This window comes from Ruegeria sp. BHSC029 (genome assembly GCF_059613085.1).
The window spans coordinates 113119-226288 of record NZ_JBXWRU010000004.1 but is presented as its reverse complement, the minus strand read 5'-3'; the positions used below and the strand labels follow the sequence as shown (position 1 = coordinate 226288).

General features: G+C 62.3%; 111 protein-coding genes, 2 tRNA genes and 2 riboswitches (2 of these 115 running past the window's edge). Of the genes, 51 read left to right on the top strand and 62 right to left on the bottom strand.

Annotated elements, in window-relative coordinates:
* A protein-coding gene (mtaB, locus tag AC2FML_RS11170; RefSeq protein ID WP_170443970.1) for a tRNA (N(6)-L-threonylcarbamoyladenosine(37)-C(2))-methylthiotransferase MtaB crosses the window boundary here: on the top strand, positions 1-742 show its 3' portion. 515 nt of this gene lie to the left of the window's left edge; 742 of the gene's 1257 nt are visible here — the last part of the coding sequence; the start codon falls outside the window, past its left edge; the stop codon is at positions 740-742.
* A gap of 6 nt (positions 743-748) precedes the next feature.
* On the opposite strand, the gene AC2FML_RS11165 is transcribed toward mtaB, so the two are convergent.
* The 6 genes from AC2FML_RS11165 to petA form a co-directional block, all read right to left on the bottom strand.
* Positions 749-1270, bottom strand: coding sequence for a helix-turn-helix transcriptional regulator (locus AC2FML_RS11165; protein ID WP_496783156.1), 522 nt, complete (start codon positions 1268-1270; stop codon positions 749-751).
* On the bottom strand, positions 1267-1842 hold the full coding sequence (locus AC2FML_RS11160; RefSeq protein ID WP_496783154.1) for a cytochrome b/b6 domain-containing protein: 576 nt from the start codon (positions 1840-1842) through the stop codon (positions 1267-1269). The genes AC2FML_RS11165 and AC2FML_RS11160 overlap by 4 nt, the downstream gene beginning before the upstream one ends.
* Positions 1843-1848: 6 nt before the next feature.
* Positions 1849-2100, bottom strand: a complete 252-nt coding sequence (locus tag AC2FML_RS11155; protein WP_170361314.1) for a PepSY domain-containing protein — start codon at positions 2098-2100, stop codon at positions 1849-1851.
* A 208-nt stretch (positions 2101-2308) separates the two neighbouring features.
* Entirely contained in the window at positions 2309-3094 is a 786-nt protein-coding gene (locus AC2FML_RS11150) for a cytochrome c1 (protein WP_170373199.1), read from the bottom strand.
* A gap of 18 nt (positions 3095-3112) precedes the next feature.
* Positions 3113-4444, bottom strand: coding sequence for a cytochrome b (gene petB / locus AC2FML_RS11145; protein ID WP_093964026.1), 1332 nt, complete (start codon positions 4442-4444; stop codon positions 3113-3115).
* Positions 4445-4456: 12 nt separating this feature from the next.
* Positions 4457-5017, bottom strand: a complete 561-nt coding sequence (petA, locus tag AC2FML_RS11140; RefSeq protein ID WP_093964025.1) for a ubiquinol-cytochrome c reductase iron-sulfur subunit — start codon at positions 5015-5017, stop codon at positions 4457-4459.
* 473 nt (positions 5018-5490) lie between these two features.
* Here petA and AC2FML_RS11135 point away from each other — a divergent pair, with 473 nt between their 5' ends.
* Positions 5491-5934, top strand: coding sequence for a c-type cytochrome (locus tag AC2FML_RS11135; RefSeq protein ID WP_480633782.1), 444 nt, complete (start codon positions 5491-5493; stop codon positions 5932-5934).
* A gap of 17 nt (positions 5935-5951) precedes the next feature.
* On the opposite strand, the gene AC2FML_RS11130 is transcribed toward AC2FML_RS11135, so the two are convergent.
* Positions 5952-6566: an FMN-binding negative transcriptional regulator gene (locus AC2FML_RS11130; protein ID WP_170391320.1), complete on the bottom strand. Its 615-nt coding sequence runs from the start codon at positions 6564-6566 to the stop codon at positions 5952-5954.
* 54 nt (positions 6567-6620) lie between these two features.
* A riboswitch (FMN riboswitch) is annotated at positions 6621-6775 on the top strand.
* Positions 6776-6892: 117 nt separating this feature from the next.
* Between AC2FML_RS11130 and AC2FML_RS11125 the strand changes: the two genes are divergently transcribed.
* From AC2FML_RS11125 to cobO, 5 genes are all read left to right on the top strand, one after another.
* The gene (locus tag AC2FML_RS11125; RefSeq protein ID WP_170457124.1) at positions 6893-7333 is read left to right on the top strand and encodes a 6,7-dimethyl-8-ribityllumazine synthase; all 441 of its coding nucleotides are present in this window, start codon (positions 6893-6895) and stop codon (positions 7331-7333) included.
* A 94-nt stretch (positions 7334-7427) separates the two neighbouring features.
* Positions 7428-8528 carry a chorismate synthase gene (gene aroC, locus AC2FML_RS11120; RefSeq protein ID WP_496783151.1) on the top strand — a complete coding sequence of 367 codons (1101 nt, stop codon included), beginning with the start codon at positions 7428-7430 and terminating at the stop codon, positions 8526-8528.
* A complete protein-coding gene (locus AC2FML_RS11115) occupies positions 8512-9186 on the top strand; it encodes an HD domain-containing protein (RefSeq protein WP_170373195.1) in 675 nt (224 codons plus the stop codon). Before aroC ends, AC2FML_RS11115 begins: the two co-directional genes overlap by 17 nt.
* A gap of 32 nt (positions 9187-9218) precedes the next feature.
* Positions 9219-10154, top strand: a complete 936-nt coding sequence (locus AC2FML_RS11110; protein WP_496783148.1) for a DMT family transporter — start codon at positions 9219-9221, stop codon at positions 10152-10154.
* A gap of 56 nt (positions 10155-10210) precedes the next feature.
* Positions 10211-10810, top strand: a complete 600-nt coding sequence (gene cobO / locus AC2FML_RS11105; protein ID WP_170342842.1) for a cob(I)yrinic acid a,c-diamide adenosyltransferase — start codon at positions 10211-10213, stop codon at positions 10808-10810.
* A gap of 4 nt (positions 10811-10814) precedes the next feature.
* On the opposite strand, the gene AC2FML_RS11100 is transcribed toward cobO, so the two are convergent.
* The 4 genes from AC2FML_RS11100 to AC2FML_RS11085 all read right to left on the bottom strand — a co-directional run bounded on the left by AC2FML_RS11100 (position 10815) and on the right by AC2FML_RS11085 (position 13608).
* Positions 10815-11021 (bottom strand): hypothetical protein, encoded by a 207-nt coding sequence (locus tag AC2FML_RS11100; protein WP_093964018.1) that lies wholly within the window; start codon positions 11019-11021, stop codon positions 10815-10817.
* A gap of 186 nt (positions 11022-11207) precedes the next feature.
* Positions 11208-11573 (bottom strand): hypothetical protein, encoded by a 366-nt coding sequence (locus AC2FML_RS11095; protein ID WP_170342836.1) that lies wholly within the window; start codon positions 11571-11573, stop codon positions 11208-11210.
* Positions 11574-11682: 109 nt separating this feature from the next.
* On the bottom strand, positions 11683-12633 hold the full coding sequence (locus tag AC2FML_RS11090) for an AraC family transcriptional regulator (RefSeq protein WP_170364029.1): 951 nt from the start codon (positions 12631-12633) through the stop codon (positions 11683-11685).
* A 108-nt stretch (positions 12634-12741) separates the two neighbouring features.
* Positions 12742-13608: a branched-chain amino acid aminotransferase gene (locus AC2FML_RS11085; RefSeq protein ID WP_093964015.1), complete on the bottom strand. Its 867-nt coding sequence runs from the start codon at positions 13606-13608 to the stop codon at positions 12742-12744.
* A 158-nt stretch (positions 13609-13766) separates the two neighbouring features.
* Here AC2FML_RS11085 and AC2FML_RS11080 point away from each other — a divergent pair, with 158 nt between their 5' ends.
* The 8 genes from AC2FML_RS11080 (at position 13767) to AC2FML_RS11045 (ending at position 20976) form a co-directional block, all read left to right on the top strand.
* Complete coding sequence (locus tag AC2FML_RS11080; RefSeq protein WP_149774163.1) at positions 13767-14279, top strand: MarR family winged helix-turn-helix transcriptional regulator; 513 nt, start codon at positions 13767-13769, stop codon at positions 14277-14279.
* On the top strand, positions 14276-14977 hold the full coding sequence (locus AC2FML_RS11075) for a response regulator (protein WP_093964013.1): 702 nt from the start codon (positions 14276-14278) through the stop codon (positions 14975-14977). The genes AC2FML_RS11080 and AC2FML_RS11075 overlap by 4 nt, the downstream gene beginning before the upstream one ends.
* 71 nt (positions 14978-15048) lie before the next feature.
* Positions 15049-15975 carry a histone deacetylase family protein gene (locus tag AC2FML_RS11070; RefSeq protein WP_496783145.1) on the top strand — a complete coding sequence of 309 codons (927 nt, stop codon included), beginning with the start codon at positions 15049-15051 and terminating at the stop codon, positions 15973-15975.
* Entirely contained in the window at positions 15972-16214 is a 243-nt protein-coding gene (locus tag AC2FML_RS11065) for an exodeoxyribonuclease VII small subunit (protein ID WP_005979588.1), read from the top strand. The genes AC2FML_RS11070 and AC2FML_RS11065 overlap by 4 nt, the downstream gene beginning before the upstream one ends.
* Positions 16214-17080, top strand: coding sequence for a polyprenyl synthetase family protein (locus AC2FML_RS11060; protein WP_496783143.1), 867 nt, complete (start codon positions 16214-16216; stop codon positions 17078-17080). The genes AC2FML_RS11065 and AC2FML_RS11060 overlap by 1 nt, the downstream gene beginning before the upstream one ends.
* Before the next feature lie 15 nt (positions 17081-17095).
* Entirely contained in the window at positions 17096-19024 is a 1929-nt protein-coding gene (gene dxs, locus AC2FML_RS11055; protein WP_496783141.1) for a 1-deoxy-D-xylulose-5-phosphate synthase, read from the top strand.
* A 196-nt stretch (positions 19025-19220) separates the two neighbouring features.
* A tRNA-Thr gene (locus AC2FML_RS11050) sits at positions 19221-19296 on the top strand.
* A 135-nt stretch (positions 19297-19431) separates the two neighbouring features.
* Positions 19432-20976 (top strand): cryptochrome/photolyase family protein, encoded by a 1545-nt coding sequence (locus AC2FML_RS11045; protein ID WP_496783139.1) that lies wholly within the window; start codon positions 19432-19434, stop codon positions 20974-20976.
* On the opposite strand, the gene AC2FML_RS11040 is transcribed toward AC2FML_RS11045, so the two are convergent.
* Together AC2FML_RS11040 and AC2FML_RS11035 are read right to left on the bottom strand one after the other, a co-directional pair.
* Positions 20973-21125: a DUF2256 domain-containing protein gene (locus AC2FML_RS11040; protein ID WP_217353607.1), complete on the bottom strand. Its 153-nt coding sequence runs from the start codon at positions 21123-21125 to the stop codon at positions 20973-20975. The genes AC2FML_RS11045 and AC2FML_RS11040 overlap by 4 nt on opposite strands.
* Before the next feature lie 6 nt (positions 21126-21131).
* A complete protein-coding gene (locus tag AC2FML_RS11035; RefSeq protein ID WP_496783138.1) occupies positions 21132-22643 on the bottom strand; it encodes an FAD-binding domain-containing protein in 1512 nt (503 codons plus the stop codon).
* Between the two features lie 289 nt (positions 22644-22932).
* Between AC2FML_RS11035 and AC2FML_RS11030 the strand changes: the two genes are divergently transcribed.
* The 6 genes from AC2FML_RS11030 (at position 22933) to urtE (ending at position 29524) form a co-directional block, all read left to right on the top strand.
* On the top strand, positions 22933-23241 hold the full coding sequence (locus tag AC2FML_RS11030) for a hypothetical protein (protein ID WP_496783137.1): 309 nt from the start codon (positions 22933-22935) through the stop codon (positions 23239-23241).
* A gap of 287 nt (positions 23242-23528) precedes the next feature.
* The gene (gene urtA, locus AC2FML_RS11025; RefSeq protein WP_170340831.1) at positions 23529-24803 is read left to right on the top strand and encodes an urea ABC transporter substrate-binding protein; all 1275 of its coding nucleotides are present in this window, start codon (positions 23529-23531) and stop codon (positions 24801-24803) included.
* A 67-nt stretch (positions 24804-24870) separates the two neighbouring features.
* The gene (gene urtB, locus AC2FML_RS11020) at positions 24871-26826 is read left to right on the top strand and encodes an urea ABC transporter permease subunit UrtB (RefSeq protein ID WP_170596708.1); all 1956 of its coding nucleotides are present in this window, start codon (positions 24871-24873) and stop codon (positions 26824-26826) included.
* A 10-nt stretch (positions 26827-26836) separates the two neighbouring features.
* Complete coding sequence (gene urtC, locus AC2FML_RS11015) at positions 26837-28090, top strand: urea ABC transporter permease subunit UrtC (RefSeq protein WP_437342876.1); 1254 nt, start codon at positions 26837-26839, stop codon at positions 28088-28090.
* Complete coding sequence (gene urtD / locus AC2FML_RS11010; RefSeq protein WP_496783135.1) at positions 28087-28827, top strand: urea ABC transporter ATP-binding protein UrtD; 741 nt, start codon at positions 28087-28089, stop codon at positions 28825-28827. The genes urtC and urtD overlap by 4 nt, the downstream gene beginning before the upstream one ends.
* On the top strand, positions 28817-29524 hold the full coding sequence (urtE, locus tag AC2FML_RS11005; protein ID WP_170340825.1) for an urea ABC transporter ATP-binding subunit UrtE: 708 nt from the start codon (positions 28817-28819) through the stop codon (positions 29522-29524). The genes urtD and urtE overlap by 11 nt, the downstream gene beginning before the upstream one ends.
* Positions 29525-29526: 2 nt before the next feature.
* Here the strand turns inward: urtE and AC2FML_RS11000 are convergent, their stop codons facing one another.
* Entirely contained in the window at positions 29527-30372 is an 846-nt protein-coding gene (locus tag AC2FML_RS11000; protein ID WP_496783133.1) for a LysR family transcriptional regulator, read from the bottom strand.
* 86 nt (positions 30373-30458) lie between these two features.
* On the opposite strand from AC2FML_RS11000, the gene AC2FML_RS10995 reads away from it, so the two are divergent.
* The 3 genes from AC2FML_RS10995 to AC2FML_RS10985 all read left to right on the top strand — a co-directional run bounded on the left by AC2FML_RS10995 (position 30459) and on the right by AC2FML_RS10985 (position 32769).
* The gene (locus tag AC2FML_RS10995; RefSeq protein WP_170391330.1) at positions 30459-30926 is read left to right on the top strand and encodes a c-type cytochrome; all 468 of its coding nucleotides are present in this window, start codon (positions 30459-30461) and stop codon (positions 30924-30926) included.
* A gap of 13 nt (positions 30927-30939) precedes the next feature.
* Positions 30940-31839: a c-type cytochrome gene (locus tag AC2FML_RS10990; protein WP_496783132.1), complete on the top strand. Its 900-nt coding sequence runs from the start codon at positions 30940-30942 to the stop codon at positions 31837-31839.
* Between the two features lie 201 nt (positions 31840-32040).
* Positions 32041-32769 (top strand): hypothetical protein, encoded by a 729-nt coding sequence (locus AC2FML_RS10985; protein WP_174820348.1) that lies wholly within the window; start codon positions 32041-32043, stop codon positions 32767-32769.
* Positions 32770-32830: 61 nt separating this feature from the next.
* Here the strand turns inward: AC2FML_RS10985 and AC2FML_RS10980 are convergent, their stop codons facing one another.
* Positions 32831-33487 carry a response regulator gene (locus AC2FML_RS10980; protein WP_093963999.1) on the bottom strand — a complete coding sequence of 219 codons (657 nt, stop codon included), beginning with the start codon at positions 33485-33487 and terminating at the stop codon, positions 32831-32833.
* The gene (locus tag AC2FML_RS10975) at positions 33484-34809 is read right to left on the bottom strand and encodes a sensor histidine kinase (RefSeq protein ID WP_496783131.1); all 1326 of its coding nucleotides are present in this window, start codon (positions 34807-34809) and stop codon (positions 33484-33486) included. Before AC2FML_RS10975 ends, AC2FML_RS10980 begins: the two co-directional genes overlap by 4 nt.
* A 317-nt stretch (positions 34810-35126) precedes the next feature.
* Here AC2FML_RS10975 and AC2FML_RS10970 point away from each other — a divergent pair, with 317 nt between their 5' ends.
* Together AC2FML_RS10970 and AC2FML_RS10965 are read left to right on the top strand one after the other, a co-directional pair.
* A complete protein-coding gene (locus AC2FML_RS10970) occupies positions 35127-36416 on the top strand; it encodes a M16 family metallopeptidase (RefSeq protein WP_496783130.1) in 1290 nt (429 codons plus the stop codon).
* A gap of 1 nt (position 36417) precedes the next feature.
* Positions 36418-37803, top strand: a complete 1386-nt coding sequence (locus AC2FML_RS10965; RefSeq protein ID WP_496783128.1) for a peptidase M16 family protein — start codon at positions 36418-36420, stop codon at positions 37801-37803.
* A 586-nt stretch (positions 37804-38389) separates the two neighbouring features.
* Here AC2FML_RS10965 and AC2FML_RS10960 read toward each other — a convergent pair.
* A tRNA-Arg gene (locus tag AC2FML_RS10960) sits at positions 38390-38466 on the bottom strand.
* 114 nt (positions 38467-38580) lie between these two features.
* On the opposite strand from AC2FML_RS10960, the gene AC2FML_RS10955 reads away from it, so the two are divergent.
* Together AC2FML_RS10955 and AC2FML_RS10950 are read left to right on the top strand one after the other, a co-directional pair.
* Positions 38581-39606 carry a LacI family DNA-binding transcriptional regulator gene (locus AC2FML_RS10955; RefSeq protein ID WP_315901680.1) on the top strand — a complete coding sequence of 342 codons (1026 nt, stop codon included), beginning with the start codon at positions 38581-38583 and terminating at the stop codon, positions 39604-39606.
* Positions 39581-40825 (top strand): winged helix-turn-helix domain-containing protein, encoded by a 1245-nt coding sequence (locus AC2FML_RS10950; RefSeq protein ID WP_480633807.1) that lies wholly within the window; start codon positions 39581-39583, stop codon positions 40823-40825. Before AC2FML_RS10955 ends, AC2FML_RS10950 begins: the two co-directional genes overlap by 26 nt.
* A 25-nt stretch (positions 40826-40850) precedes the next feature.
* On the opposite strand, the gene AC2FML_RS10945 is transcribed toward AC2FML_RS10950, so the two are convergent.
* The gene (locus tag AC2FML_RS10945; protein WP_496783126.1) at positions 40851-41549 is read right to left on the bottom strand and encodes a fumarylacetoacetate hydrolase family protein; all 699 of its coding nucleotides are present in this window, start codon (positions 41547-41549) and stop codon (positions 40851-40853) included.
* A 776-nt stretch (positions 41550-42325) separates the two neighbouring features.
* Here AC2FML_RS10945 and AC2FML_RS10940 point away from each other — a divergent pair.
* Complete coding sequence (locus AC2FML_RS10940) at positions 42326-43759, top strand: pyridoxal phosphate-dependent decarboxylase family protein (protein ID WP_496783124.1); 1434 nt, start codon at positions 42326-42328, stop codon at positions 43757-43759.
* Positions 43759-44526 carry an HpcH/HpaI aldolase family protein gene (locus tag AC2FML_RS10935; RefSeq protein WP_496783122.1) on the top strand — a complete coding sequence of 256 codons (768 nt, stop codon included), beginning with the start codon at positions 43759-43761 and terminating at the stop codon, positions 44524-44526. Before AC2FML_RS10940 ends, AC2FML_RS10935 begins: the two co-directional genes overlap by 1 nt.
* A 7-nt stretch (positions 44527-44533) precedes the next feature.
* Here AC2FML_RS10935 and AC2FML_RS10930 read toward each other — a convergent pair whose 3' ends face one another.
* Positions 44534-45676 carry a DUF3095 domain-containing protein gene (locus AC2FML_RS10930; RefSeq protein ID WP_496783120.1) on the bottom strand — a complete coding sequence of 381 codons (1143 nt, stop codon included), beginning with the start codon at positions 45674-45676 and terminating at the stop codon, positions 44534-44536.
* Between the two features lie 136 nt (positions 45677-45812).
* Between AC2FML_RS10930 and AC2FML_RS10925 the strand changes: the two genes are divergently transcribed.
* From AC2FML_RS10925 to AC2FML_RS10915, 3 genes are all read left to right on the top strand, one after another.
* A complete protein-coding gene (locus AC2FML_RS10925) occupies positions 45813-46985 on the top strand; it encodes an MFS transporter (RefSeq protein WP_170365966.1) in 1173 nt (390 codons plus the stop codon).
* A 20-nt stretch (positions 46986-47005) separates the two neighbouring features.
* Positions 47006-48037, top strand: coding sequence for a glycosyltransferase family 4 protein (locus tag AC2FML_RS10920; RefSeq protein ID WP_496783119.1), 1032 nt, complete (start codon positions 47006-47008; stop codon positions 48035-48037).
* Between the two features lie 103 nt (positions 48038-48140).
* Positions 48141-49163: an aspartate-semialdehyde dehydrogenase gene (locus tag AC2FML_RS10915; protein ID WP_170340798.1), complete on the top strand. Its 1023-nt coding sequence runs from the start codon at positions 48141-48143 to the stop codon at positions 49161-49163.
* Between the two features lie 145 nt (positions 49164-49308).
* Here the strand turns inward: AC2FML_RS10915 and AC2FML_RS10910 are convergent, their stop codons facing one another.
* On the bottom strand, positions 49309-49665 hold the full coding sequence (locus AC2FML_RS10910; protein ID WP_260063785.1) for a hypothetical protein: 357 nt from the start codon (positions 49663-49665) through the stop codon (positions 49309-49311).
* Here AC2FML_RS10910 and AC2FML_RS10905 point away from each other — a divergent pair.
* Positions 49649-50071, top strand: coding sequence for a hypothetical protein (locus tag AC2FML_RS10905; RefSeq protein ID WP_170340791.1), 423 nt, complete (start codon positions 49649-49651; stop codon positions 50069-50071). The two genes, AC2FML_RS10910 and AC2FML_RS10905, sit on opposite strands and share 17 nt — an antisense overlap.
* A gap of 52 nt (positions 50072-50123) precedes the next feature.
* On the opposite strand, the gene AC2FML_RS10900 is transcribed toward AC2FML_RS10905, so the two are convergent.
* The 5 genes from AC2FML_RS10900 to AC2FML_RS10880 form a co-directional block, all read right to left on the bottom strand.
* The gene (locus AC2FML_RS10900) at positions 50124-52043 is read right to left on the bottom strand and encodes a DUF3604 domain-containing protein (RefSeq protein ID WP_496783116.1); all 1920 of its coding nucleotides are present in this window, start codon (positions 52041-52043) and stop codon (positions 50124-50126) included.
* 162 nt (positions 52044-52205) lie between these two features.
* On the bottom strand, positions 52206-54251 hold the full coding sequence (locus AC2FML_RS10895; RefSeq protein WP_496783115.1) for an acyltransferase family protein: 2046 nt from the start codon (positions 54249-54251) through the stop codon (positions 52206-52208).
* A gap of 198 nt (positions 54252-54449) precedes the next feature.
* On the bottom strand, positions 54450-54761 hold the full coding sequence (locus tag AC2FML_RS10890) for a P-II family nitrogen regulator (RefSeq protein WP_496783114.1): 312 nt from the start codon (positions 54759-54761) through the stop codon (positions 54450-54452).
* A gap of 4 nt (positions 54762-54765) precedes the next feature.
* Positions 54766-55743, bottom strand: a complete 978-nt coding sequence (locus AC2FML_RS10885) for a sodium-dependent bicarbonate transport family permease (RefSeq protein ID WP_170340783.1) — start codon at positions 55741-55743, stop codon at positions 54766-54768.
* A 61-nt stretch (positions 55744-55804) separates the two neighbouring features.
* Entirely contained in the window at positions 55805-56455 is a 651-nt protein-coding gene (locus AC2FML_RS10880; RefSeq protein ID WP_093963954.1) for a carbonic anhydrase, read from the bottom strand.
* 142 nt (positions 56456-56597) lie between these two features.
* On the opposite strand from AC2FML_RS10880, the gene AC2FML_RS10875 reads away from it, so the two are divergent.
* The 3 genes from AC2FML_RS10875 (at position 56598) to AC2FML_RS10865 (ending at position 59165) form a co-directional block, all read left to right on the top strand.
* Positions 56598-56987 carry a hypothetical protein gene (locus tag AC2FML_RS10875; RefSeq protein WP_496783112.1) on the top strand — a complete coding sequence of 130 codons (390 nt, stop codon included), beginning with the start codon at positions 56598-56600 and terminating at the stop codon, positions 56985-56987.
* A gap of 61 nt (positions 56988-57048) precedes the next feature.
* The gene (locus AC2FML_RS10870) at positions 57049-58431 is read left to right on the top strand and encodes a leucyl aminopeptidase family protein (RefSeq protein ID WP_496783111.1); all 1383 of its coding nucleotides are present in this window, start codon (positions 57049-57051) and stop codon (positions 58429-58431) included.
* Positions 58428-59165, top strand: coding sequence for a C40 family peptidase (locus tag AC2FML_RS10865; RefSeq protein WP_496783109.1), 738 nt, complete (start codon positions 58428-58430; stop codon positions 59163-59165). Before AC2FML_RS10870 ends, AC2FML_RS10865 begins: the two co-directional genes overlap by 4 nt.
* On the opposite strand, the gene AC2FML_RS10860 is transcribed toward AC2FML_RS10865, so the two are convergent.
* The 10 genes from AC2FML_RS10860 to AC2FML_RS10815 form a co-directional block, all read right to left on the bottom strand.
* Entirely contained in the window at positions 59162-59512 is a 351-nt protein-coding gene (locus AC2FML_RS10860; protein WP_170342743.1) for a DUF2794 domain-containing protein, read from the bottom strand. The two genes, AC2FML_RS10865 and AC2FML_RS10860, sit on opposite strands and share 4 nt — an antisense overlap.
* A 74-nt stretch (positions 59513-59586) precedes the next feature.
* Complete coding sequence (locus AC2FML_RS10855; protein WP_496783107.1) at positions 59587-61254, bottom strand: ABC transporter permease; 1668 nt, start codon at positions 61252-61254, stop codon at positions 59587-59589.
* 114 nt (positions 61255-61368) lie between these two features.
* The gene (locus AC2FML_RS10850) at positions 61369-62586 is read right to left on the bottom strand and encodes a phenylacetate--CoA ligase family protein (RefSeq protein ID WP_496783105.1); all 1218 of its coding nucleotides are present in this window, start codon (positions 62584-62586) and stop codon (positions 61369-61371) included.
* Positions 62587-62605: 19 nt separating this feature from the next.
* A complete protein-coding gene (locus tag AC2FML_RS10845; RefSeq protein WP_170342738.1) occupies positions 62606-63439 on the bottom strand; it encodes an ABC transporter ATP-binding protein in 834 nt (277 codons plus the stop codon).
* An 83-nt stretch (positions 63440-63522) separates the two neighbouring features.
* Entirely contained in the window at positions 63523-64806 is a 1284-nt protein-coding gene (locus tag AC2FML_RS10840) for an ABC transporter substrate-binding protein (protein WP_170361184.1), read from the bottom strand.
* A 71-nt stretch (positions 64807-64877) separates the two neighbouring features.
* Entirely contained in the window at positions 64878-65954 is a 1077-nt protein-coding gene (locus AC2FML_RS10835; RefSeq protein WP_005979938.1) for a branched-chain amino acid ABC transporter permease, read from the bottom strand.
* 3 nt (positions 65955-65957) lie between these two features.
* Positions 65958-66215 carry a hypothetical protein gene (locus AC2FML_RS10830; protein WP_170340767.1) on the bottom strand — a complete coding sequence of 86 codons (258 nt, stop codon included), beginning with the start codon at positions 66213-66215 and terminating at the stop codon, positions 65958-65960.
* Positions 66216-66218: 3 nt separating this feature from the next.
* The gene (locus tag AC2FML_RS10825) at positions 66219-67205 is read right to left on the bottom strand and encodes a branched-chain amino acid ABC transporter permease (RefSeq protein WP_170340766.1); all 987 of its coding nucleotides are present in this window, start codon (positions 67203-67205) and stop codon (positions 66219-66221) included.
* Between the two features lie 29 nt (positions 67206-67234).
* Entirely contained in the window at positions 67235-68056 is an 822-nt protein-coding gene (locus tag AC2FML_RS10820; protein ID WP_093963943.1) for an ABC transporter ATP-binding protein, read from the bottom strand.
* 77 nt (positions 68057-68133) lie between these two features.
* On the bottom strand, positions 68134-70077 hold the full coding sequence (locus AC2FML_RS10815; RefSeq protein WP_496783466.1) for an AMP-binding protein: 1944 nt from the start codon (positions 70075-70077) through the stop codon (positions 68134-68136).
* Between the two features lie 499 nt (positions 70078-70576).
* Between AC2FML_RS10815 and AC2FML_RS10810 the strand changes: the two genes are divergently transcribed.
* On the top strand, positions 70577-71920 hold the full coding sequence (locus AC2FML_RS10810; RefSeq protein ID WP_170538226.1) for a metal-dependent hydrolase family protein: 1344 nt from the start codon (positions 70577-70579) through the stop codon (positions 71918-71920).
* A 109-nt stretch (positions 71921-72029) separates the two neighbouring features.
* Here AC2FML_RS10810 and AC2FML_RS10805 read toward each other — a convergent pair whose 3' ends face one another.
* From AC2FML_RS10805 to AC2FML_RS10795, 3 genes are read right to left on the bottom strand one after another with little or no spacing between them, the layout of a single operon-like run.
* Complete coding sequence (locus AC2FML_RS10805) at positions 72030-72428, bottom strand: (deoxy)nucleoside triphosphate pyrophosphohydrolase (protein WP_496783103.1); 399 nt, start codon at positions 72426-72428, stop codon at positions 72030-72032.
* A 55-nt stretch (positions 72429-72483) separates the two neighbouring features.
* Positions 72484-73710: a bifunctional glutamate N-acetyltransferase/amino-acid acetyltransferase ArgJ gene (gene argJ, locus AC2FML_RS10800; RefSeq protein ID WP_496783101.1), complete on the bottom strand. Its 1227-nt coding sequence runs from the start codon at positions 73708-73710 to the stop codon at positions 72484-72486.
* Positions 73711-73716: 6 nt separating this feature from the next.
* Positions 73717-74565 carry a peptidylprolyl isomerase gene (locus tag AC2FML_RS10795; protein ID WP_170600830.1) on the bottom strand — a complete coding sequence of 283 codons (849 nt, stop codon included), beginning with the start codon at positions 74563-74565 and terminating at the stop codon, positions 73717-73719.
* 176 nt (positions 74566-74741) lie between these two features.
* Between AC2FML_RS10795 and secA the strand changes: the two genes are divergently transcribed.
* The 3 genes from secA (at position 74742) to AC2FML_RS10780 (ending at position 80046) form a co-directional block, all read left to right on the top strand.
* Positions 74742-77447, top strand: a complete 2706-nt coding sequence (gene secA / locus AC2FML_RS10790; RefSeq protein WP_496783099.1) for a preprotein translocase subunit SecA — start codon at positions 74742-74744, stop codon at positions 77445-77447.
* Positions 77448-77547: 100 nt separating this feature from the next.
* A complete protein-coding gene (locus tag AC2FML_RS10785; protein ID WP_496783097.1) occupies positions 77548-78465 on the top strand; it encodes a hypothetical protein in 918 nt (305 codons plus the stop codon).
* Between the two features lie 24 nt (positions 78466-78489).
* The gene (locus AC2FML_RS10780; RefSeq protein ID WP_496783095.1) at positions 78490-80046 is read left to right on the top strand and encodes a phosphate ABC transporter substrate-binding/OmpA family protein; all 1557 of its coding nucleotides are present in this window, start codon (positions 78490-78492) and stop codon (positions 80044-80046) included.
* A gap of 3 nt (positions 80047-80049) precedes the next feature.
* Here AC2FML_RS10780 and radC read toward each other — a convergent pair whose 3' ends face one another.
* The 13 genes from radC to dnaK all read right to left on the bottom strand — a co-directional run bounded on the left by radC (position 80050) and on the right by dnaK (position 91605).
* On the bottom strand, positions 80050-80805 hold the full coding sequence (gene radC / locus AC2FML_RS10775; RefSeq protein WP_480719972.1) for a RadC family protein: 756 nt from the start codon (positions 80803-80805) through the stop codon (positions 80050-80052).
* Between the two features lie 36 nt (positions 80806-80841).
* Positions 80842-81576, bottom strand: coding sequence for an ABC transporter permease (locus AC2FML_RS10770; RefSeq protein WP_496783093.1), 735 nt, complete (start codon positions 81574-81576; stop codon positions 80842-80844).
* Complete coding sequence (locus AC2FML_RS10765) at positions 81573-82301, bottom strand: ABC transporter ATP-binding protein (protein WP_480636994.1); 729 nt, start codon at positions 82299-82301, stop codon at positions 81573-81575. Before AC2FML_RS10765 ends, AC2FML_RS10770 begins: the two co-directional genes overlap by 4 nt.
* On the bottom strand, positions 82298-82972 hold the full coding sequence (tenA, locus tag AC2FML_RS10760; RefSeq protein ID WP_496783091.1) for a thiaminase II: 675 nt from the start codon (positions 82970-82972) through the stop codon (positions 82298-82300). The genes AC2FML_RS10765 and tenA overlap by 4 nt, the downstream gene beginning before the upstream one ends.
* Positions 82969-83904 (bottom strand): ABC transporter substrate-binding protein, encoded by a 936-nt coding sequence (locus AC2FML_RS10755; RefSeq protein ID WP_170419787.1) that lies wholly within the window; start codon positions 83902-83904, stop codon positions 82969-82971. The genes tenA and AC2FML_RS10755 overlap by 4 nt, the downstream gene beginning before the upstream one ends.
* A 20-nt stretch (positions 83905-83924) precedes the next feature.
* Positions 83925-84887, bottom strand: coding sequence for a ThiF family adenylyltransferase (locus tag AC2FML_RS10750; RefSeq protein WP_496734470.1), 963 nt, complete (start codon positions 84885-84887; stop codon positions 83925-83927).
* A complete protein-coding gene (locus AC2FML_RS10745) occupies positions 84884-85480 on the bottom strand; it encodes a thiamine phosphate synthase (RefSeq protein ID WP_496783089.1) in 597 nt (198 codons plus the stop codon). The genes AC2FML_RS10750 and AC2FML_RS10745 overlap by 4 nt, the downstream gene beginning before the upstream one ends.
* Positions 85477-86247: a thiazole synthase gene (locus AC2FML_RS10740; protein WP_170457042.1), complete on the bottom strand. Its 771-nt coding sequence runs from the start codon at positions 86245-86247 to the stop codon at positions 85477-85479. Before AC2FML_RS10740 ends, AC2FML_RS10745 begins: the two co-directional genes overlap by 4 nt.
* A gap of 2 nt (positions 86248-86249) precedes the next feature.
* The gene (thiS, locus tag AC2FML_RS10735) at positions 86250-86444 is read right to left on the bottom strand and encodes a sulfur carrier protein ThiS (RefSeq protein WP_170364407.1); all 195 of its coding nucleotides are present in this window, start codon (positions 86442-86444) and stop codon (positions 86250-86252) included.
* The gene (locus AC2FML_RS10730; RefSeq protein ID WP_480697766.1) at positions 86428-87405 is read right to left on the bottom strand and encodes an FAD-dependent oxidoreductase; all 978 of its coding nucleotides are present in this window, start codon (positions 87403-87405) and stop codon (positions 86428-86430) included. The genes thiS and AC2FML_RS10730 overlap by 17 nt, the downstream gene beginning before the upstream one ends.
* On the bottom strand, positions 87402-88205 hold the full coding sequence (gene thiD, locus AC2FML_RS10725; protein WP_496783087.1) for a bifunctional hydroxymethylpyrimidine kinase/phosphomethylpyrimidine kinase: 804 nt from the start codon (positions 88203-88205) through the stop codon (positions 87402-87404). The genes AC2FML_RS10730 and thiD overlap by 4 nt, the downstream gene beginning before the upstream one ends.
* A 46-nt stretch (positions 88206-88251) precedes the next feature.
* Positions 88252-88354, bottom strand: a riboswitch (TPP riboswitch).
* Positions 88355-88480: 126 nt separating this feature from the next.
* Positions 88481-89623 carry a molecular chaperone DnaJ gene (gene dnaJ, locus AC2FML_RS10720; protein ID WP_170361153.1) on the bottom strand — a complete coding sequence of 381 codons (1143 nt, stop codon included), beginning with the start codon at positions 89621-89623 and terminating at the stop codon, positions 88481-88483.
* A 74-nt stretch (positions 89624-89697) separates the two neighbouring features.
* A complete protein-coding gene (dnaK, locus tag AC2FML_RS10715; protein ID WP_170342692.1) occupies positions 89698-91605 on the bottom strand; it encodes a molecular chaperone DnaK in 1908 nt (635 codons plus the stop codon).
* A gap of 213 nt (positions 91606-91818) precedes the next feature.
* Here dnaK and AC2FML_RS10710 point away from each other — a divergent pair, with 213 nt between their 5' ends.
* On the top strand, positions 91819-92421 hold the full coding sequence (locus tag AC2FML_RS10710; protein ID WP_170342689.1) for an alpha-ketoglutarate-dependent dioxygenase AlkB family protein: 603 nt from the start codon (positions 91819-91821) through the stop codon (positions 92419-92421).
* Here the strand turns inward: AC2FML_RS10710 and AC2FML_RS10705 are convergent.
* A complete protein-coding gene (locus AC2FML_RS10705) occupies positions 92418-93239 on the bottom strand; it encodes an ABC transporter permease (RefSeq protein WP_093963926.1) in 822 nt (273 codons plus the stop codon). The genes AC2FML_RS10710 and AC2FML_RS10705 overlap by 4 nt on opposite strands.
* Positions 93240-93361: 122 nt before the next feature.
* On the opposite strand from AC2FML_RS10705, the gene cysQ reads away from it, so the two are divergent.
* The 7 genes from cysQ to AC2FML_RS10670 all read left to right on the top strand — a co-directional run bounded on the left by cysQ (position 93362) and on the right by AC2FML_RS10670 (position 101382).
* Positions 93362-94159: a 3'(2'),5'-bisphosphate nucleotidase CysQ gene (cysQ, locus tag AC2FML_RS10700; protein ID WP_170361150.1), complete on the top strand. Its 798-nt coding sequence runs from the start codon at positions 93362-93364 to the stop codon at positions 94157-94159.
* Positions 94159-94959 (top strand): 3-deoxy-manno-octulosonate cytidylyltransferase family protein, encoded by an 801-nt coding sequence (locus tag AC2FML_RS10695; RefSeq protein WP_170361148.1) that lies wholly within the window; start codon positions 94159-94161, stop codon positions 94957-94959. The genes cysQ and AC2FML_RS10695 overlap by 1 nt, the downstream gene beginning before the upstream one ends.
* A 73-nt stretch (positions 94960-95032) precedes the next feature.
* Positions 95033-96016, top strand: coding sequence for a UDP-glucose 4-epimerase GalE (galE, locus tag AC2FML_RS10690; protein ID WP_496783084.1), 984 nt, complete (start codon positions 95033-95035; stop codon positions 96014-96016).
* A gap of 7 nt (positions 96017-96023) precedes the next feature.
* Positions 96024-97067: a glycosyltransferase family 2 protein gene (locus AC2FML_RS10685; RefSeq protein ID WP_496783464.1), complete on the top strand. Its 1044-nt coding sequence runs from the start codon at positions 96024-96026 to the stop codon at positions 97065-97067.
* Between the two features lie 185 nt (positions 97068-97252).
* A complete protein-coding gene (locus AC2FML_RS10680; RefSeq protein WP_170364394.1) occupies positions 97253-98239 on the top strand; it encodes a glycosyltransferase family 2 protein in 987 nt (328 codons plus the stop codon).
* A complete protein-coding gene (locus AC2FML_RS10675; protein ID WP_496783082.1) occupies positions 98236-99939 on the top strand; it encodes a DUF5927 domain-containing protein in 1704 nt (567 codons plus the stop codon). The genes AC2FML_RS10680 and AC2FML_RS10675 overlap by 4 nt, the downstream gene beginning before the upstream one ends.
* Positions 99940-99945: 6 nt before the next feature.
* Positions 99946-101382 carry a nodulation protein NodH gene (locus AC2FML_RS10670; protein WP_496783080.1) on the top strand — a complete coding sequence of 479 codons (1437 nt, stop codon included), beginning with the start codon at positions 99946-99948 and terminating at the stop codon, positions 101380-101382.
* Here AC2FML_RS10670 and AC2FML_RS10665 read toward each other — a convergent pair.
* The 8 genes from AC2FML_RS10665 to hslO form a co-directional block, all read right to left on the bottom strand.
* Positions 101366-101884: a L,D-transpeptidase family protein gene (locus AC2FML_RS10665; RefSeq protein WP_093963918.1), complete on the bottom strand. Its 519-nt coding sequence runs from the start codon at positions 101882-101884 to the stop codon at positions 101366-101368. The two genes, AC2FML_RS10670 and AC2FML_RS10665, sit on opposite strands and share 17 nt — an antisense overlap.
* A gap of 56 nt (positions 101885-101940) precedes the next feature.
* A complete protein-coding gene (locus AC2FML_RS10660) occupies positions 101941-102726 on the bottom strand; it encodes an ion transporter (protein ID WP_170600803.1) in 786 nt (261 codons plus the stop codon).
* A gap of 20 nt (positions 102727-102746) precedes the next feature.
* The gene (locus tag AC2FML_RS10655) at positions 102747-103976 is read right to left on the bottom strand and encodes a class I SAM-dependent RNA methyltransferase (RefSeq protein ID WP_496783079.1); all 1230 of its coding nucleotides are present in this window, start codon (positions 103974-103976) and stop codon (positions 102747-102749) included.
* A 39-nt stretch (positions 103977-104015) separates the two neighbouring features.
* Positions 104016-105848 carry an ABC transporter ATP-binding protein gene (locus AC2FML_RS10650; protein WP_496783077.1) on the bottom strand — a complete coding sequence of 611 codons (1833 nt, stop codon included), beginning with the start codon at positions 105846-105848 and terminating at the stop codon, positions 104016-104018.
* Positions 105845-107695, bottom strand: coding sequence for an ABC transporter ATP-binding protein (locus AC2FML_RS10645; protein ID WP_496783075.1), 1851 nt, complete (start codon positions 107693-107695; stop codon positions 105845-105847). Before AC2FML_RS10645 ends, AC2FML_RS10650 begins: the two co-directional genes overlap by 4 nt.
* A 191-nt stretch (positions 107696-107886) precedes the next feature.
* Positions 107887-109038, bottom strand: coding sequence for a CCA tRNA nucleotidyltransferase (locus AC2FML_RS10640; protein ID WP_170434078.1), 1152 nt, complete (start codon positions 109036-109038; stop codon positions 107887-107889).
* Positions 109038-109637 (bottom strand): CoA pyrophosphatase, encoded by a 600-nt coding sequence (locus tag AC2FML_RS10635; protein WP_170459490.1) that lies wholly within the window; start codon positions 109635-109637, stop codon positions 109038-109040. The genes AC2FML_RS10640 and AC2FML_RS10635 overlap by 1 nt, the downstream gene beginning before the upstream one ends.
* On the bottom strand, positions 109627-110613 hold the full coding sequence (hslO, locus tag AC2FML_RS10630; RefSeq protein WP_170373157.1) for an Hsp33 family molecular chaperone HslO: 987 nt from the start codon (positions 110611-110613) through the stop codon (positions 109627-109629). Before hslO ends, AC2FML_RS10635 begins: the two co-directional genes overlap by 11 nt.
* A 76-nt stretch (positions 110614-110689) precedes the next feature.
* Here hslO and AC2FML_RS10625 point away from each other — a divergent pair, with 76 nt between their 5' ends.
* On the top strand, positions 110690-111133 hold the full coding sequence (locus AC2FML_RS10625; protein WP_496783073.1) for an NUDIX hydrolase: 444 nt from the start codon (positions 110690-110692) through the stop codon (positions 111131-111133).
* Here the strand turns inward: AC2FML_RS10625 and AC2FML_RS10620 are convergent.
* Positions 111130-112395 carry a PP2C family protein-serine/threonine phosphatase gene (locus tag AC2FML_RS10620; protein ID WP_496783071.1) on the bottom strand — a complete coding sequence of 422 codons (1266 nt, stop codon included), beginning with the start codon at positions 112393-112395 and terminating at the stop codon, positions 111130-111132. The two genes, AC2FML_RS10625 and AC2FML_RS10620, sit on opposite strands and share 4 nt — an antisense overlap.
* Before the next feature lie 157 nt (positions 112396-112552).
* Here AC2FML_RS10620 and AC2FML_RS10615 point away from each other — a divergent pair, with 157 nt between their 5' ends.
* The gene (locus tag AC2FML_RS10615; protein WP_480729028.1) at positions 112553-112879 is read left to right on the top strand and encodes an Hpt domain-containing protein; all 327 of its coding nucleotides are present in this window, start codon (positions 112553-112555) and stop codon (positions 112877-112879) included.
* Between the two features lie 4 nt (positions 112880-112883).
* Here the strand turns inward: AC2FML_RS10615 and ilvA are convergent, their stop codons facing one another.
* A protein-coding gene (ilvA, locus tag AC2FML_RS10610; RefSeq protein WP_170340699.1) for a threonine ammonia-lyase IlvA crosses the window boundary here: on the bottom strand, positions 112884-113170 show its 3' portion. 940 nt of this gene lie beyond the right edge of the window; 287 of the gene's 1227 nt are visible here — the last part of the coding sequence; the start codon falls outside the window, past its right edge — the gene reads right to left on this strand; it ends in the stop codon at positions 112884-112886.

The following is a 113170-nucleotide window of genomic DNA, read 5'->3' as shown; positions in this document are numbered from 1 at the left end:
GGACCAGATCAAGCGGCTGGTGGACCGGGGCTACAACGAGGTCGTGCTGACCGGGGTCGACCTGACCTCATGGGGCGCCGACCTACCCGCAAGCCCCAAGCTGGGCGATCTGGTCATGCGCATCCTGAAACTGGTGCCCGACCTGCCGCGCCTGCGCATCAGCTCGATCGATTCGATCGAGGTGGACGAGAACCTGATGCAGGCCATCGCGACCGAGCCGCGCCTGATGCCGCATCTGCACCTGTCGCTGCAGCATGGTGACGACCTGATCCTGAAACGGATGAAGCGCCGCCACCTGCGCGACGACGCCATACGCTTCACCGAAGAGGCCCGCAGGCTGCGCCCCGAGATCACCTTTGGTGCCGACATCATCGCGGGCTTTCCGACGGAAACCGAGGCCCATTTCGAGAACTCGCTGAAACTGGTCACCGACTGCGACCTGACCTGGCTGCACGTCTTCCCCTATTCCAAGCGCGAAGGCACGCCGGCGGCGCGCATTCCGCAGCAGGTCAACGGCAAGGTGACAAAGCAACGTGCGGCCAGGCTACGTGAGGCGGGTGACGCGCAGGTAGCCAGACACCTGGAAGCCCAGCTGGGCAAGACCCATCACATACTGATGGAAAATCCCCACATGGGCCGGACCGAGCAGTTCACCGAGGTAACATTTGCGAACGCGCAACCCGAAGGGCAGATCGTGACTGCCACCATCACCGGGGTTCGCGATCAGCAGTTGGTGGCCTGACGTCCCTCAGGCCGGACCGTCGCTTGCCAGAAGCTCTTCCATGAAAACGCTGATCAGTTGGGCGCGTCCGTCCACGCCGGCTTTTCCATAGATCGAAGCCGACTGCGCGCGTACGGTACCCACGGCACGGCCTCGGATCCGGGCGATATTCTCATTGTCGACGCCTTTGAGGACCAACAGGCCCACTTCGCGCTCGGCGCTGGTCAGGCCCCAGCGGGTAAAGAAAGTGTCGATCACGGCGCTCATTTCTCCCTGCGCCGCGCGCAGTCCTTGTTTTGCCTGGTCCATTCGCGCCAGCAATCGGCGCAGCTCGAGCATGAAGAACAGGACGCCAAGGCAAAGGACGGTCGCGACCAGGGATTCCAAAACGAGATGTGCTAGGGGCTCGCTGCCATCGAGGTCCAGAATGGCGTCGCCCATGTAGAATGCGGCGCATAGACCCTGAACCACGATCATCGCCGCCATCAGAACGGCCCGGCGTGCATCCGCATCGCCGGACCGCAGGTTTTCGGTGATCCATTTGATCATTTGGTCGACCAGCCATCAGGAATATTCTTGTCTCCTGATACCATGGCTTTGACCACAGCGACACCGGTTCGACGTTGGTCCAAAAGCACGCCAAGCACGTGCAGAAGAACGCTGAGCATCAGCCAGTTGAACGCCAGCTCGTGCGCATCCTCGACCCAACCCACCCCGAAGAAGGCCGCGGTACCCATCATGATGCCTGTGGCGCAGATGACGCCCACCGTCATCCAGATGTTGTAAACCATCAGCGCGCCCAGAGGATTGTGCGACAGGTGAACCGACCGGTCGCCCCGGACGGTGTCACGCACATGTCGGACCGCAGCATTCGGGCTGAACGGAAATGCCGAGAACCTGGCCGGTGCCGGCCCAAGGACGCCCCAGGCCAAGCGCAGCAGAACCAGCCCGAGCACGGCATAACCGACATATTCATGCAGCAGCCCCTCGGGGTCGCTCACAGCGGCGTTGAGCAGAATGCCCAGAACCACCGACCAGTGGATCAGGCGGACCAGCGGGTCCCAGACCCGGATGGTGCGGGCGCCCTCGCGCCCGCTCTCGTACTGGATTGACTCGGACATTGCCGGTCACTTGTCCTCGATATTTTGGATCTTGCCGGACGCGGGGTCCACATAGACCTCGGCCATCTGTCCGTCTTTCACGACATAGGCCTCGATTTCACCGTCCTCCATTTCGATCTTGCGCACGTCATAGCCAAGCTCGGTCAGAGCGGTGCGCACCTCGGTCTCTGTCTTGCCCAGTTCCGTATCCGGCACCAGGTCCAGAGCCAGAACCGGAGTGGCCACAAGCAACGCGGCTGCAAGTATGGGTAGTTTCATGTCGGGTCTCCTCGGTTTCGATCTTGCGTCAGACCGCCTGACGCTGTCGAAAACCTGAGCAGCCGACCCCGCCGGCGCCATGCGCATTCCGCTTAAAAGCTGTGAATAAGCCCGCGCTGATGCCCGGTTCGGCGAACTTCCGACCCCCAAAAAGAAAAAACCCCGCGCCATGCGCGGGGTTGTCTTGCTTTTGCAGGTGACCTTCAGGTCAGACCGACTTTTTGCCTTTGACCGGCGCCCACAGGCGCTTGTTCACCAGGTAGAGAAGCACCGACATGATGGTCAGGAACAGAACCCCGACAAAGCCCGAGGCCTTGCGATCCATCATTTTTGGTTCGGCGGCCCACATCAGGAACGCTGCGACGTCCTGGGACATGGCCTCGACGGTGTTTTCGTGTCCGTCGGCAAACTCGACCTGTTCGTCAGACAACGGCGGGCCCATCGAAATCCAGCCGCCCGGGAAGGCGGTGTTTTCGTACAGGATCGTGCCGGCCTCTTCTTTTTCCTTGCCGGTATAGCCGTCCAGCAGCGAGGCGATGTATTCAGCGCCACCCATGCCTTTGACCAGCTGGTTGATCCCCAGACCGTAGGGGCCGTGGAAGCCTGCACGTGCCTTGGCCATCAGGCTCAGGTCAGGTGCGCCCACGGCATCGTTGGCCGGGAAGTGATCGGTCGGCCTAGCCGGGCGGAAATCGTCCAGCTCGGGATCGAACACCTCGAACGAGCCGGCGGCATAAGCGATGACTTCTTCTTCCGAGTAGCCCAGCGCCGTGAGGTCGCGCAGCGGTACATATTTCAGACCATGGCAGGCCGCGCAAACCTCGGTATAGATCTGCAGGCCGCGCTGAAGCTGGTTCTGATCGTAAGCGCCAAAGGGCCCTTCGAACGAGAAGTCGAAGTCCTCGATATGCTGCTCGCCGCCTCCGGCTGCGGATACCGCAGCAGGAGCAAAGGCGATGGCAAACGCGGCACCGATTGCAAGTTTCTTGAACATGGTTTCCGGTCCCTCTTCTTACTCGGCCGGCGTGGCGTCGGCGTCAGCCTTGCCATAATGCGCGTTGAAGTCTTCTTCGATGGTTTCCGGCTGGGCATCGGGCTTTTCGATGACACCCAAGATCGGCAGGATCACGAAGAAATAGGCGAACCAGTAGGCGGACGCGATCAGCGAGAAAGTCGCATAGGGCTCTTCCGCCGGCATCGCACCCAGCCACATCAGGGCAAAGAAGTCGATGACCAGCAGGTAGAACCACCATTTGAACATCGGGCGGTACTTGCCCGAACGCACGGTCGAAGTGTCCAGCCACGGCGCCAGCGCCATTGCCAGGATTGCACCGAACATCGCCAGAACACCAAAGAACTTGGCGTCGATGATGCCACCGGTAATGAAGCTGGCGAACTGCACGACCCAGACTTCGCTAGTGAAGGCACGCAGGATCGCGTAGAACGGCAGGAAGTACCATTCGGGCACGATGTGCGCGGGCGTGACCAGCGGGTTGGCTTCGATGTAGTTGTCCGGGTGGCCCAAGTAGTTCGGCATGAAGCCGACGATTGCCCAGAACACGACCAGGATGACGGCCAGCGCGAACAGGTCCTTGATCACGAAATAGGGCCAGAATGGCAGCGTGTCTTTCTCGGCCTCGGCTTTCGACGTGCGGCGAACTTCAACACCCGTGGGGTTGTTGTTGCCGGTGGTGTGGAAGGCCCAGATATGCACGATGACCAGCCCTGCGATGATGAAGGGCAGCAGATAGTGCAGCGAGAAGAAGCGGTTCAGCGTCGCGTTGTCGACGGCCGGTCCGCCCAGCAGCCAGGTCTGGATCGCTTCGCCCACGAAGGGGATCGCGCCGAACAGGCCGGTGATCACGGTGGCGCCCCAGAAGGACATCTGACCCCAAGGCAGAACATAACCCATGAAGGCGGTGCCCATCATCATCAGGTAGATCAGCATGCCGATGATCCAGGTCACTTCGCGCGGCGCCTTGTACGAACCGTAGAACAGGCCGCGGAAGATATGGATATAGACCGCCACGAAGAACAGCGACGCGCCGTTCATGTGCAGGTACCGCAGCATGTAGCCGCCGTTTACGTTGCGCATGATGTGCTCGACGCTGGCAAAGGCCAGATCGACATGCGGGGTATAGTGCATCACTAGAACGATGCCGGTGACGATCTGCAACGCCAGGCAGAAGGTCAGGACGATGCCCCAGATCCACATCCAGTTCAGGTTCTTCGGGGTGGGGATCATCAAAGTGTCGTATAGAAGGCCGACGATGGGCAGACGGCTGTTCAGCCACTTCTCGCCGTTGGTCTTCGGTTCATAGTGATCGTGCGGGATACCGGACATGAGCGCGTCTCCTTAACCCAGCTTGATGGTGGTTTCGTCGAGGAACTCGGCGACCGGGATATGCAGGTTTTCCGGAGCGGGACCTTTGCGGATACGGCCCGCCGTATCGTAGTGCGATCCGTGGCACGGGCAGAACCACCCGTGAAAATCACCAGCGCCGTCGCCCAGAGGAACGCAGCCCAGATGGGTGCAGACGCCCATCATCACCAGCCATTCGCCGGCTTCGTCCAGCGTCCGGTTTTCATCGGTCGCGGGCAGGTTCGGCTTGTTTTCGTTCCGGTCGTTCTGATCCGGCAGATCCTCCAGCGGCACTTCGCGGCCCCAGTTGATCTCTTCTTCGGTACGGCGACGAATGAAGACGGGCTTGCCCAGCCACTTGACCGTGATCTGGGTGCCGATCTCGACGCCGCTGACGTCCACGCGGATCGAGGACAGCGCCTGAACGTCTGCCGAGGGGTTCATTTGGTTGACCAGGGGCCACACGGCGGCTCCCGTTGCAACGACACCTGCGCCGCCGGCGGCGTAGTAGAGGAAATCTCTGCGGGTGCCTTCGTGGTCTTCTGCGTGGGACACGAGGTTTTCTCCGATTCCAGCGCCCGGCTACGGGCAAACATGCATCAGCACCGCATCAAAGCGGCGTCTCATCGCGGGTATCTAGCTGGCGGAAATCGGTTCGTCCAGCGGTCATAGGCGCGCACTACGCCGCATCTGGGCATTCATGTCACAATGAAGGGGTCATTTTTCAAGAACTTCCTCGGATGTTGCGAAAATCGCCGTTCGAAGGCGCGAATCACTTCGCAGGTGATTCTCTGACCCTTCGCCACGGCTGTCGCCCCTGGCCCGGCCGAGCACCTGTTCACTCGGGTACCCGGCACGAGGCAAACATGACAGCAACCGGACCGCGCGGATTCGGGCCCAGAGAACTCATGTAAACTTCTATTCTGAAATTATTTTTTCGGTTGCGCTGCGGTGAATTTCCCGGTTGCGACCCCGGGGTTTTTCAAGCAAAGGCGGCGGGCGCGCGACCGACCTGAATGAGGACCCAAATGACTTTGTTAAAAAATTCCATTCTGCTGCTCGCGTTCGCCGCCGCACACCACGCCGCCGCCGAAGGCGACGCCGCGCGCGGCGAGAAACTCTACAACCGCTGCTCGTCCTGTCACGCCATCATCAAGGATGGCGAGGTTCTGATCAAAGGCGGCATCACCGGCCCGAATCTCTATGGTGTGGTCGGCAGGGCCGCCGGAACCGAAAACGACTATCTGAACGGCAGTGAACGGCTGCCCATCGGCATGTTCACCGATGACATGATCCGCGCCGGTGAAAACGGCCTGGTCTGGACGCAGGAAAATATCGCCGCCTACGCCCGCGACCCGATCGGGTTCATTCAGGACTTCCTGAATGACGACACCGCCCGCCCGAACATGAGCGTCAAGCTGAAGACAGGCGCCGAGGATATCGCCGCCTATCTGGCTACGTTCACCGACTGAACCCAACCCGGCGCCAGTCAACTGTCCCGCATCAGGGCGGCCAGTTGACCAAGCTCGGTGCCGATCCCGGACTGCTCGACATTCTCGGCCGCGGCCAGTCGCGCCGCCTCGGGCTTGTTCTGGTTCAGTTTCCAGGTGCCGTCGATCTGGGTGATCTGCATGCGGCAGGGCACGATCATGCGCATCATCCGCTCCAGCGCCGCCGGGTCCATCTTGTCGGCGCGCCAGGGCGGTTTGGGTTGCAGCCGCTGCTCAAAAAAGGCCGATTGCCGATCCAGAAGATCGCGCAGCCGGTCCTGGGGCTGCAATTCCAGCCGGCCTGTCAGGTGGACCGCCACATAGTTCCATGTGGGCACCTGATCCGCGACCCCGTACCAATCGGGCGAGACATAGCCGTCGGGCCCCTGAACCGCGATCCGCGCCTCCTGCGGGTTGGCCAGCGCCCGCACGATCGGGTTCGAACGCACCAGATGCAGTTCGGCCACCGCGCCGTCCTCGGACAGCAGAAAGGGCACATGGCTGATCAATGGCGGGCCGTCGACCGACAGCGCCAGTACGCCGAATCCCCGGCTGCGGGCAAACTCCACATGGCGCGCGCGGTCCTCGGCGCGAAAGGCTGGGTTGGGGTGCATGACCGTCCTCCTGCAGACAGGTCTTGCAGATCGCGCGCACGCTTGGCAAGGTCGCGCCGTTCTCAGGGCGGGGCGGAATTCCCCACCGGCGGTATGCGGGCCCAGACCCGCCAGCCCGCGAGCGGCTCTGTCATTCAACCGACAGAGTGTCAGCAGATCTGGTGAGAGGCCAGAGCCGACGGTTAAAGTCCGGATGAAAGAGAACGAGCAGCGCGCCTCGCCAAGGGCGCGTCTGTCCGTGATCGCCTTGGGTGACGTGTCATGCCGCGCTGGCCGCGAAACCCTTCGCACCCGCCAGCAGGCCACCAAGCTGAAAGGAGATCACGATGACACACACCCGCTATGCTTTCGTCAAAGCCAACTGGCATGCCGATATCGTCGACCGCGCGCTGGACGGTTTTCTGGAGTTGATCCCCGCCGATCAGGTCGATGTGTTCGACGTGCCGGGCGCGTTCGAGATGCCCCTGCTGGCCCGCGACTTGGCCCAAACGGGCCGCTATGCCGCCGTGGCCTGCGCAGCCTTTGTCGTCGATGGCGGCATCTACCGGCACGATTTCGTGGCGCAGGCCGTGGTTGACGGGCTGATGCGCACGGGGCTGGAAACCGGAGTACCGGTCCTGTCGGTGTCGCTGACGCCACACCAGTACCAGGAAACCGACCATCACAACGCCATCTACCGCGCACATTTCGTGGAAAAGGGGCGCGAAGCGGCCCGGGCGGCGCTGAAAATCGTCGAAACCCGCGCCGCACTGACCCGTGCGGCCTAGGCACACCGGGTTGGGGCAGCGATGCCCCAACCGCAAATCCGCTTGAGGCGGCAGGCTCTCGCCGTTAATCACGACCCTCAAAGGAGCACGCCCCATGTCGATGAACAGCTTTGGACACCTTTTCCGCGTCACCACCTGGGGCGAAAGCCACGGCCCCGCGCTGGGCGCCACGGTGGATGGCTGCCCGCCCGGCGTTCCGATCGACGAGGGCATGATCCAGCACTGGCTGGACAAGCGCAAACCGGGGCAGAACAAGTTCACCACCCAGCGGCGCGAGCCCGATAAGGTGAAAATCCTGTCAGGCGTGTTCGAGGGCCAGACAACCGGCACCCCGGTCCAGCTGATGATCGAGAACACCGATCAACGCTCGAAGGACTACGGGGACATCATGGACAAGTTCCGCCCCGGCCATGCCGACATTACCTATTGGCAGAAATACGGCATCCGCGACTATCGCGGCGGCGGGCGCAGCTCGGCCCGGGAAACGGCGGCGCGGGTGGCTGCGGGCGGGCTGGCGCGCGAGGCGATCAAACAGATCGCGCCCAATGTCCAGATCACCGGCTACATGACCCAGATCGGCCCGCACCGGATCGACCGGGCCAACTTTGACTGGGCGCAGATCGAACAGAACCCGTTCTGGACCCCGGATGCACAAGCCGCCGAGGACTGGGCGGCCTATCTGGACGATCTGCGCAAATCCGGCAACTCGGTCGGCGCGGTGGTCGAAGTGGTGGCGCGCGGCGTCCCCGCCGGATTGGGCGCGCCGGTCTATGGCAAGCTCGACACCGATCTGGCCGCGGCGATGATGTCGATCAACGCCGTCAAGGGCGTCGAGATCGGCGAAGGCATGGCCGCCGCCGAACTGACCGGCGAGGCCAATGCCGACGAGATTTTCATGGGTCAGGACGGCCCGCAATACAGCTCGAACCACGCGGGCGGCATTTTGGGTGGCATCTCGACCGGGCAGGACATCGTAGTGCGGTTCGCGGTCAAGCCCACCTCGTCGATCCTGACCACGCGCAAGACCATCACCAAGTCGGGCGAAGAGACCGAGATCATCACCAAGGGCCGCCACGACCCCTGCGTCGGCATCCGCGCCGTGCCGGTGGGCGAGGCGATGATGGCCTGCGTGATCCTGGACCACCTGCTGCTGCATCGGGGCCAGATCGGTGAGAACCGTGGACGGATTGGCTGAGCTGCGCGACCGCCTACGCGCGGTCGTCGCGCAGCGGATGATCACCGACCCGGCCCATGACCTGGCCCATCTGGACCGTGTCTGGGTCAATGCCCGCGCGATCGCCGATGCGCAAACCGACAGGACCGTGCTGCTGGCGGCCTGCTATCTGCACGATCTGGTCAACCTGCCCAAGAACGACCCCGACCGACACCTGGCCTCGCGCCGGTCGGCCGAGGAGTCCGAGCCTGTTCTGCGGGAACTGGGCCTGAGCGATGCCCAGATCGCCGCCACGCGCCACGCGATCGAGGCGCACAGTTTTTCCGCCAACATCCCGCCCGAGACGCCCGAGGCGCGCATCCTGCGCGATGCCGACCGGTTGGATGCGCTGGGCGCCATCGGGATCGCGCGGAATTTCTCGGTGTCCGGCGCTTTGGGGCGGACGCTCTATGATCCGGCCGATCCGTTCGCATCGCACCGGCCGCTGGACGATCTGCACTATTCCATCGACCACTGGAAGGTGAAGCTGCTGGCCCTGCCCGACGACATGCTGACCGAAGCCGGACGGCAGATCGCTCAGCAACGGGTCCGGCGCATGATCCGGTTTCTGACCGAATTTGCCGAAGAGATCGGCAGCCCCCTGCCCGACAGCTGGACACGCCCCAATCCGACCCGTTGATCTTTGCCGCGCAAAGGCGCAGGGTCGCGCCGATGGCCCAATCCCTGACCTCTCATCGCCCCGTGCTGGCCGTGACGCTGAAACTCAGCGCGCTGTTCCTGTTCACGGCGATGTCGGCGCTGGTCAAGGCGCTGTCGGCGGATTTCCCGCCAGGCCAGATGGTGTTTTTCCGTTCGCTTTTCGCGGTGCCGGTGATCGTGGCCTGGCTGATCTCGCGCGGGGAACTGGCGCAGGGCTTTGTCGTCAGGAAACCCATGGGCCATTTCTGGCGCGGGGTGCTGGGCACCACCGCCATGGGCCTGACCTTCACCGGGCTCAGCCTTCTGCCGCTGCCCGAGGTTACGGCGATCGGCTATGCCACTCCGATCTTCACCCTGATCCTGGCGGCGCTGCTGCTGGGCGAGCGCATCCGCCTGATCCGCATCGGCGCAGTGGCGATCGGGCTCTTGGGCGTGCTGATCATGATCTGGCCCCGGCTGGGCTCGGCCGATCTGGGTACCGGCGCCACGATCGGCGCGCTGTGCGTGCTGGGCGCGACCGTGGCCCGTGGCTTCGTGCAGATCCACATCCGGCAACTGGTTCAGGTCGATCACCCCGCCGCGATCGTCTTTTATTTCTCGATGACCGCCACGCTGCTGTCAGCGCTGACCGTGTTCTGGGGCTGGACCATGCCGACCCTGAACCAGCTGCTGATCCTGATTGCGATGGGGCTGATCGGCGGCGTCGCGCAGATTCTGGTGACCTCGTCCTACCGGTTCGGGCAGGCCTCGATGCTGGCGCCCTATGACTATACGTCGATGCTGTTTGCGATCTTCATCGGCTATGTCTGGTTCGACGAACTGCCGACCCTGGCGATCCTGCTGGGGGCGGCACTGGTGATCGCCGGCAATGCGGTGGTGATCTGGCGCGAACACCAGCTGGGTCTGGAACGCGGCAAAGCGCGGTCGCTGACCGATCACAAACCCTGACTTTACCTTTCGCGCCCATCGCCTAGGTTGGCGCGGACAATCAACGAGGTTTTGCCATGAGCGACGCACAGGACCACAAACAGAAGATGCAACAGGTGCAGGCCCAGCACCGCAAGAAAGTGTCCGAGGCCGTGGATCCCGGCCGCGGGCTGGTGCTGATCAACACCGGCAAGGGCAAGGGCAAATCCTCGGCCGCGTTCGGCGTGGTGATTCGCGCATTGGGCTGGGGCCAGAAGGTCGCCGTGGTGCAGTTCATCAAGGGCAAATGGAAGACTGGCGAGCGGCGGTTCTTCGAAGAGCGCGATCTGGTCACCTGGCACACGATGGGCGAAGGCTTCACCTGGGACACCCAGGACCGCGACCGCGACATCACCGCCGCCACCGCCGCCTTCGACAAGGCGCGCGACCTGATGGCCAGCGGCGACTATGACCTTGTGGTGCTGGACGAGATCAACATCGCCCTGCGCTATGAATACCTGTCGGTGGACGCAGTGATCGAGGGGCTGAAGGCCCGCTCGGACCGGACCAGCGTGTTCCTGACCGGGCGCGACGCGCCGCAGGCGCTGCGCGACTATGCCGATCTGGTCACCGAAATGACCGAGGAAAAGCACCCGTTTCAGGCCGGCATCAAGGCCCAGCGCGGCGTCGATTTCTGATCGGTCAACGCGGGACGGCACCACTTGCCGGTGCCGCCGGCGTGCTCTGCGGGACAGTGGCGATCCGGGCGTCCGCAACCCCGGCCGCCCGGTCACAGCGTCCGTCCTGGCATTTGCAGTCCAGGTAGGCCACCAGGTCGCCATCGGCGCAGCACCCGCTGCCAAGGGGCAGGTCTGAACTGGACAGAAGTTCAAGTATCGGGTCGCGCATCGCGTGGCCTTTCCGAAATCGTTTCCGAGACGGTGGCGCGCCCTCGCGGGTGTACGGCTTGGCGTGCAGGCCGTCTCGGAATCAAAGGCTTGATACCGGGGTATCTGGCGTTGGGCTAAAACTGACAATTTCTGTCGGACTTTTCAAGACCAAAATTCGCCCCGGCCAAATGGCCGGAGCAAGGGGTCAGGCGGTGGCTGTCTGGTCGGGCGCGCTGAGCGAGATTACGGCCACCACGGCGGCGCCATTCAGCCAGTAGTAGACCGCATCCAGACCGGTGAAGCCGAACAGGCTGGGCGCGAACAGGAAGGTGAGCCCCACCAGCAGATCGACGGCCAGGTGAAACCTGTAGGGCAGCACGCGCCAGACGCCCAGGTGATGATCCGTCAGCACCGTCAGCATGAAAGCCGCCACGCCGGTGGCCACCGAGAGCCACAGCGCAATCGGGTTCGACGCGCCCAGTCCCAGAAGAAATGGCAACCCCATCAGGGCCAGGGCAACCGGGTAGTCCAGATAGGCATGAATGGTGCGGGTAACGAAACGCAGAGACATGATGTTTCCTTTCCTTGATTGAGGACGGATCAAGGATATGTTCGCCAGCCCGAACGTAGCAGCCCAGATCGTTTGGAATACCTTGCAGATCGTCCGCCAGTTTGCCGGATCAGTGCATCGCCCTGTAGGCGGCTGGAGACAGGCCGATCTGCTTCTTGAACACCCGCGAAAACGCCGCCTCGGAGGCATAGCCGACCTGAGCCGCCGCGTCGGCCACGTTCCAGCGGCTTTCGATCAGTCCGTGGCAGGCGATCTGCATACGCCAGTCGGTCAGGTATTGCATGGGCGTGGCGCCCATCTTCTGGGTGAACAGCTGTGCGAAGGTCGTGCGCGACATGCCGGCTTCACGCGCCAGCGATGCCACGCTCCACTCGCGGGCCGGGTCGCGGTGAAAGGCGCCCAGCGCGCGTGATATACGTGGATCGGCGAAGCCCGACAGGGCCGCATCGGTGGGGCTTTGATGTTCCAGATAGGCGCGGATCGCCTGGGCGAACAGAACCTCAGACAGTTTCAGCGCGATCAGGTCCCCGCCGATCCGGGCACCCGCAACCTCGGATTCGATCATCCGCAGCGTCGCCTCGATCCAGGCCCCGGCGGATTCGCCGTAATTCTCGATCAGGATATAGGGCGGCAGACGGTCGATCAGCATATGCCCTGTGCCGCGCCGCCCGGCCGGACCGGCAAACGAGAAATGCCCGCAGATCAGTTGGGTGTCACGGTCCTGCTCGGCTCCGCCATAGACCAGCACACCGTCACCTTTGTAGCCGGCCCGGTCCAGAACCTGCTCCAGCGGCAGAGCATCCACGGGCCGGACCTCGTTGCACAGCAGCGCATGTGCGGCCCCGTGCGGGATCAGGATCAGATCCCCCTGCCGCAACCGCAGGGTCTCGCCGGTGGTGGACACATGCACCTTCAGCTCTCCGCGCTGGACGAAGTGAAACCGGGCGACGTTTTCGAATGCAGGCACCTGCACGCCGAAGGGCGGCGTGAACGAGGTCCGGAAATACAGGGTGCCCCGCAAAGACAGGCGCGTCAGGATATCGCTGAGCAGGTCCAACATGCGCCAAGGATACGGATTCGCACCCGATCGTCCAGCGCAGCGGACGATCTGCAACAAACCCCGGACGGGCGGCAAGGCCGGTCGGCCACCGCCCGAGCGGATGTCGGATCAGCTGCGAACCAGCTGTTCGTAATCGTTGGCGATCTCACGGGTCAGGTCGCCGACCTCGAAGGTATACTCACCGATCTGGCCCACCGGCGTGACCTCGGCCGCGGTGCCGGTCAGCCAGCACTGTTCGAATTCGGCCATCTCCTCGGGCAGGATGTGGCGTTCGTGTACGGTGATGCCTTTGTCTTTCAGCATCTGGATCACCGTCTGGCGGGTAATCCCGTTCAGGAAGCAGTCGGCCAGCGGTGTATGCACTTCGCCATCCTTGACGAAGAATACGTTGGCACCGGTCGCCTCGGCCACATAGCCGCGGTAATCCATGAACAAGGCATCCGAACAGCCCTTGGCCTCGGCCTTGTGCTTGGAGATGGTGCAGATCATGTACAGCCCCGCCGCCTTGGCATGGACCGGGATGGTTTCCGGGCTGGGCCGCTTCCATTCAGCGATGTCCAGCTTGGCGCCCTGCATCTTGGCGTCGCCGTAATAGGCGCCCCAGGGCCAGACCGCGATGGCCATGCGCACCGGGTTGCGCGCCGAGGCCACGCCCATGTCCTCGCCCGAACCGCGCCAGACCAGCGCGCGCACATATGCGTCCTTGAGGCCGCTTTTCTCGAGCGTTTCGGCCTTGGCCGCCTCGATCTGATCGACCGTGTAGGGCATCGGCATGTCCAGCGCCTCGGCCGACTTGATCAACCGCTCGGAATGTTCGCGGCTTTTGAAAATCTTGCCGTTATAGGCGCGTTCGCCCTCGAAGACCGAGCTGGCATAGTGCATCGCATGGGTCAGGACATGCACCTTGGCGTCGCGCCAGGGCACAAATTCGCCATCCATCCAGATGACACCGTCACGATCGTCATATCCCGCCATCCGAAACCTCCTGACTCGGGCCACATTTCCGATTGTTGCGCTACTTAGGTCCGACCCGGACACAAAATTGCGCAAAAACTGCGATTCGATACCTGTCCGCCCTTGGAATGTCAATAACGCTGACTTAAAGTCGGGGCGTGTAACGAATGAGGCCCGATATGTCCGAGATCCGCCCCGCCCCGGTCTTTGGCGGAGAAAGCCTGTTGTTTCTGACGGATGAACAGCTTCGCCAGGGGATCGAGGCGATGTTCTTCGCCTATCGTGGCTTTACCGCCGACCCCGACCGCATCCTAAGCGAAATGGCCTATGGCCGGGCGCATCACCGGGCGATCCATTTCATCAACCGTGCGCCTGGCACCACGGTGAACAACCTGCTGGCGATTCTGGGGGTGACCAAGCAATCGCTGAACCGGGTGCTGCGCACGCTGATCGACGACGGCCTGGTCGAGAGCCGGGTCGGCACCGTCGACAAGCGCGAACGCCACCTGTACCTGACCGAAAAGGGCAAGGCGCTGGAAGCGCAGCTGTCGGACGCCCAGCGCGCCCGGATGCGTGCGGCCTACAAGGATGCCGGCCCCGAGGCGGTTGCCGGGTTCCGCAAAGTTCTTGAAGCGATGATGGATGCTGATATGCGTCGGGCTTATGTGAAACTGCGGGATTCAACTTCATGAGCGATGTGGACGCCCATCTTCTGATCGTCGATGACGATGAACGCATCCGCGATCTGCTCAAGAAATTCTTGATGCGCAGCGGATTTCTGGTGACGGCGGCGCGTGATGCCGCCCATGCGCGGCGGGTCCTGTCAGGGCTGGATTTCGACCTGATCGTGATGGACGTGATGATGCCGGGCGAGGATGGCGTCAGCCTGACCCGGGCCCTGCGCGAGACGCATGACACGCCGATCCTGCTGCTGACGGCACGCGGCGAGACCGAGCACCGGATCGCCGGGTTGGAAGCCGGGGCCGATGATTACCTGGCCAAGCCGTTCGAGCCCAAGGAACTGCTGCTGCGGATCAACGCGATCCTGCGGCGGATGCCGGAAACCACGGCGCAGGATACGGCCGCCAAGATCCTGCATTTGGGGCCGATCCGCTATGACATCGAACGCGGCGAGATGTGGCAGGGCGAAGAACCGGTGCGGCTGACCGCCACCGAAAGCCAGTTGATGAAGATCTTCTCGGCCCAACCGGGCGAGCCGATCAGCCGGTCGAAGCTGGTCGAGGATCTGGGGCGCGACAAGGGGCAGGCGCAGGAACGTGCGGTGGACGTGCAGATCACGCGCCTGCGCCGCAAGATCGAGCAGGACCCGAAGCAGCCGCGCTATCTGCAGACGGTTCGGGGCGCGGGCTATATGCTGGCGCCGGATTGATTTTGCCGCTGCGCGGCGTTTTCTTGCCTTCGGCGAGGATATTTTTGGCCAGATGAAGTTGGGGGAGTTTCATGAAGACCGCTGTTTTGACGCATGCCGACTGTCTGGGTCATGTCACCCCTGAGGGGCACCCCGAGCGGGTGGCCCGGCTGGAACATATCCTGCATGCGCTGGAGCCGCTGGACCTGCAGCGGGTTTCCGCGCCGCTCGCGGCGGATGACGATCTGCTGCGCATCCATCCCGAGAGTTACATCCGCGAAATCCGTGACAGCCGCCCGACTGAGGGGTTCCGCCAGATCGACGGGGATACGTTCATGTCACCCGGCTCGGTCGATGCGGCCTATCGGGCGGCGGGGGCCGTTGTGCGGGCGGTGGACATGGTGCTGGGCGGTGAGGCGCCGAATGCGTTCTGCGCCATACGGCCGCCGGGCCATCACGCCGAACGGGAAACCGCCATGGGGTTCTGCCTGTTCGGCAATGCTGCTCTGGCAGCGAAACATGCGCTGGATCATCACGGGCTGGCTCGGGTCGCGGTGGTGGATTTCGACGTGCATCACGGCAATGGCACGCAGGATCTGCTGTGGGACGAGGCCCGGGCGTTGGTGATCACCAGCCAGCAGATGCCGCTGTGGCCGGGCTCGGGACGGCCGGATGAGACCGGTGAGCACGACACCATCGTGAACATCCCGCTGGCCCCCGATACCGGCGGGGCCGAGATGCGCGCGGCCTACGAGGCGCAGGCCTTTCCTCGGCTGCGCGCGTTCAGGCCCGAGCTGATCGTCATCTCGGCCGGGTTCGACGCGCATCAGGACGATCCGCTGGCCAATCTGAACTGGTCCACCGACGACTTCGCCTGGATCACCGCGCAGCTGTGCCGGATCGCCGATGAGCTGTGTGGGGGCCGTATCGTCTCGACTCTGGAAGGCGGGTATGATCTGAACGCACTGGCCAAGGCCACACGCGCCCATGTTGAAGAACTGATGAAGGCAGCCAGATGACCGAGACCCCCGTTGAACAGATGACATTCGAACAGGCGATGAAAGAGCTGGAGGCCGTGGTCGGCCAGCTGGAGCGCGGCGACGTGGCGCTGGACCAGTCGATCGCCCTGTACGAGCGCGGCGCCAAGCTGAAGAAACGCTGCGAGGACGAGTTGAAGCGCGCCGAGGAGAAAGTGGCCGCCATCACGCTGGATGCCGATGGGCAGCCCACCGGGACGACCCCTGTCGAAGGTCTGTAATGTTTTCCGCAAGGCTGGTGCAGGATGCTGCGCTGATCCAGGCGCAGTTCGATCTGGTTCTTGGCGCGCTGGACGATGTCGACGTCACCCGCGCGATGGCCTATGCCACGCAGGGCGGCAAACGGCTGCGCGGATTTCTGGTGCTGGAAAGCGCTCGGCTGCACGGGATGGACGAGACCTGCGCGATCTGGCCCGCGACCGGGATCGAGGCGCTGCACGCCTACAGCCTGGTACACGACGACCTGCCCTGCATGGACGATGACGATCTGCGGCGCGGTCGTCCGACCGTGCACAAGCAATGGAACGACGGCATCGCGGTTCTGGCTGGCGACGCTTTGCAGGCGCTGGCATTTGAACTTTGCACCCGGCCCGAGGTCGGATCTTCAGACGTTCGGGCGGAACTGGCGCTGACCCTCGCCCAAGCCAGCGGCGCGCAAGGCATGGTTCTGGGTCAGGCGTTGGACATCGCGGCCGAAACTGCCGAACAACCTTTGACCCTGCCGGAAATCACGCATCTTCAGGCCGGCAAGACCGGGGCGCTGATCGAATGGTCGGCGTGCGCCGGTGCTGTTCTGTCGGAGGCTGATCCGGCCCCATTGCGCCAATATGCCCGTGCGCTGGGTCTTGCCTTTCAGATCGCCGACGACATCCTTGATGTGGAAGGTGACAGCGAAAAGGCGGGCAAACGGTTGCAGAAGGATGCACAGGCGGGAAAGGCGACATTCGTGTCCCTGCTGGGCCTCGACGCCGCCAAGGCCCGCGCGACCGAGCTGATCGATCAGGCCTGCGCCGCGTTGGATGGGTACGGAGCACGGGCCGAAACCTTGAAGGACGCCGCCCGCTTCGTTATTGCGCGTGAAAGCTGAACCGTAAGGGATGCCATGTCAGACCGTCCGAACACCCCGCTTCTGGACCTTGTGAACCGCCCGGCGGATCTCAAGCAGTTTTCGGACGCGCAGCTGCATCAGCTGGCGAACGAGTTGCGGGCCGAGACGATCTCGGCCGTTTCGGTGACCGGCGGGCATCTGGGCGCGGGGCTGGGCGTGGTCGAACTGACCGTGGCCCTGCACGCGGTGTTCGACACACCGCGCGACAAGATCATCTGGGATGTCGGGCACCAGTGCTATCCCCACAAGATCCTGACCGAGCGGCGCGACCGCATCCGCACCCTGCGCCAGAAGGGCGGCCTCAGCGGGTTCACCAAACGCAGCGAAAGCCCCTATGACCCGTTCGGCGCGGCGCACAGTTCGACCTCGATCAGCGCGGCGCTGGGCTTTGCCGTGGCCCGCGACCTGGGCGGGGTCACGCCCGAGGGGCTGGGCGACGCGATCGCGGTGATCGGCGACGGATCGATGTCGGCCGGCATGGCCTTCGAGGCGATGAACAACGCCGGCCACCTGAAAAAACGCCTGATCGTGATCCTGAACGACAACGAGATGAGCATTGCCCCGCCCGTGGGTGCTCTGTCGAACTATCTTTCGCGCATATATGCCGAAGAGCCGTTCCACGATCTGAAGGCCGCCGCCAAGGGGGCGGTGTCGCTGCTGCCCGAACCGTTCCGCGAAGGCGCCAAGCGCGCCAAGGAAATGCTCAAGGGCATGGCCGTGGGCGGCACGCTGTTCGAAGAGCTGGGATTCTCCTATGTCGGCCCGATCGACGGGCATGACCTGGACCAATTGCTGCCGGTGCTGCGCACGGTCAAAGCGCGGGCGACCGGGCCGATCCTGATCCACGCGCTGACCAAAAAGGGCAAGGGCTATGCCCCGGCCGAACAGGCCCGCGACAAGGGCCATGCCACCGCCAAATTCGACGTGGTGACCGGCAAGCAGCAGAAGGCGCCGTCGAACGCGCCATCCTACACCTCGGTCTTCGGCAAGACCCTGGTGGACGAGGCCAGCCGCGACGACAAGATCGTGGCGGTGACCGCGGCGATGCCCGACGGCACCGGGCTGAACCTGTTCGCCGAACGCTACCCGTCGCGCTGTTTCGACGTGGCGATTGCCGAGCAGCACGGGGTCACTTTCTCGGCCGCGCTGGCGGCGGGTGGGATGAAGCCGTTCTGCGCGATGTATTCCACGTTTTTGCAGCGCGGCTATGACCAGGTGGTGCACGACGTGGCGATCCAGCGCCTGCCAGTGCGCTTTGCCATCGACCGCGCGGGGCTGGTGGGAGCTGATGGCGCGACTCATGCCGGGTCGTTCGACATCGCCTACCTGTCCAACCTGCCGGGCATGGTGGTGATGGCCGCCGCCGACGAGGCCGAGCTGGTGCACATGGTCGCCACCGCCGCCGCCTATGACGACGGCCCCATCGCATTCCGCTATCCGCGGGGCGAAGGCGTGGGCGTCGATCTGCCCGAACGTGGACAGGTTCTGGGAATCGGCAAGGGCCGCCTGATCCAGTCGGGGGCGCGGGTGGCGATCCTGTCCTTCGGCACGCGCCTGGCCGAGGTGCAGAAGGCCGCCGAATCGCTGGCCGCACGCGGCATCACCCCCACCATCGCCGACGCCCGGTTCGCCAAGCCGCTGGACCGCGACCTGATCCTGGACCTGGCCGCCAACCACGAGGCGCTGATCACCATCGAAGAAGGCGCCATCGGCGGGTTCGGCAGCCACGTGGCACAACTGCTGGCGGATGAGGGCGTGTTCGACCGCGGACTGAAATACCGCTCGATGGTTCTTCCGGACATTTTCATCGACCAGGCCAGCCCCGCCGACATGTACGCGGTCGCAGGCATGAACGCCGAAAATATCGAAGCCAAGGTGCTTGCCGTACTGGGCATCGCATCAATCGGCGAAAAACGCGCCTGATCCCGACCGGATCGTCGGCTGCCCTCAGCCAGAGCGGCACTCGGGTCGAACGACGGGTGAACAAGGCCAGTCGCCCACCAGCAAAACCTCACATCGGGGTCAACAACCGGTCTTGCCTACGCCCGTTGGACGGTTTAAACGATCCTTCGCACCGCATACCGCGCCCCCACCGGCACGGGTGCGCGTCGAAAAATGGGCCGCTGTAGCTCAGCTGGTAGAGCACGTCATTCGTAATGATGGGGTCGGGGGTTCGAGTCCCTTCAGCGGCACCATAGCTTCTCGGAACAGACTTCGGTGGTTTGCCGCCAGTTTTCCCGTCTGTTGCTTAGGTTCTTCAATTTATCTGCCGTGCAGCCTTTCCGGAAGTTTGGGTTGCTCATCCGCGTGGCGGCCCTAACTCGACGGAAATGACGCAGTCAAACGAACGCTCCCACAGCCGACTGATCTTGGTGCTGGGCGACCAACTGAGCCAAGACTTAAGCGCCTTGAGTCAGGCGGAGAAGGCGCGCGACACGGTTTTGATGGCCGAAGTCGCGGACGAGGCGGGATATGTTCCGCATCACAAAAAGAAGATCGCGTTTGTCTTTTCGGCGATGCGCCATTTCGCAGATGAGCTCGGTGCGGCGGGGTGGCAGGTTCGCTATGTCAAACTGGATGACCCTGACAATACCGGCTCCATCACAGGCGAGATCGCGCGGTCCATCGCGGATCTGTCTATTGAGAGCGTTCAGGTGACCGAGCCCGGCGAGTACCGGCTGAAAACCGCCTTGCTGGAATGGGCGGACCAGAGCCAAGCCGATCTACATATGCTGGAAGATGACCGGTTTGTCGCCACGCATCAGGAGTTCCGCAATTGGGCGGACGGACGCAAGCAGTTGCGGATGGAATATTTCTATCGCGAGATGCGGCGCAAAACGGGGCTGTTGATGAACGGCGACCAACCCGAAGACGGGCGCTGGAACTTTGATGCGGAAAACCGCAAGCCCGCCACTGCCGATCTGTTCATGCCCCGACCGCCCCGATCCGACCCGGATGACATCACCACCGAGGTTCTGAGCCTTATCGAAACCCGGTTTGGCGACAACTTCGGACAGCTGCGCCCGTTCTGGTTCGCGGTGACCCGCGCCGGCGCGCTCGAGGCGCTGGACCATTTCGTGGGACACGCTCTGCCTCTGTTCGGGGACCATCAGGACGCAATGCTACAGGCAGAACCGTTCCTCTATCACTCGGTCCTGTCGCATTACCTGAACGCGGGTCTGCTGGGGCCGATGGAGATCTGCCGACAGGTCGAGCGTGCCTACTATGAAGGCCGCGCGCCTTTGAATGCGGTCGAGGGCTTTATCCGTCAGATCATCGGCTGGCGAGAATATGTTCGGGGCCTCTATTGGTTGAACATGCCCGGGTACACGGAACGCAACCACTTCGGGGCAACCCGCCCGCTGCCGGATTTCTACTGGACGGCCAAAACGGAAATGGCCTGCATGGCGGCCGCAATCGGGCAGACGCGCGACTACGCCTATGCCCACCATATCCAGCGCCTGATGGTGACTGGCAATTTCGCGATGCTGGCCGGGGTCGATCCGCACGAAGTCCACGAGTGGTACCTGGCGGTTTACGCCGATGCGTATGAATGGGTCGAGGCCCCCAACGTGATCGGAATGAGCCAATTCGCCGATGGCGGATTGCTTGGGTCAAAACCCTACGCAGCAAGCGGAAACTACATCAACAAGATGTCGGATCACTGTTCGCATTGCCGCTATGACGTGAAACGCAAGTTCGGTGCGAATGCCTGCCCTTTCAATCCACTGTATTGGGATTTCCTAGCACGCAACGCCGACAAGCTGCGTGGCAATCCCAGGTTGGGCCATGCCTACCGAACCTGGGACCGGATGGACCCCAAAAAACAGGCCCAATACCGCGACAGCGCGCGCGAGATACTCGACAGCCTCTAGCGTTGGCCGGTCGAAGACGATCGGGCTCGGCGGCAACGCTGCGAGCAGTGGCGGACCTCGTCCCAGACCTTGGCCCATTTTCGCCGCCAGGTGAAAGGGCGCCCGCATGTGGCGCAGGTTTTCGTCGGAAGATCCGACTTTTTCCGCATCCGCATCTAGTCCCCCAGATCCAATGACAATTGCGCCGGGTTGCGGGTGACCGCACGGCTGTTTCCTTTCCGCAAACGCCCCTTGCGGCTGCCATGCCGGGCCAAGACCTTCGCAGCCTCGTCCCGGAATCCTTCCCCGCGCCGCACCGCCCAGATCCGATCCCGGGCGAACCGGGCCGCCGCGACGTGATCGACGATGGGCATCGGGTAGCGTTTGCCCAGCACGACACCTGCGTTCTCGGCCTTCCACGGCTCTTGCAGATGGCGATCCGGGATATTCGCCAATTCCGGCAACCAACGGCGGGTAAAGGTCCCGGTCGGGTCCTGATCATGGCCCTGCTTTACCGGGTTGTAGATCCGCAGCGCGTTGATACCCGTGGTGCCGGCCTGCATCTGCACCTGGCTCCAGTGGATGCCCGGTTCGTAATCGGTGAACAGGCGGGCGAGAACCTCACCTGGCGCGCGCCAGTCAAGCCACAGGTGATAGCTGGCCGTCGCCATCACCATCGCGCGCATTCGAAAGTTGAGCCACCCCGTTGCCCGCAAGTACCGCATGCATGCGTCAACAAATGGCAGGCCGGTCTCACCGCTGGCCCAGGCCTCCAGCCGATGCGAATCCGGGGCCGAGGGGCGGATCCCGTCATAGGCGCGATGCACGTTCTGGAACTCGATCCGGGGGTCATCCTCCAGTTTCTGGATAAAATGGCAGTGCCAATGCAGCCGGCCTTCGAACGAGGACATCGCCCCCCGCCACTGTTTGTCGGAGGTGTGGCTCAACGCTTTTTGCCGCGCCCGTGTGGCCTGCATCACCTCGCGCATCGACAGCGTTCCCCATGCCAGATGCGGGGACAGGCGCGAACACGCGTGTTCCCCCAGCTGAGGTGAGGACATCGCGCTGCGATAGGTCCGGGCGCGCGCGCTCAGGAATGTGGTCAACCGGTCCGACGCCGCCGTGTGGCCGCCCGACTGGCGCCGTGGACATGGGTCCGGGTGCAACCCCAATTCCGTGCTGGACGGGATCCCACCCGGGTCCATCGGGATGGGCCGCAATATGGGTGCGGGCGTGATCGGTTCGCTCATGAAGCGATCCCACTCTTTGGCCCAGCCATCGCGCGACGCCAGACGGCGGCGAACCCCGTGATTGCGCGGCTGGTGCCAGGGAATACCCCGGGTTCGGCACCAGGACGCCACGCGTTTGTCCCGCTGAAAGGTCCAGTCGTTTCCCGTTTCTTCATGCGACCACAGGGCCGTGAGGTCGAACCTGTGCGCAAGATCGTCCAGGACCGACAGCATCTCGCCCGTCCGTACGATCAGGGGCTGGCCCAATTCCGCAAGCTGACTGCGCAGCTCGACCAGGGTTTCGCGGATGAACGCCCATTGGCGAGCGGACATGTCGGGTTGACGCCAAAGATCGGGTTCAACCACGTAAAGCGGCACCAGCGCCCCCCGCTGTGCCGCATGAGCCAGGGCACGATTGTCCTGCACCCTGAGATCCCTCTTGAACCAAACGATCTGCAAAACCGTTCTCCGAACCAAATCTGGGCAATAGCTAGTCTGGTCCGGCCAGCCCTCAACCGGGTTCAATACGCCCCGGTAGGACCAGGACGCAAATAGCGCGCGGAACCGGTTCCGTCATGACCCGTTGCGACCGAAGCCTGTCGGGAAATGGGCAGGCCAGTTCACAAAGCGCTGCCTTGACGGGCGCTTTTTCGGTTGCAATGATCAAAACATGGGCGCTTTGAAAACTATTTTCGTTTCAGCACTATGCACTTTCTCATCCATCGGATTGCTTCATGCTGAAACCGACATGGTCAAATCGTTTGCCGGCTGCGCCGGGCGTTTTTCGGCCGAGATGGAGCATGCCTGGCTTCTGAACGACCCCAAGGCGCAGGACTATGAGTTGCTTCGCGGCGGTTTCGTGTCCTTGCTTGAGGCGACCGTGACTGCAGAGGAGGCCGAACTGGTCCTGAGCCACCAGGTGAACTCAAAACACGCCCATGCGCGCTTGCTCCATACGGCGACCTTTGGCTCGGACATCACGGCGGCCAGCGCCGCGCGGCAGACGGCCAGCGACCTTCTGGATCAGTGCAGCCTGCTGATACTGGGCGGCGTCTGAGACCACCCTTCGCTGCAGCGCCGCATTTTTGGGCGAACCATGCGGCACCGCCGCAAATTTGGGCAACACGCTGAATCAATCCAAAAACTCGCACCACCGGACTCTGAGCCTCGGCAAAAGCTGACCTAGCAATGTGGTGCGCCGAAAGACGGCTTGGAAAATGTGCGAAGGTGCCCGGCCTAGGAACCTGATGACGCCCTCGCACACCGCAATTAAGCGTGGGGGGTATATGGGATGTTTCGGCGTTCCGGACAAGCCTGCTGCGCATCGCACAAAAGGAAACGCTGATGCACTCCAAACTACTCAACACTACTGCTGCTGTATTGTTCGCAACCGCCCTGCCCGCACTGGCCGATTGCCCGATCAAAGTGGGCGTTCTGCACTCATTGTCCGGTACGATGGCCATCTCCGAGACCACGCTGAAAGACACGATGGAGATGCTGGTCGAACAGCAGAACGAAGCTGGTGGCCTGCTGGGCTGCGAGTTGGAAGCCGTAGTTGTCGACCCCGCCTCGGACTGGCCGCTGTTTGCCGAGAAAGCGCGCGAACTGCTGACCGTCCATGAAGTTGACGTGATCTTTGGCAACTGGACATCGGTCTCCCGCAAATCCGTGTTGCCGGTCATCGAAGAGCTCAACGGTTTGCTGTTCTATCCGGTTCAGTACGAAGGCGAAGAAAGCTCGAAGAACGTCTTCTACACAGGTGCCGCACCGAACCAGCAGGCGATCCCCGCAACGGACTACTTCCTTGAGGAACTGGGGGTCGAGAAATTCGCCCTTTTGGGCACCGACTACGTGTATCCGCGCACGACGAACAACATCCTCGAAAGCTATCTGAAGCAGAAAGGGATCGCCGAAGAGGACATCTTCGTGAACTACACCCCCTTTGGCCATTCCGACTGGTCCAAGATCGTGGCGGATGTCGTTGCGCTGGGCGCGGACGGCAAGAAAGTCGGCGTTATCTCGACCATCAACGGCGACGCGAATGTGGGCTTCTACAAGGAACTGGCCGCCGCAGGTATCTCGGCGGATGACATCCCAGTAGTTGCCTTCTCGGTCGGCGAGGAAGAATTGGCCGGTCTGGACACAACCAACCTTGTCGGGCATCTAGCGGCGTGGAACTACTTCCAGTCGGCAGAGAGCGAAGCGAACGAGGCCTGGGTTGCCGCCTGGAAAGCCCGAATGGGCGAAGATCGGGTGACCAACGATCCGATGGAAGCGCATTACATCGGCTTCAACATGTGGGTTAACGCCGCGACCGAGGCGGGCTCGACGGATGTCGATGCCGTGCGCGCAGCCATGTACGGCCAGGAATTCCCGAACCTGACGGGCGGCACGGCCGTCATGCTGCCGAACCACCACCTCGCCAAGCCGGTTCTGATCGGCGAAATCCAGGAAGACGGTCAGTTCGACATCATCAGCCAGACCGAAGAGGTTCCGGGCGATGCCTGGACGGACTACCTGCCCGAATCCGCGGTTCTGATCTCGGATTGGAAAGAGCTGGGTTGCGGTATGTACAACACCGAAACGAAAAGCTGCGTACAGATCAAATCGAACTACTAAGATCTGAACCGGAATACCTCGGGGCGCATCACATGTGCCCCGGGGCCCAATGCCGAGGTCTCCCCAAATGACGCTTTCGATTTGCCGGGCTTTGCTTGCCCTGCTGCTGTTCGTGGCCCCTGGTCTTTTGCAAGCCCAATCCTCCGACGCGCCGGTCCAGAAGCTTTTGCAGGCCCATGCGGAGGTCATTCAAAAATCCTCTCGCAAGACGATCGGCCCTGCGATTGACGCCCTGGCGCAGAGTGGATTGCCCGAGGCACAAACCGTCCTGGAGCGGTGGCAGGCCAAGGACATGTGGTTCAACCGGGATACGGGCCTTTTCGTTTTTGCGTCCAAAGCCGATGGCGGTTTGCGGGTTTTCGACATCTCGGATGGGGCCGAGATCGGTGTCGTCGACAAGAAAAACTACAAACAACTCAAGCCGAACTCGGGCATTCGCGGGTTGATCGCTTCGGCGCTGGTGCAGTTTCAATTGAACGACCCCGACCCGCTGAACCGAAGCGCAGCGCTGACGGCGATCGAGCGGGACGCGGAACCCTCGCACCTATCCGCCCTGCGCGGCGCCATTGCCGGAGAGCAGGACGCGGATCTGCGGGCCCGCAAGGACCGGCTCGAGCGTCTGTTGACGATCCGGTTTGATGATGACGCGGTCGCAAGGCTGGCTGCAATCGACAGCTTCGCCGGCGATCTGGGCGTTGACGTGCGCGCAACGCTCAATCCCCTTGTTGCATCTGAAATCAAGGTGTCCGACACGGCTCCGGATGGCGCTGTGACCATCGAGGCCGGGTCGGACGAACTGACACAGAAACAGGCCTATGACCTGTTGGTTGAGAACGGGTTGGCACCGGCCCTGGTGGACGACGGCACCATCAAAGAGACCCTGATTTCGAATATCGACGGTGACAGGGTCGCAGGCGTACAGGTGGCAAGTCTGGACGAAGATGCGGCACGACAAGCGGCATACCAGCTGCTGGCCGATCAGGGGCTCGCCGCTCCGTTGGTGACGCAGGACGACATCGCAGAGGCTGTGCAACAGTACAAGTTCTACCGAGTCTACACCTCGGCGCCGTTGCCGGTGGCGCTGGCGGCGCAGGCCGTGCTGGACAATATCGAGACGCAAGTCGCTCTCAACCAGACGGCGGATCTGGTTCTGGATGCGCTGTCGCTCGCCTCGATCTATTTCCTTGCCGCCATCGGCCTTGCCATCACTTTCGGCGTCATGGGCGTCATCAACATGGCGCATGGCGAGTTCATCATGATGGGCGCCTATACCGGATATGTGGTTCAACTGTTCATTCCGGACCTGACCCTGTCGATCATTGTCGCCATTCCCTGCGCATTCCTGGTGACCTTCGGCGCCGGTGTTCTGCTGGAACGTCTGGTCATTCGCTGGCTGTACCACCGTCCGCTGGAGACGCTGCTTGCGACCTTCGGGGTTTCCATCGCGCTGCAGCAACTGGCCAAGAACATCTTTGGAACCCAGGCGCGTCCCCTGACCGCCCCGGCCTGGCTGGACGGTTCGATGGTGCTGAACGATATCGTCTCCATCAGTTACATCCGCATCGCGATCTTTGTTCTGGCGCTGCTGTTCCTCGCGCTTTTCCTCATCGTCATGAACCGGACCCGGCTGGGGCTTGAGGTGCGCGCCGTGACGCAGAACCCGCGCATGGCTTCCTCGATGGGTATCAATCCCGACCGGATCAACATGCTGACCTTCGGCTTTGGCTCGGGCATCGCGGGCATTGCCGGCGTGGCAATCGGGCTTTACGCAAAGGTCACGTCCGAGATGGGATCCGACTATATCGTGCAAAGCTTCATGACAGTGGTCGTGGGCGGTGTGGGCAACATCTGGGGGACGCTGCTGGGGGCCACGATGGTCGGCACGCTGCAGAAGGGGATCGAATGGTTCAACCCGTCAAATACCCTGGCGGCGCAGACCTACATGATCCTGTTCATCATCCTGTTCATTCAATTCCGGCCGCGCGGCATCATCGCGCTCAAGGGTCGGGCGGCGGAAGCGTGATATGGTTGACATGACATCCACAGCCAGCCCGATGCGAAAGCCATTTGTGCTGCGCTATCCCTCGGTCGCGATCTTCTTGATCATTCTGGCCCTGTTCACGGCGACCATAACAGTGCTGGGCGAAGGGTTCGGGATCGGCCTGATATCCACCAGCTTCGTCAAGACATTGGGCAAGACCCTCTGCCTGTGCCTTGCGGCCCTGGCGATGGACCTGGTGTGGGGCTACACGGGCATCCTGTCCCTGGGGCATATGGCCTTCTTCGGTATCGGCGGATACGCCATCGGCATGTGGCTGATGTATGCGCGGACCGAGATCATCGTGATCGAAAGCCTCGCGTCCTCGGCCCTGCCACCAACGGCCCAGGAAGTCTCCGACGGCATCGCCACCCAGATCTTCGGAGTCGTCGGCGCATCCGAGTTCCCACCGATCTGGGCTGTTGCGCATTCGCTGCCCTTGCAACTGGCTGCGGTCGTACTGGTGCCCGGCTTGCTGGCCCTTGTGTTCGGGTGGCTGGCCTTCCGCAGCCGCGTGACCGGGGTCTACCTGTCGATCCTGACACAGGCGATGACGCTGGCGCTGTCTCTGTACCTGTTTCAGAACGACAGCGGGCTGCGCGGGAACAACGGCCTGTCGGGTCTGCAGAATCTGCCGGGTCTGGATTCGGCGCCGCAATCGACGGTTTCGATCCTGTTCTTCTGGGCGTCGGCCCTGGCGCTGGGGCTGGGCTATCTGGTCTGCGCCTGGATGGTGTCCGGCAAGTTCGGATCGGTCATTCGCGCCATCCGGGACGACGAAAGCCGGGTTCGGTTCCTTGGGTATTCGGTCGAAGCCTACAAGCTGTTCATCTTCACCTTCACCGCCGTGATCTGCGGCATCGCAGGTGCCCTGTATTACCCCCAAGCCGGCATCATCAATCCAGCCGAGATCGCGCCCATTGCATCAATCTACCTGGCCGTCTGGGTTGCGATCGGCGGACGGGGCCGTCTGTACGGAGCAGTGATCGGCGCGGCATTCGTTTCTCTGCTGTCCACCTGGTTCACGGGTGGTCAGGCCCCCGACATCTCGCTGGGGTTCTACACGATCCAATGGGTCGACTGGTGGACCATCCTGCTTGGGCTGTCATTTGTCGCGGTCACGTTGTTTGCGCCTCGGGGCATCGGCGGTCTGATCGACAGGTTTGCCGAACGGCGCGCCCCGGATCGCCACGGCGCCGATCTGGGCCCGGACCTTGGGTCGTTGCGCGAAAAGGAGGCCGACGAATGAGTACGTTGCTTGAAGTCTCCGGCGTGTCCGTAACCTTCGACGGATTCAAAGCCATCAACAACCTGACATTTCAGATTGGCCCAACCGAAATGCGCGCGGTCATCGGCCCGAACGGGGCGGGCAAGACGACGTTCATGGACATCATTACCGGCAAGACCAAACCGGATGACGGCCATGTCCTGTGGGGTGACAAATCCGTGTCGCTCCTGTCGATGAGCGAAAGCCAGATTGCCCAGGCCGGCATCGGCCGAAAGTTCCAGCGCCCCACCGTCTTCGAGGACCAGAGCGTTCGCGAGAACCTGATGCTGGCCCTCAGGAACAAACGCAGCCCGCTGGCGGTCCTGCGGTTTCGGGCCGGACAGGCGGATCATCAAAAGGTCGCCGACCTGGCCGAGGAAATCGGACTGCAGAATGCCTTGAACCGCAAGGCGGGTGAGTTGAGCCACGGGCAGAAGCAGTGGCTTGAGATCGGCATGCTGCTGGCGCAGGATCCGCAGTTGCTGCTGGTTGATGAGCCGGCCGCCGGAATGACCCCCGCCGAGCGTGAGCACACAACCGACATTCTTGTCGCGGCCGCCAAAACCCGCGCCGTGGTGGTGGTTGAACATGACATGGAGTTCGTCCGCCGCCTGAACTGCAAGGTCACGGTGCTGCACGAAGGGTCAGTTCTGGCCGAAGGGTCGCTGGACCACGTCACCAATAATGACAAAGTGATTGAGGTGTATCTTGGCCGCTGAGCTTCTGGAAATCTCGGACCTGTCCCTGCACTACGGCGGCAGCCAGATCCTGAGCGGGATCGACATCACCGCACGTCAGGGTCAGGTCACCTGCGTGATGGGCACCAACGGCGTCGGCAAGACCAGCCTGTTGAAAGCCATCTCCGGAACGCACCCCCGCAGCGGCGGTGAATACCGGCTTGGCGGCGAGCAGATCGGCAAGGCCACATCCTATGAGCTGGCTCGAAAAGGTGTGGCTTATGTTCCGCAAGGACGAGAAATCTTTCCGTTTCTGACGGTCCGCGAGAACCTGGAAACCGGTTTTGCCTGCCTGCCCCGCAGCGAACACAGGATACCTGATTACATCTTCGAACTGTTCCCGATTCTCAAAGAGTTCCTGTCGCGGCGCGGTGGTGATCTGTCAGGCGGTCAGCAGCAGCAGCTCGCAATTGCGCGGGCCTTGATCACGAAACCCAGGCTGCTTTTGCTGGATGAACCAACCGAGGGCATCCAGCCCAACATCATCAAGCAGATCGGCGAAGTCATCCGCCTGTTGCGCGATCAAGGTGAGATGGCGATTGTCCTGGTCGAGCAGTATTTTGATTTCGCGTATTCTCTGGGCGACAGTTTTCTGGTGCTGGAACGCGGGTCGCCATTCCTGAAAGGATCAAAATCCGAACTTGGTCAGCAGCAGCTCAGGGCGGCCGTTTCGGTTTGATCTTACCGGCCCAGTGCTTCGGGCAGGTGTTCCACCAAGGCCCGCTGCACGACGGCAAACCGCGGTGTGCGCGCAATCTCTTCAAGCGTGGCAACCCACAGAGGAACCTCGATTTTCGGATCGATGTCCGGCGCCCGCCGCAACCGCAGGTCCGCATCACCGATGAACGTCGGCAAAAATGCCTTGCCGACACCTGTCGCAGCCATCTGCTGGAGCACAAGGAAACTGTCCGCGCCGATGGTCGTGTCTTCATCCCGCACATGTTCGGCCATCCATCTGGCCGGGACCGAACCGCTCAGCGCCCCGTCCAAACGCATCCATTTTCGGTTGGCGGACCCATCGTCGTAGACCCCGAAGGCCAACGCGCCAGCCCGCTCGCCCACCAAGTCTTCGCCCAGGCGTATTGATGGACGCACGGCAATGTCAGCGGTCAGCCGCGACAGGTCATGGTGATTGTTCCCGCTCAGCAGACTCAGTTCCAAACCCGGATAAAGCGCAGAAATGCGGTTCAGTATCCCGGGCAAAACAAGCTGGCAAAGGCTGTCGGTCGAGGCAATCCGCACCCGCCCGGTCGGCGAACGGTCCGCGCCCACGATTGCCCGTTCAACCGAAAGCACCGCATCCTCGACATTTTCCATGGCAGAAAGAATGGCCCGGGCCTCGGGCAGCGTGCTGTAGCCCGCCGGGTTCTTTTGAAAGATCACGCACCCATGGCGTCGTTCAAACGCGGCCACCCTGCGCAGCACCGTTGCATGGGTCACGCCCAGCGCTGTGGCCGCTGCATTCAACGAGCCGTGCCGGCTTACGGCGAGTGCGTATCGGATGTCATCCCAGTTTTGATTGTTCATAAGTTAACAAGAAACGCAGAGAAATAAACAATTACAAGAAATTTCGATCAAGTTACCATTCGGCACATTCATGTGGGAGAGATACCATGATCAAGAAATTCTCAATCCTTGCGGCGAGTTTGATTTCTGCGGCCGTTATTGGCACGGCCGTAGCCCAGGAAAGCGAAAACCCGGCCGTCAAGGCGCGGAAGGCCGTCATGCAGCTGTATGCGTTTAATCTGGGCACGCTTGGCGGCATGGCCAAGGGCGAGGTGGAATACAACGCCGAGGCCGCGACGCGCGCGGCAAACAACCTGGTTGCCGTGACGCAGATCGATCAGTCGGCCATGTGGCCAGCCGGGTCCGACAATGTCTCCGACCCATCTTCTCGTGCGCTTCCGGCGATCTGGGAGAACTTCCCGGATGTCAGCGCCAAGGGCAAGGCAATGGCTGAAGCCGCGGTTGCGATGCAGGCCGCCGCCGGGCAAGATGTCGAAGCGCTGAAAGCAGCGATGGGACCATTGGGTGGAGCCTGTTCGGCATGTCACAAGGCATACAGAGCCCCAAAGAACTGACAAGGCCCTGACGGTGCGGCGGCTTCTGTCGATTGCCGCGGTCGTGGCCGGGCTGACCGGTCTGGTTCTGACCCGACCGCAACACGTCGATCCGGCCGAGTTGGACGGTATTGCCCCTGATCTTGTCAGGGGCGAGACCGTGTTCTTTGCGGCCGGATGCGCCTCGTGCCATTCAGCGCCGAACTCCGAGGGTGAGGAAAAGCTGGTGCTGGCGGGCGGACGCCGGTTCGAGACAGATTTCGGTACGTTCATAGCTCCGAACATATCCAGCGACCCAGAAGCCGGGATTGGGTCATGGTCGGCGCTGGAACTGGCGGATGCCCTGATCTACGGAACCGGGCCGGACGGGCAACACTATTACCCGGCCTTCCCTTACACGACCTATACGAACATGACGCCGGAGGATGTCGTGTCGCTGCGCGCATTCCTCGGCACCCTGCCGGCCGCCTCGCAGGAAAGCAGAGCGCACGAGGTCGGTTTCCCCTTCAACATCCGGCGAAGCTTGGGCGGCTGGAAGCTTCTCTACCTTGAACCAGGGTGGGTGGTGGACGGTAATCTTGATGTGCAGCAGCAGCGCGGACGCTACCTGGTCGAAGCCTTGGGCCATTGCGCCGAGTGCCACACGCCCAGAGATGGCCTTGGCGGCTTGAGCCGGGATCAATGGCTGACGGGTGTGCCAAATCCCAGCGGAAAAGGGCGCATCCCCGGCCTGACCACCAACCACCTGGATTGGTCCGAAGCCGACATCGCCGAATATCTGAAGTCCGGTTTCACTCCGGACTATGACAGCGCCGGCGGAGAGATGGCCGAGGTCATCGAGAACACTTCCCGTCTGTCCGATGAGGACCGGTTGGCGATTGCCGCATATCTCAAGGTTGTTCCGGTACCGGCCAACGACGCCACAACAGACTGAGCCGACGCCCACATCCCCCGGCAACCTACGAGCCTTGGCGGTTCGCCAGTCGACGTGATCTTGGCACCTTGTGCCTTTTCGCTTCCCCCTTCGGACGTTTGGTTGGAAATTCGTCAGACCTAAGCCCGATGTGGACGGATCCAACCCGCTTTAGCCTCCCTTCGACAACCAGACATTTGTCGAACAGCAAAGGAGGCTGAAATGATTGCGAACCGGAAACTGGGACAACTTCTCAGCACTGTGGCACTGGCGACGTTGATTTCGGCGGCGCCATACACTCCCAAGTTCAGCACCGAGGGCGGCTTACAGCTTGAGCCCGCTTACGCGTTTGCGAAAAGCGGCAAAGGCAAGAGTGGCAGCGGTCGGGACGACGATGATGACGATGACGATCGGGACGATGATGACGACGACCGGGATGACGACGACGATGATGATCGGGATGATGACGACGACGATGACGACGATCGATCAAGTCGCAGCGGCAGCAAAAAGGGATCGTCGCAATCCGGAAGCGCCGCGACCGGGTCGGCCGGCATAACCAAGGTCGAGACAACTGCGAACGGGATCGAAGTTCGCTATGCGGACGGAACAAAGGAAGAAATCGAAAACGGCAGATACGAGAGAAAGAATGCTCAGAATCGGACCGTTGAGGAACGGCCAGCCACAGGTGCCGATATCTCAAGGCTTCGTTCCCTGGCGAACGGCATTTCGATCAAGAATGTAAGCGCATCCGGGCAAGGTGGTACGGCCGGAAGCCGCCCCACAAAGATCGAACGTCAAGGCAACAACATCGAAGTCAACTACGCCAACGGCTGGAAAGAAGAGATCGAGTTCGGGCGCTACGAGCTGAAAGACCCCTTCAACCGGACCGTTGTGGAAAGAACAGCCACGGCCGCAGACATCCGGAGGCTGCAATCGGTCGCGAACTGACGAACAGCGCGAATTTCCCGGACGGTCTCTCGGTCGGAGAGGCCGTTTCGGCGTTCACAGGCTATGCGGGCTTGTTTTTCTTGCCCCACGCGTCGTGCGCGATAAGCGCGGCCTCGACCCGGTTCCGCGCGTGGAGCTTGGACAGGATCGCCGTCATATAGTGTTTCACGGTCTTTTCCTGAAGATCCAGTTCCACGGCGATCTCGCGATTGCTCAAACCCTTGGCCACGCGCCTGAGTATCTCCTCTTCGCGATGCGTGAGATCATCCAGGACATCGCTGCTGTTCGCAGGGCTTGCGTCGTTGTTGATCTGAAGCAGTACCCGCGAAGCCAGCCCCGGCGAAACGAACCCCTCCCCCGCGGCGATGCTGCGCAGGGAGGCGGTCAGTTCACTGGCGGTTACGCCTTTGACAATGTATCCAATCGCTCCGGCCTCGAGTGCATCGGCAACATCGCTGCTGTTCTCCGAAACCGTCAGAATCGCGATGCAGGGCGGTTTTTCCATTGCGGCGATCCGGCGTGTCGCGTTGATCCCACCGCCGGGCATCGAGAGATCGAGAATTGCGATGTCGGGCTGGTGCTGAGCGACAAGCGCAACCGCTTCGTCGGCGCTGGATCCGGCCGCGAGAACTTCGAACCCTTCTGCCTCATCCAAGGTCCGCCGCAGCCCATCCCGGAAAATCGGATGATCATCTGCTATGACAAGTGTCTTGGTCATGGTGAGCTCGTTTTGTTGGGAAACAGGGTCATTTCGACGGTGGTGCCCTGACCGGGACTGGACGAGACCTGAAACCTGCCGCCGATGCTTTCGACCCGATCGCGCAGCCCCAGCAGCCCCTGGCCGCCATCATCGCGCAGAACAGTACCGTCCAAAGGATCAAAGCCGGGTCCATCGTCCTTGACCTGAATGACAATGCAATCGTCGCGAACATGGCAGGTGACGCTGCAGCGGGACTGCGGGGCATATCGCGCGGTATTCGAGAGTGTTTCCTGAAGAAAGCGGAAAACGCACAGTTTGTCAGACACCGACAAATTCGGCATGTCACTGCCATGAAACGAGATTTCAGGCCGCAACGGGCTGTGCTCCGCGTGGTCCTCGACCGCTCTTTTCACGACATCAATCAAGGTCAGGTTGTCGATATCGGGCGCAGACAGCCCCCGGGACAGCGCGCGGATTTCGGTCAAGGACTTCTGCAGCGACTGCTGGATTTCCTCGGCCTCCTTCGGTTTTGGGGATTTGTCCGAAAACGCGGCCTCCAACCGAAGGGCGGCAAGTGAAAGGTACTGCGCCGGGCCGTCATGAAGTTCGGCGCCGAGTTTCTTCAGAAACCGGTCCGTCTGCGCGGCATACCGCCCCGAGGCCTCGACCACCCGCGACCGTAGCATCGCATTCTGCGCCGCCATCCTTTCGCTTTCCGCCAGCCGTTTCTTCAATAGCCTCGCCTGCCGCCGGATGGTGTTGTCCCCGATCGCAACGATGCAAAAAAGGACAACCGTGCTTGCCAGAAAGGCGGAACCGACCACCAACCAGCTTGTGCGCCTGGCTTTTGCCAGATCCATCTCCAATTGATCGGCCCTTTCATAGAACTCGGCCACAGCAATGATTTCACCGGACCACAGTTCACGAATGGGGCTGTAGACCTCGAGCAGCGGTATCCCCAAGGCCGCTTCGGCAGCGCTTTCATCGTGATCCAGTTCCTCGAACGAGCCCGAGATTTCGCCGATCCAGGCGCGCTGAAGGTCACCCGTCGGCTGGAAACGGTTACCGATGATGCTTGTGTCCGAGGCGTGTACGACCACACCACCCTGCTTCCAGAACTTGTATGATACGATACGATCGCGCATCGGCTGGGTCATGAAAATCTCGTCCAGCGCCCGCCTCGCCTGCTCGGACAGGCGGTCACCCAACGCCAGTTCCTGGCTGAGAGGTGAGACGATGCTTTCCATATACAGCGCCGCCGAATTCGCCGAGTTCTGCACGACCGCATTCTGGATTCGATTTGAAACCCACACACCGACGATCGCGGTTGCAGATCCCATCACAAGGATGCTTGCCGCAAGAAAAACTCGCGACAACGACCAACTCCCAATCGTCAGCTCAGCAACTTTCGTCCTCATTGTGGTCCCGACTATGACCCACAATCGAAAACCGCACCACAGACCTTGGTCTGACGTGATCCAGTTGTTCGCCCCAGCAAGCCCCGCCCGCAGCCCCAGAAGCACACCCCGACTTGCGATGCCTATTACGACTTGAAAAACACTCCGCGCCCCGCAAGCATTGACGCAACCGTTACCCCTTTGGTTGAGCGTCGGTTGACCGGCGTTTCTGCGAAAATCTAATAGTTCAAAGGATTTTGATGCGCGCCGCCGTATTTTTCTTGTCGATCGTCTTTTTGGTTTTTTCCGGATCCGCTCAGGCTCAGAGCATCATTCCGCTTGCCCAGAAGGGCGGGCTGCACGCGGCATATGTGGTTCCAGTGGACACCTTCGACCGCGTGGATGTTCAGTTGATCGTTCTTTCGGGGTCGTATGACGACCCGGACCCGTCCGGCACAGCCCATCTGACCGAGCATCTCGCCGCGTTCTCGGCCGACGCCACCATTCTCAGAAAACCGCGTGAACGCGACATCTACGCCACCACGCACAATGTCGCGACCGTTTACACGAATTCCGGGCTGCCATCCGAGGCGGAGATGTTGTTGCGGCTTTCCCGGGCCGTTCTGGACACGCCATCCGTATCCAGGAAATTTGCGGAGAGCGAAGTCGCTATCGTCCAGCGGGAAACCTTGCTGCGTGAACGGCAATATCCGTTTCGCTGGCTCAGCCGAATGGCACTTCAAAACCTCTACGGCACCTTGCGCGGCCGGGCAGACAACACCGTCGAGGATCTGCCCAAGCTGAGCCTCGAGAAGGCCTATCAGTTTCACAAGGAACACTATGTGCCGTCCAACGTGACGTTGATTGTCTCCGGAAACATTGAACCAGCCCGGGCCGAAGAACTGGTGGCGCGGGTGTTTGGCGATACCGAACCATCTGACGCTCCGAAAAAACCGTGGTTGGATCAAAAGCCGGATCCCGAGAAACAGTCCGTCGTGCGCCTGCAGTCGGATCGGTTGCAACGCGACACCGTGCTGTTCGCAAAATTCGTGGAATTCGAAGACCGCTCCACGAGCATCGACATGCAAGGCGCGTTCTTCATCGCAAGCGGGATCCTGAACGAACGGATCGCCAAGGTTCTACGCCACGAGGACACGCGGATACTCAACCATGGCGTCAACTGGTATTTTGCGAAGAATGCCGATGTTGAACTGGTGATCGACCTGCAACTCATGCCCGGCTTCAGCGTGGATGAAGCCAAGGATCTGCTGACCGAAACCTTGGCTGGCTTGCTGGACGAGCCGATCAGCAAATACGAAATTCATCAGCTCCGTCAAAAGGAAGTGGTCTGGTCCCAGAACATGGCCCGCCGTCCTTCGGCCTTTCTGTGGTTTCTGCAGAACGTCGCCGCCGACGGATTCCCGCCCATCAGCCCGTCGGTCTTTGCCGAAACGCTGAGCAACACCACAGATCAGGAAGTTATCGATTTTGCGGAAAAAGTCTTGCAGCCCTCGGCGACATCTTTCGTTCTTGCAGAGAAAGCCGACTGACATGCGCGTTTTCAAGGGCCGGCTTCTCACAGTTCTCTTTGCGGCGCTTTCCTTGCTGCCGGGTGAGCGGGCACAGGCGGAACTGATTGCGGCTGCAGGCGAAACGAAACTGGTCGAGCTCTCTCCGCTTGAGAACGGCACGTCCGCGCTGACCCTGGTTTGGACGATTGACCACCCGACGCTGGACCGCACTGCCGCCATGTCCGCCGCCATTGCGAGCGTGGTGACAGGCGGGACCTCGAACCGCTCATCCTACGAAGTCAGTTCGTTCCTGAAGCTGAAAGGTGTCGAACAGAAAATCGGCAGAAGCGGCAAGAACCTGACGCTCACCGTCTCGGCGCCAAGCGACGTCTTCCCGGAAGTCCTGGTGCACCTCGAGAACGTATTGCTCGAACCCCGATACACACCAGACTGGTACGCACGAGAGCTTGAGGCGTCTCGCCCAGTTATCTCGACCAGAACCAGACAGCCGTCGGATGTGTTGAACGAGATTACCAATTATCTGGAATTCGACCCTGCCGCCACGGACGAAGAAACCCTTGAAACCGACTTTCAGTTCGGACGACCTGCTCAGGTCATCCTCAGATCAGAGGAAGAAGAGGTAACGCGCCGCACCGTCCGATTGATCAATTCGCTGCCGGGCGCGCGGTTCCGGCTGGGGCGCGCCCTGAGCAAATGGGCCGAAGGGTGGACGGGCGCGAACGGGGCGCCCTTTGCCCTGCCCAAAGGTATCGTGCATCTCGCCGATCCCGACGCATCCGAAATGTTGATCCTGCTTGCCAATGCAAAGGCGTTTTCGAACGCACAGGACCAGCTTGGCTCGAACCTTCTTGTTGACTACATCGGCGCCAATCAGGGCTCGGAGATGTTTCGGGTCATCCGCCAGTCCATGCGCGCATCCTACGATCCACGTGCGGACTTTGTGGTCGTGGGCAAGAACAAGGCCGTGATCGCGCTGAGCGCGACCGTCGAAGCCAGCGCATGGCCCGAGGTCCACGGCAAGATCATGGAAATCTATCAAGGCGTCCGCGACGGAGGCGTTGTCCCGGAAAGTCTGGAAATCCAGAAAGATCGGTTGGACCGCACCTACTATCACAGATTCTTCACAGACCCTGACTGGGGCGCGCGCCAGTTTCTGGACGAACATCCTGACGGCGTAGAAGGCGAAATCACCCTTCCACTGTTTGAGGCATTCCGGACAGTCTCGACCGAAGAGACGATTGAGAACGCCGATACGCTGTTGCCCCCGGTTGAGGAGTTCCTGGTGATCTTGATCGGAGGAGGTGTTTCCCCGTCGGCCGACATGCGGTCGGACGGGTACTGTGCCCTGCCCAAAGGCGCACCGATCAGGGATTGCCTTAACAAGCTGTCAAACGCGGAATACTGACTGTCCGCGGGCCATTGCTGCGGTGCTTCAAAGACCAGATGATCCCCGCGATACATCGTCTCGAAGGTACCGCGGGATTGACCCTTTGGGATTGTCTGTCGGTCACGTAAGCTTGGACTTGCCTGTCGCGCAGCAAGGAGAACGCAATGCGTGTTCTTGAAATACTACCTTTCGTTGGTCTGTGTTTGGTGTTGGTATCGCCACTTCCCGGAAGTGCGGCCCCAACGGCAGCAGAGTGCAATAGTGCGGGAGGAAAAACCGTCACGATCAAGGGAAAGACCGCTTGCGCGTTCGCGGGCGGAGCATGCCCAGAAGGGTGGCGCTCATACGATTCCTACCGAAAATGGCAGCCGAAAACCTGCGGTGGAGCGCAATGCACTGGGAATACCAAATGCACGACGAGCCGAGGCTGGTCCAAAACCGCACCAGAATGCAGATTTGAGAGAGGCAGAAACTCTCAGGGCGACTGCACCAAAAGAAGTGTATGCACGGCAAACAGGATCGCCAGGACTGCATGTACGAAGTAAGCGCGCCATCGCGGTTGAGCGGTGAAACCGAACCCGAAACCCGACTCGCGCTGAGTTGCTGGCGACCCCGGCAGGATTCGAACCTGCAACCTGCCCCTTAGGAGGGGGCTGCTCTATCCAGTTGAGCCACGGGGCCGCGCGGCGCCTTCTGTAGCCGGGTTTTTTCGGCTTGTCATGACCTTTGCACAACAGTTGAACAGATTGCCCTGTTCGCGCTAGCATCGGGGAAACAACAATGCAGGTATCCCCGGTGACAACAGAAACGAAACGCCCGCTTACTCTCCGTGATGTCTCAGAAGCGTCCGGTGTGTCGGAAATGACGGTCAGCCGGGTCCTGCGCAATCGGGGCGATGTGTCGGACGCGACCCGCACCCGGGTTCTGGCCGCCGCGAAAGAGCTGGGATATGTGCCCAACAAGATCGCTGGGGCACTGGCCTCGAGCCGGGTAAACCTGGTGGCTGTGATCATCCCGTCGCTGTCGAACATGGTCTTCCCCGAGGTGCTGACCGGCATCAACCAGGTGCTTGAGGATACCGAGCTGCAGCCCGTGGTCGGCGTCACCGACTATCTGCCGGAAAAAGAGGAAAAGGTCCTGTACGAGATGCTGTCGTGGCGGCCGTCGGGCGTGATCATCGCCGGGCTGGAACACACCGAGGCCGCGCGGGCCATGCTGGATTCGGCGGGCATTCCGGTGGTCGAGATCATGGATACGGACGGCAAGCCTGTGGACGCGATGGTGGGAATTTCGCATCGTCGCGCGGGGCGCGAGATGGCGCAGGCGATCCTTAAGGCCGGGTACCAGCATATCGGCTTCATGGGGACCAAGATGCCGCTGGACCACCGCGCGCGGAAACGGTTCGAGGGCTTCACCGAAGTTCTGGGCAAGCACGGGATCGAGATCGAGGACCGAGAGTTCTATTCCGGAGGTTCGGCCCTGGCCAAGGGGCGCGAGATGACCAAAGCCATGCTAGAACGCTCCCCAGAGTTGGATTTCCTGTATTATTCCAACGACATGATCGGCGCGGGCGGGCTGCTGTACCTGCTTGAGCAGGGTATCGACGTGCCCGGACAGATCGGCCTTGCGGGATTCAACAACGTCGAACTGCTGCAGGGTCTGCCGCGCAAGCTGGCCACCATGGACGCCTGCCGGCTTGAAATCGGTCGCAAGGCCGCGGAAGTCATCGCCGCCCAACTGGCCGACCCGAATACCGAGATCGAAACACGCATAACCTTGACCCCCAAGATCAGCTATGGCGACACGCTCAAGCGGCGCTGAACGGGGCAAGCTGCAACAACTCGACAATCGAACCGCCCGTGCGTTGTTCATGGACCGTCACGCGCTGGCGGAACAGCCCGCAGGTCCGGCCAAAGGGCCCGATCTGCTGCATCTGATCCACCGGCTGGGTTTCGTGCAGCTCGACAGCATCAACACCGTGGCGCGCGCCCATGACATGATCCTGTTCTCGCGCCGCCCATCCTATCGGCCGAACGACCTCAAGCGCCTGTACGAGCGCGACCGCAGCCTGTTCGAACACTGGACCCACGACGCCGCCGTGATCCCGATGGGGTTCTACCCGCATTGGCACCTGCGCTTCCAGCGCGACGCCGAGATGCTGCGGGCCCGCTGGCGCAACTGGCGACGCGACGGGTTCGAGCAGCAGTTCGAAACCGTGCTGCGACACATCCGCGACCACGGCCCGGTGTGCTCGGCCGATCTGGGACAGGATGAGAAAAAGGGCTCGGGCGGCTGGTGGGATTGGCACCCCTCGAAAACGGCGTTGGAATACCTGTGGCGCTCGGGGGCGCTGACGGTGGTGGGGCGCCGAGGGTTTCAAAAGCAATACGACCTGACCGAGCGCGTGATCGATACCCATCTGTGCCCCGGCGTGATGGAGTGTGACCACCAGGCGACGGTGGACTGGCTGTGCCACGCGGCGCTCGACCGGCTGGGCTTTGCCACCTCGGGCGAACTGGCCGCGTTTTGGGACACGGTCACCGCTGCCGAGGCGAAAGAGTGGTGCAAACAGGCTCTGACACGGGGGGATTTGCAGGAAATCGAAGTGGAATGCGCTGATGGTCGAATGCGCCGCGTGTTTGCGTGGCCCGGCTTGGCGGACCAGGCTGCCGACCCTGCCCCCGCCCCGGGGCGGATCCGTGTGCTCAGCCCGTTCGACCCGATGCTGCGCGACCGCAACCGCGCCCAGCGCCTGTTCGGCTTCCACTATCGGATCGAGGTCTTCGTGCCCGAGGCCAAGCGCACCTATGGGTACTACGTCTTTCCGCTGCTCGAAAAAGACCGTCTGATTGGACGGATCGACATGAAGGCCCATCGCGACGAAGGTATCTTGCGGGTCCGCGCCCTATGGCCCGAGCGTGGGGTCAGATGGTCGGACGCCCGTACCCGGCGGCTCGAGGCCGAGTTGGACCGGGTGCGCCGTTTTGCCGGGCTGGATCGGGTCACCTTTAACGCAGACTGGCTGCGCGCGCCTGTTTGAGCGGCCGACAATCCCTTTTTAGGGTCTATTCCGCCGGCCCGAGGGTCAGGCGGATGGGCTCCAACCCGTCGATGCCGCCGGTCAGCACGTCTCCGGCCTCGACCGGGCCGACGCCGGCGGGCGTTCCGGTCAGGATCAGGTCGCCGGGCCGCAGGTGATAGAACCGGGACAGGTGCATGACGATCTCGTCGATCTTCCAGATCAGTTCGGACAGGGTGGCGTCCTGCCGGACCTCACCGTTCACGCTCAGATGGATGCGGATGTCATCGGTCGGCGCCCAATCGGCGGCGCGGGTCAGCGGCGCGAACACCGCACCATTTTCCACATCCTTGCCCAGATCCCAGGGGCGCTGCTTGTTGCGCTCGCGGATCTGCAGGTCGCGCCGGGTCATGTCCAGCGCGCAGCAATATCCGAACACGGCATCCCAAGCCTGCTGCGACGTCGCCTGAAACACCGGGCGACCAATGGCCAGAGCCAGTTCCATTTCGTGATGATAATTCTCGGTGCCCGGCGGGTAAGGCACGGTTTGCCCGGTCAGAATGGCATTCTGCGGGGACTTGGTGAAATAGAACGGCACCTCGCGGTCAACCTCGTTTCCCATCTCGGCCGCATGGGCGGCATAGTTCCGTCCCACGCAGAAGATGCGCCCCACCGGATAGGTGTTGGCCTCTCCAACTACTGGTATCTGCACCACATCCGGCAGGGAAAACAGAGATTTGGCCATATTGCATCCTTTCCTTCATATTGCCGCGCAGACTAAAGGAGACACTCCGCTGTTCAACCCGGCAAACACGCCGATTATTGCCGGCCCGCCTGTACGTTTCGGCGCGAAGTTGCCAAGGCCGCGGACCTGGGCGCAAACCAGTTTCATCCGCGCAGACTATCCGTCTTTATTCTAGGGAAACTTGGGACCGCCCTGTTTAATAAACCGCACAGGCCGCGCATCATGAACGGAAATATCGGGCAGATATTCGAAGGCAGCGCAACAGGCCCACTGGCCGCGTCACCTTATTGCGACTTGGTTTCGCGGTCAGGTGCGCTAGATTTTCTTTCAGGCGGTCGGCGCGCCCAGCCAATCAAGCTTTGTTCATCAGCGTGCCACCGTCACGAATACCAAGGAAAAATTACGGTTTCGGAGAACCGCCGCTCTGGCCTCATCCCCCTGGGTGCTTGGGCTGCGCTGTCGGGGTGCAATTTGGGCACCTCACATTCTCCGATTCAGGGCCGGAGCCCTTCAACACAGGGATTCTTCGGCCCCGGGCCAGGCAAATAACTTCAGACACCGTCTGGCCACCCCGCCGGAGTCGACCCCTAGTTTCTCCGGCGGGGTTCTCCGATCCGCACAGCCGGTGCGATTTTCTTTATTAGAGCCTGAGTTTGGATCGAACGGCCGCCACGGTCCCACCTCACAGCGCCATCGTCGTCCGGAATTTGATTGACCTGCCCGCCTGCATCGCCATCACTTGCCCGCGAAAGATGCGAAGGCGGAAGGCAAGGCAGATGAGATGGGATGAATTCTCGGAATGGGGCAAACGCATTTCCGAGTGGACGCAGCATTATCACCAAACCGTCGGCCAGCACCCGGTGCGCGCCCGGACCGAGCCCGGCGAGGTGCTGAACGCGCTTCCCGCGAAGGCGCCGGAGCATGGCGAACCGATAGAAGGGATTTTTCAAGACTTCGAGCGGATCGTGATGCCCGGCATCACCCATTGGCAGCACCCGCGCTTCTTCGCCTATTTCAACTCGAACGCCTCGGCGCCGTCGGTGCTGGCCGAGTTTCTGGCCAGCGCGATCGCGCCGCAATGCATGCTGTGGCAGACCTCGCCCGCGGCGACCGAGATGGAAACCCGGATGATGGACTGGCTGCGGCAGGCGCTGGATCTGCCCGAAGGCTTTGCGGGGGTGATCCAGGATTCAGCCTCGTCGGCCACGCTGGCCGCCGTTCTGACCATGCGGGAAAAGGCGCTGAACTGGCAGGGCAACCGTCAGGGCCTGTTCGGGCAGACACCCTTGCGCGTCTATTGCTCGTCCGAGGTGCACACATCAATCGACCGCGCCATCTGGGTGGCCGGGATCGGGCAGGACAACCTGGTGCGCGTCCCGATCAAGGGTGACTGGCGCGGCATGGACCCCGCGGCACTCGAGGCCGCGATCCGGGCCGATCTGGACGCCGGCCTTCACCCCGCGGGGGTGATCCTGTGCGTCGGCGGCACAGGAACCGGCGCGACCGATCCGGTGGATGAGTGTCTGAAAGTCGCGCAGAAATATGGGCTGTACACGCATGTGGATGCAGCCTGGGCCGGGTCGGCGATGATCTGCCCCGAATACCGCCTCTATTGGCCGGGGATCGACCAGGCCGACAGCATCGTTTTCAACCCGCACAAATGGCTGGGGATTCAGTTCGACTGCTGTGCGCATTTCCTGAAAAACCCCGACGATCTGGTGCAGACGCTGGCGATCAGCCCCGAATTCCTCAAAACCCACGGCAAGGACGGGATCATCAACTACTCGGAATGGTCGGTGCCGCTGGGCCGTCGGTTCCGGGCGCTGAAACTGTGGTTCGTGATCCGCGCCTACGGGCTGGAAGGCTTGCGCGCGCGGCTGCGCAACCACGTCAACTGGTCGCGCGACCTGCATGACCGGCTGGCGGCCGAGCCGGATTTCCGGATCGTCACCCCGCCCTTGTGGTCCCTGTGGACCTTCCGATATGAGCCACCCGGCGCCGCGGATCTGGACGACCTGAATCTGCGGCTGGTGAACGCCATCAACGATGACGGGCGCATCTATCTGACCCAGACCCGAGTCGATGGCGACATCGTCATCCGCTTTCAGGCTGGCCAGTTCGAAACCACCGAGGAGGATGTCCGGATGGCCTTTGACGTGATCACCGAAATCGCCCGCACCTTGCCCACACCCCCGCAGGAGGACCGCTGATGCCCGCCCCCAAAAACCCTTTCAAACAGGCTCTGATAAAGGGCGAAATGCAGATCGGCTGCTGGATGAGCTTTGCCGAAGCCGTCACCGCGGAAATCATGGGAACCGCCGGTTTCGACTGGCTGGTGATCGATGGCGAACATGCGCCGAATGACATCCGTTCGATCCGCGATCAGCTGATTGCGCTGGCCAACAGCCCCTCGCACCCGGTGGTGCGGCTGCCCATCGGCGAGACCTGGATGATCAAGACCGTGCTGGACGCCGGCGCCCAGACCATTCTGGTACCGATGGTCGAAAGCGCGGATCAGGCGCGCGAGCTGGTTCGGGCCTGCCAGTACCCGCCCAAAGGTGTGCGAGGTGTCGGGGCCGCCGCAACACGGGCGACAATGTACGGCACCATCCCCGATTACGTGGCCACGGCCGACCCCGAAATCTGTTTGCTGGTTCAGGTGGAAAACCTTGCGGGCATGGCCGCGCTGGACGACATCCTTCAGGTCGAGGGCGTCGACGGCGTTTTCATCGGCCCGGCCGATCTGTCCACCGACATGGGTTACAAAGGCGACAGCACGGTGCCAGAGGTGCGCACCGCCATCGCCGATGCTTTGAAGCGGATCCGGGCAGCAGGCAAGGCGCCGGGTATTCTGGGCACCAATGATGAAGCGGTTCAAGCGTATCGGGACATGGGCGCGCAGTTCCTGGCGGTCGGTATCGACGTCATGCTGCTGGCTCAGGCCGCCCGTGGGCTGGCCGCGAAATGGCGTCGCTGAGGGCGGATCATCCCTGCATTGCGGCGGCGGCCTGCGCATAGCCGCCCGATGCACCATCGACGAAATGTACGTGATCGTCGCGCGAGGCGGCGGGCACGAAGCAGGTCATCATCGCCTCTTGCTGGGAATGGATGCCATATCTGATTTTGCCGCGTCCGCGCGCATCCTCAAGGGTCCGGGCGATGCGCGACAGGGTCTCGTCATCGCAATCCAGCGTCATCTTCAACCCGTCATCAAATTTGCGGAAATCCGCATTTCGGCTGACCATGTTCTTGTAGTGGCCCGGCTCGAAGTCGCCCAGTCGCTTGCCCGATTTGAACAGCAGCCAGATCAGCAGGTTCTGCACAAGCAGCGCGGCCTTGCGCACGGCCAGATTGCGCCCAGCGCGCGAAACATGGGCATCCAGTGCAAGCCCCGGAGGTGGCCACTTGATCGGAGGGCCGCCGGCCGGCACGGGATGGCCCGCTCGCTCCAGAGCCTCGGATGCGGACAGAACTGATTGCGCCAGATCAGCAAAGTCGCGTTCTGTCGCCTGCGCAGTGGGCTGGATGACAAGTGAAACGATCTGCCCATGCCGCGCAGGGCTGTTGGACCAGCGGCAGGACAGTCCCGTCAGGTCGGGCTGCGCGTCGGACCCGGCGGGCGGAACCTCGTACCGGCCAGCCTTCATCTGCGCCTCGGCCCAGGCCAGTCCGCCACCGGTGAACATGGCGTAATCCACCCCCGAGGACGGCGCATAGCGCGCCACCCGCAAGTCGAGCCCCTCCGCGCGCAGGTCGGACACAGGAACTAAAGCCGCACGCAGCGCGATGCCGAACTCGGTTTTCGCCCAGCTGCGCAGCGCAGCCAAGGTGTCGCGCGCCACGTCGGCCTCCTCCTTCGGGATGGCAAATCCGGCGCCGTCGCCACCAAAAACATAGGGAAAAACCCGCCCGCTCAGCGCGTTGATCATGCCTGAGATCACCGCCGCGCCCACCATGTTCACCGTCTTGTAGCGACCACGCGCGATTTCGCCGGTCGAGTCCACGATATCCGCGACGCCCACGATCCAGTCATCCGGGACCGGGGTGAATTGTTCCGGATCCGACAGGGCAAGAAAGTCGCGTGTAATGGGTACGCGGTCGTAGAATCCGATATCGGCGGTCTTCATTGTCCCTCCCGTTTGCTTGCCGCAATGATAGCGTAGTGCGGGGGCGTTTCCCGATACTGCAACATATCACACGCGCTTGTGCATGGCATCGGGACGTGCCAAGCATCCCACCAAGGCGGACGGCAAGGAGACCGACATGCAGGCAGGTTTGGTGATCTTGTGTCTGGCCTATGTCCTCAGCCAGTTCTTCCGCGCGTTCCTTGCGGTTCTGACTGCCGATCTGGCGCGAGACATCGGCGCCACGCCCGAAGATCTGGCCTGGGCCTCGGGTCTGTGGTTTCTGGTCTTTGCGGCGATGCAGATCCCGGTGGGCTGGGCGCTGGACCGGGTTGGCCCCCGGCAGACGGCGGCGGTTCTGCTACTGATCGGCGGCGCGGGTGGGGCCGCGGTGTTCGCGCTGGCCGCGACGCCCCTGCATGTGGCGGTGGCGATGGCGTTGATCGGGGTCGGATGTTCGCCGGTTCTGATGGCCTCGTATTTCATCTTTGCCCGCGAATACCCGCCCGCGAAGTTCGCTACCCTGGCCGCTGTTATGCTGGGCGTGGGGTCGGTCGGCAACCTCGTGGCCTCGTACCCCACGGCGCTGGCGGTCGAGTTGATGGGCTGGCGCGCGACTCTGGCTGGGCTGGCCGCGATCTCAGGCGCCGTGGCAGTGGGCATCTGGGTCACGGTCAAAGACCCCTCGCGGGTTGTGTCCGAGCAGAAAGGGTCGGTTTTGGACCTGCTGCGCGAACCTGCGCTTTGGGCGATTTTGCCGTTGATGCTGGTGGCCTATGCACCCTCGGCCGCGTTGCGGGGACTGTGGGCCGGGCCGTACCTGCTGGACGTGTTCGGGCTGAGCGCCACCCAGATCGGGCAGGCCACGCTGGTCATGGGCGCCGCGATGATCGCGGGCACTTTTGCCTATGGCCCGCTGGACCGGCTGCTGAACACCCGAAAATGGGTGATCTTCGGCGGCAACGCGCTGGCGGTGTTGGCGCTGGGGCTGCTGGGGCTGTGGGTCGCCGAGGCCGTCTGGCTGTCGGTTCTACTGATGGCGCTGATCGGGTTTCTGGGGGCATCCTTCCCGGTGATCATGGCGCATGGGCGCGCCTTCATCCCGGCGCATCTGGTGGGGCGCGGCGTGACCCTGCTGAACCTGTTTGGGATCGGCGGCGTGGGGCTGGCGCAATTCGCCACCGGCCGCATCCATGCGGCGACGGTGGACATGGGGCCAACCGCACCCTACACAGCGATATTCGCCTTCTTTGCCGTCACGCTGACGATCGGCTGCGTGATCTACCTGTTCAGCCGTGACAGCATGGAGTGAGACCCGCAGGAGCGCGCGCCGTGAACGACCCCGTTGTTATTGCCCCAAACCTAAAACGCCGCCTGTCCGGCGTGACCGCCACGATCGCGCGGCTGGTGCCGTTGCAGGCACAGTGGATCGACATCGCAGCCACCGGTCCGGGTCTGCCTTCGGACATCCCGCACATCCCGCTGGGCCGCCTGCCCTTTCTGTCGCGCAGGACGCTGCGGGTCTGGCACGCCCGCCGCAACACCGAGATGCTGCTGGGCCTGATCCTGCGCGACCTGCTGCGGCTGCGGCTGAAACTGCTGTTCACCAGCGCCTCGCAGCGGGCGCACACGGGCTATACCAAGTGGCTGATCGGCAAGATGGACGCGGTGGTGGCGACCTCGCGCAAGACGGCCGGATACCTCGAGCGCGACGCGCAGGTGATCATGCACGGCATCAACCTGCAGGATTTCACGCCACCCGCCGACAAGGCGGGGCTGCGGACGCAAATGGGCCTGCCCGACGGGCTGCTGCTGGGCTGCTATGGCCGCATCCGCCACCAGAAAGGCACCGACGCCTTCGTCGATGCGATGATCGACCTGTGCGGGCAGGTCCCCGACGTACATGGCATCGTCATGGGCCGCGCGACCGAGAAACACAGCGCTTTCCTGACCGAACTGAAGGACAAGGTGGCCCAAGCCGGCCTGTCCGACCGCATCCTGTTCAAGCCCGAGGTCACCGTGGACAAGATTGCCCAATGGTACCAGGTGCTGGATCTGTTCATCGCCCCCCAACGCTGGGAGGGGTTCGGACTGACCCCCCTCGAAGCGATGGCCTGCGGTGTGCCGGTGGTGGCCACCGATGTGGGCGCATTCTCCGAGATCGTGACCGACCCGACGCTGGGTCGGGTGGTGCCTCCGGGTGACATTCCGGCGCTGGCCGCGGCCGCGGCCGAGATGCTGGCGGACCGTGATTCCCTGGCCCGCGCAGGCCGGGCCGCCCGCGCCCATGTGGAACGGAATTTCGACATCAACGGCGAGGCGCAGGCCCTTGTTGCGCTCTATCAGCAGCTGCTGAAGGCCTGAGTCGCCGCAAAACTGCGTCATTCGGTCAATTCCGCCGCGAAGGCCCTTTTTTATTTTCTGCAACGCGGCTATGAACGCGCGTCCTTAATTCAGGAGACTAGACATGGGCTATCGCGTCGTTGTCGTCGGCGCCACGGGTAACGTGGGCCGCGAAATGCTGAACATCCTGGCTGAACGCCAGTTCCCCGTGGACGAAATTGCCGTTCTGGCAAGCCGTCGTTCGCTGGGCACCGAAGTCAGCTTTGGCGACAAGACACTCAAGACCCAGGATCTGGACACTTTCGATTTCACCGGCTGGGACATGGCGCTGTTCGCCGTGGGGTCCGCCGCGACCAAGGATTACGCCCCCAAAGCGGCAGCGGCCGGCTGCGTGGTGATCGACAACTCGTCGCTCTATCGCTACGACCCCGAGATCCCGCTGATCGTGCCCGAGTGCAACCCGCAGGCGATCCACGACTACAAGAACAAAAACATCATCGCCAACCCCAACTGCTCGACCGCGCAGATGGTAGTGGCGCTGAAGCCGCTGCATGACCGCGCCAAGATCAAGCGCGTCGTGGTCTCGACCTATCAGTCGGTGTCGGGCGCCGGCAAGGAAGGCATGGACGAGCTGTGGGATCAGACCAAGGCCGTCTACAACCCGATCAACGAGGTCGCCCCGAAGAAATTCCAGAAGCAGATCGCCTTCAACGTCATTCCGCATATCGACGTCTTCATGGAAGACGGCTCGACCAAGGAAGAGTGGAAGATGGTCGTCGAGACCAAGAAGATCGTCGACCCGTCGATCAAGGTCACCGCGACCTGTGTGCGGGTGCCGGTTTTTGTCGGACATTCGGAATCGGTGAACATCGAGTTCGAGGAATTCCTGGACGAGGACGAGGCCCGTGACATCCTGCGCGAAGCTCCGGGCGTGATGGTGATCGACAAGCGCGAGGCCGGTGGCTATGTCACGCCGGTTGAATGCGTAGGCGATTTCGCCACCTTCATCAGCCGTATCCGTCAGGACTCGACCGTGGAAAACGGCCTGAACCTGTGGTGTGTCTCGGACAACCTGCGCAAAGGCGCGGCTCTGAACGCGGTTCAGATCGCCGAGCTGCTGGGCCGCGAGGTCCTGAAGAAGGGCTGATAGCCGGACCAGACTGAAATCTTAAAACCCCGCGGCATGGGCTGCGGGGTTTTCATTTTTTGGCAATGCGAGAAGGAAGACGCGCCAGGCATCACCGCAGGTTCTGCCCAAGCAAAAGTAAATTCGCCAGGTGAATAGCTATTATTCACATAATCAATTTTTCATATTTCACAGCTGCTGGTATTTTTCCGCCCATTGAAGGCGCCTTCGTTTCAATCTCAGCCGAGGGGAAACGAGCCATGATTGACCAAACAGAGCCTGACCTGTCGCAGGAACCGGGGTTCGACACCGCGCGATCCCACCAGCTCTGGAACCGCTGACTAGGCCGATGTTTTTCTGGCCTTCGGTGCTCGACGCCGCACTGCCAGACGGTTCGGGCCGGGTTGGGCAGCATGGTTCGGATGCCCGCGTCAGAACACACCTTTTCCGGCAAACCCAGTTTTCCACGCCCCGTGCGGCTCATCGAATATTCAAAGGAGACCGTTATGACCAGATTGCCCATCTTTTTTCTGACCACCGCAGCAATATTTGCCGTTTTGGGCATGTTGTGGGGAATCCAGATGTCCGCCAGCCATGATCACACGCTGTCCCCGGCACATGGCCACCTGAACCTGATCGGGTTCGTTGCGCTGGCAGTGTTCGGATTCTACTACGCTCTGACCCCCGAGGCGGCGCGCAGCGGTCTGGCGAAGCTGCACTATGGGCTGTCCGTGGCAACGGTGCTGGTGCTCGTTCCCGGAATCGTGCTGGCAATCACCGAAAGGGGCGAAACCCTTGCCCAGATCGGATCGCTTCTGGCTGTACTGACCATGGTCCTGTTCGTGTTCATCCTGCTGCGTCACGGTTTCGGAGCGACAGACGCGGACAACCGTAGGCCGGTGGCCGGCAACCCCAACCCAGCCGAATGAACAAGACCGCCCCGCCTGCGCGAGGCGGGGATTCGCTCAACGGAACGACCGTTTATCCCGGGGTGTACCAGATTGGCGACGTATAGGCCCGTTCGGTCGTGATCATCGGAACATAGTCCGGCATCTCGATCCCGAACCGTTTGGCCTCGTAGGCGGTCCAGCGGGGGGTCGGGATCTCGATCACACGGGCGTAGTAGAACGCAGACAGGTTGGGGTCGAAATCCGGATCCTGCCACGTGGTGATCAACTCACTTGCTCCGATAGTGTTGGTCCACGTGGCGTTTTCGACGTCGACGGTATTGCCGACTTCGGGCAGTTTGCCGTTCTCGTCCATCTGGCGATCGCCGGCCCAGACGACGTTGTAGACTTTCTCCTGCAAGGCCCCGTCAGCATCGACCCAGCCCTTGACGATCTGGATGCGATCCAGGTTGCCGGAAATCGGGTCCTTCAATGCAAAAACAAGAAAGTTCGGAGCCCGCCCATCGGGAGACGCCTGCAGGTTGCCCCCCATCGGTACGCCTTTTTTGTAGCCGGCATCCGCAGGAACACGGCTTGCGGCATCCTCATCGGTGAAGTCATAGCCGCCAAAAAACCGAACCCCCATACGCGACCCCGTGGTCGCGTAGGTCTCCCTGCGTTGCATCGCGTCAAAGATCGCCTCGCGGGTGTTTTCCGTCGCCCAGACCGCACCCAGTCCACCAGCGGCCTGTTTCCAGCCATAGATCGACAGCTCTGGATCGGGTGCTTCGATTACCAGGTGTTCCCAACGGTTCGGGCCGGGCTCGACCCCGGAATGTTTGCCGAAAAAGTTGTCTTCCTGGGCCGTTGCCATACCGGTATGCGAATCCGTCGCGCCGACCATCCCGAACTTGAACGGGTTCACACCCAGCTCCTGTTCGATCTTGAGCCCGCGCTTCAACGCCTCGCGTGCATACTCACCGGCCAGCATCTCTGGTTGCTTCAACTCGGTTCCGTTCAGATTGGCCGCGTCCCATGTGTCGAAATCTGCGAACTCGTCATCGGGGCTGAGGAACGGATGCGCCTCACCGTCGCCCTTGATCTGCGTCGGTTCGTACAGCGGCTCGAACCGGGCGCGCAGGCTTGCGATCTCCTGGGTGAGTGCGGATCCATCATAGGCGTTCAGAGAGAACATCCGCCCGTTCGACAGGTTGCCGTTATGCGCGATGGCCAGGACCTCGCCGCCTGTCCGTTCCTCGTATTCGGCCAGAAAGGCCCACAGGTCCTCGGGGTTCTTGCTGTCATATTGCGAGAACGGGCGGGTCTGGTTGGCCCGGTCGCGCCCATCGCGGAACAGCACGTTCCGGTGCAGGTTGTTGGCGCCCTCGGTGGTGTATTCATAGCCGATGATGGCTGAAAAGACCCCCGGCTCGTTGAAGCTGTCGGCAAGGGCCGTGTACGCCTCCCACGCATGCTTGATGGCCTTCGGGTTGTCGATGGGCGGGACGTCATCCGACAACGAGGCGACGATCTCCATTGCCGTGTCAAACGCAAGCTGGCTGTCACCCGCCGTCAGCGCCTCGTACCAGGCCTTGCCCTGGGGTGTCGCCAGAACCTCGGCGTCTCCGGCCAGCAGTTGCGGCATCAGCCCATACATCTCGGCATGGTCCGAGACGACCAGCCAATCGAGCGGACGGGACAGCTTGGCCCGAAGGCCGTGGGTTGTCGTGACCTCTTCGCCGCGGGCAAAGCGAAACGCCTGTTCCTGGGTCAGCCGGGTCATCGTGCCGGCGTCAACCGAAACCGAAGTATGCAGATGCGAGTCTCCCCACAGCGGCCGTTGGGGAAAATTCCGCCCCGCATAGGGAGAGAAATCATCAGGCGCCAATACGACGTCCGTGCTGTCCTGCTCGGTCTGGAATTCCTGCGCGGACACGGATGTGGCGGTCAGCGCGGCCAGACAGGCCAATGTCCACAAGGGACGTTGTGAAACGATTGCGAAAGACTTGGTCATAAAATCACTCCCAGGTGTGGCATTTCCATTCGGTTGGTTCCGGAAACGACGGCAGCCTATCACGGAATTGGATATTCGAATAAAATTACCTGATGACGTAACCCGTGCCACGCGCTGCAGTACCGCGGCGCGCGGGCGGCAGACCAATGCAGGGCTGAGGAATCACTCCCCGGTCGGCGCGCTCTGGGCCAGGTCGGCGTTCTGTTGAAACTGGCTGCAGGGACGGTCATTAGCAGGACCCACAGCGCCAGTGTCGGCTGGCCCATTAGGTTCGTCCCCGAACAGGAACCATCCACCGGTGCGGCACCCAAGTTCGCGCGAACCTTCTTTCGAGAGATGGCGACCATCCCGATAGTATGCCGTCGTGCCGTCGCTGGCGCGGCACATGCCGTCAGCATCGCAGAGTATCCGATCCAGCCAGACGACTTTGTGGCGGCCCTCGAGCTGGTGCAGCATCTCAGCAACCTCAAGAAGCTCCGGCTGTATGTCCGCGAACGAATAGTCGCACAGATCCGGGTCAGCGCCTCGGAGTTCTGCATTCACCGCGCAATAGCCCAGGTTTTGGCCATTCGAGGGGGGCGGAGACACAACGATCGGGGTTTTACCGGCAGACACAAGCCGTTCGAGCGTTTTTTCCAGGTTCCGCAGAACCGTGCTCTGCGGGCCTTCGGGGTCCATTGCACCGTCAACGGCGGCGAGTCCGCCGGGCTCGAACAGGTAGTAGAACGGCGATGAGACGATGACATAGTCAATGCTGTCGGTCGAAGTGACATAATCCAGCACCTGGTCGCTGAAATCCAGACAGGCTTGCGGGGATTCTCCGGTCCGGCCGCGATCGGCAAAGGCGATACCGGCGATCGGCGCGCAGAGCGACTTGGTCAGCTGGACGACCGCAAGCTCGGGATAGGCCGCGGTCAGGCCGACCACCAGATGCATGGCGAAACTGTCCCCCCAAACCGCAACCTTGGGAGACTCGGAAGTCGCACAGCTGTCCGGCACCGGCATCCGACCGTTGCATTCATTGCTCAAACCGCGGTTCGGAGCCAGGCTTTCGGTCAGCCTTGGCAGATCGAGATCGCGCAGCGCCTTGCGATCGGGCGCGCCATCGGTTGCGAAGATCAACACCCCGACCGAGAACACCAAAGCCGATATCGCGGCGCTTCCGATGAAGATCCCCCGGCGGCTGAACAGACCTTCCCTGCGACGGCGAAAGGGTTGCTCGACGAAGCGCCATGTCAAGGCGGAGAGCACAAAGGCCAGCACAACAAGGCTGGCGATGGTCAGCGGCGTTGGGGCCGGAACACTCCGGATCTTGGCAAAGACCAACAACGGGTAGTGCCACAGATAAAGGCTGTAGCTGATCAGGCCGATCCAGACCATGATCCGAGACGACAACAGCGCCCCCACCGGGTCCAGTTGGCTGGCGAAAAGGATGACCAGAACGGTTCCCAGAACGGGCACGGCCGTAAGGATTGACGGGTGCGGCGTGTACCGGTCGAACATCACGTAAGACACCAGCAGCCCGGCCATGCCCAGCAGGGGCAGCACAGTCGAGAAACGCCCCTTGTCCTGCCGCGGAACGAAGGCGCATATCGCGCCGGCCAAAAGCTCCCACGCGCGGGTATAGATGAGGTAGAACCCTGCCCTCGGTTCGTTTTCCGATGTCCACTGCGCCAGCAACAGACTAGCCAAAAGCAACACCGTTAGGCCAATGATGCAGGTCCGGGTCCCTCTTCGAAACAGAAACAGCAGCAGTAGCGGAAACAGCAGGTAGAACTGTTCTTCCACCGCAAGGCTCCAGGTGTGGAGGAGCGGATGCATGTCGAATTCATCCGCGAAATAGTCCTTGTTCCGGAAGAAGAAGACGTTCGACAGGAAAACCGCGACGGATGACAGGCTTCGCGAATAGACCCTGAGATCGGCCGGCAGCATCCAGATCCACGCCAGGCAGGTCGTCACGGCCAGAACCACAAAAAGGGCCGGAAGAATCCGCCTGGCTCGCCTTTCGTAGAAATCAACGATGGACAACCGTCCGCGTTGAATATCCCCGATCAGAAGCGACGTGATCAAGTAGCCGCTGATGACGAAGAAGACATCAACACCCAGAAACCCACCGGACAGCCATGACAATCCGGCGTGGTAGAAGACCACTGGCAACACGGCAATTGCCCGAAGGCCGTCAATTTCCCTTCTGTAGGCGATGCTCAATACGGCCAACCTCAAGATGCTGGCTGAAATGCTAGCGCCCGTCCGGGTTGCCATCAACGATGTTTGTCAGTCAGCCCGCTCTGAAGGAAAATGTGTGGTTTTGCGAACAGGGGTTTGCCTGTTCGCTCCGCACATCGTGCATGGGTCCACGCCATGAATCCGGTAGTTAGGCGCGCATCCGATCCCAAGATCTCCGGGTCAGAAACGCTCGGCCCGCAGAACCTGGCAATCGGTGACGCTTACAACCCCGATATGGCGATCAAGTACGGGAAGGATCGCGCTCAGCAGCCCGTCCAAGCGATCGGGGCGAATGATGCAGATGACCTGGACCATCCCGCTGGCGCGGCTGACCTGGCCAGAACGGCTCCATTCACCCGATCGTCCCGATCCGCCGAGCACCGGCAGGATCGTGAACCCGGTCACACCTTGATCGACCAGAGCATCCGTCAGACGGGACTGCACGATGGCTTCGATGGTGATCTCGACCCGTTTGGCATCATGTGTCTGCATCGCTTTATCCTCCGGTAACGGCCCGGGCGACCGAGACGTAGATCGGCAGGCCCAGCGCCAGGTTGAATGGGAACGTGACGCCCAAAGACAGGGTCAGATAGATGGACGGGTTCGCCTCGGGCACGGCCACGCGCATCGCCGCCGGAACCGCGATGTACGAGGCGGAGGCGCCCAACACCATCAGCAAAACCGCTCCGCCGGTGGACAGACCCAACAGGAGCGCGGCCACCAACCCGGCACCGGCCCCGATCAGGGGCATCAGCACGCCGAAGCCAAGCAGACCCATCGTGATCAGCCCGCGCCCGGCACGCAATCCGCGCCCGGCGACTATACCCATGTCCAGCAGGAACAGGCACAGAACCCCCTTGAACGGTGCGACCACGAAGCTGCTGATCTCGGCCAGACCGTCCTCGCCCGTGATCCAGCCGATTGCAAACGACCCGACCAGCAGAACGATCGAACCATTGAGGGCAATCTCGCGCCAGAGATCCGAGTCCATCCGGCGGGCTCCGCCGCCGCGGGAGATCAGCCACAGAGCGGACAGGATCGCCGGCGCTTCCATCGCCGCCGCAACGGCCACCATGTAGCCCTCGTACATCAGGCCCTGACTTTCCAGAACCGACGTACCGGCCACGAATGTGACGATCGAGATTGAGCCGTAATGCGCTGCAACTGCGCCGGCGTTGACATGGTCAAGGTTGGTCAGCACGCGCAACAGGCCGAACGCCACCAGGGGCAGCAATGCGGACAGAATGACACCTGCAATGAGGGACAAGCCAAGCGTGGCGTCGATCCCGTGTGCGGCAACACTGACACCACCCTTGAAGCCGATCGCAAACAGCAGATAGATCGACATCGCCTTGGCGATGGCCTCGGGAATGGTCAGGTCAGATCGGGCCAATGCGGCTGACAGACCAAGCACAAAACTGAGAATGATTGGCGAGACCAGATTGTCGGCCGCCAAAGACAACAGGTTTTCCATACAGTCACCGCACCCTAATTGAACTATCGTTCAATTAGGGTGCGTTTCTCCGATTTAAAGACTAAACCGGCAGGAATTTTTTTCCTGACGGATCATAATACTCCAGACCGCCTTCGCCGATGTCGGTCCACAAGCCGTGCAGCGATATCGAGCCGTTCTGTACGGCCTCGGCCACGAACGGGAAGGTCATCAGGTTTTCGAGCGACGCGACAACCGCCTGACGCTCGAACTGGCGCGCTTGTTCGGCGGGGTCCTCGACATCGGAGACCAGATCGAATTTCGGCTTGAGGATGTCCATCCAGCGTCCGACAAAGCTCTCTTTGGCTTCCAGTTGCGGCGCTTCGCCCTTGCACATGTCGATACAGCCCTGCACCCCGCCGCATTGCGAATGCCCCAGTACAATCAGATGCGCCACTTTCAATGCCGTCACCGCATATTCGATGGTTGCACTGGTGCCGTGGCGCTCGCCATCCGGTTCGTAGGGCGGCACCAGGTTGGCAATATTGCGGTGGATAAAAAACTCGCCCTGGTCGGCCCCGAAAATCGAGGTGACATGGACCCGGCTGTCACAGCAGGAAATCACCATCGCACGCGGACGCTGCCCCTCGGTCGCCAGCCGGCGGTACCAGGCCTGGTTTTCGGAATAGGACGTGGCTTTCCAACCGTGGTACCGTTTGACCAGATAGCTCGGCAGAGGTTTGGCGTGGTGCATCGCGTTTTCCCAAATTTGCAGTTCGACCGCCGATCTAACGCAAGTTCGAACAAAATTCGAGACATTATCCCGATTGGCCGCAAGGAATTGCAAAGGTCTTTTGTGACAGGTTCGCAGATGCCGTGGGGGCAGAAAGATTGGGGTGAATGAGGTGGACAAGATCGTCACGCTTGAACAGAAGGAATCCGTGTGGCTGGATCCGGACCGGTTGAACGGGCTGTATCGGCAATTGGGTGACACGAACGCGGTCGACGTTCTGTGCCGAACGGTCGAGGAACTGGCAGTACGCCTGTCGAATTGTGAACGGCTCTGGCGTCAACGTGACTGGGCGGGGCTGCGCAAATGCGCCAAGTCTCTGGTCGCGATATCCGAACAGGTCGGCATGACGGCGCTGGCCCGGGTCGCCGGCGACGTGGCCCGGACGGTAGATGCCGGCGATGCGGTGGCGACCGGAGCCACGCTCAGCCGACTGATCCGGGTGGGCGAACGGTCGCTGACCGCAGTATGGGATCAACAGGATCTTTCGATATGACGGGTTGCGGGCGAACAACAGGCGGCTAGTGTAGGCGGCACCAGAACAGTCCGAGGCGCCCATGTCCCTGTCTTTTGCACCTTCCGATGCTCCTGCCATTGATCTGCATGTTCTTGCGCAGGACGGGCTCGTGCCATGGCTGAAGTCTCAACCCGATGAGACACAGGCCTGGGTGGCCGCGAACGGATTCACCGGCGCAATCGGGCAGGTTCTGCTGGTTCCCGGACCGACGGGCGCGCCGCAATTCGCGCTGGCAGGCTATGGAACAGACACCCGGCGCGCTCGGGTACGCTTTCCGCTTGCCGCCGCCGCCGAGGTTCTGCCCGAAGGCACTTACCGGATTGCGTCCGGTTTGCCGGCAGACAGAGCCGAAATCGAAGCCCTGGGCTGGTTGCTGACCGGGTACAGTTTCGACCGATATGCCGAACAGTCCGGCGCAAAGGCCAAATTGGTCGCGCCGGACGGTGTGAATGCTCCACGGGTTGAGATCATGGCCAATGCCGAAGCTCTCACCCGTGACCTGGTCAACACTCCGACGGCCGACATGGGACCTCAGGCCCTGCAAAACGCCGTTGAAACGCTGGCGCAGGAGTACGGGGCTCGTTGTGCCGTCACCATTGGCGACAGCTTGCTGGAACAGAACTTTCCCATGATCCACGCGGTGGGTCGGGCCGCCGAACAGGCTCCGCGCCTGATCGAGATGACCTGGGGCACAAGCGGCCCGAAGCTGACCTTGGTCGGCAAGGGCGTCTGCTTTGACACCGGCGGACTGAACCTGAAGCCCGGTGCCTCGATGGGGTTGATGAAAAAGGACATGGGCGGCGCGGCGAACGTGCTGGGACTGGCGCGCATGATCATGGCGCTGGATCTGCCGCTGCAGTTGCGGGTGCTGATCCCGGTTGTGGAAAACGCGGTGGCGGGCAACGCGTTCCGGCCCGGCGACATCCTGACCTCGCGCAAGGGACTGACGGTCGAGATCAACAACACCGATGCCGAGGGGCGGCTGGTGCTGGCCGACGCGCTGGCGCTGGCGGATGAGGGCGCGCCGGATCTGGTGATCTCGATGGCGACGCTGACCGGCGCGGCGCGGGTGGCGGTGGGGGCGGATCTGGCCCCGTTCTATACTGACGACGATACCGCCGCGCAGGCCCTGACGCAGGCCGCCGTTCAGGCGGCTGACCCGGTCTGGCGGATGCCGTTCCACACGCCCTATGAGACGTTGATCGAGCCGGGCATCGCCGATCTCGACAACGCGCCGGCGGGCGGGTTCGCGGGGTCGATCACTGCGGCGCTGTTCCTGCGGCGGTTCGTGGAAAACAGCCGGTACATGCATTTCGACATCTACTCCTGGCAAAAGGCCAAAGAGCCCGGCCGCAGCAAGGGCGGGTTGGGGCAAGGGCCGCGCGCCCTGCTGACCGCCCTGCCCGGGATGTTGGGCCTGTGAACCGCGCTCGCGTCATCCGCCCCGTCGTGGACCTGCTGCGCAACCCCAAGGGCCCGCGCGACCGGCAGCTGCTTTGTGGCGACGGCCTTGACGTCACCGAACAGTCCGGCGGCTGGTGCCGGGTGACTTCCGACAAGGATGGGTATCAAGGCTGGCTCCGCGCGGACCAGTTGGGCCCTGACGCCCCGGCCACGCATTGGATCTGGGCCCCGGCGACCCATGCCTATTCGGAACCCGACATCAAAAGTCCCGACCGGGTCAGCCTGAGCTTTGGCAGCCGGATCGTGGTGCTGTCGCAGCAGGACCGCTTTGTCGAGACCGAGCTTGGGTTCATCCCCGCAGTGCAAGTCAAACCGGTCGGAACCCTGCTGAACGACCCGGTCGCGGTGGCCGAACTGTTTCTGGGCACCCCCTACCTGTGGGGCGGCAACAGCCGGTGGGGGCTCGATTGTTCAGGCCTGATTCAGGCCGGGCTGCTGGCGTGCGGCGTTGCCTGCCCCGGCGACAGCGGCGACCAGGAGCGGGAGCTTGGCACCGCACTGCCCGAAGGCACCCTGGCGCAGCGCGGCGATCTGTTGTTCTGGAAAGGCCATGTGGCTTGGGTGTCCGGCGACAACATGCTGCTGCATGCCAATGCCCATCACATGGCGGTGGTCTTTGAACCGATGGATCAGGCCATTGCCCGGATCGAAGCCCAAGGCGACGGGCCGGTCACGGCGCACAAGCGGCTCTAATCCGGGTCGACCGAGCGGATCAGCTTGCGCTCCAGCACCCGCAGAACGGCGCGCAGGTCGTGCCCGCGTTTCAGGATGCGCCCGTCCATGCCCATCACCGAATACATCCCCTGCTTTGAACGCAGCCGGGGGTGTTTTTCAACACGATAGATCGGGTGCTCGGCGGTACGCCGGAAGATCGAGAATATGGCAACGTCGCGCAGATTTGATATTCCGTAGTCACGCCATTCTCCGGCGGCGACCATCCGTCCATAGACGGAGAGAATCTGTGACATCTCTTGCCGGTTGAAGGCCACCGGCATCTGGACCGGACTTGCAGGGTTCCGGCTGGGAGGCTGCATGTTCATGTCTTCAGCCTTGCCGGAAAATGCGATCAGATCAAGCCTGTCACGACATGGTGTGGTTTTTTTTGAACCGCCCGTCAGGGCCGGCGCCCGACCTGGCGGCAGATCAGGATCACCGGCAGCAGCCCAACGGCCAGGATCACCAGCGACGGAACGGCCGCGCCCTCCAACCGTTCGTCCGAGGCCAGCCGATAGGCTTGAACCGCCAGCGTGTCAAAGTTGAAGGGCCGCATGATCAACGTGGCCGGCAGTTCCTTCATCACGTCCACGAACACGATCAGCAGCGCCGTCAGCAGCGAGGGCGTGAGGATCGGCAGATGCACCCGCCGCAACGTGCCCAATGGCGTCTGCCCCAGCGAGCGGGCAGCGGCATCCATGTTGGCATGTACCGTGCTCTGACCGCTTTCATAGGCACTCAGCGCGGCGGCCAAAAATCGCACCATGTAGGCCGCCACCAACAGCCAGATCGAGCCCGTGACCAGCAACCCGGTCGACACGCCGAAGGTCTGCCGCATCCAAGCGTCCAGCGCATTGTCAAACCCGGCAAAGGGCACGATCAGCCCGACCGCGATCACGCCGCCTGGTACGGCATAGCCCAACCGCGCAACATAAGCCGCCATGGCCGAACCGCGCCCGGGTCTCAGCCGTTGGAAGAAACCGACGCAGACCGCGGCGCAGACGGTGATCACCGCCGCCGTTCCAGCCAGCGTCAGAGAGTTCCGAATGAACCCGAGATAGCGGATCGAAAGCAGGTTCTGCTCGGACTCCAATCCCATCTGAGTCAGGACGATCACCGGCAGCAGAAAGCCGAACAAAACCGGAATGGCGCACAATATCCATGCCGCCACAGCCTGCCAACCGCTCAGCTGTGCAGCGGGCAATGCCGCGTGGCGTTTGCCGGGTTGGTAGTATTTGGCCTTGCCACGCTGGGTGCGCTCGGTCACGGCCATGACCAGCGCAAAGGCCAGAAGGCACAGCGCCAGCTGCGCCGCCGCCGCGCGGTCGGCCATCGAAAACCAGCTTGTGTAGATGCCGGTGGCAAAGGTCTGAACCCCGAAATAGGCGACGGTGCCGAAATCAGCGATGGTCTCCATCACTGCCAGCAGCACGCCACCGGCAATCGCGGGCCGCGCCATCGGCAGCGAGACCCGCCAAAAGGCCGACCACGGGCTGCTGCCCAGCGCCCGCGCCGCCAGAAAGGCGGTGGCACTTTGCTGCAGAAAGGCGGCGCGCGCCAACAGATAGACATAGGGGTACAACACCAGGATCAGCATCACCGCCGCGCCCTCGGTCGAGCGGATCTCGGGAAACCAATAGTCGCGCGGACCCCAGCCGGTCACCTGGCGCAGCGTGGTCTGAACGATGCCGGGATGATCGAGGATGAAGGTATAGGCATAGGCCAGCACATAGGCTGGAAAGGCCAGCGGCAGCACCAATGCCACCTCGAACAGGCGTACGCCGGGAAAACGGGTCATGGTGACCAGCCACGCGGCTCCGACCCCGATGGCGAATGTTCCCACCGAAACCAATGAGACCAGGATCAGCGTGGTGGCCGCATAGCCGGGCAGGACCGTGTCCAGCAGATGCCGGATCGTGTCAGTGCCGCCGGTGACGGCCGCCAGCACCACGGCGACCATCGGTAACAGGCAGGCCGCCGCCACCAGATAGGCCAAGGCCCCGACGAACCGGGTACCCAAAGCCCCGCGGTTGCGCGATCCATGTTCTGAGAATTCGATCTGGGCCATGGCCTCGGGTCGGCAAAGGTTGCGGTTCCCCTTTAATCGACCAAAAAACTCGGAAACGCCAGTGGGCAGGCACAGGTTTCTGCGGCGCATTTGGCCGCAGAACCCCGGGCCGGATCAGTCGTAGACGCGCTGATCCTCGATCACCAGCCCGTCCTTGGGCAGCGAACCGGGCGGCACCACCTGAACCGTGCCCTTCAGCTTGAGCACCTCGACCACGGACTTGGCATAGGTGCCATCATCGCCGCCAGGGCTTTCGATCTGCACGGTCATCGTGTCCATCTCGCCCTGCCGGGCAGCGATGACGCGGGCCTTGACGATCTCGTCATGCTTGGCGACCAGCGCGGCCACCTGTTCGGGGCGCACGAACATGCCCTTGATCTTGGTGGTCTGGTCGGCGCGCCCCATCCAGCCCTTGATGCGCAGGTTGGTGCGGCCGCAGGGCGACTGCCCGGGCAGCACTGCAGAAAGATCACCGGTGGCAAAGCGGATCAGCGGATAGTCGGGGTTGAGGGAGGTCACCACGACCTCGCCGACCTCGCCTTCCGCCACCGGTGTTCCGGTGCCGGGGGTCACGATTTCCACGATGACATGCTCGTCGATGATCATGCCCTCCATTGCGGCGCTTTCATAGGCGATGTTGCCCAGATCGGCCGTGGCATAGCATTGCAGGCAGGAAATGCCCCGATCGGCATAGGCCTGGCGCAGGCTGGGGAACAATGCCCCGCCGCCCACGACCGCCTTCGAGAAGTTCAAAGCGACGCCCATCTCGTCGGCCTTGTCCAGGATCACCTTCAGGTAATCGGGCGTGCCGGCATAGGCGGTGCAGCCCACGTCGCGCGCGGCGGTCACCTGAAGTTCGGTCTGGCCGGTCCCCGCGGGAAGCACGGCGGCGCCCACGGCACGCGCGCCGTTTTCAAAGATCATGCCCGCGGGTGTCAGGTGATAGCCAAAGCAGTTCTGCACGATATCGCCCTGCCCCACGCCCGCCGCATGCAGGAACCGGCCCATGCGCCACCAGTCGTGATCGACTCCGCCGGGCTCATAGATAGGCCCCGGCGACTGGAACACATGGGCAAAGCCATGCGCAGGTTTGACGGTAAAGCCACCAAAGGGCGGGTGCTGTCCCTGCGCCTTGGTCAGGTCGGACTTGCGCAGAACCGGCAGCCCGGGCAGATCCGCGATGGCCTGGACCGCATCCAGATCGACATCGGCGAAATGGGCCGCGAAACCGGGCGCGGATTTCGCCCGCGCCAGCTGTTCGCGCAGACCGGCCGAGTGCTCGGCGGCGCGCTGATCGGCCGAACGGGTTTCCAGAGCGTCGTAGAATGTCATCGCCAGATCCTCCATCCGCTCACAGCCACCTTTTGCGGCGACGATATGACCGCACGTCGCGGAAGCTCTTGCGGCCTTCGTCGGACATGCCGAGGTAGAATTCCTTGACGTCCGGGTTTTCGCGCAGTTCGGCGGCAGGGCCGTCCATCACCACGCGCCCAGATTCCAGGATATATCCGTAATGGGCAAAGCGCAGCGCCACGTTGGTGTTCTGCTCGGCCAGCAGGAAGGACACGCCTTCCTGTTCGTTCAGGTCCTTCACGATGGTGAAGATCTCCTCGACCAGCTGCGGCGCAAGGCCCATCGAGGGCTCGTCCAGCAGGATCGTCTCGGGGCGGCTCATCAGCGCGCGGCCCATGGCGACCATCTGCTGCTCCCCACCCGAGGTATAGCCCGCCTGTGACCGACGCCGCTCTTTCAAGCGGGGGAAATAGTTGTAGACCAGTTCGAGGTCCTGCTGGATGGCGGCCTTGCCGTCCTTGCGGGTATAGGCCCCGGTCAGCAGGTTTTCCTCGACGGTCAGATGTTCGAAACAGTGGCGGCCTTCCATCACCTGGATGACGCCCTTCTGCACCAGATCGGCCGGATCGCTCTCGTGCACGTTCTGGCCGCGATACTTGATCGAGCCCTTGGTGACCTCGCCGCGTTCGGAATGCAGCAGGTTCGACACCGCCTTGAGCGTCGTCGTCTTGCCGGCCCCGTTGCCGCCCAGCAGCGCGGTGATCCCGCCCTTGGGCACGGTCAGGCTGACGCCTTTCAGCACGAGGATCACATGGTTGTAGATCACCTCGATATTGTTGACCTCAAGCAGGGTTTCCGCCTGCACGTCAGTGGTTTGTGCCGCATCCAGCATCAGCGCGTGTCCTCATGCGTGCCCCATTCGGGGCTTGTCCGGTTCGGGACGGCGGTCAGCCGCCGCCCCGGTGTTCGTGCCGCTTAGTTGCAGCCCGGTTCGATGTTGTTCTCAGCCGCGTATGCGCTCGAGTCTTCCTCGATCAGCGGGCCGATCACGTCCGTATCGGTAGCCTTGAACTCCGAAATCAGAGTCCAGGTCTTGCTGTCTGCATCCCACTGGGTCACGCCCACAAGGGCATCCCCGCCGTGGTTTTCACAGCTGACCGAGAAGGTCGGACCAAAGTTCGGCAGGCCCAGTTCGGCCATCTTCGCTTCGGTCATCTCAAGTGCTTCCATACCGTCGCGCATGTCGCCCGAGGTGATGTCAGCCTTGCCCGAGATTTCCTGTGCCTTCTTGGCGGCTTCGGCGGCCAGCATCGCAGCATAGAGACCACGGTTGTACAGGACCGTACCGACCTGATCGCCGGCGCCGGCGGCCTTGCCCGCGTCGATGACGTATTTCTGCAGGTCGTCATACAGCGGATAGTCCGAGCCGACGTTGTGGAAGGTCAGCGCCTTGTAGCCATTCGCGGCCGCACCGGCGGGCATCACGTCATGTTCAGCGCCCGACCACCAGATGCCGATGAAGTTCTCCATCGGGAACCGGATGTTCGCGGCTTCCTGGATGGCCACCTGGTTCATCACGCCCCAGCCCCACATCAGGACATAGTCGGGACGATCGCGGCGGATCTGCAGCCACTGCGATTTCTGCTCCTGGCCAGGGTGATCAACCGGCAGGGCCACCAGCTCGAAGCCGTGCTTTTTCGACAGTTCTTCCAGCGTGCGGATCGGCTCCTTGCCATAGGCCGAGTTGTGATAGACCAGCGCGATCTTCTTGCCGCTCAGATCACCGCCGTTTTCCTCGAGCAGGTAGTTGATCGCACCCGAGGCACCGTCCCAGTAGTTGGCCGGATAGTTGAACGTGTGGCTGAACACCTTGCCGTTCTTGGCAGAGGTTCGGCCATATCCCATCGTGTGCATCGGGATGTCGTCAGCGGTGGTTTTCGGGATCAGCTGATAGGTGATGCCGGTCGACAGCGGCTGATACACCAGCGCACCTTCGCCTTTGGTCGATTCATAGCATTCCACACCCTTCTCGGTGTTGTAGCCGGTTTCGCACTCGATGACCTTGGCCGGAACACCACCGATGCCGCCGTCCCGCTCGTTGAGCAGAGTGAAATAATCCGCGTAGCCATCCGCGAAGGGGATGCCGCCCGCGGCGTAAGGCCCGGTGCGGTAGCTGAGCGACGGGAACACGAGGTCGGCCATTGCCGGACCTGCGGCCATCAGCGCACCCAGCGCCATTGTTGCCAGTTTCTTGTTCATCGGGTGTCTCCTCCCTTGGTTTGTCCGATGTTGGTTCGGGCTTTGCGCCCCTTTCTTGATTGGGCCGGTCCCTAGTGCGGGAAAGGCCAGAGTCTCAGTTTCTCCTTGGCGACGCGCCACAGCTGCGCCAGACCGTGCGGTTCGAGGATCAGGAACAGGATGATCAGCCCGCCCACGATCACCAGCTGCAGATGCGCGACGATGTCGGTGGGCCAGCCCAGCATGTCCGCGCCCACGACCTTTAGCACCACCGGCAGCAGGACCAGGAAGGCCGCGCCGGCAAAGGATCCGAAGATCGAGCCCAGCCCGCCGATGATGACCATGAACAGCACCAGGAAGGATTTCTGGATGCCAAAGGCCTCGCCCACCTCGACCGCGCCCAGGTAGATGGCGAAGAACAGCGCGCCCGACACGCCCACGAAGAACGAGCTGACGGCAAAGGCGCTGAGCTTGGCGCGCAGCGGGTTCACACCGATGATTTCCGCGGCGATATCCATGTCGCGGATCGCCATCCAGGTGCGTCCGGTGGTGCCGCGGGTCAGGTTGCGGGCGATGATCGCGCAGGCGGTCAGGAAGATCAGGCAGAACAGATAGGTCGCCCAGGCCGGCGCGTTGGGGCCTGTGATGATGATGCCGAACACGTCACGTTCCGGCGCGTTGATCTGCCCCGAGGCCGAATAGTTGTAGAACCACGGCACCCGGTTGAACAGCCAGACCAGGAAGAACTGCGCCGCCAGCGTCGCCACCGCCAGGTAGAACCCCTTGATCCGCAGGCTGGGCAGGCCGAACAGTACGCCCACGATGGCGGTGATGCCGCCGGCCAGGATCACATGGATGAACATCGACACGTCGGGAAAGGCGGTCATCAGCTTGTAGCAGGCATAGGCGCCCACGGCCATGAAACCCCCGGTGCCCAAGGAAACCTGCCCGCAATAGCCCACAAGAATGTTCAGCCCGATCGCCGCAATCGCATAGATCAGGAAGGGCAGCAGCAGCGCGTTGGCCCAATAGTCGTTGATGATGAACGGGATGATCCCGAACGCCACCGCCAGCACCACATAGTACCGATACCGGTCGAACTTGATCGGGAAAGTCTGGTTGTCGTCCCTGTAGGAGGTCTTGAAGTCTCCGGCCTCACGATAGAACATGTCTTACTTTCCCCATTGTTCCTGCGCCCGGTTGCGGGCTTCGGCGTCCAGTTGGTTGGACCGTTTGGCATATCCGCTCGCCTCCGAGGCGCGCACCAGTTTCATGTAGGCCAGAACACCCATCACCAGCCCGGCAAAGGCCAAAAGCGCGGCCACGGTCAGCTGATTGGCGGTCAGATCGTTCGAGGTCAGGGCGATGTACCCAAAGGCCCAGAACCCCGCCCACGCGATCACGTTGATGATGGCGATCAGCTTGGTCATGGCCTACACCCTCTCGATGATCTTCTCGCCGAACAGGCCCTGCGGCCGGAACACCAGGAAGATCAGCGCCAGCACATAGGCGAACCAGTTCTCGGTCGCGCCGCCCACCAGCGGGCCCACGGCGAACTCGAACAGCTTCTCGCCCACGCCGATGATCAGCCCGCCGACGATGGCGCCGGGGATCGAGGTGAACCCGCCCAGCATCAGAACCGGCAACGCCTTGAGCGCGATCAGCGACAGCGAGAACTGAACGCCCGACTTGGTGCCCCACATGATGCCCGCGACCAGCGCCACGAACCCGGCCACCGACCACACCATGATCCAGATGAAGTTGAGCGAAATGCCCACCGACAGCGCGGCCTGGTGGTCGTCGGCCACGGCCCGCATGGCGCGGCCCTGCTTGGTGTACTGGCTGAACGCAACCAGTGCCGCCACCAGAAGCGCCGCGATGACCGTCGCCACGATGTCCAGGTTGTCGATGAAGAAGCCGTAGCCGAAGATGTTGTAGGTGGTCTCGTCGATCCACAGGTTGATGCCCTGCGGAAGACCCACGTCCAGCGTCTTGATCTCGGATCCCCACATCAGGTCGGCCACGCCTTCCAGGAAGTAGGCCAGACCGATGGTCGCCATGAACAGGATGATGGGCTCCTGCCCCACAAGGTGGCGCATGACAAAGCGCTGCACCGCCCAGGCAAGCAGGACCATCACGCCCATCGTCAGCAGAATGGCCAGCAGCGCCGGCACGTTCCAGCCGAAGTAATGAATATGCGTGCCGAAGATCGCGTTGATCAGATGGGAGAACGGCACTTGCCCGTTCATGATCCCCACCAGCGTCATCGCCGCAAACAGGGCCATAACCCCCTGGGCATAATTGAAGATCCCCGACGCCTTGTAGATCAGCACAAAGCCCAGCGCGACCAACGCATACAGCACCCCGGCCATGAGGCCGTTCAGAAAGACCTCCATCGCGAAAATCAACTGATCAGGCATCTGCGCCTCCCCTCAATTCTGTGCGGTGCTCAGTCATGGCTGACCCCCAGATAGGCGTCGATGACTTCCTGGTTGTTGCGCACCTCGTCGGGCGTGCCGTCCCCGATCTTCTTGCCGTAATCCATCACGACCACGCGGTCGCTCAGGTCCATCACCACGCCCATGTCATGCTCGATCAGGGCGATGGTCGTGCCGAATTCGTCGTTCACATCCAGGATAAAGCGGCTCATGTCCTCTTTTTCCTCGACATTCATGCCGGCCATCGGCTCGTCCAGCAGCAGCAGCTTGGGTTCGGCGGCCAGCGCGCGGGCCAGTTCGACGCGTTTCTTCAGGCCATAGGGCAGGCGCGCCACCGGCGTCTTGCGGATGTGCTGGATTTCCAGAAAGTCGATGATCTTCTCGACCGCCTCGCGGTTTTCCACCTCTTCCGCTTCGGCCTTGCCGCGCCAGATCGCCTGCTGCAGAATGTTTGTCTTCATGAAGTTCAGGCGGCCGGTCATCACGTTGTCCAGAACGCTCATGCCTTCGAACAGGGCGATGTTCTGAAAAGTCCGGGCGATGCCCTGGCGGGCCACTTCGTAGGGTTTCATCTGCGGGCGTTTCGCCCCGTGGAACCAGACCTCGCCTTCCTGCGGAATGTAGAAGCCGGAAATCACGTTCAGCATCGAGGACTTGCCCGCGCCGTTCGGACCGATGATCGCGCGGATCTCGCCCTGGCGGATGTCGAACGAGATGTCCTTGATCGCCACCACGCCGCCGAATCGCAGGGTGATGTTTTTCATCTCCATCACCACGCCGCCGATCTTGCGGCCATCCTCGGTGACATATCCGTCGTCGGATGCATCCAGCATCGTCTACTCCTCAAACTGCGGGTGAACGGGACGGCGGGCGGGGCGATGGCCGCAGGCCGAGCGGCGCACGACCGGCCTCATTCCGCGGCCACCTTCTGATGCGACACCGGCACGACCGGCACGTCGACGATCTGCAGCGTGGCGCTGATCGACCCCTTGCGCCCGTCTTCATAGGTCACCTCGGTCGTGGTCGATACCGCCTCAGACCCGTCATAGAGCGCGGCGATGATGTCGGCGTATTTGTCCTCGACGAACTTGCGGCGCACCTTGCGGGTGCGGGTGATCTCGCCATCGTCGGGGTCCAGTTCCTTGTGCAGCACCACGAACCGGTGCACCTGGCAGCCTGACAGCATCTCGTCGGCGGCAACCGATTTGTTGACCTCTTCCACATGGCTGCGGATCGTCTCCAGCACCCGCGGATGGCCCGCCAGTTCCTGGTACGAGGCATAGGCGATGTTGTTGCGCTCGGCCCAGTTGCCCACCGCCGTCAGGTCGATGTTGATGAAGGCCACGCAGCGGTCGCGGCCATTGCCGAACAGCACCGCTTCGAGGATGTCGGGATAGAACTTCAGCTTGTTCTCGACATATTTCGGCGCGAACATCGAGCCGTCGGCCATCTTGCCCACGTCCTTGGCGCGGTCGATGATCCGCAGATGGCCGCTGCTTTCCTCGATGAACCCCGCGTCGCCCGTGGCCACCCAACCTTCGGGGTCCTTGGTCGAGGCAGTGGATTCGGGGTTCTTGAAGTATTCAACGAACACTCCGGGCGAGCGATAGAAAATCTCGCCATTCTCGGCGATCTTCAGCTCGACATCGGGCGCAGGCACACCGACGGTGTCGGCGCGCACCTCGCCGTCGGGCTGGACGGTGATGAACACCGTCGCCTCGGTCTGACCATAAAGCTGCTTCAGGTTGATCCCCAGCGAGCGGTAGAAATCAAAAATCTCGGGCCCGATCGCCTCGCCCGCGGTGTATCCGACACGGAACCGGCCATAGCCCAGCGTGTCTTTGAGCGGTCCGTAAACCAGGACATTTCCGATCGCGTATTTCAGGCGATCCATGAAACCGACCGGGTGGCCGTCCAGGATGCGCCCGCCGACCTTTTTGGCGTGATCCATGAAATAGCGGAACATCCGCTGCTTCATCGGGCTGGCATCCTCCATGCGGATCATCACGTTGGTCAGCTGGGTCTCAAACACGCGCGGCGGTGCGAAGAAGTAGGTCGGGCCGATCTCGCGCAGGTCGGTCATCATCGTGTCGGCGCTTTCGGGGCAGTTCACGCAGAACCCGCACCAATAGGCCTGACCGACCGAAAAGATGAAATCGCCCACCCAAGCCATCGGCAGATAGGACAGGATATCCTCGTTGCGGGTCAGGTGGTCGAACTCGGCCGAGTTCTTTGCGCTTTCGATCACGTTGCGGTTCGACAGAACCACGCCCTTGGGCTTGCCCGTTGTGCCCGAGGTATAGAGCATCACGCAGGTGTCGTCATAGGTGATCTCGGCGATGCGGCGGTCCAGCTCGGCATCGAACCGGTGATGCCCGGCGCGCCCCTCGGCCATGATGTCGCTCAGCGCGTTCATCTGGCTGTGGTCGTATTTCCGCATGCCGCGTTTGTCGGTGTACAGGATGTGCTTGACCTGGTGCATGTCCTGCTGGATCTCGATAACCTTGTCGACCTGCTCCTGGTCGCCGCAGACCACGTATTTCGCGCCGCAGTGTTCCAGCACATAGGCCATCTCTTCTGCGACCGAGTCCTGATACAGCGGCACCGGCACCGCGCCCACCATCTGGGCCGCGACCATCGACCAGTAATGCGCCGGACGGTTGCGCCCGATCACGGCGATATGGTCGCCCTTTTCAACGCCGAGCTCCAGGAATCCCAGTGCCAGCGCACGGATCTCGGCGGCCGTTTCCGCCCAGGTCCAGCACTGCCAGATCCCGAATTCCTTTTCGCGGTAGGCCGGGGCATCCCCGAACTGCGTCGCATTGCGGTGTAGCAGCGCCGGAAGGGAGTGCATCCCTTCGGCGCCCGACTGCGTCTGAGCCAATTCTATCTCTCCTCCCCATCCGGCCCCGGGTTGGGCCGGAACGACGTCGCCGGGTCAGACCCGCGCGCCGCTGCCCCGATTAAGGACAAGGAGGACGATCAGCGTCAACTTTTTCGTGATGTTTTCTCAATTCTTACGAATTGTAACAGGGATGCCGGGGTGATGTTCCGATTTGTACGTCTTGTACAAAGTGCGAAATAGCACGCTTCAAAAAAGAGCGGCGTGGGTTTGCATTCTGCTTCTACGCCGAAACGCTGAAGAGAATATGACAACGGTCGTATGTGCAGAGCGTAGTAAATGGCAGCTTCGAGCCCAAACCGGGTGTTCTTGCTACGTAGGATTACCTTCAGTTCAACGCTCGAAAAACTCTATACCCTGCGTCACCCTCTTCATCAGGTTTACCAGATGGTTTTACAGGCGATCCTGAGATAACCTTCGATAACTTCTTCGCCATCTTGAGGGTTAAGTTATGATCTCCAAACGCGTATTTTTGTCCAGCCTTGCATCGACCGCTGCGCTGGCGCTGGTGCCGGCGCGAGCCAGAGCTCAAGCTCCAGATGCAACGCTCTTCACGGACGTGCGTGTTTATGACGGGATGTCCGATGAGTTGACCGAACTCACGAACGTTCTTGTCGAAGGGGAATTGATCAAGGATGTCTCGCCCGCTGTTGATGCCGCGCCAGAGGTACCGCGCATCGATGGAGATGGACGGACCTTGATGCCGGGGCTCCTCGACATGCATGTGCACCTGCAGTGGAACCAGGACCCTGCTGGCTTCCTGACAGCACGTCCAGATTACATTGCTGCATTGGCATTGAGTGAAAGTGAAGCCACCCTGATGCGTGGCTTTACCAGTGTCCGTGATACTGGTGGCGGCATTCTCGGTTTGGCACGCGCCATAGACGAGGGCCTTCACCCCGGTCCGCGCATTCAGGCGTCAAACGCTGCGATTTCAATGACCGCCGGTCATGGCGACCTTCGGCCGCGATCCGTGCGTCCGAGAGCCTTCGGCGGGCCGCCGTTCACAGAAGCGGAGCGACTTGGGATCACACTTTTCGCAGACGGGGTACCTGAAGTTCTGGCGGCTGCACGCGAGCAGTTCCGGCAGGGTGCGCACTTCATCAAAGTCTTTTCAGGCGGCGCCGTGACTGGCCTCTACGACCCATTGGATATCAACGAGTATTCGCCGGCAGAACTCGAAGCGGCAGTAGAGGAGGCCAAACGTTGGAACACTTACGCGACCTCGCACGCATACATGGACACATCGGTTCGGGCCGCCATTGAGGCAGGTTACCAATGTATTGAACACTGCAACCTCATGACGCCTGAGTCGATGGAGTTGGCCGTGGAAAAAGGGGTCTGGCTTTCAACCCAGGTTGGCTTTTTTGCAGCAGACATTCCGGCAGGGTTCACGCCCGCCCAAGCAGAGCGCCAAAAGATGGCGTTTGATGGTCTCGACGCCATGCTTCGATTAGCGCGCGAGTCCGGCGCTAAGATTGCACTCGGAACAGACTTTGTCGGATCGAGGCAAACGAAAGCAACGCAGTTGGAGGAATTGCAGCTCAGGACGCCATGGTTCAGCAACGCCGAGATTTTGCGGCAGGCAACAGGTCTAAATGGTCAGCTTTGGGATTTGACCGGGCCGCGTAATCCCTACCAGGCTGGTCCAGTCGGTGTCATCCAACCCGGAGCCTACGCCGATATTCTGCTCGTGGACGGAGACCCGATTGCAGACCTTACGGTCATGGCCTCTGCGGACAATTTCGATGTGATTATGAAGAATGGCAAAGCGCACAAGAACAATCTGGCCTGAGCCATTTGCCAAGGGTCAAGATAGACACTGGTAGCTGCATGCGAATGACCGAAGAGTCCGCATACAAGACATCCAGACCTATCAACTCGAACGTCCCTGGCTTTGCGCCCTACAACCAATCCCGCAAAATCGGGATCAATGGAACATCCGCCGCCGGCATCGGATAGTTGCGCAGCTCGTTCGCCCGCACCCATTTCAGCGCCTGACCCTCTTTCGACTGCGGAATGCCCTGCCACTTGCGGCAGGCAAACAGCGGCATCAGTAGATGGAAATCGTCATAGCTGTGGCTGGCAAAGGTCAGCGGTGCAAGGCACGAGGCCCAGGTGTCGATGCCCAGTTCCTCGTGCAATTCGCGGATCAGGGCGGCCTCGGGGGTTTCGCCCGGCTCGATCTTGCCGCCGGGAAATTCCCACAAGCCAGCCATGGCCTTGCCCTCCGGGCGCTGCGCCAGCAGCACCCGCCCATCCACGTCGATCAAGGCGACGGCAGAGACGAGAACCGTTCTCATGGTCGCGATCCCGGACGCAAAATCGGGCTCCACTTCTGCTCGAATAGCTCTGATGTCACGACCGGTAATCCGCGTTGATCTCGATGTATCGGTGGGTCAGATCGCAGGTCCAGACGGTGGCCTTGCCCGCGCCCAGCCCCAGATCGACCGCGATCACCAGTTCCTGGCCCTTCATGTAGGCGGCGGCGTCTTCCTCGCGATAGGTCGGGCTGACCCAGCCCTTTTCGGCCACGAGGATATCGCCGAAGGAAATGCTGAGCGTGTCGCGATCGGCCGCCGCGCCGGATTTGCCGATAGCCATGACGACCCGGCCCCAGTTCGGATCCTCGCCCGCGATGGCGGTCTTGACCAGCGGTGAATTGGCGATGGCTATGCCGTGGACTTTGGCATCGGCGTCCGAGGCGGCGCCAGTCACGCGGATCTCGACGAATTTGGTGGCGCCTTCGCCGTCCTTCACCACCTGATGCGCCAGATCCAGCATCACCGATTCCAGCGCTCGCGCGAAATCGGCATTGCCGGTGGCCTCCACGCCCGACGCGCCCGTCGCGCACAGCAACAGGCTGTCCGAGGTCGAGGTGTCGCTGTCCACTGTGATGCAGTTGAAGGTCCGGTCGGTCTGCTCGGCCAGCATCCGTTGCAGCGCCGATTGGTCGATCCTCGCATCGGTGAAGATATAGACCAGCATCGTCGCCATGTCGGGTGCGATCATACCCGACCCTTTGGCAATCCCTGCAATAGAGACTGTTTTGCCGTCAATCTCCACCTGCGCGCTAGCGCCTTTGGGGAAGGTGTCGGTGGTCATGATCGCCCGCGCGGCCTCTTCCAACGCGTCGGCGCGCAGGCCGGCGGTCAGTTCGTCCAGCTGGGCCACGATCCGGTCATGCGGCAGCGGCTCGCCGATCACCCCGGTGGACGAGGTGAACACGCGGTTCTGCGCCACGCCGGTGACCTGCGACACGGCAGCGGTAATCTGCTCGACCGAGGCCCGCCCGTACTGTCCGGTAAAGGCATTGGCATTGCCCGAGTTCACCAGGATCGCCGCCGGCCCGTCGCTGGGCCCGCCGATCTTGTCCTGGCAATCCAGCACGGGCGCCGCACGGGTGGCCGAGCGGGTGAACACCCCCGCCACCGCGGTACCCGGATCGAGCACCGCCAGCATCACGTCGGTGCGGCCCTGATACCGCACCCCGGCAGCGACGGTGGCGAACCGCACACCGTCGATGACCGGCAGATCAGGGAAGGCCGCAGGGACCAGCGGAGACACCTTGGTGATCTTGGCCACGCCGGGTTACTCCTGAACCAGGTCCAGCTTGCGGACCACGTCCGGGGTCAGGCCCTCGACCTCGGGGCGCTCGACGCTGCCCGCCTGGGTCAGCTCGTCGATCTTGGCCTGAATGGCCTCCTGACGGACGGACTGGGCCAGTTCATCCCGCACCGCCGCAAACTCGGGCGCTTCGGATTTGCGTTTGTCGTTCAGGATCACCACATGCCACCCGAACTGGGTCTGCACCGGGTCCGAGACCTGACCTTTTTCCAGCCCGATCACGGCCTGTTCGAACTCGGGAACCATCTGGCCCTTTCCGAACCAGCCCAGCGCGCCGCCATTGGGACCGGACGGACCGGTGGATTTCTCTTTGGCCAGCTCGGCAAAATCGGCGCCGTCATCCAGTTGCGCCTTGATCTCTTTGGCTTCTTCCTCGGTCGCGACAAGGATGTGGCTGGCGTTGAACTCGTCCTCGCCCTGGAAGTCCGCGAACTGCGCGTCATAGGCGGCCTGGATCGCGTCGTCGGTCACCTCGGCATCGGTGATCTGGTTCACCGTCTGCACCGCCTTCAGCGAACGCTCTTCGTTGGTCAGCATCAGCGCGTTCAGGCGGGTCAGCTCGTCCTGCTCCTGGCTGAGCAATTGTTGCTGGATCAGCTGCTCGACGATGAACTGGTACAGGACCTCGTCTTCCAGCTGCTGATATTGCGGCGGCAGGCCAGCCGCGGTCGCAATCACGTGACCCAAAGTGATCTCGTCGCCGTTGACGCGCGCCACAACCGTATCGGCAGAGGGTTCGGTTTCAGCGGCGACAGGCAGGGCCATCATGGCCGCAAGAGCCAGCGATGGCAGAAAAGTGAGACCTTTGGGCATGAATTCATCCTATATTCTGGCCGCGACAGGGCGTGGCGTTGACACTCTGGAACCTGCCGCTTACATCGCTTGCAGCCTTTGACAGGACCATCTTTTCCTCCCAGCTATCTATGGGTTGCGCGCAAGGTGGGCAAGCCTGTCGCAACCAAGACAAGAAAAGATCCGCTGGAGTGAACATGCTGGGACTCGGTACGCTTGCCAAAAAGGTGTTCGGAACACCGAACGACCGCAAGATCAAGGCAACCCGCCCGCTGGTCGAAAAGATCAACGCGCTGGAGCCGGAGTTCGAAAAACTCTCGGATGACGATCTGAAAGCCAAGACCGAAGAGCTGCGCAAGCGGGCCAACGCGGGTGAGAGCCTGGATGACCTGCTGCCCGAGGCATTCGCCAACGTTCGTGAGGGCGCCAAGCGCGCGCTGGGTCTGCGGGCCTTTGACGTGCAGCTCATGGGCGGCATCTTCCTGCATCAGGGCAATATCGCCGAGATGAAGACCGGCGAAGGCAAGACCCTGGTCGCCACCTTCCCCGCCTATCTGAACGCACTGACCGGAAAGGGCGTGCATGTCGTCACGGTCAACGAATATCTGGCAAAGCGTGACGCCGAATGGATGAGCAACGTGTTCGGCGCGTTGGGTATGACCACCGGCGTGATCTGGTCGGGCCAGCCCGATGCCGAGAAAAAAGCGGCCTATGCCTGTGACATCACCTATGCCACCAACAACGAGCTGGGCTTCGACTATCTGCGCGACAACATGAAGGCGGATCTGAACGAGGTCTACCAGAAGCACCACAATTTCGCGATTGTGGACGAGGTCGACTCGATTCTGATCGACGAGGCACGGACCCCTCTGATCATCTCGGGTCCATCTCAGGACCGGTCCGATCTCTACACGGCCATCGACGGTCTGATCCCGTCCTTGCAGGACGATCACTATACGATCGACGAGAAGTCGCGCAGCGTGACCTTCACCGATGAAGGCAACGAGTTCCTCGAAGAGCAGCTGCACGCCAGTGGCCTGCTGCCCGAGGGCCAGTCGCTGTACGACCCTGAAAGCACCACGGTGGTGCACCACGTCAACCAGGGCCTGCGCGCGCACAAACTGTTCCAGCGGGACAAGGACTACATCGTACGCGACGGCAACGTGGTTCTGATTGACGAGTTCACGGGCCGGATGATGCCGGGTCGCCGGCTGTCCGAAGGCCTGCACCAGGCGATCGAAGCCAAGGAAGGCGCGCCGATCCAGCCCGAAAACGTGACTTTGGCCAGCGTGACTTTCCAGAACTATTTCCGCCTCTATGACAAGCTGGCCGGCATGACCGGTACCGCCCTGACCGAGGCCGAGGAATTTGCCGAGATCTACGGCCTCGGCGTGGTTGAAGTGCCGACCAACAAGCCGATCGCCCGTGTCGACGAGGATGATCAGGTCTATCGCACCGCGGCCGAGAAATACGCGGCCATGATCGAAGAGATCAAGAAGGCCAACGCCAAGGGCCAGCCGGTTCTGGTGGGCACGACCTCGATCGAGAAGTCCGAGATGCTCAGCGAGATGCTGACCCAGGAAGGCATCAAGCACAATGTCCTGAACGCCCGCCAGCACGAGCAGGAGGCCCAGATCGTGGCCGAGGCCGGACGTCTGGGCGCGGTAACCATCGCCACCAACATGGCCGGCCGCGGCACCGACATCCAGCTGGGCGGCAACGTTGAAATGAGCGTCATGCAGGCGCTGGCCGAGAACCCCGAGGCCGACCCGGCCGAACTGCGCGCCCGGGAAGAGGCGCGCCACGCGGAAGAAAAGCAAAAGGTGCTGGAGGCCGGCGGTCTGTTCGTTCTCGCCTCGGAACGCCACGAAAGCCGCCGCATCGACAACCAGCTGCGCGGCCGCTCGGGCCGTCAGGGCGACCCGGGCCGCACCGTGTTCTTCCTCAGCCTGGAAGACGACCTGATGCGCATTTTCGGCTCGGAACGGCTGGACAAGGTTCTGACCACCCTGGGCATGAAAGAAGGCGAAGCGATCGTCCACCCTTGGGTGAACAAATCGCTTGAACGCGCGCAGGCCAAGGTCGAAGGCCGCAACTTCGACATGCGGAAGAACGTTCTCAAGTTCGACGACGTGATGAACGATCAGCGCAAGGTGATCTTCAACCAGCGACGCGAAATCATGTCGACCGACGATCTGTCCGAAATCGTTTCGGACATGCGCGAACAGGTCATCGACGATCTGATCGACCAGTACATGCCGCCCAAAACCTACGCCGACCAGTGGGACACCGACGGGCTGCACGCGGCCCTCAAGGAAAAGCTGAACATCGATGTTCCGGTTCAGGAGTGGGCGGCCGAGGATGGGGTCGATGACGACGTGGTTCGCGAGCGCCTGATCAAGGCGACCGACGAGATGATGGCCCAGAAGGCCGCCGCCTTCGGCCCCGAGAACATGCGCAACATCGAAAAGCAGGTACTGCTGCAGACCATCGACAGCAAGTGGCGCGAGCACTTGCTGACCCTGGAACATCTGCGCTCGGTCGTGGGCTTCCGCGGCTACGCCCAGCGCGATCCGCTGAACGAATACAAGACCGAAAGCTTCCAGCTGTTCGAGAACATGCTCGACAGCCTGCGTGAAACGGTTACCCAGCAACTGGCCCGCGTCCGCCCGCTGACCGAAGAAGAGCAGCGCGAGATGCTGGCACAGATGCAGGCGCAGCAGGCACAGATCAAGAAAGCCGCTGAACAGGCCGAAGCGGTGGCCGAGGCGCAGGCCTCGGGCGATGCGCGGCCCGGCTTTGTCGAGGACGACCCGTCAACCTGGGGTAATCCGTCGCGCAACGATCCCTGCCCCTGCGGATCCGGCAAGAAATTCAAGCACTGCCATGGTCGGCTTGCCTGATCCGGTCAGATTCCCGACATAATGAGTCCGCGTCGCGGCCACATATTGGCCGCGATTGTTAAACACTCTCCGACTCGCTCCTTCAACTGGGGAGGGTGTCTTGTTTGTAATACGGAACTACGTGACCACAGGTGGCACGGTCGCATGCGCCTTGGCCATCGGCTACTTGATGCAGAACGGACCGGCCTCGCAGCCGGACGTGCAGGAAACACGTCAGGCGATGATCCAGCCGTCTGGAGAAGGCACCGTGATTGCCGGGTTGGAAGGTATCGTTCTGACTTCGGCGACGCCGAATGCGTCCACGGCCCCCGAACCCTCGGCCAAGGTTGCGCCTCGGGCTGAGCCTGCCGTTCCTCAGGCGCAGGTCAACTGCGATCTCCGGGCCCGCGCAATGGCGGCCCCCAACGCGACAGCACGTTTGACCCTGAAGGCCCCCTGCAACCCCGATGAAACCGTCGAGCTGCACCACAGCGGCATGACGTTCAGCGCCCGAACCGACAAGGACGGCCGTCTGGACCTGTCCATTCCCGCCCTGTCGGAATATGCCATTTTCCTGATCTCGTTCAAAAACCGGCGCGGCACTGTCGCCACCACTCACATTCCTGATTTTTCAGACTATGACCGGGTTGCGCTGCAATGGATGGGGGACACCGAATTGCAACTGCACGCGTTGGAGTTCGGTGCATCCTATGGCGAGGCCGGGCATGTCTGGTCGAACGCCAGCAACTCCGGCACCGGGCAGGTTGTCCACTTCGGCAAGGCCGGCGAGCGCAATGTCGAGATCTATTCGGTCCCCCGCAACGCAGCCGACGCAAATGGCACCGTCGCCCTGAGCGTCGAGGCCGAAGTGACTCCCCGGAATTGTGGGCAGGACCTGGATCTGCAAGCGCTCGAGTTGCTGGACGATCAAGGGCTGCGGTCGCGAGAGTTGTCGATCTCCCTGCCGGCCTGCGACAGCGGACAGGACTTTCTGGTGTTGAATAATCTGTTCCAAGACCTGACAATCGCCGCAAAGTAACGGCAGGCAGGTCTACAGGTCTTTATGAAGTATCTTCACGCGACGATGACGGTGTTGTCGTTGATGGCTGGCGCTTCAGGCGCCCTCGCTCAGGACATCACACTGACCTCGCATGACGGCAAGGTCGAGATCACCGGGAACCTGTTGGGGTTTGATGGTGAGTTCTACCGTGTGGACACCCAGTTCGGCGAACTGACGGTGGATGGATCCGGCGTCACCTGCGACGGTCCGGCTTGCCCCAACCTGATCGACTTTGTGGCCGAAGTGAACTTCTCTGGCGCATCGGTGATGGCCGAATCCCTACTTCCAGCCCTGATCGAAGGCTTTGCGCAACGAGAAAACCTGCATGTGCTAAGCGAAGGCACGGACCCTGCGCAGCTTGTCTTTGCCCTGACGCAGGCGGATCGGATCGCTCCTTTGGCGCGGTTTTTCCTGCGCGTTTCGGACACCGACCGCGGTTTTGCCGATCTGACCGCCGATCAGGCAGACATCGCTTTGGCGATGCGCGAAATCCGCCCGCAGGAGGCCGCGGCGGCGCAGGAAAACGGTCTGGGCGACCTGTCCCGACCGCGCCGGTCGCGGGTGGTGGCTCTTGGCGCGCTGGTGCCGGTGGTCTCATTGGACAATCCGATCCAGCAGATCTCGGTTTCGGACCTGGCGCGGGTCATAAATGGCGAGGTCGCCAACTGGGCACAGCTCGGTGGCCCGGATGCCCCCATCGCCGTTCATCTGCCGGATGTGACAACCGGTGTTGGTCAGGCCGTGCAAGACCAGGTGATGCAGCCAGCCGGTGTGCAGGCGCATGAGGACGTGATCCGCCACACCCGCAGCGCGGAACTGGCAGCAGCGGTTGCGCGCGATCCGTTCGCACTCGGTATCGTCAGCCACGCTGACCCGCAAAACGTGCGCAGTCTGCCGCTGGCCGGCGGATGCGGTCACGCATTGCGCGCCACGCGCGCCGCCATCAAGACCGAGGACTATCCGCTGACCCTGCCGATGTTCCTGTATCTTCCACAGCGGCGCCTCCCGAAGATCGCCCGCCAGTTTCTGGCGTATGTCCAAAGCCCCGAGGCACAGATGGTCATCCGGCAAGCCGGTTTCGTCGACCAGTCCCACGAACTGGTACGTCTTGGGCTTCAGGGCGACCGGTTGGCCAACGCCATCACCTCGGGTGGGTCCGAGGTGGGTCTGGAAGAACTGCAACGGATGATCGAAACTCTGCGCCCGCTGTCGCGCCTGTCGGTGTCTTTCCGGTTCGAGCCGGGATCGTCGCGGCCAGACGCGCAGTCGCGATCGAACATCCTGCAAATGGCGCAGGCGCTTGAATCGGGCCAGTACGACGGGCGCAAACTTGTCTTCGTCGGTTTCAGTGACGGGGACGGTGCTGCGGAAACCAATGCCCGCATCGCCTTGCGGCGCGCACAGACCGTGCGAAACGCGATCCTGGCCGCGGTCGAGACCGCAGTCCCAGAAACCGTCGAGATCGCGGTCGAAGGATTCGGTGAAGCCATGCCCATGGCCTGCGACGACACGGAATGGGGCCGCAAGGCCAACCGTCGTGTCGAAGTCTGGGTGCGCTAGCGGTCAGAGATAACCTTCCGAGCGGAAGCTCAGCTCGGTCGATTTTCCGATGATCAGGTGGTCGTGCAAGGTCAGCCCCAGTGCAGCGCAGGCATCGTTGATGCGGTTGGTCATGTCGATATCCGATTGCGAGGGGGTCGGATCGCCCGACGGATGATTGTGTACCAGGATCAGCGCCGAGGCGTTCAGCTCCAACGCGCGTTTGGCGACCTCGCGCGGGTAGACGGGTACGTGATCGACGGTACCCTTGGCCTGCTCCTCATCCGCGATCAGCACGTTCTTGCGGTCCAGATAGAACACGCGGAACTGCTCGATCTCGCGATGCGCCATGGTGGTGTGGCAATAATCCAGCAACGCGTCCCAGCTGGAAATCACATGCCGCTGCATCACCCGGGCGCGGGCCATGCGATGGGCGCAGGCCTCGAGGATCTTGAGGTCGGTGATGACCGTATCGCCCACGCCCTTGATCTGACGCAGGCGTTCCACAGGGGCGGTCAGCACCCGGTTGAAATCGCCGAATGTATCCAGCAGCAGCCGCGCCAGCGGTTTCACGTCCTGCCGGGGGATCGAGCGGAACAGGACCAGTTCCAGCAACTCGTAATCCGGCATCGCCCCGGCGCCGCCCGACATGAACCGTTCACGCAGGCGCTTGCGGTGGTCTTTGATATACGAGGGCAGCCGACCCGTGGGCAGCGGCGTCACCGGCGCTTCGTCAGTTTCGAACAGCGATGGGGCTTCGGCAAAAGCGTCCTTGGTCATGCGCCCATGATTGCCCCAGAATCGGTTTCCGAATGGTTAACGCGCCTCACCGGCCATGCGGGCCGTGGCGCGGCGCACGGCCAGATGCAGCAGGATCGAGAACACCCCCAGCGTCAGCATCGCAGCGAACATCAGGTCGGTCTTGGCGCGACCATTGGCCAGCAGCATCAGGTATCCCAGCCCCTGCGACGAGCCGACCCATTCGCCGATCACCGCCCCGATCGGGGCATAGACCGCCGCCAGCCGCATCCCCGAAGCCAGCGAGGGTAGCGCCGCCGGGATGCGGATATGCCACAACACGCTGCGCGGGCTGGCCTGCATGGTGCGGGCCAAGTCCAGATAGCCGGACGGCGTGCGCATCAGCCCGTCGAAAAACGACGAGGTGATGGGGAAATAGATGATCAGCACCGCCATCGCGACCTTGGACCACAGCCCATAGCCCAGCCACAGGGTCAGCAACGGTGCCAACGCAAAGACCGGCAGCGCCTGGGTGAACACCAGCATCGGCTGCACCAGCACCCGCGCGGCGCGGGAATTGGCCAGCTGCAGCGCGGTGACGACGCCCAGCACGGTGCCGCAGGCCAAACCGATCAGCACCTCGATTGCAGTGATCCAGGTGTGTTCGGCGATCAGCCAGCGGTTCTGCCACCAGGTCTCGGCCACCAATGCCGGGCCGGGCAGGATGAATTTCGGCAGGTCGGTCAGGGTGACGATCGCTTGCCAGAGGACCAGCGCAAACAGCGTCGCGGCAAGGGCCGAGAGCGTCTTCATGCCACCTCCTCGCGCAGCAGTTTCAGCAGCGCGCCCTGCGTCTCCAGCGTTTCCAGATCGTCCACCTTCCGCGGCACCGGCGCGTGAGGCGGTTGGCATGGGGTCAGGCCGTGTCGCGTCATCACCATGATCGACTGGCCCAGACGCGCGGCCTCGGCCGGGTCATGGGTAACCAGCAGGACGGTCCGTCCCTGCAACGCCTCGGCAGCCAGATCCTGCATGTCGGCGCGGGTGCGCGCATCCAGCGCCGAGAACGGCTCGTCCAGCAGGATGATCGGCTTGTCTTCCATCAGGGTCCGGGCCAATGCCACCCGCTGACGCTGCCCGCCCGACAGTTCCGAGGGCTTCTTGGCCATGTGATCCTGCAGCCGCATCCGTTCGATCAACCGGGCGCGGCGGTCCTGATCGACCCGTTCGCCGCGCAGGCGCGCGCCCAGCGCCACGTTCTGCGCGACCGTGGTCCAGGGCAGCAGCAGATCATCCTGCGCCATGTAGGCCACACGCTCGGCCACCGGCAGCCCGTCGCTGGCGCGGATCTCGCCGGTGAACTCTGCCCCCGTCGCCAACCCGGCGATCAGGCGCAGAACCGTGGTTTTGCCGACCCCCGATCCGCCCAGCAGACAGGTCCACTGCCCGGCCTTCAGCGACAGGGTCAGCGGCGCGAACAGAGGCGCGCCGTCGATGCTGGCCTGTCCGCTGATGGTCAGATCGGGGGGCGGGGTCATGGGGTCAGACCCATCTGCCAGAAATTCACCTCGAGCTCGGTCGCGGTGCGGAAGGTCTGGCACAGGCGATCCCAACGCGGTGTGGTACGGAAATCCGCCCCAAGTCGCCTTGTTAGAGCCGAATCCAGCAGTTCACCCACAGCCTGACAGGCTTCCTGATATTCACTGCTGGAATAGGCGTCGATCCAATCGCGATAGGTGTCCGAGGTGGCCTCGGACGCCAGCCGTGTGCCGATTTCCCCGTATCCCATCACGCAGGGCGCCAGCGCCGCCAGCAGATCCAACAGATCACCGCTGTAGCCCGCCTCGAGCACATAGCGGGTATAGGCCAGGTTCTCGGGGCGTTCGGGCGTGGCGAACAGCTCGTCCTGGCTGATGCCCTCGGCCTCGCAAATGCCGATATGCAACTTCATCTCTTCGCTGATCAGCCCATTCACAGTGCGCGACGCGGCCAGCATTTCGGCATGAGTTTCCGATTTCACCACCGCCAGCGCCCAGGCGCGGGAGAAATGGATCAGGAACACGTAATCCTGCCGCAGGTAATGCAGAAACGCCGCACGCGGCAGGGTGCCGTCCTTCAGCCCCTCGACAAAGGCGTGGCGGGTATAGTCCCGCCACGGCCCCTGCGCCGCATCGCGCATAAGCGCGAAGGCTTTGCCATAGTCGCTCATTGCGCGGTCACGTCGATGGTGATGTCGCTGACCGGGTTGATGCTGTCGATCATGCCGGAGTCTTTCAGAAAGGCCTCGAACCGGGCATAGCGGCCGGCATCAAAGCCCGCCGGGCGCAGCGCGAACCGCGGCAGGGTATCGACCCAGGCGCGGGCGTTCAGCTCGTCCTGCAGCTCGGGCGAGGTGGCGGCGAAGATCTCCCAGCTTTTTTCCGGATTGTTCACAATGAACTGCGTGGCCTTCTCGGTTGCGGCCAGGAAACGGACAATCATGTCCTTGTCCATCGTTTCGGGGTTGGCCACATAGATCAGCTCGTCATAGGGCGGCACGCCTTCTTCCTCGATGTAGAAGCAGCGGCCCGGAACGCCTTCGATATCCATCTGGTTCAGCTCGAAATTGCGGAAGGCGCCGATCACGGCATCCACCTGGCCCGTCATCAGCGACGGTGAAAGCGAGAAGTTGACGTTGATCATCTCGATATCGTCCAGCGACACGCCATGCGCATTCAGCATCGCGGTCAGGATCGCCTCTTCGACACCGGCGACCGAAAAGCCGATCTTCTTGCCCTTGAGGTCGGCCAGCGATTTGATCGGGCCGTCCTCGAGCACCAGCAGGCAGTTCAGCGGCGTGGCGACCAGCGTGCCGACCCGCTTCAGCGGCAGGCCTTCGTGGATCTGGAGATGCAGCTGCGGCTGGTAGGACACGGCCAGATCGGCCTGACCGGCGGCCACGAGGCGCGGTGGGGCCGACGGGTCGGCGGGCGGGACGATTTCGACCTCAAGCCCCTGTTCGGCGAAATAGCCTTTTTCCTGCGCCACGATGATCGGCCCGTGGTCGGGGTTCACGAACCAGTCCAGCAGGACGGTCATCTTGTCCTGCGCCCAGGCGGGCGCGGCGGCCAGCAGGGCAATGGCGGTGATCAGCTTCTTCATGGTTTGCGTTTCCTTTTGCTTCACGACGTTGCGGCGGCGACCAGAACGATCCGGCCGGGCCAATGGGGGCGGAGTTCCTCGGCCGCGCGCCAGGCGCGTAGCCCGGTGGCACAGCAGAGAGCCAGCGTTTTGTCTTTGTTAGGGTCTGTTTTCAGCGCGTCGACCGTCAGGCGGCGGACGTTGGGGTGGATCGGCTGAGGGGCTTCATCGACGCTACGCAGATCGACGATCAGGTCGTCCGGGGTCAGCTGCGCGGGCGCGACAAAGTGGAAATGGCTGTCGGGCTCCGGCGCGGTGTCAAAGCGGAATCCGCTGCTGGAGCAGGTACGGCCATCCACCTGCACCATCTGGCCCAGGGGCGAGGGATCGAGGCCCAGGATCACGCCCAGCGCCATCTGCGCCTGCATCGCGCCGATCATCGCCACGACCGGGCCCAGAACGCCTGCGGTGGCGCAACTGGCCCCGCTGTCGGGGGCGTCGGGGAACACCGCGCGCAGGGACGGTCCGCCGCCGCAGAACCCACCGACATACCCCGACAGGCCCAGGACCGAGGCGCTGATCAGCGGTTTGCCCTGCGCCAGGCAGGTATCCGACAGCGTATAGCTGGCCGCGTAACTGTCAGCGCAATCCAGAACCAGGTCGGCCTCGGCCACCAGATCAGCGGCATTCGCCGGTGTTAGAGCCTGTTTATTGGCCGCTACGGTGATCTCACTGTTCAGCGCCCGGCAGCGTTCGGCGGCGGCTTCGGCCTTGGGGCGGCCGCAATCGGATTCGGTGAACAGCGTCTGGCGGTGCAGATTCGACAGATCCACCGTATCGGGATCGACGATGGTCAGATGCCCCACCCCGGCCCCGGCCAGCAGCGGCAGTGCGGGCGCGGCCAGCCCCCCGGCGCCCACCACCAGAACCCGCGCGCGGGCAAGGCGGTTCTGCCCTTCGGCCCCGACCTCGGGCAGGATCATCTGGCGGGCGTAGCGGCTCATCGCGTGACCTCGATCCACTGCCGCACCCGCGCTTCGGGGTTGGGGTTAAGGGTAATGTCGGTGACGGTCGAGACGATGTCGGCGCCGGCCTGAAACACTCCCGGTGCGCGCTCGACGCTCATGCCACCAATGCCGACCAGAGGGATGTCGCCCACGCGCCGTTTCCACTCGGTCACGCGCGGCAGGCCCTGTTGGTGCCATTTCATCTTTTTCAGGATGGTCGGATAGACCGGCCCCAGCGCCACATAGTCCGGGTCCATCGACAGCACGCGTTCAAGCTCGTCATCGTCATGGGTGGACACGCCCAGTTTCAGCTCGGCCTTGCGGATGGCGGGCAGATCGGCGTCGTCCAAATCCTCCTGCCCCAGATGAATCCAGTCACACCCCGCGTCGATGGCGGCCTGCCAATAGTCGTTCACCACCAGCACCGCGCCGTGGTCCCGGCACAGGACCTGCGCGGTGCCGATTTCCGCACGCACCACCGCGTCGGGCTGATCCTTGATGCGCAGCTGCACCAGATTCACGCCCAAGGGCAGCATCCGCCGCAGCCAGTCGGTGTGATCGAAAATCGGATAGAAGCGGTCGAGCGTCATGACAGAAAGGCCTTTCCGATCACGGGGGTCGAGGGCTCGGCCATGTCGCGCGGCTCGATCGGGTCGGCCTGATGCGCCAATTGCCCGGCCTGCACCGCCTGCGCCATGGCCTGCGCCATTGCCACCGGATCGCCGGCCCGGGCAACGGCGGTGTTCAGCAGAACCGCGTCATAGCCCAGCTCCATCGCGTGGGCAGCGTGGCTGGGCAGGCCGATGCCCGCATCCACGACCAACGGCACGTCGGGAAACTCGGCCCGCATGGCGCGCAGGGCGTATTCGTTGTTCAGGCCCCGCCCCGACCCGATCGGCGCGCCCCAGGGCATCAGCACCTGACACCCGGCGGCCAGCAGACGCTCGGCCACGATCAGGTCTTCGGTGGTGTAGGGGAACACCTGGAACCCCTCATCGGTCAGGATCCGCGCGGCCTCGACCAGTTGGAACACGTCGGGTTGCAAGCTGTCGGTGTGGCCGATCAGCTCCAGCTTGATCCACGGCGTGTCGAACACCTCGCGCGCCATGTGGGCGGTGGTGACGGCCTCTTTGACCGTGTGACAGCCGGCGGTGTTGGGCAGGATCAGCACGCCCAGATCGCGAATCATCGACCAAAAGGCCTGACCGGCCCCGCCCGCGCCCTCGCGCCGCAGCGAGACGGTGGCCACGCCTGCGCCGCTGGCCCGGAACGCCTGTTCCAGGATCGCCGGGCTGGGATATTGCGCGGTGCCCAGCATCAGCGGGTTAGGCAGTTCGGTGCCGTAAAACGTCTTCATCTTCATCCCCCCTGCATCGGTGCGACGACCTCGACCCGGTCGCCCTCGGCCAGTTTGTGCGCAATGCGCAGGCTGGAGGGCACGAATTCCTCGTTCACCGCTGTGGCGACGCGGCCGGAAAAGCCGCATTCGGCCAGCAGCTCGCCAAGGGTTTCGGCGCGCACCTCGCGCGGCGCGCCGTTAAGCACGATCTTCATCGACCATCTCCGAATGTGTGTTGTTCAGCGCCAGATCGGCCACGCCCCGGGCCAGCGCCGGGGCCAGCAGGTAGCCGTGGCGATACAACCCGTTGGCATAGATCGTCCGCCCCAGCCGGCGGATCCGCGGCAGGTTGTCGGGAAAGGCCGGGCGCAGATCGACCCCGATTTCCAGCACCTCGGCCTCGCCGAAGGCCGGGTTCAGCGCATAGGCCGCGCTGAGCAGTTCCAGCATCGAGCGCGCGGTGATCCGGCTGCTGTCCTCGGATTCGATCATCGTGGCGCCCAGCATGTAGATGCCCTCGCCCCGCGGTACGACATAGAGCGGCATCCGGGGATGCAACAGCCGCACGGGCCGGGTCAGCGTCACGTCGGGGCAGCGGATCACCAGCATTTCCCCCTTCACGCCGCGCAGGTCGTGCAGGATGTCGCGTGCGTGCAAGCCCCGGCAATCGATGGCGTTGTCCAGCCGCGACGGGGCCAGCTTGCGGTGGAATTCGACCCCTTTGTCCTGCAGGCCGCGATAGAGGTCCTGCAATGCCCGGCGAGGGTCCAGATGGGCCTCGTCGGCGAAGAACAGGCCTTGGGAAAACCCGTGCAGATCAGGCTCTAATTTGGCGATTTTCGCTTGATCGACCTGCGTGAATCCCTCGGTCCGGCGGGCAAAGCGGCGCAGGTCGGGCAGGTCGCGCGTGTTGGCCACGACCAGCGTTCCCTGCCGCGCGACCGGGGTGCGGGCCGCCCACCAGTCGATCGCCTGCTGCCCCAGCCTCAGCACCGGTTCCTCGGCATTTTCATATTCGCACCACGGCGCCAGCATGCCGCCGGCCCACCAGGAACACCCATGCGGACCGGGCGGCCCGCCCGGATCGAACACCTGTACCTGCGCGCCCCGCGCCACCAGTTCCGAGGCCACGGCCAAGCCGGCGACGCCGGCACCTATGACCGACCAAACCGTCACGCCGGCCATACCCGGTGGAAGTGATGTACCGGCCCGTGGCCCGAGCCGACCTGCAACTCATCCGCGCGGGTGATCGCGCCTTGCAGGTAGTCATGCGCCTGCGCCACCGCATCGACCAGAGGCAGCCCCTTGGCCAGACCGGCCGCGACGGCCGAGGACAGGGTGCATCCGGTGCCGTGGGTGTTGCGCGTGTCCTGACGGGGCGCGGTAAATTCACCGATGACGCCGTTCTGATCGATCAGCAGATCATGGCAGGTATCGCCCTTGCCGTGTCCGCCTTTCATCAGGACGCCCCCAGCCCCCAGGGTGCACAGGTCATGGCCCTGCGCGACCATCTCCTCGGGCGTTTCGGCGACCAGCCGGTCCAGCAGACAGGCGGCCTCGGGCAGGTTCGGGGTCAGGACGGTGGCGCGGGGCAGCAGCACCTCGCGCAACGTTTGCACCGCCTCGCGCGCCAGCAGGGCATCGCCCGATTTGGCGATCATCACCGGGTCCAGCACGATGGGCCCGGCAAAGCCGGACAGGCCGTCGGCGACGGTTTGGATGATCTCGGGCGTGGCCAACATGCCGATCTTGACCGCGCGCACGTCCAGATCGGACAGAACCGCGTCGATCTGCGCGGCGATCACGTCCAGCGGGATACCATGCACAGCGGTGACCGCCTGCGTGTTCTGGGCGGTGACCGCGGTGATGACACTGGCACCGAACACACCCAGCGCCGACATCGCTTTGAGATCGGCCTGAATACCGGCCCCTCCGCCGCTGTCGGATCCTGCGATGGTCAAAGCGATATGCGCCATGTCGCTCCCTTCTTGCATGTGGGGCAACGCGGGCATGGAAAACGTCTGAGTGTTTTAGACCGTTCCCTCCGCCGGTATTGCCCGGATCAGGTTCGATGGGTTGGCTCGCGCCTCTCAGCCCCGGTTCCGGGGCACCCCAACGGTTGGCGCGGACATTCTCAAGGCTGAGGCCGAGAATCAAGGGCCAATTCCGCGCAGTTTCGGGCCAATCTGGACTTAGAAAACAAAAAAGCCGGCGATGATACGCCGGCCTTTCGGGGTCTGGAACGCTGGGATCAGCTTTGCATCCTTTCCCAGAAGGATTTAACGGACGAGAAAAAGCTTTTCGATTCCGGGTGGTTGTCCTCTCCCAGATCGTCGAACTCCTGCAGCAGCTCTTTTTGCCGCGCGGTCAGGTTGACCGGAGTCTCGACCGCAAGCTCGATGAACATGTCACCGATACCGCCGCCCCGCAGCGCAGGCATACCCTTGCCGCGCAGGCGCATCTGCCGGCCCGACTGGCTGCCGGCCGGAATCTGCACCCGACCGCGGCCACCGTCGATGGTGGGCACTTCGATCGAGCCGCCCAGCGCCGCCTTCGCCATGCTGACAGGCACGCGGCAATACAGGTTCGGGCCGTCCCGCTCGAACAGTTTGTGCGGAGTCACCTCGACAAAGATGTAGAGATCGCCCGGAGGACCGCCGCGCATGCCGGCCTCGCCCTCGCCCGCCAAACGGATGCGGGTGCCGGTTTCGACGCCTGCCGGAATGTTGACCGACAGCGCGCGTTCCTTCTCGACCCGGCCCGAGCCGTGGCAGGATTTGCAGGGGTTTTTGATGATTTGCCCCAGACCCGCACAGGTCGGGCAGCTGCGCTCGACAGTGAAAAAGCCCTGTTGCGCGCGCACCTTACCCATGCCGGAACAGGTCGGGCAGGTGGTTGGTTCAACTCCGCCCTCGGCGCCGGTGCCCTCGCAGGACGAACAGGCCACGGCTGTCGGCACGTTGATAGTTTTCTGCAGGCCGGAATAAGCCTCTTCCAGCGAAACCCTCAGGTTGTAGCGAAGGTCCGAACCGCGAGCGGCACGGCGTCCGCCACCGCCACGCTGTCCACCCATGAAATCGCCGAACAGGTCATCGAACACATCGGAAAACGCGCTGGAGAAATCGCCCGATCCAAAGCCGCCACCACGCTGGCCGCCGCCCATGCCATTCTCGAACGCAGCATGGCCGAACCGGTCATACGCGGCCTTTTTGTCAGCGTCGCGCAGAACGTCATAGGCCTCGTTGGCCTCTTTGAAAAGGGCCTCGGCATCCGGGTTGTCTTTGTTGCGATCGGGGTGCAGCTCTTTCGCCTTCCGGCGAAAAGCTTTCTTGATCTCATCCGCCGAAGCACCCTTGGACACGCCGAGCACTTCGTAATAGTCGCGTTTTGACATCGGTATTTCCTTCTGCCTCAACGTAAACGGGCCGGCCCGGCATCCGGACCGGCCCGAATTGGCCCGGTTACCCGTTAGTTGCGCTTGTCATCGTCCAGGTCTTCGAACTCGGCATCGACGATGTCGTCATCGCCGGGACCCGCATCCGCGGCTGCCGGTTCGTCGCTGGCCTCTTCGGACTGCGCCTTGTAGATCGCCTCGCCCAGTTTCATGGCCGCTTCGGTCACGTTCTGGATGCCGGCCTTGATCTTGTCGGCATTGTCCGACTCGACCTCGTCCTTGAGGGCCGCCAGCGCCAGTTCGATGGCCTCGATGGTCGACGGATCGACCTTGTCGCCATGCTCCTCGATCGATTTCTCGGTCGCGTGGATCAGGCTTTCGGCCTGGTTCTTGGCTTCGACCAGCTCCTTGCGCTTGCGGTCGGCTTCGGCGTTTTCCTCGGCGTCCTTGACCATCTTTTCGATGTCTTCTTCCGACAGTCCGCCCGAGGCCTGGATCGTGATCTTCTGTTCCTTGCCGGTGCCTTTGTCCTTGGCCGAAACCGAGACAATGCCGTTGGCGTCGATGTCGAAGGTCACCTCGATCTGAGGCATGCCGCGCGGGGCCGGTGGAATGTCTTCAAGGTTGAACTGGCCCAGGATCTTGTTGTCTGCAGCCATTTCACGCTCACCCTGGAACACCCGGATGGTCACGGCGTTCTGGTTGTCCTCGGCGGTCGAGAAGACCTGGGACTTCTTGGTCGGGATCGTGGTGTTGCGGTCGATCAGGCGGGTGAACACGCCGCCCAGAGTTTCGATGCCCAGCGACAGCGGAGTCACGTCCAGCAGAACCACGTCCTTGACGTCGCCTTGCAGAACACCGGCCTGGATCGCAGCACCCATGGCCACGACTTCGTCCGGGTTCACGCCTTTGTGCGGCTCCTTGCCGAAGAACTTGGTCACCTCTTCGATGACTTTCGGCATCCGGGTCATACCACCGACCAGAACAACCTCATCCACATCGCTGGCCGAGATGCCGGCGTCTTTCAAAGCAGCCTGGCATGGCTTCAGCGACTTCTTGATCAGGTCGCCGACCAGCGATTCCAGCTTGGCACGGGTCAGCTTCATGACCATGTGCAGCGGCTGGCCGTTCGCGCCCATCGAGATGAACGGCTGGTTGATCTCGGTCTGGGTGGTCGAGCTGAGCTCGATCTTGGCCTTCTCTGCGGCTTCCTTCAGACGCTGCAGCGCCATCTTGTCCTGGCTCAGGTCGACACCGTGTTCCTTTTTGAACTCGTCGGCCAGGTAGTTGACGATGCGCATGTCAAAGTCTTCACCACCCAGGAAGGTATCACCATTGGTCGACTTGACCTCGAACAGGCCGTCGTCGATTTCCAGGATGGTCACGTCGAAGGTACCACCGCCAAGGTCATAGACCGCGATGGTCTGGCTGTCCTGCTTGTCCAAGCCATAGGCCAGCGCGGCGGCAGTGGGTTCGTTGATGATCCGCAGCACTTCCAGACCGGCGATCTTGCCGGCGTCCTTGGTGGCCTGACGCTGAGCGTCGTTGAAATAGGCCGGAACGGTGATCACGGCCTGCGTTACTTCTTCACCCAGATAGCTTTCGGCGGTTTCTTTCATCTTGCCGAGGATGAAGGCCGAGATCTGGCTAGGGGAGTATTTCTGCCCGCGGGCCTCAACCCAAGCGTCGCCGTTGCCGCCATCGACGATGGCGTAGGGCACCATTTTCTTGTCCTTCTGGACTTCTGCGTCATCCACACGACGCCCGATCAGGCGCTTGACGCCAAAAATCGTGTTGTCGGGGTTGGTGACCGCCTGGCGTTTCGCCGGCTGCCCGACCAGTCGCTCGTCTTCGGTGAAGGCGACGATCGAGGGCGTGGTCCGCGCCCCTTCCGCGTTTTCGATGACCTTCGGCTGCGCGCCGTCCATGATGGCTACGCACGAGTTGGTGGTCCCGAGGTCAATCCCGATTACTTTTCCCATTTTTCGATCCCTTTCTTTTCAAGGCGATGTCCCGAGGCCGGAACCCGTTACGGCATCCCTGCCCCGATCTGCTGGGCGCGACAGGTCTACACCATCGCGCGTCCCGGCGTATATAAGGGCGAGGCCTGAGGCCTGCAAGCGTTGTGAAATGCAGGTTTTCGGGAATCTTGGGCCTTTTTTGGCAAGGATTTCGAAAGGAATGAGGTTTCTGTCATGACGCGCCTGAATTTACGGGGGTTCGACATCCGAAAAGGCCATCTGGACGGCGCTGCTCAGCGGCAGATCATCGAGCTACTGAGGCCGATTCTGAAAGCCGCTCCGCTGTTTCATCCCAGCACCGCTTCGGGGCGCAAAATGTCGGTTCGCATGACGTCTGCCGGAACCCTGGGCTGGGTGTCGGACGGGGCTGGATACCGGTACCAAGACGCGCACCCCAAGGGCATGGCGTGGCCTGCCATTCCGGACCCGATCCTGTCGATCTGGCGCGACCTTGCCGGAACCGATCGAGATCCCGATTGCTGTCTGATCAACTACTACGGCGAAGGCGCAAAGATGGGAATGCACCAGGACAAGGACGAGGCCGATTTCTCGTGGCCGGTCCTGTCGGTTTCGTTGGGCGATGACGCCTTGTTCCGGATCGGCAACACGACCCGCGGCGGCAAAACCGAGTCCGTCTGGCTGAGTTCCGGCGACGTGGTCGTCATGGGCGGTCCCGCCCGGTTGGCCTATCACGGTATCGACCGGATCCGCTTCGGCTCTTCGCGCCTGCTGCCCAAAGGGGGCCGGATCAACCTGACGCTGCGCGTGGCAACCTAACGGCGCGCATCCCAGCTTTTCGAGATGTGCTTGCGGGTAAAGAACTCTCCCAGCAACCCGATCATCATCAGGGCGATACCGACCCAAAGCGCATATTCCCAGCTGGAATTGCGCGGAAAATAGTTGCGAAACACGAAACCGCGGCACTGATCGATCACGTGAAACAACGGGTTCCAGGCGAACATGGCCAGCATCCATCCGCCCAGCGCATTGCCCACGAACATCTTGCCCGAGAAGATCATGTTCATCCGGCGATAGACATTGCTGAGAATGGTGGAGGTCTGCGGCATCCACGGCTTGAGCGCCATGAAGACCAGACCGACCGCGCAGCCGGTGTACCACGCAAGGATCAGCATCGCGAACGCGCCGCCCGGGTCCTGCATCTCGATCGGATTGACCGCGACGCTGTAGACGAACAGGATCACCAGGATTGAAACGACCTGCGTGTACAAGGTCCCGAAGGCGGCGGCCAATAGCAGAACCATCATGTTCATCGGCGAATGCAGCATCATGGGATTGTTGGTGCCTCCAAGCCCCGCGATCGCACCGACGGACTTGATATGCGTCATGAACAGAAAGATGCCGGACAGGATGTACAGGATGAACTCACCCCGTATCTTGGCAACCCGTCCGCCCAGAAACGACATGATGAAATAGAACACGGTCGCCATCAAAACGACCTGGACGATGTTCATCATGATGGCGATTACGGCGTTGGAATGCTGCGAGCGGATGTTGCGGACCACGGCATGAAACACCAGTTCCGCAAGGTTGAATGCCCCACCCACAAGGCTGCTGCTTCGCTTGTAATAGAACACTCGAACGCTCTTTCCCGGTTTTGTTCCGCCAGCGTGGCACGAATTCCTTGCCGTTCCGTATCCGGCACAGCATAAGTTCGTCAGGTTTTCGGATCAACAAACCATGGAAACGGAGCATTTTTGTGACCTATGACGACCTCATCCCCGTGATCAGACGCCTGGCCCTGGAAGCGGGCGACAAGATCATGGAGATCTACGATGCCGATGATTTTGACGTGAAGGTCAAGTCCGATTCCAGCCCCGTGACCGAAGCCGACGAAGCTGCCGATGCCTTGATCTCGGCCGGGCTGCGCGCCGCCTTCCCCGACATCCTGCTGGTGACCGAGGAACAGGCCGCATCGCACAGCAAGCAGGGCGACACCTTTCTGATCGTCGATCCGCTGGACGGCACCAAGGAATTCATCAACCGACGTGGCGATTTCACCGTGAACATCGCGCTGGTCGAAAACGGCGTGCCCACCCGCGGCGTGGTCTATGCCCCGGCCCGCGGGCGCATGTTCTATACCCTGGCCGATGGCCGCTCGGCCGAGGAAACCGGCGCCCTGGACAAGGACAAACCGGGCGAAGTGACCCCGATTTCAGTCTCTGATCCTGACAATTCGGCGCTTTTGGTGGTGGCTTCGAAATCGCATCGCGACCAGGCTACGGATGACTACATCAACAAATACCAGGTCAAAGACAGCAAGTCGGCGGGCTCCTCGCTGAAATTCTGCCTTGTGGCCACGGGCGAGGCCGACCTCTACCCGCGTGTCGGCCGCACGATGGAGTGGGACACTGCCGCAGGCCACGCGGTTCTGGCCGGTGCCGGGGGCCATGTGGTGCGTTTCGACGACCACACGCCGCTGACCTACGGCAAGGAGGGCTATGCCAACCCGTTCTTCATCGCCTATGCCCCCGGCGTCGAACTCAAGGAGGCCTGATGTCGGTTCTGATCGCGATCCCCGCCCGCTATGCCTCGACCCGCTATCCGGGCAAACCGCTGGTGCCGCTGACCGGCGCAACGGGAAAGCCCATGACCCTGATCGAAAGGTCGTGGCGCGCGGCCATGTCGGTTTCGGACGTCGACCGGGTGGTGGTGGCCACCGATGACGACCGCATCCGCGCCGCGGCCGAGGGCTTTGGCGCCGAGGTGGTGATGACCTCGGAAAGCTGCGCCAACGGCACGGAACGCTGCGCCGAGGCGCATGACAGGCTGGGCGGCGGCTACGAGATCGTGGTCAACCTGCAGGGCGACGCCCCCCTGACCCCGCATTGGTTCATCGAGGATCTGGTCAATGGCCTGCGCGCCGCGCCCGAGGCCGGCGTGGCCACGCCGGTGCTGCGGTGCGACGGCGAGGCGCTGAACGGGCTGCTGAACGACCGCAGGCATGGCCGGGTGGGCGGCACCACCGCCGTCTTCGCGACCGATCACAGCGCGCTCTATTTCTCGAAGGAAGTGATCCCCTTCACCGCCGAAACCTATGCCGGGTCGGATCCGACGCCGGTGTTCCACCATGTGGGCGTCTACGCCTACCGGCCCGACGCGCTGGCCGCCTATCCGGGCTGGCCGGTCGGGCCGCTGGAACGGCTCGAGGGGCTGGAACAGCTGCGGTTCATGGAAAACGGGCGCAAGGTTCTGTGTGTCGAGGTCGAGGCAAAAGGCCGTCAGTTCTGGGAGTTGAACAATCCGCAGGACGTGGCCAGGATCGAAAGCATGATGGCCGCGATGGGGTTGGAATAGGCGCAAATTCCCCGTTCCGCGCGGGCCGACGAGCAGCTAATCCATGACGGGCAGACATTCGGCAGGACCACGGATGAAAAACATACTCGTGACCGGCGGCGCCGGATATATCGGATCTCATGCCTGCAAGGCGCTGGCGCAGGCGGGCTATGTGCCCGTGACCTATGACAACCTTGTCACCGGCTGGCAGGATGCGGTGAAATTCGGCCCGTTCGAACAGGGCGATCTTCTGGACCGCGCGCGGCTAGACCAGGTCTTTGCCAAGTACCAACCGGCGGCGGTGATGCATTTCGCCGCGCTCAGCCAGGTCGGCGAAGCCATGAGCGAGCCGGGCCGGTACTGGCGCAACAACGTCACCGGATCGCTGAGCCTGATTGAGGCGGCCGTGGCCGCCGGCTGCCTGGATTTTGTGTTCTCGTCCACCTGTGCAACCTATGGCGACCACGACAACGTGGTGCTGGACGAAACCACGCCGCAACACCCGTTGAACGCCTATGGCGCCTCGAAACGCGCGATCGAGGACATCCTGCGCGATTTCGAACAGGCGCACGGGCTGAACCACGTGATCTTTCGCTATTTCAACGTGGCCGGTGCCGACCCTGACGGCGACGTGGGCGAGTTCCACCGCCCCGAGACGCATCTGGTTCCGCTGTTGTTGGACGCGATCGACGGGAAGCGCGACGCTCTGACCGTCTATGGCACCGATTACGACACGCCCGACGGCACCTGCATCCGCGACTATGTCCATGTCTGCGACCTGGTGGATGCGCACGTGCTGGGCCTGCGCTGGCTGGAACAGGGCAAGGGCAGCCGAGTGTTCAACCTGGGCACCGGCACCGGGTTTTCGGTGAAAGAGGTGATCGCGCAGTCGCACAGCGTGACCAATCGCGAGGTGCCCTTCATCACCGGTCCGCGCCGGCCGGGCGACTGCACCAAGCTGGTGTCAGGCTCGACCCGGGCCGAGGCCGAACTGGGCTGGCGGCCCAAACGGTCGCGGCTGGAAGTGATGATCGCCGATGCCTGGCGCTGGCATCAGAATGGCCATTACGAAAAGTGATCATGCCATGGGCGCCGCGCACCACCATGACGAAAACGCCCTGGGCTGGGTTCGCAGATACCGTCTGCGCCTGAAGCGCAAGCGCCTGTTGTGGCGGTCCTTCCGCAGCCGCCACGCGTTGACGCCGGTTTCGGACAAGACCCGGCTGATCGCGCCCACCGACATTCTGGCCTTTACCACCCTGCGCAACGAGATCGAGCGCCTGCCCTGGTTCTTGCGCCACTATCGCAGGCTGGGGGTCGATCATTTCCTGATGGTCGACAACGGCAGCGATGACGGTTCGACCACCTATCTGCTGAACCAGCCGGACGTGTCGCTGTGGCAAACGCAGGCCAGCTATCGCGAGGCTCGGTTCGGGCTGGACTGGCTGACCTGGTTGCAGATGCGGCATGGCCATGATCATTGGACGCTGATGGTGGATGCGGACGAACTGCTGATCTATGCCCATCACGACAGCCGCGACCTGCGCGATCTGACGGGATGGCTGGACCAAATCGGACAGCCGGCCTTTGGCGCGCTGATGCTTGATCTATACCCGAAAGGCCCGTTGGGCGCGGCGCCCTATGATCCCGAGACCGACCCGACCGAAACTTTGAACTGGTTCGATTCCGGCCCTTACAGGGCCCGCCGGCAAGAGCCGCTGGGAAACCTGTGGGTGCAAGGCGGCGTTCGCGAACGCGCCTTCTTTGCCGATTGCCCGGACCGGTCTCCGACCCTGAACAAGATTCCGTTGGTGAAGTGGGACCGTCGCTATGCCTTCGTGAACTCCTGTCACTCGGCCCTGCCCCGACACCTGAATTTTGCCTATGGCGGGCCTTCCGGGCAAACCCCCTCGGGCGTCCTGTTGCACACGAAATTCCTGCCGCAAGTCGTCGAGAAGTCGCGCATCGAAAAACAAAGGCGCCAGCATTTTCATGATCCCGACCAATTCGGGCCATACTATGATGGCATCATTGCCGGGCCCGACCTTTGGACTCCACAATCAGAACGGTATTCAGGCTGGGCGCATCTGCAGAGCCTTGGACTGCTGTCAGCGGGCGGGTGGACGTGAACGGGGAATCCTGTGCCCCAAAAACCCATGCTTGGCTAACGGCTTTTAAATACATTGCTTCGCAAGGTGCGAAAATGTCATAAAACGTTAGTGTCCGGCTCCCGTCTGACCAAATGCGGACCCCGGGCATGCTCGCGTATTACAAGAAGGTTGGGCAGCGCGTGAGCCTTTTGGATTCTTACCGGATGAGACTGCGGCGCAAGCGCCGTCTTGTGCGCTGCATCCGCCGAAGACGCGATCTGCGCACCGTCCGCAACAACACCCGGCAGATCCGGTCCGGTGATGTTCTGCTGATGAGCGTCGTGCGCAACGAAAAGATCCGCCTGCCCTATTTTCTGGACTATTACCGCAAGCTGGGCGTCCGGCATTTCCTGTTCGTCGACAATGACAGCACGGATGGCACGCTGGACTATCTCAAGGCGCAGCCCGATGTCTCGGTCTGGTATACGAATACCAGCTATCGCCGTTCTACATTCGGGATCGACTGGTCCAACTACTTGCTGCGGAAATACGCCCATGGACACTGGGTCCTGACCGTAGATCCGGACGAGTTCCTGATCTATCCGTTCTGCGACACACGTCCCATCGACGCGCTGACCGACTGGCTGGACGGCACCGGGGTGCGCAGTTTCGGGACGATGCTGCTGGACATGTATCCCGAGGGGCCGATACAGGACGCCACCTATCACGAGGGGCAGGACCCGTTCGAGATTGCCGCATGGTTCGACTCGGGCAACTACATGATCACCAAGAACCCGGCCTATGGAAACCTGTGGATCCAGGGTGGGCCACGGGCAAGGGTTTTCTTTCAGGACAAGCCCGCGAAAGCGCCCGCGCTGAACAAGATCCCTCTGGTCAAATGGGATCGGCGCTATGTCTATGTCAGCTCGACCCATGCCCTGCTGCCGCGCGGCCTGAACCAAGTCTACGACGAGTGGGGCGGCGAGAAAACCAGCGGCGCATTGCTGCATGCCAAGCTGATCAACACGCTGGGTGACAAAGCCCGCGAAGAACTGCAGCGCGGTGAACACTACCGCGCGTCCGGCGAATACAGGGCCTATGTCGACCAGTTGGAGAGCAAACCGGTTTTCTGGTGCAAATGGTCCGAGAAATACATCAACTGGCGCCAACTTGAGATTCTGGGTCTGATGTCCAAAGGGAACTGGGCATGAGCGGGACCCTGGGCATCGTGATGCTGGTCCACACTGCGCTGGACCGGGCTGAGCAGGTTGCCCGGCACTGGACCGCGGCAGGTTGTCCGGTGGTCATCCACGTCGACCGCAAGGTCGACCCGGCCGTGTTCAAAGACTTTGTCGCAGCCTGCGGGGATGATCCGCTGATCCTGTTCTGCGACCGCCAGGTCTGCGAGTGGGGCGGCTGGGGCATCGTTGCCGCTTCGCAATCGGCCGCGACACTGATGCTGGAGCGCTTTCCCGACACACGCCATGTCTTTCTGTCATCCGGCTCTTGCCTGCCATTGCGCCCGGTTCAGGACCTGATCGATTACCTGAGCGACCGGCCCCGCGTGGATTTCATTGAAAGCGCCACCACCGCCGATGTCAGCTGGACCGTGGGCGGGCTGGACCTCGAACGTTTTACCCTGCGGTTTCCCTTCTCGTGGCGCAAACACCGCAAGCTGTTTGACCGCTTCGTCAAGCTTCAGCGCGCGGTCGGATATCGGCGGACAATCCCCAACGGGCTGATCCCGCATATGGGCAGCCAGTGGTGGTGCTTGACGCGGCAGACCCTGACCGCGATCCTGCAGGACCCCAAGCGAGGTGTCTATGATCGATATTTCCGGCATGTCTGGATCCCAGACGAAAGCTATTTCCAGACGCTGGCGCGGCTCTATTCCACCCAGATCGAAAGCCGATCGCTGACCCTGTCGAAATTCGACTATCAGGGCCGCCCGCACATGTTCTATGACGATCACCTGCAGTTGCTGCGCCGATCCGATTGTTTCGTCGCCCGCAAGATCTGGCCGCGCGCCGACCGGCTGTATCAGGCGTTTCTGAACGATCAGTCCCTCGCCGGAAAACCCGCCGAGCCCAATCCCGGCAAGATTGACCGCGTATTTTCCAAAGCGGTCGAGCGTCGTACCCGCGGCCGCGACGGCCTGTACATGCAAAGCCGTTTTCCCCGCCATGGCAGCGAAAACGGCCTGACCGCGTTTCCTTACTCCGTGTTTCAGGGTTTTTCCGAGTTGTTTGAGGGCTTTGAAAGCTGGCTGGGCAATGCGTCAGGCGCCCGCGTCCATGGGCATCTTTTCAACCCCAAGCGCGCCGAATTCGCCGAAGGAGAGACTATCCTGAACGGGTCCCTCAGCGACAACGCCATTTTGCGCGACTACAATCCGACGGCGTTTCTGTCGAACCTGATCTGGAACACCCGGGGCGAACGCCAGTGTTTTCAATTCGGCCCCGCTGACACCCAGAAGATCAATTGGTTTCTGGCGAGAGACAAGAACGCACAGGTCTGCGTGGTCACCGGTGCCTGGGCTGTTCCCCTGTTTCGGTCGAACATGAATTTCGCCGACATCCGCGCCGAAGCGGCCCGCCTGCAAAAGATTGAGACCGAACAGCTTGAGGTGCTGGATTCCGTGTGGACCAAAGCGCGCGTGCATGTTTGGTCAATGGCCGAGTTCGTTGAATCCCCGATGGAACACCTGCAAACCGTTCTTGAAGGGATGGGCGCGACGCAGCCCAGCCATCTGATCGAGGCGCCGACGATGGTTGATCTGGCCGGGTTTGGAAAGTTCCTGCAAAACCTCAAGAACCAGGGAATGCACCCTCACCTGATGGGCGACTTTCCTGCCGACGATGTATTCGGCAATCAGACCCGCCCGTATCGCAAGCCCTACCTGGTGCAATGACCCCGCATGCCGACCGACTTTGACTATTTCATCATTCTTGCCGAAATGCGCACCGGGTCGAACCTGCTGGAGGCAAACCTGAATGCGTTGGACGGCGTGCAGTGTCATGGCGAGGTGTTCAATCCGCACTTCATCGGATACCCGAAAGCAACCGAAGTGCTGGGACTTTCACTGGAAGACAGGGATGCTGCGCCGGACCGCCTGATCGAAGCAATGCGTTCCGCGCCGGAGGGTCTGCACGGGTTCCGGTTTTTTCACTCGCACGACCCGCGGGCCCTGGCGATGGCGCTGAACGATCCGCGCTGCGCAAAGATCATTCTCAACCGCAACCCGTTGGACAGCTACATCTCGCTCAAGATTGCGCGGGAGACCCAACAGTGGATGCTGACCAACGTGAAACGCAGGCGCGCCACCAAGGTTGCGTTTGATGGGGACGAGTTTCGGGACTACGTGGATGAGCAGCAGGCGTTTCAGCTGAGTTTAGTCAATCAGCTGCAAAAAACGGGCCAGACCGCATTTTACATCGGTTACGAGGATCTGACCCAACTGGATGTTCTGAACGGACTGGCGGCATGGCTGGGGGTTGAGGCGCGTCTGGATCAACTGGCTCCGGATCTCAAACCTCAGAACCCGGAACCGGCCTTATCCAAGGTGACCAATCCCGAAGCCATGGATGCGGCCCTTGCGGCGCTGGACCGGTTCAACCTGCACCGAACGCCGAACTTTGAACCACGACGGGGCCCGGCCGTTTCGCGTCATATCGCGGCCGCGGAAACGCCGTTGATGTATCTGCCGATCCGTGGTGGACCGGAACAGATCGTGGTTCAATGGATGTCCGAACTTGATGGCGGCGAGCTAATCACCGACCGAAACCAGAAACAGGTGCGCCGCTGGATGAAGGCGCATCCGGGTCACCGGAAATTCACGGTCCTGCGACACCCGTTGGCGCGGGCGCATTCGGTGTTTTGCGAACGGATCCTGGGCACCGGGCCCGGCGCATATGCCGGAATCCGAAACCGGCTGCGCAACGGGTTCAAGTTGCCGATCCCGGGCCAGGTGCGCGATGGAAACTATTCGCTCGAACAGCACTATCAGGCGTTTTCGGCGTTTCTTGAGTTTCTGCAGCTGAATCTCTCTGGCCAGACCCCGATCCGGGTCGACGGGCTGTGGTGCACGCAGGCCCGCATGCTGGAGGGGATTGCGGACTTTGCCCTGCCCGACCTCATACTGCGCGAGGAAGAGATGGCCACCGCGCTACCGGATCTGGCCCGCGGCCTGGGGCACAATGCCCCGCCGAAGCCCGGCGTGCCCGCGCCGGACCAGCCCTATTCGTTGGATCAGATCTACGACGACAGGCTCGAAGCGCTGGCCGAGGAAACCTATCAGCGCGACTATCTGCAGTTCGGATTCGGGAAATGGCGGCCTATCAGGGACGCACGGTGATCAACGTACCTTCGTTCACCATCGCATAGATCTCTTCGATCTCTTCGTTCTTGACGGCGATGCAGCCAGCGGTCCAATCCGGTGTCTTCTTCGCGCGCTTGAATTCCTTGCGCAGGTTCGGTTGGCCGTGAATGAAAATGTCTCCACCCGGGTCGAAGCCCATCGCCTTTGCCTTGGCGATATCCTGGCTGTTGGGATAGGAAATCCCCAGCGACAGGTGATATCGGCTGCGAGGGTTGCGGCGATCGATCAGGTAGGTGCCCTCGGGTGTGCGACCGTCTCCGCGCTTGACCTTTGTGCCGCTTGGAGCGAACCCAAGCTCGACATCATACTCACGCAAGATCTGCTCGTGATGCAGCAGGTACATCTTGCGCGCGCCCTTGTTCACCACGATGGATGTCACCTCGGGTCCGTTGTAGGTCAGAAACCGGGGGCCCGCACTTCCACAAGCCGAAAGGCTCAGTGTTGCCAGTGCACCCAATCCAAATGCTCGACGATCCATGATTTCACTGCCTGCTCGTTTTTTCGCATAATGCCAAAATCCGGCAGAAACGGAAATCACTTTTTGCTGTTCATGTGCTCGGTCAGGCGGCGTTCGATCGACTCCAACCGGTCCAGCACCTCGTCCCGATAGGCATCCGTCTTGACTTCATCCTCGGCGTGGTGGGCATCCTGCATCGAATTCACGATCAGACCGACCAGCAGGTTCACGACCGCGAAGGTCGTGACCATGATGAAGGGCACGAAGAACAGCCAGGCGTAGGGATACACCTCCATCACCGGGCGGACGATGCCCATCGACCAGCTTTCCAGCGTCATGATCTGGAACAGGGTGTAGGCCGACAGACCCAGATCACCGAACCACTCCGGAAAGCTGTCCGAGAACAGTTTGGTCGAGATCACCGCGCCGATATAGAACAGGATCGCCATCAGCAGGAACACGCTGCCCATGCCCGGCAAGGCCGAGATGAAACCCTCGACCACCCGGCGCAGGCGCGGCGCGACCGAGATCACCCGCAGCACCCGCAGGATCCGCAGCGCACGCAACACCGAAAGACCCGCACCGCCGGGCACCAAGGCGATGCCGACGATCACGAAATCGAAGATGTTCCAGCCATTGAGGAAAAACCGGCGCCCGTTGGCCACCAGTTTCATCGCGATCTCGGCCACGAAGATGGTCAGGCAGACGGTGTCGAGCAGCACGATCGCCGGCCCGAATTTGGCCATCAGGCCGTCCGAGGTCTCCATGCCCAGCAGAACCGCGTTCACCAGGATGACGCCGGTGATGAATTGCGAAAACCGCGGGTTTTCGACAAAGGCCTGCAGGCGCTGCCGGATCGTCATGCGAAGGGTCTCCTGTCGGGTCATGAATTCTCTGCCAGTTTGAAGCTGCCCACCAGTTCGCTGTGGGATGACCATCGAAATTGGTCAACCACTTGGACCCATTCAAGGGCATAGCCCGCCTGAACCAGAATTTTTGCATCCCGCGCGAAGGTCACAGGGTTGCAGGACACATAGGCGATGACCGGACGGCGGGCCTGAGCCAGCTCGGCCACCTGGGCCTCGGCGCCGGCGCGCGGCGGGTCCAGAACCACGGCGTCAAAGCGGCGCAGCTCGTCCGGCATCAAGGGGCGGCGGAACAGGTCGCGCGCCTCGGTCGTGACCTGTTTCAATCCCGTGGACTTGCGCCAGCCCTGATCCAGCGCACGGGTCATGTCGGCCGCGCCTTCAACGGCATGAACCTCGGCCCGTTGCGCCAGCGGCAACGAGAACGTGCCGCAGCCCGCGAACAGATCAACCACCCGCTTGACCGGGCCGACAATCTCGAAAATAGCCTGTGTCAGAGCCTGTTCTCCGTCTTTCGTGGCCTGAAGGAAGGCCCCCGGCGGCGGGACCACTGTGGCCGGTCCGAACCGCTGTTTTGGTGGGTTGCGCATGGCGATCACCTCGCCATCCCAGGCCAGCCGCGCCAGCCCGTGCTGCTCAGTCGCCTGCGCAAGCGCCAGTTCCAGCGGGCCATCCAGCGGCTTGCCGCCCTGCACCGCCACGTCCAGTCCGGCTTCGGACAGGGTCAGGGTGACCGACAACACTCCCTTGCGGCTGCCGCCCAGTTCGGCCAGCGTCTTGGCCACGGGGATGGCGGCAGTCAGAGCCGGGTCCAGCAGCTGGCAATCAGGAATCTCGTTGATCACGTCCGAGGCGCGCCCGTGGAACCCCGCCAGCGCGCCCTTCTTGGTGCGGCGCACAGCGATGGTGGCGCGGCGACGCGACCGCGGCGGCGACGTCAGGATCGGGCGCATCTCGGCCTGCAGCCCCTGAGCGGCCAGCGCGGTACGCACCACCTCGACCTTCCAATCCGCCACGAAGGCGTCCGAGGCATGCTGCAACTGGCAGCCGCCGCAGCTTTTGTAGTGGCGGCAGGGCGGCTTGACCCGATCGTCCGATGGCGTCAGCACCTTGATATCGCTCAGCGCCGAGCCGTCCAGCGCGCCGGTGACCCGCTCTCCGGGCAGCGTTCGGGGGGCATAGACCGGGCCCTCGGCGATGCCGTCGCCCTTATGCCCGAGGCGGAGAATGGTGTATTCCTGCGTCATGGCCTGCCTGATAGCCGGGCTGACGCGCCAACAAAACCCTTATTCGGCGGCTTCGGTCTGGATGAACCCGCCCGACTGGCGGTGCCAGAACCGCGCATACAGCCCGCCTTGCGCCAGCAGGGTGTCATGCGGCCCGCTTTCCACGATGCGCCCGTGATCCAGAACGATGATCCGGTCCATCTCGCTGAGGGTGGACAGGCGGTGGGCGATGGCCAGCACGGTCTTGCCCTCCATCACCCGGTGCAGCGCGGTCTGGATCGCGGCCTCGACCTCGGAATCCAGCGCCGAGGTGGCCTCGTCCAGCACGAGGATCGGCGCGTCCTTCAGGATCGCGCGGGCCAGCGCGATACGCTGACGCTGGCCACCGCTCAACTTGACGCCGCGCTCGCCCAGATGCGCGTCATAACCCCTGCGCCCCTGCCCGTCCTGCAGATCGAGGATGAAATCATGCGCTTCGGCCTTTTTGGCGGCGGCGATCATCTGGTCTTCGGTGGCATCGGGCCGACCGTACAGGATGTTGTCGCGGGCCGAACGGTTGAACATCGCGGTTTCCTGCGTGACCATGCCGATCTGGCGGCGCAGGCTGTCCTGCGTGACGCGGGCGATGTCCTGCCCGTCGATCAGAATCTGCCCATTTTCCCTGTCATAGAGCCTGAGCAGCAGCGAAACCAGGGTGGACTTCCCCGCCCCCGAGGCACCGACGATGCCCAGTTTCTCGCCCGGCTGCACCGTCAGCGTCAGGTCCGAGACTCCGCCCACGTCGCGACCATAGGCAAAGCTGACATCGCGGAACTCGATCCGGCCCTCGGGCACCGTCAGCTCGGTGGCGTCCGGCGCATCCTCGACCCGGTCGGGCCGCGCCAGGGTTTTCATGCCGTTCTCGATCTCGCCCACATGGGCGTAGATCCCCATCAGGGTAAAGCTGACCCATCCCGTCATCTGAGCGATGCGGATCGAAATGGCGCCCGCCGCCACGATATCCCCGGTGGTCGCCGACCCGGCCTGCCACAGCCACAGCGTCGCGCCCAACAGCAGAACCGGCAGAACGCCCGCCAAGGTCATCAAAATGAACCGAAAACTGGCCGACAGTTTGCCAAAGGCCAGCGACTTGTCGCGCAGCGCAACCATCGAGTCGCGCGCGGCCTGATCCTCGAACTCGGAATGGGCAAACAGCTTGACGGTCTTGATGTTGGTGATCGTGTCCACCACCTGTCCCGACACCATCGCCCGCGCTCCGGCCCGCGCGGCCGAGCGTGTACGGATGCGCGGCAGGTACCAGCGCACCAGCAGGAAATACACAGCCAGCCAAGCCACGAAGGGCAGCATGACGAGGGGATGAATAGACCCTAACAAAAGCAAAGATCCCACGAGCGAGGCCAAGGCAAAGACGATGGCGCTGATGGTTTCCGATACGACCGAGGTCAGGGCATTGGCCGTCTGCATCTGTTTCTGGGCGATGCGGCCGGCAAAATCGTCGTCGAAATAGGTGACCGACTGCCCCAACGTCCAGCGGTTCAGCTTGGCCAGGACCAGCGGCGGGATGTTGGGCATGACGATATAATTGTTCGACACCGAGGACAGCCCGAACAGCAGCGGCCGGATCAGCATGAAGAACGCCACGGCGCCCAGGATCATCCACAGGTTTCGCGGTGTCAGAAAGTTCTCGGGGCCGCTGGCGGTCGCGATGTCGATCACCCAGCCCAGAATCCAGGCGGTTCCGGCCTCCATCGCGCCTGCCAGGGCCGAAAACAGCGCAGCGGCGAACAACATGGGCCAGGCCCCTGTCAGGCACCAGCGAATGAACGCCCCCAGCCTTTGCGGCGGGGGCGTCTGGGTGGGTTCAAACGGTTTGATCAGGTCTGCGACCGTCATTCTGCTGCCTCGTCCGCGGCCTCGGGGTTCATGAAGCCGCCAGATTGGCGCGCCCAGAACTGGGCGTAAAGACCGCCCTGCTCCAAAAGATCGGCATGGGTGCCTTCCTCGACGATCCGGCCTCCGTCCATCACCAGGATGCGGTCCATCTGGGCGATGGTGCTGAGCCGGTGCGCGATGGCGATCACGGTCTTGCCCTGCATCATACCGTATAGCGTCTCCTGGATAGCGGCTTCGACCTCGGAATCTAGGGCGGATGTGGCCTCGTCCAACAACAAGATCGGCGCGTCCTTCAGGATCACCCGCGCCAGCGTCACCCGCTGCCGCTGCCCGCCGCTCAGCTTGACGCCGCGCTCGCCCACATGGGCGTCATAGCCGGTGCGGCCCTGCGGGTCCTGCAGGTCGAGGATGAAGTCATGCGCCTCGGCCTGTTTGGCGGCGGCGATCATCTGGTCTTCGGTGGCATCGGGGCGGCCATACAGGATGTTGTCGCGCACCGAGCGGTGCAGCAGCGCGCTGTCCTGCTGAACCATGCCGATATTGCGGCGCAGGCTGTCCTGGGTGACGGTGCGGATGTCCTGCCCGTCGATCAGGATCGCACCGCTTTCCACGTCGTAGAACCGCAGAAGCAACTTGACGAGGGTCGATTTCCCGGCCCCCGATCGCCCGATCAGCCCGACCTTTTCGCCCGGCTGGATTGTTAGATTGACATGATCCAGCCCGCCGGTCTCGCGGCCATAATGATGCGACAGGTCGCGGATCTCGATCCGGCCCTTGGTGAGCTGCAGCGGCTTGGCGCCCGGCGCATCCAGCAGGTCGACGGGCTGGGCGATGGTCTCCATCCCTTCGGCCACGACGCCCAGCTGGCGGAAGAAGCTGGTCAGAGCCCACATGATCCACCCGGTCATGGCATTCAGCCGCAGCGTCAGCGCAGTGGCCGCAGCCACCACCCCGACCGAGGCGCTGCCCTGCATCCATAGGTAAATGGCCCAGCCGACCACACCGATGATCAGCACGCCGTTCAGCGCGACCAGAACGGCATCCATGATGGTGAAGATGCGCATCTCGGTCTGGAAGGTGCGCCGGGTCTCTTCGATCGCTTCGCGCGCATAGTCGAGCTCCTGCTGGGCATGGGCGAACATCTTCACCGAATGGATATTGGTATAGCTGTCCACCACCCGGCCCGTCACCGTGGACCGCGCATCGGACGCGGCCTGCGACGCCGGCCCCACCCGCTGCACCGTCCAGCGCACCAGCAGCGCATAGAGCGCGAACCAGATCAGCAGCGGCAGCAGCAGGCGCGGATCGGCGGCCATCAGCAGGATCGCCGCACCGATCAGATAGGCCAGCGAGAACGAAATCGCATCGAACACCTGGAACACCACCTCGCCCGCGGCGGGCGGGGTCTGCATGATGCGGTTGGCGATGCGCCCGGCAAAATCATTCTCGAACCAACCGACCGACTGGCGCAGAACGTGCTTGTGCGCCCGCCAGCGGATCAGCGTTCCGAAATTGGGCAGGATCGCGTTGTTCAGCAACAGCACGTCCAGCACATGCAGGATCGGGCGCAGGAACAGGATGAACAGCGCGACCAGAACCAGCTCGGTCCCGTGGGCCTGCCAGACCTCGGACGGCGATCCGCCCAGCAGGTCGACGACCCGGCCCATGTAATAGATCAGCCCGATCTCGACCGCGGCCACGATGATCGACATCAGCGCGGCCCAAAAGAAGACGCGCCGAAAAGGGCGGGAATAATCCAGCATGAAGGGCCACAGCCGCGTCGGCGGCTTGTCTACCTCTTCATAGGCAACAAAAGGGTCTACGAGGTTTTCGAAATAGCGAAACATGGAGGTGCTCCGATTGAGCAGGAAAAATGAAAATGCGAAAGCAGATGGCGCCAAAACACCACCCGTACGGGTCAGGTGTTCTGGCTTTAGCCGAACCAGATCCCGTAATACATTCGCAGTCCTCCATCCATGTGACAGGCGCAACCTAGCCGAACACCTGCGGGCTTGTCATCCCCTTTTGAGACTTCCCGTCAATATTGCAGCAGCGCGTCCCGGTCCAGCGTGAATTCCGAGGCGATCCAGCGGCTCTCCAGCTCGGCCAGTTTCGCGCCCAGCGCAGGGCCGGAGTAGCGCCCGAGCAGATCGGCGGCCCTGACCGGGAATGTCTCTGCGGCCCCTTTTTCAACGGCCGCGCCCGTCTCAGCCGTCCAGGGCTGTTCCAGAAAGGCGCAGCGCAGCAGGGCCGCGTCCTGTCCGTCTGGCTGGCCCAGCCGATACCCCAATTCGGCCGCCCCGGCACCGCATTGCGCGCCGTCCCGGATCCGGGTCAGGCGGGCCAGTTGCGCCTTGCTGAGGCGCAGAGTCCCAGCAACCTCGGGCGCAGCGATGGCTGCCAGACGGCGCAGCGCGTCGGGGGCAAGCCCGGCCTGTGATTCAAGATGGATCAGGATCGGCAGCGCCCGATCGTCGGCGCCGGGCAGCAGATGCGCCAGAACGCCGATGCTGCGCATGGCCGCCACTGATGGGGCCGGATCGGGCGCGGCCAGCAGTTTCAGCATCTCGGCTCCGACCCGCTCGCGCGACAGCCGGTCGAGCCCGTCCAGATCGGCCGCAATCGCCGCCAGAGCATCCGGGTCCATCCCGGCCTGCGCATCGCCATACCAGGCGTGAAACCGGAAATACCGCAACGAGCGCAGATAGTCCTCGCGGATGCGATCTTGGGCCGCACCGATGAACCGCACGCGCCGCGCCTGCAGGTCGGGCAGGCCGCCCAGCGGATCCAGAATGGTGCCGTCGGGGCGGGAATAGAGCGCGTTCATCGTAAAATCGCGGCGGGCGGCGTCCTCTTCCACCTGGTCCGAAAAGGCCACGACCGCGCGCCGCCCGTCGGTTTCGACGTCGCGGCGAAAGGTTGTGATCTCATGTGGTTTGCCGTCGCTGACCACGGTCACGGTGCCATGATCAATCCCCGTCGGAATCGCCTTCAGCCCGGCCCGTTCAGCCAGGTCCATCACCTGTTGCGGGCGGGCATCGGTGGCGATGTCGAGATCCGAGACCGGGGCCCCCAGCAGCGCATTGCGGACGCAACCCCCAACGAACAGCGCCAGCGCGCCGCCCTCGGTCAGCGCCGCACACACGTTCTGCGTGGCCGGGTTCGTGATCCAGTCTTCGGTGATCCGCATCATTCGTTCATCCGTGCCGCCAACCCGCGCAACATGCGGGCCGTGGCGCCCCAGATGTAGTAGGGGCCAAAGGGCACCGCGAAGTAATACCGCCGTGTTCCGCGCCAGATGCGCGATTCAACCACATAATTCGCAGGGTTCAGCACATGCGCAAGAGGAACCGAAAATACTTCGTCAACCTCGCCCGGTTCGGCCACCGGGTCAAAGCCGCGCTCCAGAACCGCCACCACCGGTGTCACGGCGAATGACGTGACGGTTTCATGCACCGGCAAGGTACCCAGAATGCGTGGCAGGTCCGGCGGCAGGCCGATCTCCTCCTGCGCCTCGCGCAGGGCGGTTGCGGTCACATCCGCATCGGTGTCATCCTGCTTGCCACCCGGAAAGGCGATCTGCCCCGGATGGTGTTTCAGGGCCGAGGACCGCTTGGTCAGGATCAGGCGCGGATCGCCACGGGCCAGGTCCACGGCAACCAGAACACCCGCGGGGCGCAGCTTGCGCCCCGCGGGCAGAACCGTGCCGGGATTGAGGTCGAAGTCGCTGGACCCGTCACCCGGACGGGCCAACGCCGCGCTCAGACGCGGGATCAGGTCAGGCGCCATCCGGATCTTCGGCCTCGAACCCGACCGATTTCGGATCCAGCACGTAATGCGCGCCGCAGAACTGGCAGTCGGCGGTTACGGTACCTTCATCCGTGGTCATCTTCTCGATGTCCTGGGCCGAGTAGATCGACAGGCTTTGACGCACGCGGTCCTCGGAGCAGGTGCAGCCGAACTGCACCGACTGGGCCTCGTACACGCGGGGCTGTTCCTCGTGGAACAGGCGCACCAGCAGGTCGGTCGGCGCCACGGATGGTCCGATCATTTCCAGATCCTCGACCGTGTCCAGCAGGATGTTGACCCGGCCCCAATTCTCTTCTTCCTGACCATCGACCAGATCGGCGGCTGTCAGAACTTCGCCAGTACCCTCGCCGCTGGCGACAAACGGAGACGCCTTTGGCATGTGCTGCAGCATGATGCCGCCGGCGCGCCAGCGTTCGCCCACACCCGGCTCGGTCGACCGGCCAAAGCTGAGCGAGAAGCGGGTCGGCAGCTGTTCGGACTGCGCGAAATACGCCTCGGCACAGGCGCTGAGCGATCCTCCGGCCAGCGGCGTGATCCCCTGATAGGGTTGCGTTCCCTTGCCCTGGTCGATCAGGATCGCAAAGTATCCCTCGCCCACCTGATCAAAGGGTGCACCTTCGGTCAGACGGTCGCGGTCAAAGCTGGCATAGGCCCTGATCTGCGCGGGCTGACCCTCTTCTCGCGGGGCGTAATAGTCAGTGGCGATCATCCGCACGGGCCCCTTGGACTGAACCTGCAGCGACAGCTTCCAGCGCAGCGCGACGGTCTGGCCGATCAGCGCGGTCAGCAAGGCCATCTCGGCCACCAGCGCCTCGACCTGCGCGGGGTAGTTATGCTGCTTCAGGATGCCGTCCAGCACCCCGTCCAGCCGGGCCACGCGGCCACGCATATCCGATACATCAAGTTGAAAGGGCAGGACGGTATCGTCCCACGCGATTTTCGTTCCAAGAGACATGGGGTTTCCTTAAGCGCCGCAAGTTGGCATATCGCCACCATATAGGTCGTACATTCGGGGTTGAAAGGGTCCTTACATGATCAGACGGTTCGGCGAAACCCCGGAACCGGGGCGGAAATACACGCGCCGGGTCGGCGTCTATGCGCTGCTGCCGCGCGGGGCCAGCCTGCTGCTGACCTGCCAGACTGAACCCGGACCCGACTTGCAGCTGCCCGGAGGCGGGATCGACCCGGGCGAGTCGCCAATTGTCGCCCTGCATCGCGAGGTGTTCGAAGAAACCGGTTGGTCGATCGCGGACCCGCGGCGGGTTGGTGCGTTCCGGCGATTCACCTACATGCCCGAATATGATTTGTGGGCCGAGAAGGTCTGTCTGATCTACCGGGCCCGCCCGGTGCAGCGCAAAAGACCACCGACCGAACCCTTTCACGAAGCGGTTTGGATGAACACCGGCGATGCGGTTCACTTGTTGGGCAATGCAGGCGACCGGCACTTCGCGCGGCTGCATCTATCCGGGCTTTAGTTTCCGTTGTACTCGAAAAACACGGCTGAAACGTCATCCTCCATCCCCGTTCCCGGCGGCATGCCCTGAGTCAATCGCCAGAACATGTCGTCCAGAAACTCGGGCCCGCTGTTCGCTCCTAGGCATTCCAGCGCCATCCGTTGCAGCCCATCCTCATCCAGAAGATCACCGTTTTTGACACGGCATTCGGTGAAGCCGTCCGAATACAACAGCAGCTTGTCACCGCGCTGCAGATAGGTTTCGGTCTGCTGGAACGTCACATCGGGCAGCAATCCGATGGGCAGGCCGCCATCCCCAAGGAACTCTGCCCGGCCGGTCCGGCGCAACAGCAGTGGATGGGGGTGCCCAGCCTGAACCATCCTCAGGTGGCCGTTGCGCAGATCCACGATGGCGTAGACCATGGTGAAATATTCCTCGATCCCCGTGTCGGCCATCAGGCGGGCATTCAGGATAGCGGCTACCTGCTCGGGTGGCAGCAAGGCGTAGAACTTGTTGAACCGCTTCTCCATTGCGACGTTCTGATCGAAATGCTGGCTGGTCAGATACCCGCCCAACCGCGCCGTCATCATTGCTGACGTGATACCGTGGCCGGAGACATCGATGCTGTAGAACCCGATCCGGTTCGCGCCCGGCGAAAACATCCCCACCAGGTCACCCCCGATGTGGCCGCAGGGTTTGAGCAGCAGGCTGACCCGGGACCTGCCAAATTCCCGATAGAGTTCCGGCACCAGTGATTCCTGTATCTTGCGCGCCTGGATCAGATCCTTGTCGATGGCGTCATGCGCAAGGCGCAGTTCGGACAATGCGGTTTCGATCAACCGGTTCTTGTCCGAAAGCTCGCGCTGCATATCAAGAATGCGGGCCCCTGCCGAAATGCGGGCCCGCAACTCGTCTGCTTCAAGCGGTTTGATCAGGAAATCATCCGCACCGGCATCCAGACCGCGCGCGACTTCCTGCTTCTCACTTTTTGAGGTCAGAAGGATGAAATAGGTATACTGGTCGTTCTCCAACGCGCGAAACGCGCGGCAGAATTCCAGCCCGCCCATGCCCGGCATCACCCAGTCACTGAGCACCAGATCAGGCGGGGCCTTTTTACAGATCTCGATCGCTTCTTCACCGCTGTCGGCCTCGACAACCGTGAATCCCCATTTCTTCAGCGATGCCACCAGAATACGGCGTTGCAGGCGGCTGTCATCGACCACCAGCACCGTCCGGATGGCTCCAAAATCCAGGTCAGCCTTGGCCTCAATTTGGCTGGACACTCGCACGCGAAACCTCTGCGTATTTTCCAACTGGGGTGGGGCAAAGCTACGGCGCTCGGCTTAACAACCGATGAAAGCTGTTCACCGCAGTGGCTTAACCCGGATTTTACCCCGGACCGGTATTCAGAGACGGTTTCGGTCAAGGTGGAGGACGGTAATGATACACTGGCCAAGGGTGCGCCAGCTGCGTGATGAAGTCGGGTCCGAGGAGTTCGACGAGGTCGTCCGGATTTTTCTGGATGAAGTCGGTGAGGTCATGGGCCGCTTGACGTCGGACACCGACCGATCCGCGCTTGAGCAGAACCTGCATTTCCTCAAGGGCAGTGCATTGAGCCTTGGTTTTGAGAGCCTGTCCAAACTCTGTCAGGATGGCGAACGGCGCGCTGCTGCGGGCCATGGGGCGGAAGTCGATCTGGACGCGGTCATCGCGGCTTTTGACCGCTCGCGCGCGGAATTCATGTCCGGCTTAAAGGACATCCTGTAATCGGTCAGATCACGAACTGCGCCAGCGTCTCGTCCTCGGTGATGTCGGTATAGACGAACCCGGCATCGTCGAGATGCGCAAACAGGCGCAGGAAATTGTCCGGCTTGCTGGTCTCGATCCCGATCAGGACCGAACCGAAATTGCGCGCCGATTTCTTCATGTATTCAAACCGGGCGATGTCATCTTCGGGGCCGAGGATGTTCAGAAATTCCTTCAGCGCTCCGGGCCGCTGCGGCAGGCGCAGGATGAAGTACTTCTTGACGCCCGAGTAGCGCTGCGCGCGCTCTTTGA

What these genes read in the sequence shown, in the direction of transcription:
- AC2FML_RS11165 (WP_496783156.1), bottom strand. Translation starts at nt 1,270, where the DNA reads ATGATCAAATGGATCACCGAAAACCTGCGGTCCGGCGATGCGGATGCA.
- AC2FML_RS11160 (WP_496783154.1), bottom strand. Translation starts at nt 1,842, where the DNA reads ATGTCCGAGTCAATCCAGTACGAGAGCGGGCGCGAGGGCGCCCGCACC.
- AC2FML_RS11155 (WP_170361314.1), bottom strand. Translation starts at nt 2,100, where the DNA reads ATGAAACTACCCATACTTGCAGCCGCGTTGCTTGTGGCCACTCCGGTT.
- AC2FML_RS11150 (WP_170373199.1), bottom strand. Translation starts at nt 3,094, where the DNA reads ATGTTCAAGAAACTTGCAATCGGTGCCGCGTTTGCCATCGCCTTTGCT.
- petB (WP_093964026.1), bottom strand. Translation starts at nt 4,444, where the DNA reads ATGTCCGGTATCCCGCACGATCACTATGAACCGAAGACCAACGGCGAG.
- AC2FML_RS11135 (WP_480633782.1), top strand. Translation starts at nt 5,491, where the DNA reads ATGACTTTGTTAAAAAATTCCATTCTGCTGCTCGCGTTCGCCGCCGCA.
- AC2FML_RS11130 (WP_170391320.1), bottom strand. Translation starts at nt 6,566, where the DNA reads ATGCACCCCAACCCAGCCTTTCGCGCCGAGGACCGCGCGCGCCATGTG.
- AC2FML_RS11125 (WP_170457124.1), top strand. Translation starts at nt 6,893, where the DNA reads ATGACACACACCCGCTATGCTTTCGTCAAAGCCAACTGGCATGCCGAT.
- aroC (WP_496783151.1), top strand. Translation starts at nt 7,428, where the DNA reads ATGTCGATGAACAGCTTTGGACACCTTTTCCGCGTCACCACCTGGGGC.
- AC2FML_RS11110 (WP_496783148.1), top strand. Translation starts at nt 9,219, where the DNA reads ATGGCCCAATCCCTGACCTCTCATCGCCCCGTGCTGGCCGTGACGCTG.
- cobO (WP_170342842.1), top strand. Translation starts at nt 10,211, where the DNA reads ATGAGCGACGCACAGGACCACAAACAGAAGATGCAACAGGTGCAGGCC.
- AC2FML_RS11100 (WP_093964018.1), bottom strand. Translation starts at nt 11,021, where the DNA reads ATGCGCGACCCGATACTTGAACTTCTGTCCAGTTCAGACCTGCCCCTT.
- AC2FML_RS11095 (WP_170342836.1), bottom strand. Translation starts at nt 11,573, where the DNA reads ATGTCTCTGCGTTTCGTTACCCGCACCATTCATGCCTATCTGGACTAC.
- AC2FML_RS11090 (WP_170364029.1), bottom strand. Translation starts at nt 12,633, where the DNA reads ATGTTGGACCTGCTCAGCGATATCCTGACGCGCCTGTCTTTGCGGGGC.
- AC2FML_RS11085 (WP_093964015.1), bottom strand. Translation starts at nt 13,608, where the DNA reads ATGGCGGGATATGACGATCGTGACGGTGTCATCTGGATGGATGGCGAA.
- AC2FML_RS11080 (WP_149774163.1), top strand. Translation starts at nt 13,767, where the DNA reads ATGTCCGAGATCCGCCCCGCCCCGGTCTTTGGCGGAGAAAGCCTGTTG.
- AC2FML_RS11075 (WP_093964013.1), top strand. Translation starts at nt 14,276, where the DNA reads ATGAGCGATGTGGACGCCCATCTTCTGATCGTCGATGACGATGAACGC.
- AC2FML_RS11070 (WP_496783145.1), top strand. Translation starts at nt 15,049, where the DNA reads ATGAAGACCGCTGTTTTGACGCATGCCGACTGTCTGGGTCATGTCACC.
- AC2FML_RS11065 (WP_005979588.1), top strand. Translation starts at nt 15,972, where the DNA reads ATGACCGAGACCCCCGTTGAACAGATGACATTCGAACAGGCGATGAAA.
- AC2FML_RS11060 (WP_496783143.1), top strand. Translation starts at nt 16,214, where the DNA reads ATGTTTTCCGCAAGGCTGGTGCAGGATGCTGCGCTGATCCAGGCGCAG.
- dxs (WP_496783141.1), top strand. Translation starts at nt 17,096, where the DNA reads ATGTCAGACCGTCCGAACACCCCGCTTCTGGACCTTGTGAACCGCCCG.
- AC2FML_RS11045 (WP_496783139.1), top strand. Translation starts at nt 19,432, where the DNA reads ATGACGCAGTCAAACGAACGCTCCCACAGCCGACTGATCTTGGTGCTG.
- AC2FML_RS11040 (WP_217353607.1), bottom strand. Translation starts at nt 21,125, where the DNA reads ATGCGGAAAAAGTCGGATCTTCCGACGAAAACCTGCGCCACATGCGGG.
- AC2FML_RS11030 (WP_496783137.1), top strand. Translation starts at nt 22,933, where the DNA reads ATGGTCAAATCGTTTGCCGGCTGCGCCGGGCGTTTTTCGGCCGAGATG.
- urtA (WP_170340831.1), top strand. Translation starts at nt 23,529, where the DNA reads ATGCACTCCAAACTACTCAACACTACTGCTGCTGTATTGTTCGCAACC.
- urtB (WP_170596708.1), top strand. Translation starts at nt 24,871, where the DNA reads ATGACGCTTTCGATTTGCCGGGCTTTGCTTGCCCTGCTGCTGTTCGTG.
- urtC (WP_437342876.1), top strand. Translation starts at nt 26,837, where the DNA reads ATGACATCCACAGCCAGCCCGATGCGAAAGCCATTTGTGCTGCGCTAT.
- urtD (WP_496783135.1), top strand. Translation starts at nt 28,087, where the DNA reads ATGAGTACGTTGCTTGAAGTCTCCGGCGTGTCCGTAACCTTCGACGGA.
- AC2FML_RS11000 (WP_496783133.1), bottom strand. Translation starts at nt 30,372, where the DNA reads ATGAACAATCAAAACTGGGATGACATCCGATACGCACTCGCCGTAAGC.
- AC2FML_RS10995 (WP_170391330.1), top strand. Translation starts at nt 30,459, where the DNA reads ATGATCAAGAAATTCTCAATCCTTGCGGCGAGTTTGATTTCTGCGGCC.
- AC2FML_RS10985 (WP_174820348.1), top strand. Translation starts at nt 32,041, where the DNA reads ATGATTGCGAACCGGAAACTGGGACAACTTCTCAGCACTGTGGCACTG.
- AC2FML_RS10980 (WP_093963999.1), bottom strand. Translation starts at nt 33,487, where the DNA reads ATGACCAAGACACTTGTCATAGCAGATGATCATCCGATTTTCCGGGAT.
- AC2FML_RS10975 (WP_496783131.1), bottom strand. Translation starts at nt 34,809, where the DNA reads ATGGGATCTGCAACCGCGATCGTCGGTGTGTGGGTTTCAAATCGAATC.
- AC2FML_RS10970 (WP_496783130.1), top strand. Translation starts at nt 35,127, where the DNA reads ATGCGCGCCGCCGTATTTTTCTTGTCGATCGTCTTTTTGGTTTTTTCC.
- AC2FML_RS10965 (WP_496783128.1), top strand. Translation starts at nt 36,418, where the DNA reads ATGCGCGTTTTCAAGGGCCGGCTTCTCACAGTTCTCTTTGCGGCGCTT.
- AC2FML_RS10950 (WP_480633807.1), top strand. Translation starts at nt 39,581, where the DNA reads ATGGCGACACGCTCAAGCGGCGCTGAACGGGGCAAGCTGCAACAACTC.
- AC2FML_RS10945 (WP_496783126.1), bottom strand. Translation starts at nt 41,549, where the DNA reads ATGGCCAAATCTCTGTTTTCCCTGCCGGATGTGGTGCAGATACCAGTA.
- AC2FML_RS10940 (WP_496783124.1), top strand. Translation starts at nt 42,326, where the DNA reads ATGAGATGGGATGAATTCTCGGAATGGGGCAAACGCATTTCCGAGTGG.
- AC2FML_RS10935 (WP_496783122.1), top strand. Translation starts at nt 43,759, where the DNA reads ATGCCCGCCCCCAAAAACCCTTTCAAACAGGCTCTGATAAAGGGCGAA.
- AC2FML_RS10930 (WP_496783120.1), bottom strand. Translation starts at nt 45,676, where the DNA reads ATGAAGACCGCCGATATCGGATTCTACGACCGCGTACCCATTACACGC.
- AC2FML_RS10925 (WP_170365966.1), top strand. Translation starts at nt 45,813, where the DNA reads ATGCAGGCAGGTTTGGTGATCTTGTGTCTGGCCTATGTCCTCAGCCAG.
- AC2FML_RS10915 (WP_170340798.1), top strand. Translation starts at nt 48,141, where the DNA reads ATGGGCTATCGCGTCGTTGTCGTCGGCGCCACGGGTAACGTGGGCCGC.
- AC2FML_RS10905 (WP_170340791.1), top strand. Translation starts at nt 49,649, where the DNA reads ATGACCAGATTGCCCATCTTTTTTCTGACCACCGCAGCAATATTTGCC.
- AC2FML_RS10910 (WP_260063785.1), bottom strand. Translation starts at nt 49,665, where the DNA reads ATGGGCAATCTGGTCATAACGGTCTCCTTTGAATATTCGATGAGCCGC.
- AC2FML_RS10900 (WP_496783116.1), bottom strand. Translation starts at nt 52,043, where the DNA reads ATGACCAAGTCTTTCGCAATCGTTTCACAACGTCCCTTGTGGACATTG.
- AC2FML_RS10890 (WP_496783114.1), bottom strand. Translation starts at nt 54,761, where the DNA reads ATGCAGACACATGATGCCAAACGGGTCGAGATCACCATCGAAGCCATC.
- AC2FML_RS10885 (WP_170340783.1), bottom strand. Translation starts at nt 55,743, where the DNA reads ATGGAAAACCTGTTGTCTTTGGCGGCCGACAATCTGGTCTCGCCAATC.
- AC2FML_RS10880 (WP_093963954.1), bottom strand. Translation starts at nt 56,455, where the DNA reads ATGCACCACGCCAAACCTCTGCCGAGCTATCTGGTCAAACGGTACCAC.
- AC2FML_RS10870 (WP_496783111.1), top strand. Translation starts at nt 57,049, where the DNA reads ATGTCCCTGTCTTTTGCACCTTCCGATGCTCCTGCCATTGATCTGCAT.
- AC2FML_RS10860 (WP_170342743.1), bottom strand. Translation starts at nt 59,512, where the DNA reads ATGAACATGCAGCCTCCCAGCCGGAACCCTGCAAGTCCGGTCCAGATG.
- AC2FML_RS10855 (WP_496783107.1), bottom strand. Translation starts at nt 61,254, where the DNA reads ATGGCCCAGATCGAATTCTCAGAACATGGATCGCGCAACCGCGGGGCT.
- AC2FML_RS10850 (WP_496783105.1), bottom strand. Translation starts at nt 62,586, where the DNA reads ATGACATTCTACGACGCTCTGGAAACCCGTTCGGCCGATCAGCGCGCC.
- AC2FML_RS10845 (WP_170342738.1), bottom strand. Translation starts at nt 63,439, where the DNA reads ATGCTGGATGCGGCACAAACCACTGACGTGCAGGCGGAAACCCTGCTT.
- AC2FML_RS10840 (WP_170361184.1), bottom strand. Translation starts at nt 64,806, where the DNA reads ATGAACAAGAAACTGGCAACAATGGCGCTGGGTGCGCTGATGGCCGCA.
- AC2FML_RS10835 (WP_005979938.1), bottom strand. Translation starts at nt 65,954, where the DNA reads ATGTTCTATCGTGAGGCCGGAGACTTCAAGACCTCCTACAGGGACGAC.
- AC2FML_RS10830 (WP_170340767.1), bottom strand. Translation starts at nt 66,215, where the DNA reads ATGACCAAGCTGATCGCCATCATCAACGTGATCGCGTGGGCGGGGTTC.
- AC2FML_RS10825 (WP_170340766.1), bottom strand. Translation starts at nt 67,205, where the DNA reads ATGCCTGATCAGTTGATTTTCGCGATGGAGGTCTTTCTGAACGGCCTC.
- AC2FML_RS10820 (WP_093963943.1), bottom strand. Translation starts at nt 68,056, where the DNA reads ATGCTGGATGCATCCGACGACGGATATGTCACCGAGGATGGCCGCAAG.
- AC2FML_RS10815 (WP_496783466.1), bottom strand. Translation starts at nt 70,077, where the DNA reads ATGCACTCCCTTCCGGCGCTGCTACACCGCAATGCGACGCAGTTCGGG.
- AC2FML_RS10810 (WP_170538226.1), top strand. Translation starts at nt 70,577, where the DNA reads ATGATCTCCAAACGCGTATTTTTGTCCAGCCTTGCATCGACCGCTGCG.
- AC2FML_RS10805 (WP_496783103.1), bottom strand. Translation starts at nt 72,428, where the DNA reads ATGAGAACGGTTCTCGTCTCTGCCGTCGCCTTGATCGACGTGGATGGG.
- AC2FML_RS10795 (WP_170600830.1), bottom strand. Translation starts at nt 74,565, where the DNA reads ATGCCCAAAGGTCTCACTTTTCTGCCATCGCTGGCTCTTGCGGCCATG.
- secA (WP_496783099.1), top strand. Translation starts at nt 74,742, where the DNA reads ATGCTGGGACTCGGTACGCTTGCCAAAAAGGTGTTCGGAACACCGAAC.
- AC2FML_RS10780 (WP_496783095.1), top strand. Translation starts at nt 78,490, where the DNA reads ATGAAGTATCTTCACGCGACGATGACGGTGTTGTCGTTGATGGCTGGC.
- radC (WP_480719972.1), bottom strand. Translation starts at nt 80,805, where the DNA reads ATGACCAAGGACGCTTTTGCCGAAGCCCCATCGCTGTTCGAAACTGAC.
- AC2FML_RS10770 (WP_496783093.1), bottom strand. Translation starts at nt 81,576, where the DNA reads ATGAAGACGCTCTCGGCCCTTGCCGCGACGCTGTTTGCGCTGGTCCTC.
- AC2FML_RS10765 (WP_480636994.1), bottom strand. Translation starts at nt 82,301, where the DNA reads ATGACCCCGCCCCCCGATCTGACCATCAGCGGACAGGCCAGCATCGAC.
- tenA (WP_496783091.1), bottom strand. Translation starts at nt 82,972, where the DNA reads ATGAGCGACTATGGCAAAGCCTTCGCGCTTATGCGCGATGCGGCGCAG.
- AC2FML_RS10755 (WP_170419787.1), bottom strand. Translation starts at nt 83,904, where the DNA reads ATGAAGAAGCTGATCACCGCCATTGCCCTGCTGGCCGCCGCGCCCGCC.
- AC2FML_RS10750 (WP_496734470.1), bottom strand. Translation starts at nt 84,887, where the DNA reads ATGAGCCGCTACGCCCGCCAGATGATCCTGCCCGAGGTCGGGGCCGAA.
- AC2FML_RS10745 (WP_496783089.1), bottom strand. Translation starts at nt 85,480, where the DNA reads ATGACGCTCGACCGCTTCTATCCGATTTTCGATCACACCGACTGGCTG.
- AC2FML_RS10740 (WP_170457042.1), bottom strand. Translation starts at nt 86,247, where the DNA reads ATGAAGACGTTTTACGGCACCGAACTGCCTAACCCGCTGATGCTGGGC.
- thiS (WP_170364407.1), bottom strand. Translation starts at nt 86,444, where the DNA reads ATGAAGATCGTGCTTAACGGCGCGCCGCGCGAGGTGCGCGCCGAAACC.
- thiD (WP_496783087.1), bottom strand. Translation starts at nt 88,205, where the DNA reads ATGGCGCATATCGCTTTGACCATCGCAGGATCCGACAGCGGCGGAGGG.
- dnaJ (WP_170361153.1), bottom strand. Translation starts at nt 89,623, where the DNA reads ATGTCAAAACGCGACTATTACGAAGTGCTCGGCGTGTCCAAGGGTGCT.
- dnaK (WP_170342692.1), bottom strand. Translation starts at nt 91,605, where the DNA reads ATGGGAAAAGTAATCGGGATTGACCTCGGGACCACCAACTCGTGCGTA.
- AC2FML_RS10710 (WP_170342689.1), top strand. Translation starts at nt 91,819, where the DNA reads ATGACGCGCCTGAATTTACGGGGGTTCGACATCCGAAAAGGCCATCTG.
- AC2FML_RS10695 (WP_170361148.1), top strand. Translation starts at nt 94,159, where the DNA reads ATGTCGGTTCTGATCGCGATCCCCGCCCGCTATGCCTCGACCCGCTAT.
- galE (WP_496783084.1), top strand. Translation starts at nt 95,033, where the DNA reads ATGAAAAACATACTCGTGACCGGCGGCGCCGGATATATCGGATCTCAT.
- AC2FML_RS10685 (WP_496783464.1), top strand. Translation starts at nt 96,024, where the DNA reads ATGGGCGCCGCGCACCACCATGACGAAAACGCCCTGGGCTGGGTTCGC.
- AC2FML_RS10680 (WP_170364394.1), top strand. Translation starts at nt 97,253, where the DNA reads ATGAGACTGCGGCGCAAGCGCCGTCTTGTGCGCTGCATCCGCCGAAGA.
- AC2FML_RS10675 (WP_496783082.1), top strand. Translation starts at nt 98,236, where the DNA reads ATGAGCGGGACCCTGGGCATCGTGATGCTGGTCCACACTGCGCTGGAC.
- AC2FML_RS10670 (WP_496783080.1), top strand. Translation starts at nt 99,946, where the DNA reads ATGCCGACCGACTTTGACTATTTCATCATTCTTGCCGAAATGCGCACC.
- AC2FML_RS10665 (WP_093963918.1), bottom strand. Translation starts at nt 101,884, where the DNA reads ATGGATCGTCGAGCATTTGGATTGGGTGCACTGGCAACACTGAGCCTT.
- AC2FML_RS10660 (WP_170600803.1), bottom strand. Translation starts at nt 102,726, where the DNA reads ATGACGATCCGGCAGCGCCTGCAGGCCTTTGTCGAAAACCCGCGGTTT.
- AC2FML_RS10655 (WP_496783079.1), bottom strand. Translation starts at nt 103,976, where the DNA reads ATGACGCAGGAATACACCATTCTCCGCCTCGGGCATAAGGGCGACGGC.
- AC2FML_RS10650 (WP_496783077.1), bottom strand. Translation starts at nt 105,848, where the DNA reads ATGACGGTCGCAGACCTGATCAAACCGTTTGAACCCACCCAGACGCCC.
- AC2FML_RS10645 (WP_496783075.1), bottom strand. Translation starts at nt 107,695, where the DNA reads ATGTTTCGCTATTTCGAAAACCTCGTAGACCCTTTTGTTGCCTATGAA.
- AC2FML_RS10640 (WP_170434078.1), bottom strand. Translation starts at nt 109,038, where the DNA reads ATGCGGATCACCGAAGACTGGATCACGAACCCGGCCACGCAGAACGTG.
- AC2FML_RS10635 (WP_170459490.1), bottom strand. Translation starts at nt 109,637, where the DNA reads ATGGCGCCTGACCTGATCCCGCGTCTGAGCGCGGCGTTGGCCCGTCCG.
- hslO (WP_170373157.1), bottom strand. Translation starts at nt 110,613, where the DNA reads ATGTCTCTTGGAACGAAAATCGCGTGGGACGATACCGTCCTGCCCTTT.
- AC2FML_RS10625 (WP_496783073.1), top strand. Translation starts at nt 110,690, where the DNA reads ATGATCAGACGGTTCGGCGAAACCCCGGAACCGGGGCGGAAATACACG.
- AC2FML_RS10615 (WP_480729028.1), top strand. Translation starts at nt 112,553, where the DNA reads ATGATACACTGGCCAAGGGTGCGCCAGCTGCGTGATGAAGTCGGGTCC.